Source organism: Aeromonas sp. MR7, from assembly GCF_963899385.1.
In the GTDB taxonomy this organism is placed as follows: domain Bacteria; phylum Pseudomonadota; class Gammaproteobacteria; order Enterobacterales; family Aeromonadaceae; genus Aeromonas; species Aeromonas bestiarum.
In genome coordinates this window covers 568,121-682,249 of sequence record NZ_CAWQXH010000011.1, presented here as the reverse complement: position 1 = coordinate 682,249, position 114,129 = coordinate 568,121, and the positions used below count along the sequence as shown (strand labels likewise).

Sequence of the window (114,129 nt, the reverse complement as noted above, 5' to 3'; positions counted from 1 at the left end):
ACAACGTGCTCAAGCCGCTGCTGCTGGGGCGTGGTGTCGATGCCCCCATGCCGGTGGTGCTGCTCGGCGCCCTGGGCGGCATGGCCACCAGCGGTATCCTCGGCATGTTCATCGGGGCCACCCTGCTCTCCATCGGCTATCGCATCTTCATGGCCTGGGTCAACGAAGGTCTGGCCAGCACGGGCCAATAACCCTATGGCTCCCGACCTGCCTCTCATGCGCCCCCTGCTTGCCGGGGGCGCATGCCTGTTGCTCGGCGCCTGTACTCTGCTCGGCCCCGACTATCAGACGCCCCGAGTCGAGGAGATAGCCAGCTGGCAGAACGCCAGCCAGCACGAGATGCCAGCAGCGGCTCGCTCTCTCGACTATCACCAGTGGTGGCAGCGGCTGAATGACCCCGTGCTGACTGCGCTGGTCGAGGAGGCTCTGGTCAAAAACCCGGACGTACGGATCGCGGGCCTGCGCATCCTCGAGGCCCAGGCCCAGCTCGGCATAGCCGAGAGCCTGCTCGGCCCGCAAGCCACTGTGGGCACGGGGGAATGGCTGCAGGCCGGCCAGACCCAGAGCGGCCACAGCAGCGCGGGCAGTCGCTATGGCGCTGGCTTCAACCTCGGCTGGGAACTCGACTTCTGGGGCAGGTTCCAGCGTGGTGTCGAGTCGGCGGATGCCAACTACTTTGCCACCCTGGCGCAGTATGACGATGTGCAGGTGTTGATGATTGCCCAGGTGGCCCAGCTCTATGTGAGCATACGCACAGTCGAGGCCCGCCTGCAGATAGCCAATGAGAACGCCCGCATCCAGCAGCGCAGCCTGGAGATCACCGAGCGGCTGTTCAAAAGCGGCAACAGCGCCGAACTGGATGTGCAGCAGGCCAAGACCCAGTACCTCGGCACCCTCTCCGGCATCCCGCAGCTCGAAACCAACCTGCGCCAGAGTCAGAATGCCCTCAGTACCCTGCTTGCCAGGGCTCCGGGGCCGCTGCCGGAGATGAGCCGCCATACCGGGAAGATCCCGCAAGGTGCGCTCGCACTGGTCGCCGAGATGCCGGCAGACTTGCTGCGCCGTCGCCCCGACGTGCGCGTCGCGGAGCGGCAACTGGCCGCCCAGTCGGCGCTGATCGGGGTCGCAGAGGCCGAACTCTACCCCGCCATCACCCTGCTCGGCACCCTGGGGATCAGCGCGACCAGCGGCAGCAACGAGACCTTCTCCTGGGCCGTCGGGCCGTCACTGAGCTGGAACCTGCTCGATCAGGGGCGGCTCGGCAACCAGATCCTGGTGCAGGATGCTCGCTTCCAGCAGTTGCACGAACGCTATCGCGATACCGTGTTCAAGGCGGCTCGCGAGGTGGACGATGCGGCCGTGGCCTATGCCAACGACCAGGATGAGCTCGCCCTGCTGATCCAGACAGGGGCGGCGGCCCGTCGCTCTCTGGACATCGCCAACACCCAGTACCGCGAGGGGATGGCCGACTTCCAGCGGGTACTCGACTCCCAGCGCGCCCTGTTCAACCAGCAGGAGCGCCTGGTCAACAGTCGCGGTGCCCAGATGCGCGACCTCATCACGCTCTACAAGGCTCTCGGCGGTGGCTGGGAACCGGGACGAACGCGCGCCCTGGTGACCCCAGAGGTCGATGCCCGGCTCAGAGCCCGCGCCGACTGGGCTCCCCTGCTCGATGCCACCCGGCCCCCACCCACGACCATCAAGGTAATCACCCATGACTGACAGATCTGCCTCGCCCGGTCAGGCCAGCCGCCGCGCCACCCAAGGGCTGCTGGGGTTAATCGTCCTGCTGCTTGGCTGGTATCTGCTGGCCGACCGGCTGACGCCTTACAGCTCCCAGGCTCGCGTGCAGGCCTTCGTGATCCCCGTCGCAGCCGAGGTGGCTGGCCAGATCAAGCAGGTGTATGTGCGCGACAACCAGGACGTAGAGGCCGGCGCTCCGCTGTTCGAAATCGATGCCGAGCCCTATGACATAGCGCTGGCCAAGGCCCGCTCCGACTACCAGACGGTCTTGAGCGGCGTCAAGGCGAGCGGTGAAGGGGTCAAGGCCGCCGAGGCGGCCCTGCAGGCCATGCGTGCGGCCTATGACAACGCAGCCAAGGATGCCGATCGCCAGGAGCGGCTCTATCGCGAGGATCCCGGTGCCATCTCGGTGCGCCGCCTCGAGGTGGCCCAGGCCAGCCGCGAGACAGCCAGGAGCCAGGTGGTAGCGGCCGAAGCCGACGTGCGCCGGGCCATCGAAGCCGCAGGGGTGAACGGGGACAACAACTCCCAGCTGCTCAGCGCCCGCTCGGCGGTGCACAAGGCCGAGCTGGATCGCAAGAACACCCTGATGGTGGCCCCCGGCCGCGGCCTCATCACGGATCTTCGCACCGATGCGGGCCAGTTCATCGGCGCCGGCGCCTCGGTCATGACGCTGATCGCCATCCACGACGTCTGGGTGTCGGCGGATATGACGGAGAACAACCTCGGCCACATTCAAGCCGGTGACAGGGTCGCCATCCTGCTCGACAGCCTGCCCGGCCGTTTGTTCGAAGGCGAGGTGCGCAGCGTCGGCTACGGGGTGGGCGACGGCAAGAGCCAACCGGCAGGCACCTTGCCGAGCGTGGACAACAACCGTGACTGGCTGCGCCAGGCTCAGCGCTTCCCGGTCAAGATCGCCTTCAGGGCCGATGATCTCCCCCCCGTTGCCAGTCTGCGGGTTGGCGGTCAGGCCGACGTACTGGTCTATGCCGGCGAGAATGGGCTGATGAACCTGCTGGGGGCCCTCTATATCCGACTGATGAGCCTCTGCTCCTTTCTCTACTGAGGCGTCACATGCATAACGCCGACAGGGCAGTACTGCGAATTGGCACCGGCATCGCACTGGCGACGCTGATCTGCTACGGGCTGGCCCTGCCCATGCCGCACCTCGGCGTCATCATGGCCTGGGTGGTGTTGTGCCGCCCCGGCGAGCCGCTCGGCCTTGGCAAAGGGCTGATGGGCGGGATCCTGCTGCTGACCGTGATGGTCGGTGGCGTGTTGCTGGTGCCCCTGCTGACTCACTATGCCCTGGTGGCCGTGCTGCTCGTCGCACTGCTGCTCCATGGTCTGATGCAGCAGGCGATGGCAGGCAAGGGAGCGGCCGCCATGCTGCTCATCATGGCCATCACAGTGATCCCGGTGGCCGGCCTCATCGAGCAGGCGTTGGCCATCGCCATTGCCCAGATGATGGCGCTGGGGATCCTGATAGGCACCCTGGTCAACCGGGTGGCCCATGCTCTGTTCCCACCCCAACCGATGCCAACGGGGGCTGAGCCTCACAAACCACGCTCCCCCGATCATCCCGAGCGCCTCGCCCTGCGGGCGGTCGCGATCGTGCTGCCGGTGTGGCTGCTGGCGCTCGGCAATCCGGCGTTCTATATCCCGGCTGTGATGAAGACTGTGATGCTGGCTCAGCAAAGTACCTCGCTCAATGCCAGACAGGCGGGTCGGGAGCTGGTGCTGTCGACGCTGATGGGCGCCCTGCTGGCGTTTGTGCTCTGGCTGGGACTCAGCCTCTGGCCCTCCCTGTTGATGCTGGTACTCATGCTGGGCCTGATGACGCTCTGGCTGGCGCGACGACTGACGCAGCTGGTACGGGGTCGCTTCCCGCCCTCCTTCTGGAGCAACGCCTGGATCACGGCGCTGATCCTGTTTGGCCCGGCGATCGAGGACAGTGCCACCGGCAAGGATGTCTGGCTGGCGGCCGCGATGCGCTGCGGCCTCTATCTGTTGGTGGCCGGTTACGGCTGGCTGTGTATCTGGCTGCTCGAACAGTGCTGGCCCGTCGGCCGACCACTGGCAGAAGCATCGATAGGAGACTGATATGTTTTCCATTTTTCTGGTCGGCATCCCGGTGATCCTGGCCAACATGCTGTTGCAATCCCTGATGTCCGTCTGGTGCATCCGCTTCTACGTCAAGCGATTCAGTGAGCGGGAAGGCATGCTCGCCGGGGTGTTGGCGCTGTTTGGCATCATCACCCTGGTGATGCTGGGCAACCTGGCACAGATCGGTATCTGGGGCGCCCTGTTCCTGTGGTTGGGCGAGTTCAACACGCTGCAGGAAGCCGTCTACCACTCGGGCGTCAACTTCGCCACCCTGGGCTATGGCGACATCGTCATGAGCGCACAGTGGAAGCTGCTCGGGCCGCTCGAGGCGGTCAACGGCGCCCTGATGATAGGCCTCTCCGGCGCCTGCATGCTGGCGATCCTACAACACCATGTTCGCAAGCAACTGGGCAACACGCCGCACTAGCCATTCATCAGGCAAGTAACGAAAACAAAAAGGCCACTCCCCCGAGTGGCCTTTTGGCTGATGTTGACCCGGATCCCCCTCGGGGTCAGCGCTATTCGATGGTGGCCATCTGCCAGGTTTTGAAGCCACCGGAGAGGTTCTTCACCTTGAAGCCGTGCTGGCTGAGCAGGCGACAGGCCACGTGACCGCGCAAGCCCACCTGACAGCTGATAAGCAGCTCTTTATCCCTGGGCAGTTCATCCAGCCGGCCGCGCAGCTCATCGAGGGGGATGTGCAGGGCACCCGGGATACGACCCAGCTTGTCGAGCTCGGGGCCATTGCGCACATCCAGCACCTGTTGATGGGGATGACGGGCCTGCACCTCGGCGGCGTGGCAGAGCAGGGTATCCCCCTTCAAGTGGTTGCTCGCCACGAAGCCCGCCATGTTGATCACGTCCTTGGCCGAGCCGAACGGCGGCGCATAGGTGAGCTCCAGATCCTGCAGATCAAACACGCTGAGCCCGGCGCGCTGGGCCACCGCCAGCACGTCGATGCGCTTGTCGACCCCGTCCTTGCCGATGGCCTGGGCACCGTAGATCTTGCCATCGGGGGCAAACAACAGCTTGAGGCTGACCGGGTGGGCGCCCGGGTAGTAACCGGCGTGACTGCCCGGATGCACATAGGCCTTCTCGAACGGCAACCCCAGCTGCAGCAGCCGCTTCTCGTTGAGACCCGTGCTGGCCACCGCCAGGTCGAACAGCTTGCAGATGGCGGTACCCTGGGTCTTCTTGTAGGTTTCAGCTCGGCCCAGCATGTTGTCGGCGGCGATGCGTCCCTGCCGGTTGGCGGGGCCCGCCAGCGGGATCAGCACTGACTCGCCAGTCACAAAATCTGTCTCTTCCACCGCATCCCCCACCGCATAGATGAAGGGATCCGAGGTGCGCATGCCGACATCCACCTTGATGCCGCCGCGCGGCCCCAGCTCAAGCCCCGCCTTGGCGGCAAGCAGGGTTTCTGGCTTGACGCCGATGGCCAGGATCAGCAGGCCGGTATCGAGCCGGGTGCCGTCGCTCAGGGTCAGCCGCAAGCCGGTGCTGGCCGTTTGCGCCGGCTGGCCGTCCAGGAGCTCGATGGCCGAGAGGCCGGTGCGCAGCCGCAGGTCGATCCCCTCTTCGCGGATACGGGCATGGAGCATGTTGGCCATCTCTCTGTCCACCGGTGCCATCACCTGATCGGAGAGCTCCAGCAGGGTGACATCCAGCTTGCGCTGGTGCAGTGCCTCCATCATCTCCAGCCCGATGAAGCCGCCCCCCACGACTGTGACGTGGCGCGGATCATCGCGCTGCAGCGCCGTCAGTATGCGGTCCATGTCCGGAATGTTGCGCAGGGTATGCACGCCCGGGCTGTCGATGCCGGGGAAAGGCGGGCGAATGGGGGCCGCCCCCGGGCTCAGCAACAGCTGATCATAAGATTCGCGCCGCTCTTCGCCGGTGAGCAGGTTGCGCACCAGGAGGGTCTTGCCGGCCCTGTCGATGTCGATCACATCGTGAAAGACCCGCACATCCACGTTGAAACGGCGCTTGAAGCTCTGCGGCGTCTGCAGCAGCAGGGCCGATCGGTCCTGAATGTCGCCACCGATATGATAAGGCAGACCACAGTTGGCGAAGCTGACAAACTCGCCCCGCTCGAACATCACTATCTCGGCCGTTTCGCTCAGACGGCGGGCTCTGGCCGCCGCAGAGGCACCACCGGCCACACCGCCTACAATCAGGATCCGTTTCATCAGCAAGACTCCGGTTAACTACAGATTGCCACTACATTAGTAATATCTAATTTAGATTTCAATGAAATTTTGTTTGCGTCGATTTTGCAGTATTCTTGCCACCCGACAGTTGTTCAACAGGATGTTACCAGTTCATGTCGTCTACCGCGCTCAGTCACCTTCCCCCTGCCAGCCAGACACCCCTGTTCTTTCGTCTGGATGTGCGCAGCCAACGGCTGGTCGCCCTGACCGATGTGATGCAAACCCCGCTCTACTGGCTGGATGAACCGAGAAGCGCCTGGCCCGCCCAGTTGCCCGATGCCCTGCGCCAGCCCATAGAACAAGCCCTTGCCAGCGGCCAGGGAGGCAAGCTGGTGCTGCGCTTCGCCGGCCAGCAGTGGCACATAGCCCTCTCCCACGAGCAGGATGCCTTCTGGCTCATCTGCCTGCAGACCCTGCGCCAGGAGCCCATCGCCGATCTGGCGTTGCAACTGCCGCGGCTGAGCCAGATGGCCAGCCAGCAGCAGTTTGCCGCCATGCTGGAAGCCCTCAAGGAGAGCCTGGGGGCCGATCGCCTCATTCTTTGGCACTATCAGGCCAACGGCTCGCTCGGCAGCGAGCAGCTGACCCCAGTCTTTGCCCTCGGCGCCGAGGGGCTTGCGGCCATCCGGGGTGACAGCCGCTACATACGCGCCCTGCGCACCCGCAAATCCTTGAGCTTTTCCGAAGCCGCGCACCAGCCCATGCTGAGCCAGCACTACTACCTGGCCAGCGCGGGAATAAGCTCGCGCCTCGACGGGGCCCTGCTGGAGCAGGAAAAACTCATCGGCGTGCTGAGCCTCGAATACCTCAACGCCACCCCGCTCAGCGAGGAGATGCTGCAGCTGGTGCGCCACAGCGCCCAACTGCTCGGCCACTGGCAGCCGGAACCCGAGCCCCTGCTCAGCCCCGGGCTGACTCTGCCGGCCGAGCTGACCCTGCTAACCGGCATCGCCTATTGCCGCGCCCTGGTGCACTGGGCCATGACCGCCTGTGGCGCCCGCATCGGCTGGATCGGTGAGTACCAGCCGCGCGGCCAGGATCTCTGGATCATTCCGCGCTGCGTGCTGGAGGGGGAGACCTTCTCCGTCCTCAAACCCATACAGATGGATCCGGGCCCCGGCCAGGAGCTGTTCCAGCACGGTCAGGCTGTCTATGTGGAAGACCTGCCCCTGCGCTACCCCCAGGCGGCCCAGCTGCTGGCCCTCAACGCCAGGGCCTATGTCGGCATACCGCTGCACGGGCCGAGCGGCGCCCCCATGGGCCAGCTCACCCTGCTGCTCGACGAGCCGCTGGCCGACCCCATGCCCCTGCTCGATGCCCTCAGCAGCCAGCACGAGCGAGCCGCCATCGAGCTGCAGCGGCTCGCCGCCGATGATGCCCTGCGCCTGGCGGAAGTGGCCTTCAACACCCATGACGGCCTGCTGGTGATGGATCACCAAGGGATCATCCTCAAGGTCAACCGCTCCTTTGGCCGCATCACCGGCTTTGGCGATGATGCGATGATCGGCCAGCATATCGTCAAGCTGCGGCCCACCTATTACGGCGATCACCTGAAAGAGGATGTCAGACGGGCGGTCGATGAGCAGGAGTTCTGGATGGGCGAGGAGCGCTGCCTGCACCAGGATGGTCACCTGTTCCCGGTACGGCTGATGGTGAGCGGCGTCAAGGACGAGCACGGTGAGCTCAGCCATTACGTCTGCAGTTTCTACGACATCACCCGGGAGAAGGACGCCGCCCGCCACATAGAGCAGCTCGCCTATTACGACGATCTGTGCGGCCTCTACAACAGGCGCAGCCTCAACGACATCATGCAGCGCACCCTGCAGGCGCCCAGTGGCCAGTGGGGCGCCTTGTTGCTGGTGGATCTGGACAACTTCAAGTCGATCAACGACTCCCTCGGCCACGCCTGCGGCGATCTGCTGCTGCAAGCCGTGGTGGAGCGGCTCAAGGGGCTGCCCCAGGACAACCTGGTGCTGGCCCGCATCTCGGGGGACGAGTTCGCCCTGCTATTCACCGCCCTGGGTCAGGGCTATGTCACCGCCAAGATCCTGGCCGAGCACTTCGCCCGCGAGCTGATGGGGCTGTTTCGCACCCCGTTCGACATCGAGGATCACAAGCTGCACTGCAGCGCCTCTGTGGGGATCAGCCTCTTCTCCAACGAGGATCAGGATCATCTGGTGCTGATGCAGCAGGCCGATACCGCCACGCACATGGCCAAGCGCTCCGGCCAGGGCAACTATGTGTTCTTCAGCGAGGCCATGGCGGAGAAGGAGAAGAACAAGCTGGCCCTCAACAACCAGCTGCGCGATGCCCTGCGCAATCACGAACTGCAGCTTTACTACCAGCCGCAATACAGGGTCGACAACGGCAGCTTGTCAGGGATAGAGGCGCTGCTGCGCTGGCAGCGCAGCGACGGCACCATGGTGCCGCCGGGAGACTTCATCCCCATCGCCGAGGAGACCAGTCTCATCCAGGACATAGGCTACTGGGTGATGAAAACCGCCTGCGCCCAGTACAGCTTCTGGCTCAACCGCGGCTTTGCCATTCCCCACCTGTCGGTCAACGTCAGCGCCCGCCAGTTCCACACCGCGGGATTCGTGCAGCAGGTGGAGTACATATTGCGCGACACAGGCGTGCCCCCCTCCCGCCTGCTGCTGGAGGTGACCGAATCCGTGGTGCTGGAGAACCGGCTGGAGAGCATAGCCCGCATGCGGCAGCTCAAGGAGCTCGGCATCCTGCTCTCCATCGACGACTTCGGCACCGGCTATTCGTCGCTCGCCTACCTGCGCGACTTGCCGGCAGACGAGGTGAAGCTCGACAGAAGTTTCATTCAGACCCTGGTGCACAGCGAACAGGACAAGGCCATCGTCAAGGCTATCCTGGACTTGGCCAAGGTTTTCCGCTTTACCATCACCGCCGAAGGGGTGGAAGATGAGGAGCAGCTCGCCATCCTCAAAGCGCTGGGATGCCAGCATTATCAAGGCTTCCTGACCAGTCGGCCACTCACTGTCAGGGCCCTGGAGAGCCTGCTGGGTTCGCCCCAACCGGGCTAAACATGTAGGATTTATAGGGCTTTATGTAATAAAATAACGACCTGCTCGAATCGTTGGAGTTGTCTATGTCTGTCATTAATCGGATCCCTGCTGTCGAAACCAGCGGTGTGGTCGCTGAAACCAGCGCGTCCGGGATCATTGGCCGGATCCATTCCGTTGAAACCTGCGGCACCGTCGATGGCCCCGGGATACGGTTTATCGTGTTCATGCAAGGCTGCCTGATGCGCTGCAAGTACTGCCACAACCGGGACACCTGGGACACCCAGGGTGGCCGCGAAGTGACTGTGCCGGAGTTGATGAGCGACATCACCAGCTATCGCCACTTCATGAATGCCTCCGGCGGTGGCGTGACCGCCTCGGGTGGCGAAGCCATGTTGCAACAAAACTTCATCGCCGAACTGTTCGCCGCCTGCAAAGAGAAAGGCATACACACCTGTCTCGATACCAACGGCTTCGTGCGTCACTACGACGAACAGCTCGACAAGGTGCTCGACAACACGGATCTGGTGCTGCTCGACATCAAGCAGATCAATGACGAGAAGCACATACCACTCACCCACGTCAGCAACAAGTACACTCTGGAGTTCGCCCGCTACCTGGCCGCCAGGGGCAAGACCATGTGGATCCGCTACGTGGTGGTGCCGACCTGGTCAGACGATGACGAGAGCGCCGAAGGGCTGGGCCAGTTCATCGCCGAACTGGGCGATTGCGTCGAGAAGGTGGAGCTGCTGCCCTACCACGAGCTGGGCAAGCACAAGTGGGACGTACTGGGTGAAAACTACGATCTGACCGGGATCAAGCCCCCCAGCAAGGAGACCATGGACCGCGTCCAGGGCATCCTCAGCAAGTATCACAAGCTCGTCAAATACTGATTGTTACAGCAGGGCTGGCAGGGAAGACGCCAGCCCTTGTTATTGTTATCCGTCACCCCTGCTCGCTCAGTACGCCATCACATGACAAGGACATGCCATGAGTGAAGGACAAGCCGCAGCCCTCCTGCTCTGGCTATTGCTGCTTATATTCAGCCTGCGCGGCGCCCTGCTGCGAACCCTGCTTGCCCAGCCACTCTATCAGCACCTCTGCCTTGGCGGCGCCATAGCGCTGGTACCACTCTGGGTCTTGCGTGCCGGCCTGCACGAGGGGCTGGAGGTGCATTTTCTCGGTCTCACCAGCCTGACCCTGCTGCTGGGGTGGCGCCTCGCCCTGCTCGCTCCCTGCCTGACACTGCTGGTGCTCGGCTACTTCGATGTCATCGAGCTCGCCGACATAGGCTGGCAGGCGCTGATCGGCGTGGCCCTGCCGGTCGCCACCAGCTGGTTGCTGTTTCTGGCCAGCTGGGCCTGGATGCCCCGCCACCTGTTCGTCTACCTGTTCGTGGTCGCCTTCGGCGGCGGGGCGCTGAGCATCTCGGTCAAGGTGATCGCCAGCGCCCTGCTGATGGGCATGAGTGGCACCTATCCGTGGCACACCATCAGCACCGACTACCTCTCCATCTGGCCGCTGCTGCTCTTCCCCGAAGCCCTGCTCAACGGCATGACAATGACGCTGCTCGCCATCTACCGTCCCCACTGGGTCAACACCTTCTTCGATCGGGAATACCTGGGGCGCTGAGTGACGATCACCCACAAAAAAGCCCGCGATTGCGGGCTTTTTTTATGGGGATTACACGGTGCGGGGGCGCAGGTGGGCGTGCCAGCGGGCTTCCCACTTCTTGAACAGCCAGACGATGACGAAGGTCAGCAGCATGTAGAGCAGGCCCGCGGTCAAAAACGCCTCGAACGGGCTGTAGTAGCGGGAGTTGATGATCCGCGCCGCACCTGTCAGGTCGACTATGGTGATGATGCCGGCCACCGCCGAGCCCTGCAGCATGAAGATCACCTCGTTGCTGTAGGCGGGCAGCGCACGGCGAAACGAGTTGGGCAATATGATGCGGGTCAGGGTCTGCCAGCGGGTCATGCCAAAGGCGTTGGCCGCTTCAATCTGCCCCTTGGGCATGTTGAGCACGGCGCCGCGCACTATCTCGGCGGTATAGGCCCCCGTGTTGAGGGTGAACGCCAGCAGGGCGCAGAACCAGGCCTGGGCGAACAGCTCCCAGGCGGCGCTGTTTTTCAGCCACTCCCACTGGGCGGCGCCGTAGTAGATGATGAACAGCTGCACCAGCAGCGGGGTGCCACGGAAGAAGTAGATGTAGGCCCAGATCGGTCCCTTGATCAGCCAGTTGCGGCTGTTTCGCAGTATCCCCATGGGCACCGCCAGGGCCAGGCCGAGCACCAGAGAGGCCGCCACCAGCAGCACCGTGGTGTAGAGCCCCTCCCAGTAGGTGGGCCACTCTTTGAGAATGATTGAGAAATCCATGGCTTACCTCGTCTTTATCGCATAGTGACGCTCGGCCCATTTCAGTGCCGAGGTGGAGACCGCAGTGAAGATCAGGAAGATCAGGGCCACCGCCATGTAGAAGGTGAAGGGCTGCTGGGTCGACCCCGCCGCCAGGGATGCTTTGCGCACCATGTCATCGAGCCCGATGATGGAGACCAGCGCCGTGGTTTTCAGCAGCACCAGCCAGTTGTTGCCAAAGCCCGGCAGGGCGTGGCGCATCATCTGGGGGAAGAGGATCCGCACAAACACCTGGGTCGCCCGCATGCCAAAGGCGCGAGCCGCTTCCAGCTCTCCCTTGTCCACCGCCAGAATGGCGCCGCGGAAGGTCTCTGTCATGTAGGCCCCGAAGATGAAGCCTATGGTGGCCACCCCGGCCGCAAACGGGCTGATGTCGATATAGTCAGGCAGCAGGGAGACCCACTCCTGGTTCGGATCGCTCGCCAGCAGGTAGTTGTTGTAGCTCTCGTTGATCCAGCTGCAGAGGTTGTTGATCAGCACCTGACCGCCGAAGAACAGCAGCATCATCAGCACCAGATCGGGAATGCCACGAATGACTGTGGTGTAGGCGGTGGCGATGCCACGTGCCCACTTGTAGGGGGAGAGCTTGGCGAGTGCCCCCAGCATGCCCAGCAGCAACGCCAGCAGCAGCGAGGCCAGCGCCACCTCCAGGGTGATCCAGGCGCCCTCCAGCAGGGAGGCTTCGTATCCTTTCAAATCAAACATATGCGGCTCCATTGCAACGCATTGAGCGGGCCAGCCCGTCCCAATATCCTTTCAAACCAAACACATGCAGCTCCATTGCAACTAAGCGGGCCCATCGCTCCCTTGCGAGAGACAACGGGCCCGATGACTACAGACAAGAGTCAACCTGTCGTGATGATTCGCCGCAATCCCTTCGGCTGCTACTCGGTGTAGCGCGCCTGGGGGTTACTCGCCGTAGACGTCGAAGTCGAAGTACTTGTCGTTGATTGCCTTGTACTTGCCGTTGGCGCGCAGCGCCAGGATGGCGGCGTTGAATTTCTCTTTCAGATCCTTGTCAGCCTTGCGGACCGCTATGCCGGCACCCTCGCCAAACCACTTGGGATCGGTCAGTTTCGGGCCGACGAACTCGTAGGCATCGCCCCCTTCCTTCTTCAGCAGACCGTCGCTGATGGCGGCGGAGTCGGCCATCACATAGTCAACCCGACCGGATTTCAGATCGAGATAGGCTTCATCTGCGGTGCCGTAACGTTTGATGGTGGCGTTCGGGAAGTTGTCCGTGATGTAGGTATCCATGGAGGTGGCGCGTTGCACCGCCACGGTTTTACCGTCCATGAAAGCCTTGTCGAGCTTGACCTCTGTGCCCTTCTTGGCGGCGAAGCGGGCCGGAATGTGCTGGTACTTCTGGGTGAAGTCCACCTTCTTCTTGCGCTCTTCGGTGATGTCCATGGTGGCTATGATGGCGTCATATTTGCGCGACAGCAGCGCCGGAATGATGCCGTCCCAGTCTTGCTTGACCAGGGTACACTTCACCTTCATCTCTTCGCACAGGGCGTTGGCGATGTCGATATCGAAGCCTTTCACCTCGCCACTGGGCTCGGTCCAGGAGAAGGGAGGGTAAGCACCTTCGACTCCGATCCGCACCTCTTTCCACTCCTTGGCCATCAGGCTGCCGGAAGACAGGGCAGTGACTATGGCAGTCGCCAGCATCAGCTTGTTCATGTATCTCTCCTTGATAAAATCGTCGACTGTTGAAGTTGCAGCTTGTTGAAAACAGATCCCGCCCATCAATAGATGGAGGAGATGAATTGCTTGAACCGTTCCGACTTGGGATGGGCGAAGATCTCCTTGGGATTGCCCTCCTCTTCCACGCGCCCCTGATGCAGAAACATTACCTTGTTCGACACATCACGGGCAAACGACATCTCGTGGGTCACCACCAGCATGGTGCGCCCCTCTTCGGCCAGCTCGCGCATCAGGCCGAGCACCTCCCCCACCAGCTCGGGGTCCAGCGCCGAGGTGGGTTCGTCAAACAGCATAACCTCCGGCTCCACCGCCAATGCCCTGGCGATGGCCGCCCGCTGCTGCTGGCCGCCGGAGAGGTGACCGGGATAGTAGTCGCGCCGCTCCCACAGACCCACCCGGTTGAGCAGGTGTTCCGCCTTGGCGATGGCCGCGGCGCGGGGGACTTTCAGCACCTGGATAGGCACCTCTATGATGTTCTGCATTATGGTCATGTGCGACCAGAGGTTGAAACTTTGAAACACCATGGCCAGCCGGCTGCGAATGCGCTCCACCTGACGCATGTCCTCCGGCAGCCGCTCACCGGCCCGGTTGGATTTCATGCGAATAAGCTCGCCATGGAGTGAAACTGTGCCGGAAGAGGGTGTTTCCAGCAGATTGATACAACGAAGAAAGGTCGACTTCCCCGAGCCGGAGGAGCCGATCAGGGAGATGACATCCCCCTTGCGGGCTGTCATATCGATGCCCTTGAGCACTTCGTGGGTGCCGAAATACTTGTGCAGTTCACGAACTTCCAGTGCGGCAACGTCACTCATCCATTACAACCTTGTCTGTCCCTAGACGCCGCTGGGGCGTGACTCACACCATCATGGATTTAACAAAAAGTTAACCGATGGCAACCTTCAGCGAAAATATCACTCGAATAGTTAAAAAACAATACAGAACAGAGGTCTTTGGTGTTTTGTCTGTATTTTTATTGGTCTCACTGGTATTTTTCAGCACTTTGTCTGCATAAAACTCGGTTTGGACCCGTCGAGCGACACCGCCTTTTTATACCCTGATCGCAAGGGTGGCAAGAAAATTCCGACATCATGACAGCAAGATGGCGAAAGCGACTTTATTCACCCCATCGATGTTTGCATCTTGTTGAAAAATGGGCGATGAGCGTGATTTCATGGCGGCACGCTTGCCGCACCAAGGTGGGCCTTTGAGCCAAATGAGTGCAGTTGCTTGCACCAAAAACATAACAACCTGATAAAAAGCCCCGGATGAGCCATCCAAACTCACAGAAATGTGACACAGAGCCAATAAGTAGTGATAAGGTGTCATTTTTATCAGTTTTTGTGATCGAGGCCCCGATGTTGCTCAATGTATTGCTGATCCTGCTGCCGTTAGGCGTCGGCTATCTGATCCCCCTCTCCTCCGCCCGGCTCATCAAGCTGGTCAATCAGTCCCTCGGCAAGATGGTCTACCTCATCCTGTTTCTGATGGGGCTGGGACTGGCCTATGTGGAAAACCTCGGCAGCAATTTGGCGGTGATCTTCAAGGTGGCCGGTGTCATGCTGGCCGCCATTACCCTGTGCAACCTGCTGGCGCTCTGGTGGCTGGACAAGCGCAGCCCGCCGACCCACGAGGCCAGCGATGCCAAGATGCCGAGCAAGCTGCACCTGCTGTGGGAGTCCCTCCAGCTCTGCTTCGTGGTGCTGGGGGGCGTGCTGCTGGGGCTGCTGGTCGATCTGCAAGCCCTGCCCATCGACAAGCTGAGCGAGTGGGCCCTGATGCTACTGCTGTTGCTCATCGGGGTGCAGATGCGCAACTCCGGCATGCGGCTGCGCCAGATCCTGCTCAACCCCTGGGGCATGAAGATCGCCTTCACCGTCATCATCAGCAGCTGGCTGGGCAGCGTGCTGGCGGCCCAACTGCTGGGCATGCCGCTGAGCCACGCCCTGGCGCTCAGCTCCAGCTTCGGCTGGTATTCGCTGTCGGGCATTCTGGTGGCCGACAAGCTGGGGCCCGTGCTCGGCTCCGCCGCCTTCATCAACGATCTGGGGCGCGAGCTTATCGCCATCCTCATCATTCCCATGCTGATGCGTCGCCACCCCTCCGCCGCCATCGGCTACGGCGGTGCCACCGCGCTGGACTTCACCCTGCCGGTCATTCAAAAATCCGGCGGCATCCAGATGGTACCCGTGGCCATCGTCTCCGGCTTTATCCTGAGCCTGCTCGGCCCCATCCTGATCCTGGGCTTCCTGGCTATCTAGGCCACACCTGCCGCCCGCAGAATCAAAGAAGCCCGACATTGCTGTCGGGCTTCTTTGATCTGGATATACCGTACTCTCGCACTATCCGCCGTTCATCCGCGCCACTGGCCGCCGCTCATTACCCGCTCGATGGCGAAAGAGTGGGGATGGATCAGCAGCAGATCCGCATCCTGCCCCACTCCGATCCTCCCCTTTGCGGCCAATCCCAGCGCTCGTGCCGGATGAGTACTCACCACCGCCAGCGCCACCTCGAGCGACACCCCGAGATGGCAGGCGCGCACGCACTCCTGCCACAGGCTGGCAATCTGGCCGCAGCGCATCTCGATAAGACGCCCCTCACCATCAAAGCGCGGCAGGCTGGCGTTGGCATCTGAGCTGAACGTGATGCGATCGGCAGGCACGCCGGCGGCCAGCAACTCGATCAATCCATCGGCGGCCAGCCGTTCGCCATCCTCCACCAGATCGGGGAAGCTGGAAGTGGTGAGATCGACCCAGCCTCCCGCCTTGCCCCAGGCGATCGCCTCGGCAAACAGCCAGGGGTTGCGGTTGCAGTGGGTCGGATAGAGCTGGCGCAGCGGAATGTCGGTTTCATCGCGCAGGGCCCGCAGCGGTGCCAGCGCCCCGCGGCCATCCCCCAGATGGAAGAAGCTGACGCCGCTCTTGCCCGAGAGCAGCCCGGCCACCCGCGCCTCGCTCACCAGCCGGGCCAGCTCGTCATGGGTGGGGGCGCTGGATCTGTGATCGCTGATGGCCAGCTCCCCCACCCCCAGCACTTCGGGAATGAGCATGATGTCGGACTCCACCGTGCCGGTGAGTGTCTTGACCGGCAGATGGTAGGAGCCGGTATACATGAAGGCGCTCACCCCGGCGGCGCGAAACTCGCGCACCTTGCCGAGCACCTGGGCCGGACTGCGGGTCAGGCTGTCGGTGCCGAGCGCCGCCACCAGGGTGGTCACCCCCGCCTTGAGGGCCTCACTCGCGGCGAGTTCGGGCGTGCGAAAGGCAAAGCCCCCCTCGCCGCCGCCCCCGGTGATATGGGCCAGCGGATCCACCAGCCCGGGCACCAGGTAGCGACTGCGACCATCGATCCGCGTCAACGGCCAATCTGCGGGGGCCGTCAACCCCTTGCCCATCCAGGCAATGCGGCCATCGGCCACCAGCAGATCCTGCTGGCCGAGGTGGGTGGGACTGAAGATCTCGGCGCCCTCGATCAGGGTCAACATCATGGCTACTCCTTGCAAGCTATCCCCCTGCGGGGAAAAGAGAGAAATCGCTATTTACCCACCATTGGCCTCTCGGTAACGGCAGTGCCTGCCGGCCAGTTTGCCATGTTCGGCATAGGCAAGGGAGAGGGGATCGGCTAGGCTCACCAGCAATTCCCGTTTGCTGGTCGACATCCACCGTCATGAACTATCTGGCTCACCTGCATCTGGCCGCCCATACCCAAAGCTCCCTCACCGGCAACCTGCTGGGGGATTTCGTCAAAGGCCCTTTGCCAAGCACGCTCGGCCCCGCCTTCGATGAGGGGATCTGGCTGCACCGCAAAATCGATGCCTTCACCGATGCCCACCCAGAGCACAGGGCGGCAGTGGCCTGCTTCGAGGCGCCCTGGCGCCGCTTCGGCGGCATCCTGGTGGACATGCTCTACGACCACTGGCTCAGCCTGCACTGGCCACAATTTGGTGAAGACCCCCTGCCCCGCTTTCTGCAGCAGAGTTATGGGCAGCTGCTGGCGGATCATCAGCGCCTGCCGGATGGCTTGCCCGTTGCGCTCACGCGGATGGCGGAGCAAAACTGGATCGCCTCCTATCGCCACAGGGAGGGGCTGGGCCGCGCCCTCAACGGCATAGGTCACCGGTTGCGCCGCCCCATCTTGCTGGGCGATGCCCTCGCCACCCTGGACGATGCCAGCTGGCACAATGGCGAGCAGGGATTTCTGCGCTTTTATCCCCAGTTGATGCGTTTTAGCGAGCAGCAGCTCGCCCACTATCGCGAGACTGGTGGCCACGCCGGCTTGCGGCCATAAAAAAGACCCCGTGAGGGGCCTTCTACCAACTCTTCATCAGGCCCCTGGCGTGGCAGGCAGGAAGGTGAACGCCTTGGCCGGCACAAACTTGTCCGCCGTTTCGCCCGCATAGAGTTGACGCTCGGTCAGCGGGAGTTTCTTGACCGGGGCGCCCGCACTCAGATCCAGCTGATCCATGCTCACCCAGAAGGTGTTGGGCAAATGAGTCAGCTCGAAGAAGTAGCGGCGATGCTGTTGATCCGACACGCTGCGCCAAAGGGTGGTGGAGATGTTGGGTTGATCCTGTGTACTGATCCCCATGGGCACCGAGACGTTGCGCATCACGCTCATCACACCGGCAACGGCCTCATTGGCCTGATCCGTCTTGGGCAGGGTCTTGATATAAAAAGAGGCCCGGGCGAAACGATCCGCCGAACGGTTGGTGCCCGGCAGCATGATGAGCCCGCCTATCTCCTCCCAGTACTCGTTGAGTGCCAGCTGCTTGTCGAAAACGGGGGAGTTGGTCATCACCTGATAGCTGCGGTCGTGGTGGATCTGCAACTTGCCATCCACGTACTGGAAAATGGCCGAGTCACCGCTGGCATCCGAGATGGAGAGGTGCAGCTGGCCCGGCTTGCCATCCGGCGTCAGAGTGGTCACCACATAGAACTCGTCCTTCGACAAGGCGGCGACCGCCTCGGTGACGGTGGCAAAATTGTCCAGCACATACTGGGCCCAGAGGGAGATGGAGAGCGTCTTGCGCGGATCCTTGTCGCTCGGAGTCACATACTCGGACTCGGTCAGATAGAGCAAATTGGCCACCAGCCCCTTTTCGTTCATGCCATCGGCGGTACCCGCGTCAAACCCCGCGGCGACCAGGGAGCCATAGCGCGCGTTCCACGTCATGGAGTGCGGACCGGCCGCCCCGCTCCGATCGATGCCACGCGGCAAGGCCCAGAGGTTGGTCGGCATGGCGGCGCGCCAGTCCATGGTGCGGCCGGTTACCACCAGACCGCCGTCGCCCTGATAAACGGCGCGGGTGCAGGCATCGGCCAGCGAGCTAACCGACAGGGCCATGGTCAATGCCAACAGGGTTTTCTGGAACAGGGGGCTGGATTGGCGTTTCATAGGATGCATCACTCAGGCTGGTGAAAGCGACAGGCTAACGGCTACCGCTGTATGGGAGCTTAATGAGGATAGTCAGCCGCCTGCCACGCTCCCACCTCGCTGCGGCCAAGATGTGATCATGTCGACATAGTTACAGCAAGATCAGCGAGATACACCTGGCATCTGCGTTGCCAGCAGGCTTTTGGCCCAGCCGCTGTCATGTCAACCCCGGTCGTGTCGGGGCTGCGCACCCATAAAAAAACCGGACCCAGGGTCCGGTTTGCAGATAGAGGCGCGCTGACGCAGGTCTCATTTCTCTTGCTGTGACGGCTCACCCTTCTTCTTGCGGATGCTGAGCCCCAGCTCACGGCCACGCAGGCGGGCGTAATAGATGGTGCCGACGAAGGCGAGTATGGTGAATACCAGCTCCACCACCGCCAGCCAACGCTCTCCCTCGTCCGTGGTGATCAGGGTCAGGGCGTGCAGGAAATAGGGCATCAGCACGAAGTTGCCCCAGGCGTGGGTGTAGGGGTTGCCCTGCACGATTCCCTTGAGCGGGAACAGCAGCGGCACAGTCCAGATCACCGGCAGCAGCCAGGGGTTGAGCTCAGGGTGGGGCGAGAGCCACAGATGCCAGAGGATGACCCAGCCCAGCAGGCCAAAGAAGCCGACCAGGGTCAGCAGACGGGCGAAGCGGGTGCTCACTTGAGGATCTCCAGCACCTGCTCGGGCGGACGGCCGATGCGGGCCTGACCATCCTTGATGACGATGGGGCGCTCGATCAGCTTGGGGTGCTGATGCATGGCGCGAATAAGGGCATCGCCGTTCACCTCTCCCAGCCCCAGCTCCTTGTAGAGCTCTTCCTTGGTGCGCATCAGCTGGCGCGGATCGGTGAAGCCGAGCTGGCTCAGCAGGGTGCGGATTTGCGCCTCGCTCGGGGCCTGCTCCAGATAGAGCACCACATCAGGGGCGATCCCGTGCTGCTCCAGCAGGGCCAGGGTTTCACGGCTCTTTGAGCAGCGCGGATTGTGGTAAATTTGGGTCTCGCTCATGGTAACTCCCTGATTGATCGCAAGATGGGACAAGAAACGGCGCTATTGTAGGGGAAACTGATGGTCAGGGTAAGCGGCACTGGAAAGGAATTGAAACGAATTTGTTGGCTGATTGTGGCCGGTCTGCTGAGCGCCTGCACCCCGGCGCCCGAATTCACCAACGGCCAGGGCCAGCCGGTGGCACTGGCCCAGTTTGCCGGCAAGCCGCTCTTGATCAACTACTTCGCCCCCTGGTGCGCCCCCTGCCTGCGAGAGTTGCCGCTGCTGGAGACGCTGGCACAGGAGGGCTCCCTCGCCGTGGTGGCCATCCACTATGATCCGGCCACCCCGGCCGAGCTGGCGGCACTGGCGAGCCGCTACCGGGTCAGCCTGCCGCTGTTGATCGCCAATGACACGGCAAGCCTGCCTTTCCCCCACCCGACCGGGCTGCCCACCAGCTATCTGCTCGACGCAGAGGGCAAGCTGCAACAGACGATCGTCGGCGAACTCGATGCGCAGCAGATTGCCACCCTCAAGGATCAGGCTGCGGCGGTTCGCTAGGGCGCCCCCTCTCCTTGGCAAGTAAGGGGCCCATCACACCCACACACGACGGACGGGATTGACCTGCACGACGCCAGGGTACCGGTGGAAAAGGAAACAGGGTGTCCCATTGCTGGCACACCCTGTTTCACCGCACCTCTGCTGCATCACCCCTTCAGGCTGTCGAGATCCTTCTTCGCCCGTTCCAGCTCAGTGATGCGTGCCTCCAGCCTAGCCAGGGTCAGCTTGTCGCTGGTGGTGCCACGGGCCACGATCAGCTCGTCGATGGCAGCCTGATAATCCCCACGCAGGGAGAGCATCTCGGCCCGCGCCATGTGCAGGTCCGTCATCCGTCCCGCCTTGCGATAGGCATCGGAGAGCAGGCTCCAGGCCAGGTTGTTCTCTTCGTGCTCGCGGGCATAGGGGTCCAGGATGGCGATGGACTTCTTGTAGTTGCCCCCTTCCAGATAGGCGTTGCCGAGATTGACCACCACCACTTCGTTGTCCGGCATGCGGGTGCGGAACTTCTCCAGCCGGGCGATGGCCTGGGCGCTGCGCCCCTTGGCGAGATCGATGTCGGTGAGGGCATCCACCACGAACAGATCTTCCGGGTGACGGCTCGCCAGCTCCTGCATCAGGGTGTCGGCCTCGTCGGTGCGCTTGAGCTGCAACAGCGCCAGCGCCTTGCCGTAGGTGGCCGCATCCTTGAGCGGGTAATCCCCTTTCTGCAGGCGGTTGTCGAAATAGCTGAGCAGCGCCTGCGGGCTCTCGGTGCCATAGCGCACCTGAATGCGCACCTTGGCCAGCCAGAAGTCGAGGCTGGGGGGCAGGTTGCGGCGAGCATAGCTGGAGGCGCGGCCACGGGCCTCGGAGATCCGGGTCTCGGGCAACGGGTGAGTCAGCAGCATCTCGGGCGGCTTGCTGGCGTAACGATACTCGGCCGCCAGTTTCTGGAAGAAGTTGGCCATGCCCATGGGATCGAAGCCTGCGTCATACAGGGTCTTCATGCCGATCCGGTCCGCTTCGTACTCGTTATCGCGGGTGTAGTTGATGGCCGACTGCATGGAGAGGCCGAGCGTGGTCTGCAGGGCGGCGATACCGGCGGTGGGGTTGATCACCGCCAGCGCGATGGAGCCCACCAGCCCGGCCAGGGTCATGGCGGAGCTGCTTGCCTGCGCTTCCATGTAGCGGGCTATGTGGCGCTGGGTCACGTGGGTGATTTCGTGCGCCAGCACCGAGGCCAGCTCGCTCTCGCTGTCGGCGTAGAGGAACAGGCCTGTGTGCACCTTGACCCGTCCGCCCAGGAAGGCGGCCGCGTTGATGCTGGGGTCATTGATGAGGAAGAAGGTAAACGGGAAACGTACCCCATCGGCGTTGGAGAGCAGCCGCTGGCCGAGATCGTCTATGTACTGGCTCAGCACGGGATCATCTATGATCGGCAGGCCGGCCCGGGCGAAACGCATGAAGGCGTTGCCATAGCGCACTTCCTGCTCGATGGGCAGGGCGGCCACCCCGGCGGTGCCTATGTCGGGAAGCTGGTTGTTCGCCTGGGCATGGAAGGTGGCACCCATCAGGGAAGCCAGCAGGGGAAGCGATGCCATCAGGGGGGAAAAGCGTGCCACGTTATCTCTATCTCCATCAGAAGGGGCCTCGGCAGAATACCCTTGCCCCTCAAGGGCTACAAGCGTTGTTTCGTGCTCTCATCACGACCATAATAGCCGCCTCACGCCTGCTGGAGCCCTCATGGAACACCTCGATCTGACCCCCTGGCGCTGCCCCGAACCGCTGATCCGGCTCAAGCTCTGGCTAAGGGAGGCCAAAAGCGGTCAAACCGTGACCATTCGGCTGGCCGATGCCGGCTCCCGGCAGGACATTCCGGCCTATCTGCAACGTCAGGGTCACCCCTTCACTGTGCAGCAGGCGCAGGACAATACGCTCTCTTTGCAGTTGGTCGTCGGGGCACAGCACCATCATGAGCCCCGGTAACGAAAGGATGCTGTCATGTTAGATGTGCTCAAACGCTGGTATCAGACCCGCTTCTCCGACCCCGATGCGGTCACCCTCTTCCTGTTGCTGGTGGCCTGCTTCGCCGTGCTCTGGCTGTTTGGCGATCTGCTGGCGCCGCTGCTGGTGGCGCTGGTGATGGCCTACCTGCTGGAGTGGCCGGTGAGCCGGCTGCAGCGCCTCGGTCTCTCCCGAACCCTGGGCACCAGCCTGATCCTGCTGTTGTTCATCGCCCTGACGGTCATGGCATTCCTGGGCCTGATCCCGACGCTGGTGAGCCAGGGCATCAACCTGGCCAAGGAGTCCCCCTCCATGCTGGCCCATGCCCAGGACTATGTGCGCACCCTGCCGGAGCAGTATCCCGAGCTCATCAACGTGACCCTGGTCGAGACCATCATAGACAACATTCGCCAGCGCATTCTGACCGGTGGCGAGCAGCTGGTGAGCGCCTCCCTGAACTCGCTGGTCAACGTGGTGGCCATCCTCATCTACCTCATACTGGTCCCCTTGATGGCGTTCTTTATGCTCAAGGACAAGCAGGTGCTGATGGGCAGCCTGCGCCGCTTCCTGCCGCGCAACCGCACCCTGGTCAACCGGGTCTGGGTGGAGATGAACGAGCAGATCCTCAACTACATCCGCGGCAAGGTGATCGAGATCCTCATCGTCGGGGTCATCAGCTACGGCGCCTTTGCCATGCTGGGGCTGCGCTATTCGGTGCTGCTGGCGGTGGCGGTCGGCTTCTCCGTGCTCATTCCCTACATAGGGGCCGCCGCCGTGACGGTACCGGTCGCCATGGTGGCCCTGTTCCAGTGGGGGTTGACCCCAGAATTCACCTGGCTGATGGTGGTCTATACCGTGATCCAGGTGCTCACCGGCAACGTGCTGGAGCCCGTGCTCTTCTCCGAGGCGCTCAACCTCCATCCGGTGGCCATCATCATAGCCGTGCTGGTGTTTGGCGGGCTCTGGGGATTCTGGGGCGTCTTCTTCGCCATTCCCCTCGCCACCCTGGTCAAGGCCGTGCTCAACGCCTGGCCCAAGCGCGATGACGCCCCCCAGCCAGGAGCCTGACGAGGCGCCTTCCCGCACCCCCGCTTCATCCCCACAGGGCATCTCTTCGGACATGCCCTGTGTCATCTTGAACATCTGCTAGCTGGCGCTGTCAGCGCCCTGATAAAGTGCGCTAATATCCAGCCTCACAGTGCCAACCGACCAGGATGGACGCCTCACGTTCATGGAGCCCGAGCGACAATGACCCTACCTAGCGCACGCCGGCTTGCCAGCGCACTCACAGCCCTCACACTGCTCAGTACCGCGGCCCATGCCGAGATCGATCTGGGTTCCCTCGACGTGTTCGCCCACGACAGCCCCACCAGTCCTGTCCCCAAGGGGCTGGTGCTGGGGACGGCGGTCATAGGCGGAGATGCGCGCTATCAGGCGCAAGATGCCGCAGGCTACGTCATTCCCGGCTTCATCTACTTTGGCGACCAGTTCATGTACCTGGGCGATCGGGCCCGCTACTACTTCTACAAGGATGAGACCCTGGCCGCCTACGGCTATGGCCGGCTGCGCTTTGGCAACCTGGATCCCGACGAATATGCGCAGTTCAACGGCATGGAACCACGCAAGTGGGAGCTGGAAGGGGGCATGGGAGCCAGCCTGATCACCCCCTACGCCCTGCTCAGCACCCGCCTCAGCACGGACGTGACCGGCCGCAGCCAGGGCCAGGAGCTGCTGCTGTGGGCCGACTTTCCCATCATCCGCGACCGGCTGCTCATCATGCCCGGCATGGGGATGATGATCCGCAGCAGCAAGCTGGCGAACTACTACTTCGGCGGCGTTTCCGAGAGCGAGGCCACGGCGCAGCGACCGGCATGGGACACGGGGGCAACCCTCTCACCCATGGTGGCCATAGTCACCAGCTACCGCTTCACTCCCAACTGGATCGGCATGTTCGCCGCCAACTACGAACGCTATGACGAGGAGGTTGCCAACAGCCCCCTGGTCCAACACCAAGGGGAGCTCTACGCCGGCTTAGGGATCGGCTATATCTGGTAAGCCGCGCCGCCACACCATCACAAGCAGGAAGGGAGCCCATGGCTCCCTTCCTGGTCTGGCAACATGGCCGTAGCTGTATCAGAGGTCGGCCAGAAACGCCGCCAGGGCCTGATTGACGAAGGCGGGATTCTCCAGCGACGAGATATGACCCGCAGCGGGGATCTCCTTGAAGGGGCAACCCAGCACCTCGGCCATCAGGTAGCCTTCCAGCACGGGGCGTGCCTTGTCTTCGCACCCCGTCATCACCAGCGCAGGCATGGCCATCTCTTCCAGCCAGTCGATGCGATCTTCCCGGGTCACGAAGCTGCGCCCCACCGCCACCATGGCGGCGATCTTCTCCCCTGGCCAGGCGGCGAGACGCCCCTTGAAGTCGGCCATCAGGGCCACATCCGGCTGGTTGGCAAAGAACAGCGGCGCCACCTGCTCGACGATGAGGGCCGGTATGGTGCCGAGCTGCCCAATCATGCCCAGCATGCCGAGGTAACGTTCGCAGGTGATCTGCGGCTCCAGGCCGACGAAGCTGTCCATCAGCACCAGACCCTTGATGCGATTTGGCGCCATCCTGGTCAGCTCCACACCCCACATGCCACCGATGGAGAGGCCCACCAGCACGCACTCGTCGATGCCGAGGCCGTCGAGCAGGGCCAGGTGATCCCGCGCCAGGGTCGCCAGGGTGCAAGGGCCTTCCGGCAGCAGGTCGGAATCACCGTGGCCCCACAGCTCGGGCACTATGCAGCGGTACTGGCTCTTGAGCGCGGCGACTTGCGGCGCCCACATGGCGCTGTCCCACAGGTAGCTGTGACCAAACAACAGAACCGGGCCCTGCCCCTCGTCCAGATAGGCCATTTGGCGGCCCGCTATCTCCATAAATTGCTTCATGTTTTCTCCTGTTGCCAACTGCTGATGATGGGACGGCAGTGCAAATCGCCATAAATGGCTTCATGTTTTTTCCATTGCCAGCGGCTGATGAGGCGGCTGTATCAATCGCCATAAATGGCTTCATGTTTTTTCTATTGCCAGCGGCTGATGAGGCGGCAGTATGAATCGCCATAAACTGCATCATGTTTTTCTATTGCCAGCGGCTGATGAGGCGGCCATCACCAGCGCCATACACCGCCTCATGTTTTCTTCTGTTTCTGTTGCCAGCGGTTGACGGGGCGGCAGTGTAACACGTCGCCCTTGGCAGTGGCGCCTCCCTGGTGCAAGCTGGGGTGACGCACAAAAAGGACTCAAAAAGGAGAGAGCCATGCCCAAGGAAAAGAGCAAGAAACGCCCGCGCCTGGACAAGAAATGCTACGAGCACCACCTCGCCCACCTGCAGGAGGAGCTGGTCAAGCTGCAGGAGTGGGTCAAGCAGGAGGGGCTGAAAGTGGTGGTGCTGTTCGAGGGACGCGATGCCGCCGGCAAGGGGGGTGTCATCAAGGCGATCACCGAGCCCCTCAACCCCCGGGTCTGCCGGGTCACGGCCCTGCCCGCCCCCTCGGATCGGGAGCGATCCCAGTGGTATTTTCAGCGCTATGCCGCCCACCTGCCCGCCGCTGGCGAGATGGTGCTGTTCGACCGCTCCTGGTACAACCGGGCAGGGGTCGAGCGGGTGATGGGCTTTTGCAGCGACAACGAGTATCGCGAGTTTCTGCGCGCCTGCCCCGAGTTCGAACGCATGCTGATCCGCTCGGGGATCACCCTGATCAAGTACTGGTTCTCTGTGTCGGACGAGGAGCAGGAGAAGCGCTTCAAGGAGCGTATCAACACCCCCATCAAACGCTGGAAGTTCAGTCCCATGGATCTGCAATCCCGTTCGCGCTGGGTGGAGTACTCCCGCGCCAAGGATGACATGTTCACCTACACGGACACGCAAGACAGTCCTTGGTTCGTGGTGGAGGCGGACGACAAGCGCCGGGCCCGCCTCAACTGCGTCGCTCACCTGCTCAGCAAGGTGCCCTACGAGGCGATCCACTACGAGCCCATCACACTCCCCCCCATCAAGACCGAGGGATATGAGCGCCCGCCCCTGACCAGCCAGACCTTCGTGCCCGACATCACGGCCGCGCTGGAGACCTGAGCAGAGGCCAGGGAGCCAGGCCTGCCGGACGAGCCCCGAACGGCAGGCAATAAAAAGCCGGTCTTGCGACCGGCAAAAAGGCATTGAATTTAGTGGAAAACCTCGGCGCCATCAGGCTCTTACATAGCGAGCCATGCGCGGGAAGGCTTGTTCGTTGGCATCGAACAGGTAGCAGGCTTCGGCCGGAATGCCGACGCTGTACGCCTGACCCGTGGCCACGTCGATATCGGAATGCGCCTTGACGGTGAAGTCGTGGCCATCCACATCCATATAGACGAAGGACTCTGCGCCCAGATGCTCGGCCACCTGCACGACGCCGGTCACCTTGCTGTGCGCATGGGGGTGATCCAGGGTCACCAGGTGCTCGGGGCGAATGCCCAGCTCCACCTTGTCACCGACCGTGCCGCGACGGGCATCCACCCGCGCCCGCACCGTATCGCCGGAAGTGAGCTTGACCACGCACTCCTGCTCGCCGATTTCCAGCAACTCACCCGCCAGGAAGTTCATCTTGGGGGAGCCGATGAAGCCCGCCACGAACTTGTTGTCCGGGTTGTGGTAGAGATCGAGCGGGGTGCCGAACTGCTCCAGGTTGGTCTCGGCATCGCCCTTGAGCGGGCTCAGCACCACTATGCGGTTGGCCAGCGTCATGGCCTCCACCTGATCGTGGGTCACGTAGATGATGGTGGAGTTGAGCTCCTTGTGCAGCTTCGCGATCTCGATGCGCATCTTGACCCGCAGGGCGGCATCCAGGTTCGACAGGGGTTCGTCAAACAGGAATACCTGGGGCTGCTGGACTATGGAGCGACCTATGGCCACCCGCTGGCGCTGACCGCCGGAGAGGGCCTTGGGCTTTCTGTCCAGCAGGGGCTCAAGCCCCAGGATCTCGGCGGCGCGCATCACCCGCTTGTGGATGTTCTCCTTGTCCATCTTCTTGAGCTTGAGGCCAAACGCCATGTTCTCGTAGATGTTCATGTGCGGGTAGAGGGCATAGGACTGGAACACCATGCCCACGTTGCGCTCCACCGGCGGCACGTCGTTCATGTAACGACCGCCTATGGTCAGCTCACCGCTGGTGATGTCCTCCAGGCCTGCGATCATGCGCAGCAGGGTGGACTTGCCGCAGCCGGACGGGCCGACGAAGACGATGAACTCCCCTTCCTTGATGGCCAGGTTGATGTTGCGCAGCGTGTCCTTGTGGACAGCCGGATCGTAGTTCTTGCGAACGTTGTTGAGTACTACTTCAGCCATGACGAGCTCCGCTCTTGAATCTGTGCAAATCGTGATGGCGGGGGGAGTCAGCTCCCCCGGCCATTAAAACCGTTAGCCGTTAATCGTTAACCTTTCACGCCACCGGCAGTGAGTCCACCGACCAGCCAGCGCTGCGCCATCAGGAACACCACTGTGATGGGCAGGCCAGACAGCACGGCGGCCGCGGCGAAGTCACCCCACAGATAGTTCTGCGGATAGAGGTATTGCTGGGCACCGACCGCCAGGGTCAGGTTGTTCACATCCTGCAGCAGGATGGAGGCCACGGGCACCTCTGTGATGGTGCCGATGAAGGCCAGAATGAACACCACCGCCAGTATGGGCACCGACAGGGGCAACAGGATCAGGCGGAACGCCTGCCAGGGGGTAGCCCCATCGATGGCAGCCGCTTCTTCAAGCGAAGAGTCTATGGTCTCGAAGTAGCCCTTGATGGTCCACACGTGCAGCGCTATGCCGCCCATGTAGGCCAGGATCAGGCCGCCGTGGGTGTTGAGACCCAGCCAGGGCACATAGTCACCTATCTTGTTGAACAGCGCATAGATGGCCACCAGCGCCAGCACGGCCGGGAACATCTGGAAGATCAGCATGCCCTGCAATATGGTCTGCTTGCCACGAAAGCGCAGGCGGGCAAACGCATAGGCACAGGTGGTCGACAGCGTCACTATCATCAGCGCCGTGATGCACGCGATCTTGATGGAGTTCCACAGCCAGGTCAGCACGGGGAACGGCGGCGGCGTTATGCTGCCATCGGCGTTGGTGATGGACATGCCGAGCGCCAGCTTCCAGTGATCCAGGGTCGGATTGGAGGGGATGATCTCCCCCACCGAGAAGTTGCCGTTACGAAACGAGATGGCGATGACCATGATCACCGGGAAGATGATCAGCGCCAGGAAGCCCCACATGACCAGGTGGGTTGCCCACACCCGGTATTTGACTGATTTGGGTTGTACGATAGCCATTGAGAAGCCTCCTTACTGTTGCTTGTCGGCTTTGGACAATTTCAGGTTGAGCAGTGCAAGCGCGCCGACGATCAGGAAGATGGCGGTGGCGATGGCACTGGCCAGACCGTAGTCCTGACCACCCGAGCCCTGGAACGCGATCCGGTAGGTGTAGTTCACCAACAGATCCGTGGTCCCGGCCGGGGTACTGGCGCCTATGATGTCCGGTGCCCCGTTGGTCAACAACTGTATGAGTACGAAGTTGTTGAAGTTGAAGGCAAAGGATGCGATCAGCAGCGGTGTGAGCGGCTTCATCAAGAGCGGAACCGTGATCTTGAAGAAGTTCTGCACCGGACCCGCACCGTCCATGGCGGACGCCTCATAGAGATCTTCCGGGATGGCCTTGAGCAGGCCCATGCAGAGGATCATCATGTAGGGGTAGCCGAGCCAGGTATTGACGATGAGGATCATCACCTTGGCCAGGAAGGGGGTGGTGTACCAGTCCGGCTTGATGCCGAACGCCGCTTCCAGGAACAGGTTGATCTCGCCGAAGTTCTGGTTGAACAAGCCCTTGAACACCAGGATGGAGATGAAGGCCGGTATCGCGTAGGGCAGGATCAGCATGACCCGGTAGAAGCCGCGACCTCTGAGCTGCTCCCACTGCACCAGGCACGCCATCACCATGCCGATGGCCAGGGTGAAGGCCACTGAACCGGCGGAGAAGATCACGGTCCAGACGAAGATCTGCATGAAGGGACCCTGGATACCCGGGTCTGTCATGATGCGCACGAAGTTTTTCCACCCCACGCTCACCACGAAACCGGGGGCCATGCCCTTGCCGACAAACTGTCCCTGCTCGTCGATGTATTGATAGAAGCCGGTGTCGCCATTGGGCAGCATCAGCTCGCCGGTCTGGGTGTCACGCAGCAGGTTGCTGTCCTTGATCACCACGCCGGACTTGAGCACGGCGCCATCCATCAGACGGGTGTATTGCTGTTTCTGGGCGGCAAACTTGCGCAGGCTGCTCAGGGTCAGGTGAGTGCCGCCATCCGGCAGGACCAGATCCAGGTCACTCAGGTGAGTACGATGCTCAACGATGGCACGGATCGGGGCGGCCTTGCTGGCCGCTTCGCCAGTGAAGGGCTGCAGTTCGACCACTTGCTGGGTGCTTTGCACTCGGCCCTCACGGGTCGCCAGCTCACGCGCCTTGTTGTTCATCAGGGAAACAGGTTGACTGATAAAGGATTGGTCGTCCTGTTTCAGCAGCAGCTGAAACTGATTGTTCTCACCGCCCAGCAGGGTGAAATCGAACTCACCGCCCGCCACCTTGTAGCTTTTTTTCAGATGGTAATCCCGTGCCTGCTCGAGGGAGAGCAAGTTGGATCCCGAATAGTTGGTGAAGGCGATGCCGATCGTGTAGGCAAGAGGGAAGATGATAAACACAACCATGCCAGCCACACCGGGGAAGATATAGCGGTGGGCATAGGTCTTCTTGTTCATGAAGACATACAGACCGACGGAGACCACCACCAGATCGAGCAGAGCGAATACCCACTCACCGCTGGCGTACATCATCACGGCCGCATAACCGTTGAGGATGGCTACCAGAGCAGCGATGGTCCACTTAAGCCAGGTGTGCTTATCCTTCGGACCGGCATAGGATTCAATAGAAGGTACTACTTCCATGCCAATTAACCTTTATAACGCCAAGAGAGATTTGAGAGAGTGGGAGGCCATTGCGGCCTCCCGGGTAGTGCATGCTTACTGAACGATACGCTTGGCAGCGGTATCCAGGGCTTCGTCAACGCTCTGACGGCCGGAGGTCACGTTCTTGAGGGCAGTTTCGAAGGAAGACCAGAAACGGCTCATCTCAGGCACGGACGGCATAGGCTCGCCATTCTGGGCGTTTTGCATGGTCGCCTTGATGTTGGCATCGGATTCCAGGGTCTTCTGGAAGGACTTCAGTGCCACGGCGCCCAGCGGTTTGTCGGCGTTCACCGGTGCCAGACCGGCGTCGGTCAGCAGATAGTTTTCCAGGAACTCGATGGCCAGATCCTTGTTCGGGCTGGCGGCGTTGATGGTGGCACCCAATACGCCAACGAAGGCTTTGGCCGGCTTGCCGTTCAGAGTCGGCAGCGGCGCTACGCCGTACTTGATGCCGCTCTTGTCCAGGTTGCTCCAGGCCCAGGGACCGTTGATCATCATGGCCACTTCGCCCTTGTTGAACTTGGCGTCCATCACACCGTAGTCGATGCCTTTTTCCAGGTGACCGGATTTGATCATCTCGGAGATGTAGCCCACACCGGCCTTGGCGCCTGCGTTGTTCACGCCGGTGTCTTTCACGTCATAACCGGTAGCGGTTTTCTTGAAGGCGTAGCCACCGTTGGCAGCCACCAGCGGATAGCTGAAATAGGGGGTGTCATAGGCCCACATGATGGCGCGCTTGCCGTTCTTCTTCAGAGTCTCGTCAATCTTGGCGATCTCTTCGAAGGTCTTCGGCGGCTCAGGCAGCAGATCCTTGTTGTAAATCAGGCTGACGGCTTCCACCGCAACCGGGTAACCGTAGGTCTTGCCATCGACTGCCATGGCATCCCAGGCGAACTGTTCAAACTTGGCTTTGGTGGCTGCGTTCGGGGTCACGGGGACCAGCAGACCGGCCTTGACCCACTCACCGTAACGGTCGTGAGCCCAGAAGAAGATGTCCGGGCCGTTGCCGGTGGCAGCGGCTTGCTGGAATTTCACTTCCACCTGATCAGGGTGAGCAACCGTCACCTTGATGCCGGTTTCGGCTTCAAACTTCTTGCCGACTTCAGCCAGACCATTGTATCCCTTGTCACCGTTAATCCAGATGGTCAGTTGACCTTCGTCAATGGCGGCGGTGGCAGAGCAAGCCACGCCCAGAGTAGCCAGACCGATCAGGGATGACAGCAATTTCTTTTTCATGAGCCTTTCCTTGTATTAGTTCCGCGCTGTAAGAGCATTGTGTGCGAGATGAATATTATCCCAAGCCGTCACCGCCTCACATGACGCAACTCGCATTTTTGAAATGCAATTACGTATTTTCTTCCAGAAAGTTCTGAAAACATTTTCTTATTTCAGGGGGTTATCGCCATTTATTGGCATATTCCTCGCCAAAAATGGAAATTAAATTACCAAATGGAAATAAAAAAACACGAATGAAAGGGTTTTCACCTCATTGAAAACCCTTTCATGGTGGTTATTCTGTTTAATTTGTTAACAAAGCACCGAGTTGGTTTCGATGCGACTTACCCCCTTAAATAAAAAGACACCGCAGCGAAGTGCGGTGTCTTTTTGCCAAAAATGGAAAGCAGATCACATTACGACTGGCGCAGCAGCTGATCCTTGAGATTGGGCGGCACGCCACGAATGGTCAGGGTGTCGGTCTGGGGATCGTAAAACACCCGGCTGTTCAGCAACTTCTGCTCGAAGCTCAGGGTCAGCCCACCGCCGGATCCGACGAACTTGGTCAGGCCGCGCAGGGTGGAGCGATCGGCGGGGAAGCGATCCTCCAGCTCATACTCCTGGCCGATGAAGCTGTAAAAATCGAGGTCGCCCTCGCCCGCTTCTTTTGCAGAGAGTTCGGCGGAGAGCTCCTTGATTTCGATCTCTTCACCGGCGCTGGCCTGCTCGGTGCAATATTTGAAGACCTGCTTCTTGTAGTCGTTGCGCTCGGCGGGTTCAAGCTGACGGCTGTCGCAATAATCGTCCACCGCCTGCAGCAAGCCCTTATTTTGCACCTTGGCATCCATCCCCTCGCGGGCACCCAGCAGATCCATGAAGAAGTCGCCCAGTTTGCGACCGACCCGCCCCTTGCTGAAGGTGATATATCGGCGAGAATCCGGCTGGGTTTTCCATTCGGTCAGATCGATGCGGGCCACCAGATTGAGTTTGCCGATATCCAGATAATGGATATGGCGCAAGTCCAGCGCCTCGCTGACGGTGACGCTCTCCTTGCCTTCCAGCAGGGCAAGCATCAGGTAATCGACCCCGACGTAGTTGTATTTGGCAAACAGCAGCACCCCCTGCTCATCGAGGGCGTGATCCACCAGGTTTTTCACCAGCAGCTGGGTCATGTTGACCGAAAAGGGCACGAATTCAGTCTGCTCGCCGAGCAGTTGCTCGAGGGCGATGCGAAAAGCGGGAGAAGGCTGCTTGGGGGCGTCCTCACCGTCGGCCAGCTCGGCGACGGCGGCTTCGGGGTCGGCAAAGAAGCCGAAGCCCTTGCCACCCTTGCCGTTGTAAATGCGATGCAGCTCCGCCATCAGCCCCTGTACCGCCTCATCGGCAGGCAGGGTCTGGCTGCGGGTGTCGGCGTGAGGTTGACCATCGCCGCCCTGGCGCAGGGAGTGAAGAATGATCTTGTCGATATCGAGACTCATGTCACAAAGCCATAGTGTTAGCCGAAAGGGTGAAGTATTATAAGGCGCTTTGAACCGAGATGAACCCAAGATTATGCCCATCGTATCAAAGTACACAAACCAGCAATTTGATGACCTGATGAATGACCTGATCACTGTACTGGAGAAGCACAAAGCGCCAGTCGACCTCAGCCTGATGGTGCTGGGTAACGTGACAACCAATATCATCAACGGCATGGCCCCGGCACAACGCCAGGCGATCACTGAAAAATTTGTCCAGGCACTGACTTCCTCGGTCGACAATCGCCACGACGCACACTGAATCGCCGCTTTTTTTTGACGTTTCTCAAAGCAGATGGATCACTATGGTCGAAACCGGCAACCCCTATCGTGATAATGTCTCTCGCCTGATCACCTGGGGGCATTGGTTCTCCTTCTTCAACATCATACTGGCCATGCTGATTGCCACCCGCTATCTGGGGGCGATTAGCTGGCCGTCGACCACGCTCGGCGTGACCTATCTCATCATCAGCTGGATAGGTCACTTCTCGTTTCTGAGCTTTGTCACCTATCTGTTGACGGTATTTCCGTTGAGCTTCGTGCTGCCCAAAGAGAAGGCGCTGCGCTTCATTTCGGCCATCATAGCCACCCTGGCGCTGGTGCTGCTGCTCATCGACACCCAGGTGTTCCAGCTGTTCAAGTTCCACCTGAACGGTCAGGTGTGGCAGCTGCTGCTGGATCAGGCCCAGACCGAGGAGGGCTCGATCTGGAGCATCATCTTCGTGGCGGTGCCGACCATCTTCCTGCTGCAACTGCTGCTGTCGGCCTATGTGTGGCGCAAGATCAACAAGCGCAAACGCCGCCAGTATGGCAATCAGGTGGGACTGGCGCTGCTGGTCTGCTTCATTCTGACCCACGTGGTCAACAGCTGGGCCGATGCTACCCTGTATCAGCCCATCACAATGCAGCGCGCCAACTTCCCGCTCTCCTATCCCATGACTGCCAAGAGCTTCCTGGCCAAACACGGCTGGCTGGATCTGGATCAGTACGAGAAGAAGGCCGAATCCCAGGACGGCGACAGCGCGAGCCGCTTGCGTTACCCGCTGCGGCCGCTCAGCGTCAATGCCCCCGTCGAGCACAAGAATCTGCTGATCGTGGTAGTGGACTCGCTGCGGGCCGACATGCTCAACAACATCAACATGCCCAATCTGCAGCGCTATGCGGATCAGCACCTCAACTTCCGTAACCACATGAGTGGCGGCAACGATGATGTGATGGGGATGTTCAGCCTCTTCTATGGCCTGCCCGGCCACTATTACGACGACATTCGCAACGACAAGACACCGCCTGTGCTGTTCGACGAGATGCTGCGCCAGGACTATCAGTTCGGCCTGTTCGGCGCGCTGGAAGATGCCCAGAAGTATCGCCAGAGCATACTCTCTGGCCTGCGCAAGCAGGTGTTCGTCTCAGAGCAGACAGATGACAACCAGCTGATCGGCGACTGGCAGCAATGGCTCGCCAAGCGTTCACCGGACAGACCCTGGTTCTCGCTGGTCTATCTGTCGAGCCCGGGTGATTACCAGCTGCCGGCCAACATCAAGGGGCCCTTCCAGCCCGAGCTGACCAAGTTCAATCCGGCCACCGCCTATCAGGCCGAGAACCTGCAAAAGCTGGAGAATCGCTACAAGAACACCGTCTTCTATACCGATCAGTTGCTGGAGCAGATGCTGACCCAGCTGCAACAGCAGGGGCTCAATGAGCAGACCATAGTCGTGGTGACCTCCAACCACGGTCAGGAGTTCAACGAAACCCAGAACAACAGCTGGGGCTATGGCACCAACTACTCGCCCTATCAGGTGCAGGTGCCCTTCGTGCTGGCCTGGCCGGGCAATGACAGCCTGCCGCAGAGTCAGGTGAGCAGTCACCTGGATCTGGTGCCGACCCTGATGCAAAGCATGCTGGGGGTACGCAATCCGGCGCGGGACTACAGCATAGGCCGCAACCTGTTCGACACCAGCCCGCGCAACTGGCTGCTGGCGGGAGATCAGCGCGACTTTGCCATCTATCAGGGCAACACCATCACCCACTTCAACAAGCAGGGTGACTTCGAGTTGCTGGAGCGCAACAGCTACCGACCCATCAAGCACGGCACCCCCGACATGGGCGTCATGATCCAGGTGATGAACGAGCTGAACCGCTTCTATCGCGCCCCCTGAGGCCAAGCCCGCTCGCACTGAACAGCCCGCTCTCGCAGCGGGCTTTTTATTGCGTCTCCGTCAGCACAACCTGAAGAGAACACCTCGGCACTCATAGCCAATCGGTGCCTTTCATCCCCAGTGACCCGCCAGATCGCCTCCCAGAGAAACGCAAACGTTCGCCCCTTCCTTGCTGAGCTCGCTATCAAAAACACTAGTCTGATCAGGATCATAAAAACAAAATGATAATGATTATCAATCGTTGATCTAGCTGGACCTCTCTGCAATAATCCGCGGCCTTCAGGCTCAAATAATAATTATTCTCAACATGAAAACACTGCTTCACTACTGGCCCATGCTGCTGTCCGGTACAGCGCTGGCCGCCGGCGATCCCGCCGGAATAGACACCTCCGGCACCACCCCGCCCAAGGCGCGCGAGACCATAGTGGTCAAGGGACAGCGGGTCGAACAGAAACTGTCCGACATCTCCGGCTCCATCACAGTCATCACCGAAGAGGATCTGGAGCGCCAGATCGCCACCGAGCTCACAGACGTGTTCAAGAACGAACCCGGCGTCTCTGTGACCGGCTCGGCGGGCCGGCCGCAAAACATCAGCATCCGCGGCATCGGCGGCAACCGGGTGCTGATCATCAAGGATGGAGTCAGGGTCAGCGACGGCTTCGGCGCCGACGACCTCAACGACAAGGTGGGCCGTTTCAACTTCGATCTGGATGACGTCAAGCAGATAGAGGTGGCCAAGGGGGCGGGCTCCGCCCTGCACGGCTCGGACGCCATCGGCGGTACCGTGGTCATCACCACCAAACAGCCGGAAGATTACCTGCAGGGGCAGGATGCCTATCTCAGCAGCAAGGTCCTGCACGACGGCAGCAGCGACAAGCAGAAACTGAGCGCCACCGGCGCCGCCCGCTGGGGAATGACGGAACACCTGCTGCGCCTCTCCGGCTGGCAGGGACACGAGACCGCCAACTACGACCAGAGTCGCATCCCGGCGGATCTCGACGGCCTGAGCGCCTCCACCAGCTCTCGTTTCACCCTGAATGAACACCATCTGCTGCGTCTCGAGCTCGACTACTTCGAAGACAACGCCAAGCGGGATCAGGGCCCGCGCGAAATACCCCAACCCGACGGCAAGTGGCAGGTGCGCCAGTACCGCGAGAACAGCACCCAACGCTCCCAGGGCGGCAAGCTGAGCTGGGAGGCCCGCAGCCTGGATCATCTGCTGGCGGATCAGTTCACCTTGAGCCTGCACGGCAATCACGCCAAGAACAGCGCCAACAAACGCAGCCTGCTGCAAAATGACCTGCTGAGCGGCTATCCCCGCTATCGCAGCGAACGGGAGCTGGCCACCTTCAGCGAGGATCTGATCGGCAGCGAGCTGGATATCCGCCGCGATCTGACAACCGGCGCCATCGAACACAAGTTGAGCTATGGCGTCGAACTGGAGCGCGCAAGCCACGAGCGACCGGTCGACAAGCTGACCTTGGAGGCGGGCATTCCCCAGCCCGGCCAATCCGCCCCCTTCAGCAGTGCCCGCACGGACCGCGTCGGCATCTGGCTGGGGGATGTGGCGAGCCTTGGCCAGTGGCAATTCACCCCCACACTGCGCATGGATCACCAGTGGCTGAGCCCGCAAGATGGCAAGGGCGCCAGCAATCACAGCTGGCACCTCTCCCCGAGTCTGGCCACCAGCTACCGCTTCAACGATCAGTGGCGTAGCTGGCTCAGCTATGCCAACGGTTTTAGTGCCCCCTCCTACGACAAGGTGTACGGCAATATTCCCCACTACTTTGCCCTGCCACCGTTCGAGATCATCGCCAACCCGGACCTCAAGGAGGAGACCAGCCATAGCTTCGAGTGGGGTGTGAGCGGTGAAGGGGATGAGTGGAGCATCAAGCCGGCGCTCTTCTACAACCGCTACTACAACTTCGTCGACTGGCGCCAGGTGGGCTTCCGTCTGAGCGACGGCGTCATGCTGCGCCAATACCGCAACGTGGCCAAGTCCGAGACCTGGGGCGCCGAGATCGCCGCCAGCTACTGGCTGACCCAGCAGTGGGAACTGGCCACCAAGTTCGGCTGGGTGGATGGCAAGGACAGCCAAGGCGAGTCACCGCGCAACCTCACCCCGCTGGAGGGCAATACCCGCCTCAGCTATCAGGCCAACGACTGGAACCTGGGGCTGCAAGCCGACTATGCCGCCGCCATGAGCCGGGTGCCCACTTGCGGCAACAGCCTGACCCAGCAGCAGAGCGAGTGCATGAAGAGTGCGGGCTGGCTCAGCTTCGCCCTGACTGCCGACTGGCAGATCACAGACGCCCTCAAGGCCAACCTCAAGCTCGATAACCTGCTCGATACCCGTTACACCCGCTATCAGGATGTGGCCGGGCAGGAAGCGGGCAGCGATGCGGGACTCTATACCCAGACGGGCCGCTACCTGAGCGCCAGCCTGCGCTACACCTTCGTGGGGATCTGATGCACGCGCTATTGATAATGACGGCTCTGCTGGCCAATCCGGCGGCCTCCCTCACCGAGGCCGCGAGCATGACGGCAACCACCACGGCGCCACAGAGCGCGCCAGCCATTGCCAAGCATCCCCTGTTGATGAAGGGCAAGGTAGCGCGGTGGGATCCCTATGGCGGCTGGCGTGACGACAGCCGCCAGGATCCCGCCCTGCTGGCCATGCTGGCCGAGCAGAACCGCTGGACCGAGCAGCAGCTCGCCAGCCAGCGGCCGCTGGAGCAGGCGCTGCAAGCCGAGTGGCAGACACAGCCGCGCGGCGAGCCCATGCCCGCCGAGTGGCACACTGAAGCGGGCAGCCAGTGGCGGATGGAGGCCAACGGCAGCCTGTGGCAACGGGCTGATGACAAGGCGCAGCCCCGTCAGCGACTGGCGCAGCGTCAACCGGCGAGCGGCTATTACGAGCTCGCCGGCTGGGCACTGCACCCGAACGGACGCTGGCTGGCCCTGGCCGAAGATCTGCGTGGCGATCTGGACTACCGCATCACCCTGCTGGATCTGGATAGCGGCAAGACACAAACCACCCTGGCGCACAGGGCCGCCGATCTGCTCTGGAGCCTGGACGGCAAGACCCTCTACACCCTTGCCAACGAGCGCCGCACCCTGCGCCCATGGCAGCTGTGGGCCTGGCAGGATGGCAAGGAGCGGCTAGTACACCAGGAGGCCAATCCCGCCTGGCTGCTCAGCCTCTATGGCACCACGGATAAACGCCACCTGCTGCTGCAGAGCAACAACCACGACAGCTCGGAGCAGTACCTGCTGGACGAGGGAACCCCCTCTCTGCTCAAGGCCCGTCAGGCCGGTGTCGAGTACTACCTGGATACCCAGGGGGAGCGAGTGCTCATCAAGAGCAACAAAGATGGTGCCCTCGGCCTTTATCAGGTGACCAGTCTGGCACAGGTGGCCGAGGGGCACTGGCAACCCCTCTGGTCCGGCGAGAACAAGAGCCTGGAGAAGTGGCGCCTGTTTGCCGACCATACGGTCCTGCAATACCGCAAGGCAGGGGACGACTGGCTCGATGTGCTGGATTCAAGCGGCCAGCTCAGCCAGCGCGTGCATCTCACCGAGGGCGCTGGCACGGCCTGGATCCAGGGTGCTCATGACCCGGCCAGCCAGCAGATCCTGATCCGCCGGCAAGGGATGGCCGAGCCGCCCCACCAGCGCTGGCTCAATCTGGCCAGCGGTCAGTGGCAAGCTGGCGCGCAGACGCAGGCACCCTCCCCCTACCGAAGCGAGCGACGCTGGGTGCTGGGCAAGGATGGGGTCAAGGTGCCCGTCTCTCTGGTGTGGCGCACCGACATCACCAAGCCCAAGGCGCTGCTGCTCTACGGCTACGGCGCCTATGGCACCCCTATGCGCCCCTACTACCAGCCCCAGGTGCTGAGCCTGCTGGATCGCGGTTTTGTCTACGCCATCGCTCACGTGCGCGGCGGCGGCATGCTGGGAGATGACTGGTATCTGGCGGGGCGCGGCCGGCAAAAACAGCACTGCGTGGACGACTTCCTGAGCGTGGCCGAGGCGCTGGCCCGGGATCCAGCCATCGATCCCGCCCGGCTGTTCGCCATGGGCGGCAGTGCCGGCGGTCTGCTGGTGGCGGCGGCGCTCAATCAGGCGCCAACCCGCTTTGCCGGCGCCGTGTTGCAGGTGCCCTTTGTCGATCTGCTCGGCACCATGAGCGATCCCGAACTGCCGCTCACCCGCCAGGAGTACGCCGAATGGGGCAATCCGGCCATCCCCGCCGACTATGCGGCCATGCGTCGCCTGAGCCCCTATGACAACCTGCAACGGCAGCCCTATCCCCCGGTTTACGTAACGGCCGGGCTGCACGACAGCCAGGTGCCTTACTGGGAGCCGCTCAAATGGGTCGCCCGGCTGCGGGAGCACAGCACGGGCACGGGCCCCTATCTGCTGAGTACGGCTCTCGACAGCGGCCACCAGGCCAGTACCGGCAAGGCCCACCAGCAGGCGGCCCGCGAGTATGCCTTTCTGCTCACCCTGGCGGGTGTCAGCCAGTGATCCCTTTTCTCATTTTTGTGTTGGAGTAAACCATGAAACCCTCTTCCCTGGCCCTCTGGCTGGCGGCAACCTTGCTCTCACAGCCCCTGCTGGCGGCCGAGTTGCAGTTCGTCGATGAAAAAACCATTACCACGACGCCGCAGCAGTGGCTCGAACAGCGCCTCGGCGTGACGCTCGCCCCCGACTACGACAGGGCCAGCCGGCTCGGCCATCACTACAGCTTCCGCCAGCTGGTCAACGGCCTGCCGGTAGCCACCATCCAGGCCGCCGTCAGCGTCGACAAGGCCGGCAAGCCCTGGCGCCTCTATCACAACAGCCACCCCCTGCAGAGCAGTGAGCCCGGCTGCGATGCCGCTGGCAACCTGGATCCCCTGCTCAGCCAGTTGCGCGATGGCGGCAACGAGATCGACACGCTGGGAGCCGTCGAAGCCTGGTACTGGCGCGACGGCGACACCCTGGTGCCCGCCCTGCGCCAGCGGGTGCGCGAGCACCAGGCGGGCAACGCCAAGGCCAGCTATGTGCAGCTGTTCGCCAGTTGCGACGGCAGCCGGGAGCTGGGCCGCTGGATGGATGCGGCCAGCACCCGGGCCAGCCGCGCCGCCGACGCCGGCGACACCCAGGTGGAAGCACGGGTGTTCGACCCGGATCCCCGCACCCAGTTGCAAGACGCCAGCCTGGTCTGGCACGACGAGCTGGTACTGGCGGACGCCGCCTATCAGGACAGAGTTCCCCTGCCGGTCACACTGCAAGGGGGACGCTATCTGCTGAGCGGCCCCCACGCCCGGGTGGTGGATGCCATGGAGCCCGATACGGCCCCCTTCAGCGGTGACAACCCGCAGGCGTTCCGGCTGACCCGGGACGATCGGGGCTTCGCCGACATCAACGCCTATTACCATCTGGACTTGGCCCAGCGCCACCTCAAGAAGCTGGGCTTTAGCGGGCTCATCCCGGGGGCGCTCGACATAGACACAGAGGCCGGCTATCAGGACAACTCCCTCTACGATCCGTTCGAGCGCAGGCTGGAGCTGGGCCGCAGCGGCGTGCCAGATGCCGAGGATCCCATGGTGATCTGGCACGAGTTCGGCCACGCGGTGCAACACCACATAGTGCCTGATCTCGGGGACGAGGCGGACTGGGGCGCCATCGGCGAGGGTTTCAGCGACTACCTGGCCGCCAGCCACCGCCAGCGCAGCGAGGCGGGTCGCCAGTTCGAACCGGCCATGGTGTTCAACTGGGATGCCCGTTTCACCGACCGCACCCCGCGCCAGCTGGACGATCTGCGGGCCCGCTACCACCCGGACTACAGCTACCCGGCCCACCGCACCATCAACGGCAGCAACGGCGATCAGTTGTGGGGCACACCGCTGTTCCAGGCCCTGCTGGCGTCGGTGACCGAGCATGGCGAAGTGGCCCGGGACGAGTTTGACAGCATCATCATCGAATCCCACTTCGGGCTGGGCCCGGCCATTCGCATGCCGCAACTGGCCCGTATCACTGTGGACACGGCGGCGCGGCTCTACCCGGCCCGTCACTACGTCAGCCATCTGGAGCAGGCCTTCCGCCAGCACGGCCTCTTGCTGGCGCCGGTCAATATCGCCCTGGCCGAGGGCAGCGCCATCGAGCTGGGGCAGCGTCAATCCGTGCAGCTGACCCTCACCAACCAGGGCCCGGCGCCTGTGACCCTCAATGCGCTGACCCTGACCCTGCCCGCCGGGCTGCAGGCCGATCCCTATCAGTGGCAAGCCACCATGCTGGCGGCGGGTGCCAGCACCACCACCACGCTGCGGCTGCTGGCCCAGAGTCCGCTGGCCTGCGGCGATGAGGTGAGCCTGCCGGTGAGCCTCGCCATGACGGGGACCAGCCCGACCGAGCGTCAGTGGCAGCAACCACTGAGCCTGCCCATAGGCACCCCCATCATCAGCCGCGCCACTGGTCAGCCGCTGCTCCTCAACGATGCCCAGAGCGAGGAGGTTCGCGGCTTGAGCCAAGCCAGCCTGCTGCTGGAGCAGAGCAGTGCCAAGGTGAGCGAGCAGCTGCAACTGAGCCTGGATCTGCAACACGATGCCCTGGATGAGCTGGAGATCTGGCTCAACTCCCCCTCCGGCACCCGCATCCAGATCTGGGACAAGGGCTACAGCCCCTTGCCACGGCTGAAGGGGCTCTTCCCCACCGAGCTGCAGTCCCTGCAACCCTTCACCCCCTTGCTGGGAGAGCCGCTGGCCGGCAGATGGACGCTGGAAGTGGTGGACAGCAAACCCGGACACCAGGGCCGCATCAATGGCTGGAGCATCAGCCAGCGCATCGGCGCCCAGTGTGGTGAACCGGTCGCCCCGCCGGATGACGGCATCATCCATTTCAACGTTTCCGACAGCAGCGGCGGTGGCGCCGCCAACCTACTCTGGCTGCTGCCGCTGGCAGTCTGGCGCCGCCTTCGCCGGCGCGGCTGAGTAACCCACCCATATATAAGAAGAAGGGGCCCAGAGCCCCTTCCCAAGGACAAGAGATGAACCCAACCTATTCCCGTCTGGCCTGCCTGCTGGCCCCCCTGCTCACCGCCTGCGGTGGCGGTGGCTCGGATGAGGCGCCGCTGGCGGCACCAGCCTATACCCTGAACGTCAATCTGCCCGAAAGTGGCACCCTGTGCGTCAATCTCAACCAGAACACCCGCTGTGACGAGGGAGAGCCCGGCGTCAGCGGCATGGCCGGTGCCCGCCAGCTGAGCGGCACCTCCCCCGCCCTGCTGACCAGTCCGCTGCTGTTCCTGCCAACCAATCCGGCGGCGCCGACGCTGCTGCATCCGGCCGCCCGACTGGATGGCCAGACCCTGACCCCCAGCCTGCTCAGCACTCTGCTGCAAAGCCGCATCGCCGAGGGACATCCCCCCAAACAGGCACTCGACCAGATGCTGAGCGCGCTGGCACCGCTGCAACCGGGTCAGGGGCTGGCCGCCCTGTCGCAACTGGCCGACTTCAACCTGGCGCTGGGGCAACTGCTGCAGGCGGTGATCGATGCCGAGCCGGGGATATCGGACCTTTCGCCCGTCCTCGTGCAAGCCGTGGTGTGGCCGGCCCTCGGCAGCCTGCTGCCCGAGCTGGCCAGCCACTTCACCCAGCACGGCGAGCTGACCAGCCTGCAGGAGAGCGTCTCCCGCCTGCTGCAACAGCAATACTCCCATCCCTTGGTCACCGGCAGCGGCGTCACTACCTACACGGATGGCGTCGACTACCTGCTCACCGAGGAGCCCGCCGACCACCCGGGCCAGGAAGCCAGCCTGAACAAGGCGCCGCTGCGCTATCGCAAGCTGGATGGCAAGGGCCAGCCCCTGCCGGATGACGCCCCCGTCTGGGAGTGTGTGGAGGATCTCACTACCCGCCTCATCTGGGAGAAAAAGCAGGATGATGCGAAAAGTCCCCGCGATCTGCACCGCACCTTCGCCTGGGAGCTTGGCGACTATCACCCCACCCAGGAGGAACGCGACTACGCCTGCCCGCAAGGCGAGGCCATCTGTACCACGGAGCAGTATCGCCAGTGGCTCAACGCCCAGCAGCTGTGCGGCATCACCAGCTGGCGCATGCCCCACTCGCGCGAGCTGATGAGCCTGCAACACTACGGCTCGCTCGCCCGCCAGTATGGCCAGCTGGTCACCCTGGATGTGCGCTACTTCCCCGATGTCGGCACCACGACCAAGGATTTCAGCGGTTACTACTGGAGCCAGACCCTGACTCCGTCCCGTCGGCTGGAGAGCGCCCCCCTGAGCGCCATCGCCCATATCTTCCTCGGCGATGACGCCGGCACCGACTACGCCACCACAGTTCAAAACAGCGATGATGCCAACGGTCTGCAACTGCGACTGGTGGCGGAGGTAACCCGATGAACCGATTGATGCTGACCCTGCTGCTGACCCTCGGCAGCCCCCTCGCCCTGGCCACCGCCATCTGCGACGACACCATGCCAAGAACCAGCCCCACCGCCCGCTTCATCGATCGCGGCAACGGCACAGTCACGGACAGGAGCACGGGCCTGACCTGGATGCGCTGCCAGCTCGGCCAAACCTGGCGCGAGCAGAGCTGCAGCGGCGAGCCGACCCGGCTTTACTGGCAGCAGGCCCTGCTGACAGCAGAGCGGATCCGCACCGAGCCCAGCCATACCCTGTACGGCTTTGGCGGCTACCGGGATTGGCGCCTGCCCACCATCAAGGAGCTGACCAGCGTGCTGGAGTCCGCCTGCTACAAGCCTGCGCTGAACGAGACCATATTCCCCCGCGCCATGGCCGGGGAAGGGAAAGAGGTCAACGACGGTTACGTCTATCTCTGGTCCTCGACCCCGGTGCCGGCCAGCAAGAGCGTCGCCTATCTGGATATCACCAGTGGCTCCGTTGGCATGCGGGCACCCGGTGCCTGGGCCAAACAGCTGCTCCTGGTGCGCTGAGTGCGCAGGGGTGGCCGGAGGTACTGCTGAAAACAGGATCCGCTTCCGGCCACCCCAGCCCCTTGCCGGTGAGGCGTACAAGGAGTGTGCGCCCTGTCAGAAAACAGCCAGAACACGTCATCCTGTGCCGGATCCGGCATGATTTGCACCGCAGATCGCTGGCATGAAACGGGCAGAGCGGTTAGTCTAGCGGCGTTGAACCAACCCCATGAGGTACAGATGAAAACCGTATTGCGTTTTAGCCTGCTGGGCGCCTTGTTGCTGGGCGGCCATGCCTTCGCCGCCGAACCGAAAAAATTTGATATCAGCATGTTCCCGGCCGCCGAAGTAAACCAGGAACGTGTCGTGATCCGCCTGCCGGAAGTCGAGAACGAAGCCGACATGATGGTCGAGCTGCAGGTCGGCAAGAAAATGATGGTCGATTGCAATGTGCCGCGCTTCGCGGGCAATCTGGAGCAGCACAGCGTCAAGGGCTGGGGCTACAACTACCTGATGCTCGGCAAGGTATCCGATCCCATCAGCACGCTGATGGCCTGCCCGGATGGCCAGAAGAAAGAGACCTTCGTCCAGATCTACGGTCAGGGCTTCTTCGTGAACTACAACTCCAAGCTGCCGTTCGTGCTCTACGTCCCGCAGGAGTATGAAGTGCGCTACCGTCTGTGGCGTGCCGACAACCTGGCCCAGCCGGCCATGATAGAGTAAGTCTCCATCGAGACCAAACCTCCCGCTTTGGTTCATGATTGATGTAAAATAGAGCGCCGAATGGCGCTTTATTTTTGGCCCGAAATCGTCTGCCCCGCGCGCTAAACCTTTACAGAACCTGACATAACTCCGCTTTTTTTCTCGCTTTTTTGCTCCTGCTTCCCCTGAATGCCCACTGGATCATGGCGAAATCACTTTCGATGAAAGAGATTTATCCATATAGTGAAAAAATTGATTTTGCACTCTGCGACGGCCTGATGATACTTGCCCGCAAAGGTCAAACTAACCAGAAAAAGAGCACTATGAGCTTCGAATCCGACAAGCGTTTCAACGACTTCAAACATTTTCCCCGTGGCCTGCGTCGCAGTGGCGAATTCACTGTGGCCGAAGCGGACAGTCTGGAAAAATACGGCACCGCCATGCTGGCGCTCTATCAGGGCAACCTGACGCCGCGCGATGACATAGAAAGCGCCTTTCTCGAACAGATCAAATCCGGCGCCGCCGGCAGCAACCCCCACGCCAAGGTGTGGTTCAAGTATCTGAAGGTAATCGGTCCCAAGCGCGTGCATCGTCTGTGCACAGTCGCGGGTGGCGCCAACGAGGAAACTGGTGGCGGCGGGTTTGAAGGTGGCAGTAGCGGCGGCAGCGACGAGTCCATCGATTAATGGATACCGAACTGCTTCGGACCTTTATCGAGGTCAGCAAGACCCGGCACTTTGGCCGGGCTGCTGAGAATCTCTACCTGACCCAGTCGGCGGTGAGCTTTCGGATCCGCCAGCTCGAGCAGCAACTCGGGGTCAGTCTGTTTGCCCGTCATCGCAACAACATCCGCCTGACCGCCTCCGGTGAGCGTCTGCTGCCCTATGCAGACGCCATCTTGCATACCCTGGGCCGGGCCAGACAGGATGTGGCCCTCTCCCCCGGTTTCAGCCAGCAGCTCGCCATAGGTGCGCCCGCCGTGTTTTGGGAGCTCGATTTCAACGACTGGCTCAACCATGTCTATGCACTGGCCCCCGGCCTCGCGGTGCGGCTTGAAACTGCCTCCCGCGAGCACCTGTGCCGCCAGTTGCTGGAGCGATCTCTCGACTTGGCCCTGCTCTCCGAGCCGACCAAGATCGACGAGATAGCCCTACACCCCATAGGCGAGCTGGTGTTCGAGCTGGTGAGCCGGGATGCCGCCGCCAACGCCGACAGCCTGATGCAGATGCCCCACATTCATCTGGATTGGGGCACCAGCTTCGAGCCGCAACCCAGCCGCTTGCAGAGCCTGCAAAAGACCCCTGTGCTGCACTCGAGCTCAGCCAACATGGCGCTGCAGTTCGTGCTGGCCAACGGTGGCGCCGCCTATCTGCCGCGGCGCATGGTGAGCCCCTTCCTGGAGCAGGGACAACTGCATCTGGTGGAGGGGGGGCAGCCGCTCAGTCGTCCACTCTACCTCGCCTATCTGGAGAAGTCCGATCGCCGGGAGCTGATCGATCAGCTGCTGACCCTGCCGCTCGGTTGGGATGGCGCCGATCTTCGCCTGCCGCAGCCCGAATAACTTCGGGCCGGACAGCACAGTCAGAAAAGGGGCCGAACAGGCCCCTTTTTTATGATGCTTGTGCGCGATCTCGTCAGCCGTGGTGGCGGCGGTCGTTGGCCTGGGCCAGCAGCATGCGGCTCTCGCGCAGGAACTCGTCGGCATGTTCGCCGAAGAAGCCGGAGACTTGCGAGAAGGCATCGATGAAGCCGGCCCTGTCCCCCTGCTCCAGCAGCCCCAGCACCTCGCCAAAGTTCTGGTAGTAGCGGCGGATCATCGCCAGATTCTGCGGGGACGACAATATGATATCGGCATAGAGCTCGGGGTCCTGGGCAAACAGCCGCCCCACCATGGCCAGCTCCAGCCGGTAGATGGGAGAGCTCAGACTCAGCAGGCGATCCAGATTGGCCTGCTCCCGCGACAGGTGCCAACCGTAGGCGAAGGTGGCGAAGTGGCGCAGCGCCTGGATGAGGGTCATGGCCTCGTCGTGAGCCTTGGCTTCCACCTGCTGCAAGCGCGCGCCCCAGATGGTCATCTGATCCAGCAGCCACTGACTGGCGACTGGTTCACGGCCCTGACAGCAGACGATCACCTGCTTGGCGAGGCTCGCCACATCCGGTCCGAACATGGGGTGCAGCCCCAGCACCGGGCCTTTGTGCACCGCCAGCATGTGCTCAAGCGGCGCCGCCTTCACGCTGGTGACATCCACCAGCAGACAGTCGGCGGGCAAGTTGCCGAGCCGGTCGATAATCTGGCAGGTGATGTCGATGGGCACGGCCACCATCACCAGACCCGCGTCGGCCAGGATGACGTCAGCCCTTGGCCAATCGGCTTGTTCCAGGGTCTCGACCCGGTAGCCGGAGAGGCCGAACATCTGGCCGAACAAGCGGCCCAGCTGGCCCTGGCCGCCTATGATGACCACCTTGCCAAGCTCCGGTTTCATGCACTTGAAGTGGTTCTCTTTTTCGCTGGCCGATTCGAGGATGTAGGATTCACGCATCACCCGGCGCAGCACGTCTTCGATGAGATCGCCGGGCACCCCCAGCAGCTCGGCCTCGGCTCGGCGGCGGGCCAGCATGCTCGCCTCCCTGTCCGGCGCATAGATGGGCAGGCCATGGCGGCTCTTCACCTCACCCACTTCCCCCACCAGAGCCAGACGGGCGGCCAGCAGATCGATCAGCTGCCTGTCCACCGCATCTATCTTGTCCCTGAGGGCATTCAACTCTTCAGCCATATCCAGTCCCTGCTGGCGCCGCTGGCGGCGGCGCCCTGTGATTCAAGAGGCAACAAGGTATCACTGCATGGGCGGTGATACCTCTATGGTTCAATCAGTTACGACAAGATACCACGGCTTAACGCCCGGTTCTGCCCCTGAGCGGCGCCGCCAGCTCGCGATGGCATCGCGCCAGCAGATTGGCAGTGCTATCCCAGTCGATGCAGGCATCCGTGATGGAGACGCCGTAGCGCATCTGCTCCTTGGGCTGCTCGCTGGACTGATTGCCCTCGAACAGGTTGGATTCGAGCATCACCCCTATGATGGAGCGGTTGCCCTCCTGGATCTGGTGGATGACGTTGTCGGCCACCTTGGGCTGCAAGCGGTGATCCTTGCTGGAGTTGCCGTGGCTGCAATCCACCACCAGGCCGGGCAGCAGGCCCGCTTTCTCCAGCGCCTCTTCCGCCAGCGACACATTGACCGAGTCGTAGTTCGGGTGCTTGCCGCCGCGCAGTATCACGTGGCCATCCGGGTTGCCCTGGGTCTGCAGCAAGGCGACCTGGCCCTGCTGGTTGATCCCCATGAAGGCGTGGGGGCTGGAGGCCGCCTGCAGCGCATTGATGGCGGTGCCAAGGTTGCCGTCTGTGCCGTTCTTGAAGCCCACCGGCATGGAGAGGCCGGACGCCATCTCCCTGTGGGTCTGGGATTCTGTGGTGCGTGCACCTATGGCCGACCAGGAGAAGAGCTCCGCCAGGTATTGCGGGCTGATGGGGTCGAGCGCCTCGGTCGCCAGCGGCAATTCCAGCTCCGCCAGCCAGCAGAGCAGCTCGCGGGCACGATGCAGCCCCAGCTCCACATCGAAGGTGCCGTCCAGGTTCGGGTCATTGATGAACCCTTTCCAGCCGACCGTGGTGCGCGGCTTCTCAAAGTAGACCCGCATGATAATGTAGAGAGAATCCTGGTAAGCATCATGCAGCGCTTTGAGTCTGGTTGCGTACTCTTTGGCGGCGTCCATGTCGTGGATGGAACAGGGTCCACAGATCACCAGCAGGCGGTGATCGCGACGGTGGATGATGTCGGCTATGGTAGTGCGGGCCCCTTGCACGAATGCCAGCGCCTGGTCGGAGATGGGTAGCTTCTCCTTGAGCTGGGCAGGCGTGATCATCACTTGTTCGGACTGGATATGGATGTTGTTCAGGGGGTCTCTTTGCATTTTCTCATTCTCTCTACAGTATTTAAGCCAATTGCACCGAGTGTATTATTTTATTTACACAAGTCAGCACTTTGTTACGCAACCGTCCTCACCTTACCAAGGAAAAACAAACAATCAAGTGAAACTAGCGGGTTAACTGTCTGACAGGTGGATAAACGACCAGAAAGGCGACCTGAACAGCCAGAAAGTAGCGGGTAAAAAGCCCCTGACCCGATAAAATCGTAAAGATATGGTTACACCCCAATACTGCCGTCAGCGCTGCTCGACCACAATCCCACCCCAGTGCTTGCCTCCATTTTATAAAAAAAGCGGGGCACCTGGCCCCGCTTGCGTTCCCGTGTTGCTCTTCTTTTATGATTTGCCGTGTGCCTTGATGGCTTCGACCGCCTTGTCCGGGAAGTCGCTGAACACCCCGTCCACATCGGCCTGATAGAGGAAGATGTTGAGCAGGTCGCTGAAGTCCTTGGCATAGGCCGGGATCTGCCCCTCATCCTGGCGGAAGGTATAAGGATGCACCTTGAGACCGGCGGCATGGGCCTCTTTCACCATATTGGTAAACACTGGTTTGCCCAGGGTACCCGGCTCAGTGACTATCATCGGCTTCCAGGGGCCTATCCCTTCCGCGTAGCCGGCTATGGTCTTCATGGCGCCCGGCTTGAACATCCAGTCATAGTCGTAAGGGGTTGCCTTGCCCTTGGCGTCATAGACCATGGTCTCGTTCCAGTCTGTCTCGGCCATCAGCTGCACCAGTTTCAAGTCCATCCCCATGGCGGGCATCAGCTCGCTGTTGATGCGCTTGAGCTCGTCGGCATCGAAGCACTGCAGATAGACCTTGTCGTTCTTGCTGGTGTAGCCGTACTCCTTGAGCACAGTGAGCATCGCCTTGGAGATGTCCTTGCCCTCGTGGCGGAACAGCCAGGGAGCCTTGATCTCCGGGTAGATACCTATGTTCTTGCCGGTGCTCTTGTTGAGCCCCTGGATCATCTCTATCTCTTCCTGGAAGGTGTGGATCTTGAAGCTGGACTTCCACAACGGGAAGCGGGCCGGATAAACGGGCACCTGCTTGCCATCCACCAGCTGGAACGGCTCAGTCATGCGCAGGGAGCGCACCTCGGCCAGGGTAAAGTCCACCACATAGTAGCGACCGTCCGGACGGGCCCGGCCGGGGAAGCGCTCGGCCACGTCCGTGATGCCGTCGAGGAAGTGATCGTGCATCACCACCAGCTGGTCATCCCTGGTCATCACCAGATCCTGCTCCAGATAGTCGGCCCCCATGCCATAGGCCAGCGCCTTGGATTCCAGGGTGTGCTCGGGCAGGTAGCCGGAAGCGCCACGGTGGGCGATCACGATTTTACCTTCATCGGCAGCCAGAACGGGCAATGCGAGGGCGGCCCCCAGGCCAAGGGCGATCAGGGAGAGAGAGAGTTTTTTCATGCGCGGTGCTCTTTGTTATTGTTTATTGGGTGTAGGTTATTGTTATAACAGAGGTTTATTGCATTTTAACGACGGGCGACCAAGGGGCCGCCCGCCTCTTCATCAGCTGGCCTTGGGCAGGGCGTGCTGGTGTTGCTCCAGCCAGGCGTGCAGTTGCTGCTGCTCAGGCTGGGACAGACGCAGCCCCAGCTTGCTGCGGCGCCACAATATATCTTCCATCGAATGGGCCCACTCGCGGCTCATCAGATAACGCACTTCCGACTCGTACAAGCCGGCGCCAAAGTGCTGGCCGCGCTCTTCGTGCAACCAGAGGCGGGCATGACTGCCATAGGCCTCGGCGATACGACGGGCGTTGCGCTCATCCAGCCAGTCGAACTCGAGCATGTAGGCGCGAGCCAGCTCTGTGGTGGAGCAGTCGAACTCGCCACCGGGCAGACGGCTGCTCGCGGTCCAATCCTCACCCATCTGGCTGAACCAGGGCTTGAGCTTGTTGCAGGCGGCCTGGGCCAGCTTGCGATAGGTGGTGAGCTTGCCGCCAAACACGGACAGGAGCGGCGCGCCGTCGGATTCGCCGGAGAGCTCCAGGGTGTAGTCGCGGGTCACCGCCTGGGGGGAATCGGATTCGTCATCGCACAGCGGGCGCACGCCGGCATAGGTCCAGATGACCTCTTTGGGTGCTATCTGGCGGGTGAAGTGGGCGTTGACCACCTTGCACAGGTAGCTGATCTCGGCATCGCTGATCTTCGCTTCCCGCGGGCTGCCGTGATGCTCCACGTCCGTGGTGCCGATGAGGGAGTAGTCCTGCTGATAGGGGATGACGAAGACGATGCGGTTGTCTTCGTTTTGCAGGATATAGGCCTCTTCGCGCTCATGGATGCGCGGCACTATGATGTGGCTGCCCTTGATGAGGCGGATGCCACGGGGAGATTTCTCGTGCAGGCTCTCGTCATAGAAGGTCTTGACCCAGGGGCCGGCCGCATTGACCAGACCGCGGCAGGTGACGGTGAACTGCTCGCCCCCTTCCCGCTCCAGGGTCAGGGTCCAATGTTTGGAACCGCGCACCGCCTTGACGCAGCGGGTACGGGTCTGCACGTCGGCGCCCTTGTCCCGGGCCATCATGGCATTGAGCACCACCAGGCGAGCGTCATCGACCCAGGCATCCGAGTATTCGAAGCCCTTGTTGATGCCGCTCTTGAGACCGTCTTGCGGCAGAAAGCGCACGCCGCAGCTGCCCTTGAGCTTGTCGCGCTTGGCCAGGTTGTCATACAGGAAGAGACCGACGCGGATCATCCAGGCCGGGCGCAGGTGCGGGCGATGGGGCAGCCGAAAACGCATGGGACGGGCGATGTGGGGGGCCATGCCGAGCAGCACTTCCCGCTCCGCCAGCGCCTCTTTCACCAGCCGGAATTCGTAATGTTCGAGGTAACGCAAGCCACCGTGGATCAGCTTGCTGGAGTTGGAAGAGGTGGCAGAGGCGAGATCGCGCGCCTCGAACAGGGCAACCTTCAGACCCCGACCCGCTGCATCAGCCGCAATGCCCACCCCATTGATGCCGCCGCCAACGACGACCAGATCATAATGTTCGCTCATGTTCACCTACTCTTTCTTATTTTGTGTTGCCATGACGGCAATGTTTGATTTCGCTCATATTAGAGCATGAAAAAATGATAAACGAACATTTTATGGAGAAAATGTGATCGCGATTGTTTTGGCAATGCTAAAAATACTGCCAGTCGGTGATCAGGGCGTCAGCACCGGGCTGCCGGGCCCGAAAGCGTGCGCGAGAACGCGCTCATATCGGGGAACATCTAAGCAGTGGGGCGCGGCAGGTGTGCAGGCAGAGGGGAGAAAGCGAAAAAGAAGCGGCCGCCAGTGCGGCGGCCTGATGCCAGAGAGGGGTTAACGGCGGCTCAGCAGATGTGGCACTCGATCTGATGCTGGGACATCAGCCGCATCAGCTTCTCGGGCGGCTCCTGATCGGTGAACAGGGCGTGGATCTGGTTGAGGTTGCCCAGATTGACCATGGCATTGCGGCCAAACTTGGTGTGGTCGGCGGCCAGAAACACCTGACGGGAGTGGGCTATGATGGCCTGGGCAATCTTCACCTCGTGGTAGTCAAAATCGAGCAGAGAGCCATCATTGTCGATGCCCGAGATGCCGATGACACCGTAGTCCATGCGGAACTGGCCGATGAAGTCGCGGGTCGCCTCCCCCACTATGCCGCCATCCCGGTTGCGGATCTCGCCACCGGCTATGATGACGGTGAAGTCATCCTTGGCGGTGAGAATGCTGGCCACGTTGAGGTTGTTGGTGACCACGCGCAGCTCGCGGTGATCGAGCAGGGCGCGGGCGATGGCTTCTGTGGTGGTACCTATGTCGATGAAGAGCGATGAACCGTCGGGAATGTTGGCGGCCACCTCGCGGGCGATGCGCTCTTTCTCCTTGAGCTGCATCACTTTACGGGCGCTGTAGGCGGTATTGACGGTACTCGAATGCAGGGAGGCACCGCCATGATGGCGCCGGATCTTGTTCTGTTCGGCGAGATCATTCAGATCACGGCGAATGGTCTGGGGGCTGACGTCAAAGTGGGTCACCAGATCCTCGGTCGAGACAAAGCCCTGCCGCGTCAGGACGTCCAGGATCTCCAGATGTCGTTGGGTTTGCTTCACGCTTGAACTCCGATGATGAGACGAAAAAAGGCCCCGGCAGATGCGGGGCCTTTGGCAGTTTACCTGATCCCTTTTCGGATCGATAAGGGCAGGATCACGTTTTATGCCTTATCGGCAGCCGCTTTCTTGGCCGCGACGGCAATGTTCTCGTGCTTGAGGGTCATGGCCAGCAAGATGATGGAGAGCACGCAAGACGCGGTCAGCACCATGAAGCCACCATCCCAGCCGAAGTGGTCAACCGTGTAGCCCAGCATGGCGTTGGCCGCCACGGCGCCACCCAGATAACCGAACAGCCCGGTGAAGCCTGCCGCAGTACCGGCCGCCTTCTTGGGTGCCAGCTCCAGCGCATACAGACCGATCAGCATGACGGGACCGTAGATCAGGAAGCCGATGGCCACCAGCGCCATCATGTCGATGGTCGGGTTGCCAGCCGGGTTGAACCAGTAAACCAGCACGGCCAGGGTCACCAGCACCATGAACAGGATACCGGCCGGGGCACGGCGACCCTGGAACATCTTGTCCGAGATCCAGCCGCACAGCAGGGTGCCCGGAATACCGGCCCACTCGTACAGGAAGTAAGCCCAGGAGGAGTTGTCGACGCTGAAGTCCTTGGCCTCTTTCAGGTAGGTGGGAGCCCAGTCCAGCACGCCGTAACGAATGAGGTAAACGAAGGCGTTGGCAATGGCGATGTACCACAGTAGCTTGTTGTGCAGCACGTACTTGACGAAGATCTCCTTGGCGGAAAACTCCTGCTCGTGGCTTTCGTTATAGTCCTTCGGATAGTCGTTCTTGTGCTCTTCGATGGGAGGCAGACCCACGGATTGCGGGGTGTCGCGCATCACGAAGAAGGCGATCACCGCGATGGCAGCCGCCGCCGCCGCCGGCACATAGAAGGCACTGCGCCAGTCGTTGAACCAGCCCATCCCCAGGATGAACAGCGGACCTATCATGCCGCCGCCGACGTTGTGTGCCACGTTCCAGACCGCGACCACTTCGCCACGCTCCTTCTGTGACCACCAGTGCACCATGGTGCGACCGCAGGGCGGCCAGCCCATGCCCTGTGCCCAGCCGTTCAGGAACAACAGCACAAACATGATGCCGATGCTGGAGGTGGCCCAGTGCACTGTCCCCATCATGAACATGATGCCCGCCGACAGCAGCAGGCCGGCGGAGAGGAAGTAGCGCGCATTGGAGCGGTCAGACACGTTCCCCATCAGGAACTTGGACAGACCATAAGCGATGGAGACCCCGGACAGGGCCAGGCCCAGATCGCCGCGGGAGAATCCCTGTTCGATCAGATAAGGCATCGCCAGACTGAAGTTTTTCCGTACCAGGTAGTAACCGGCATAACCGAAGAAGATCCCGAAAAACACCTGCCAACGCATGCGTTTGTAGAAGGGATCGACCTTGTCGGCCGGGAGCCTGTCTATATGTGGTGCAGGCCTGAAGAGACTAAGCATGTTCTGCTTCCTTATTGTTGTTGTGGGCGGTTGAGGGTGCCCTGTCCATGCTGACCAACCAGAGGAGTCCTGATTCGAAAGCGAGCCTATTGTGCTCATATGTGAACATTTAATCTGTGATGGAGGCTCAAATATTGCAGTTTTATTACAAAAGAAAGTGCCAAGTGAGTAGTCACTCATCAGCCGCAATCCCTTGTATAGCAAGGCTTTCAGATACCCACTAAGTGGTATAACCACTGTTGCAACTTGCTTTCCGTCACATTTTCTTAGCAATGAGTGGGATCTTGTCCACATTTCCTGCGGGGAGGGCGTGGTGAATGTTCGATTTAGGTTTATTTTCTCTCTCGTCCGAGAACGAGCGCAAACGAGCATAACGTTTGCGCCAGCTCAAAAAACAAGAAAAAACGTTTTCGGACGCAACAATGGGACTGAAAAAACAACAAAACGGAACATCAAACCTACTCTGGGTGGATATAAGGAATAACGGTATGAGCATACAAAGACCCAATACCCTGCTTGGCGAGTGCATTGCCGAGTTTATCGGAACCGGCCTGCTGATATTTTTCGGCGTCGGTTGTGTGGCCGCCCTGGTGCTGGCCGGTGCCAACTTCGGACAATGGGAAATCTCCATTACCTGGGGTCTGGGTGTCGCCATCGCCATCTATGTGACCGGCGGTATTTCAGGTGCCCACCTGAACCCGGCCGTGACCCTGGCGCTGATGACCTTCTGCGGGTTCGACAAGCGTAAAGTGGTGCCCTACATCATCGCTCAGGTCGCAGGCGCCTTCTGCTTCGCCGCCCTTGTCTACTTCCTCTACGGCGGCCTGTTCACCCAGTGGGAAGTGACCCACAACGTGGTGCGCGGCAGCGTCGAGAGCCTCGGCACCGCCGGCATCTTCTCTACCTACCCGAACGCCCTGCTCTCCAACATGCAAGCCTTCGCGGTCGAGCTGGTGATCACCGCCGTCCTGATGCTGGGCATCATGGCGCTGGGTGACAACAACAACGGCGCCCCCAAAGGCTTCGCCGCCGCCCTGCTGATCGGTATCCTGATCGCCGTGATCGGTGCCTCCCTCGGCCCGTTAACCGGTTTTGCCATGAACCCGGCTCGTGATTTCGGCCCCAAACTGTTTGCCTTCCTGGCAGGCTGGGGTGACGTGGCCATGACAGGTGGTCGTGACAACCCCTACTTCTGGGTACCCATCCTTGGCCCCATCGTCGGTGCCCAGCTTGGTACCGCCCTGTATGTGAAAGTGTTGGCTCCCTGTGTGCCGGGCAACCGTGTTGCCGCCACCGAGCAAGCTGCCCAAACCGCCAAAGAAGAGGCCGCCGCATAAGAGCGGCCCTCCCCAACGTGTAAAAACGTGGAAAATAAAAACGTGGAGAACATCATGTCTGCTGAAAAAAAATATGTCGTCGCTCTGGACCAGGGTACTACCTCTTCCCGCGCCATCGTGTTTGACCAGGATGCCAATATCGTCGGCACCTCCCAGCGCGAATTCACCCAGCACTACCCGAAAGCGGGCTGGGTAGAGCACGACCCCATGGAGATCTGGGCGACCCAGTCCTCCGTGTTCACCGAAGTGCTGGCCAAGACAGGCCTGCGCAGCGAAGAGATCGCCGCCATCGGCATCACCAACCAGCGTGAAACCACAGTGGTGTGGGAAAAGGCCACCGGCAAACCCATCTACAACGCCATCGTCTGGCAGTGCCGCCGCACCGCGGCCATCTGTGAAGAGCTGAAAGCACGCGGTCTGGAAGAGTATGTGCGCGAGAACACCGGCCTGGTGTTGGACGCCTACTTCTCCGGCACCAAGGTGAAGTGGATCCTCGACAACGTCGAAGGGGCCCGCGAGAAGGCGATGAACGGCGAGCTGCTGTTCGGCACCATCGATACCTGGCTGGTGTGGAAGATGACCAACGGCGAGGTGCACGTCACCGATCCGACCAACGCCTCCCGTACCATGCTCTACAACATCCGCGACCTGAAGTGGGACGAGAAGATGCTGGACGAGCTGGGCATCCCCATGTCCATGCTGCCAGAAGTCAAACCCTCTTCCGAAGTCTACGGCTACACCACCCGTGGCGGCGGTTCCCGCATCCCCATCGCCGGCATTGCCGGTGACCAGCAGTCTGCCCTGTTCGGCCAGCTCTGCTTCGAAAAAGGGATGGCCAAGAACACCTATGGCACCGGCTGCTTCTTGCTGATGAACACGGGCACAGAGCCGGTTCGCTCCAACAACGGCCTGCTGACCACGGTCGCCATCGGCCCGAAAGGAGAAGTGAACTACGCGCTGGAAGGGGCTGTCTTTATGGGCGGCGCCACAGTGCAGTGGCTGCGTGACGAGCTGAAGCTCATCCACGATGCCCGCGATACCGACTACTTCGCCTCCAAGGTAGGCGACACCAACGGCGTCTATCTGGTACCGGCCTTCGTCGGTCTGGGCGCGCCCTACTGGGATCCGTATGCTCGCGGCACCATGGTCGGCCTGACCCGTGGCGCCAACCGCAACCACATCATTCGTGCCGCGCTGGAGTCCATCGCCTACCAGAGCCGCGATGTGCTGGATGCCATGCAGCAGGACTCCGGCATCAAGCTGGCCGCCCTCAAGGTGGACGGTGGCGCGGTTGCCAACGACTTCCTGATGCAGTTCCAGTCCGACATGATGCACACCCCGGTTGTGCGTCCGACCCGCATCGAGACCACCGCCATGGGCGCCGCCTTCCTGGCCGGTCTGGCCGTCGGCTTCTGGAAGAGCTCGGACGAGCTGGAAGACAAGTTCAGCGTGGATCGCGAATTCATCCCGCAGATGAGCCACGACGAGCGCAACAAGCTCTATCACGGCTGGCAGAAAGCGGTTGAACGCTCACGCCGCTGGGCCGAAGAGGATTAATCGGGCAACCGACATCTTTCCGAGATGAAAATACAAAGAGGCCGACAGCGATGTCGGCCTCTTCTTTATTCGGTCAAGCATCCACAGTGGTCATTCACCACCTCTGGCGGACAGCCGGTCGGCTCCCTTTCTCTTGTCATGAATGGAGGCCAGCTATTCCTTCCCTCCCGCTTGTCGGAGCTGCCAGAGGCTACCTAGCCCCTTCTATTGCCAAGGGAAGACGTCAGCCTCTGCAACCTGGTTGTCATGGCCGGTCGCCAACATCCCCTCCCCTTTGGCCGGAAGAATATCGGCCCTTAACATGCCGCCATCACAGGGTATGGCTACCGAGCTGCTCCTTGATAAAGTCGAGCCAGACCCGCAGCCGGATGTCGCGCTGGGCATCGGAGTAGAACACCGCATTGATGGGGCGCGAGGCGCCGCTGTTGCTGCGAGCCAGCACCTCCACCAGGGCGCCGCTCGCCCGATCCGGCCCTGTCATGAAGTCAGACAGGCAGACGATCCCCTGCCCCGCCAGCGCCAGCTGACGCAAGGTCTCGCCGCTGCTGGCGCGCAGGGTCGGGGTAATGGGGAAGCGATCACCCTGCTCGGCACTGAGCAGCGGCCAATGGTTGAGGTGATCGGGGTGCAAAAAGCCCAGCAGCTCGTGGCCCGCCAGCAGATCCGCCGGCTGGCGCGGGGTGCCGCGCTCGCTCAGGTAAGCAGGGGATGCCAGCAACCGCAGCCGCGAGTGCCCGAGCGGCAGGGCGCGCAGGGAAGAGTCGGTCAGCTCGCCGATACGGATGGCCATGTCCACCCGCCGCTCCATCAGGTTGATGAAACCCTCCGAGCTGTGCAGCTGCAGCTCGATGCCGGGATAGCGGCGGCGAAACTCGCCTATGATGGGCACCAGCCGGTGCAGGATAAAGGGGGTGGCCGCATCGACCCTCAAAATCCCCTCCGGCTGCTCCTTGCGGCTGAGCAGGTGCCCCTCAGCCTCGCTCATCTCGGTCAGAATCTTCACGGCCCGCTGATAGAACCAGCTCCCCTCCTCGGTCAGGCTGACCCGGCGGGTGGTGCGGTTGAGCAGCACGGTCGCAAGCTTCTCCTCCAGCCGCTTGATGCCGCGACTCACTACGGAGTTGTCCATGCCGAGGTTCTCCGCCGCCTGGCGAAAACTGCCCGCCTCCACCACGGCCACAAACAGGGTCAGTTCATCAGAATGGGTCTTCATTGCTGTTATCCAGACAAGAGTAATGGGCCTTTATAGGCGCAGTGGCTGTGGATTGGCAAGTGAGCTCTGGTGCCACATCTTTGTTTGCACAGATAAATAACGTGATGGCCAGCTCAAACCAGACTCGCCCATTGCCGGTACAATGCAGCCAAAACGGCATCGTATGGCGCCACAATCTGACAAGGAAGGAAACCATGACATTCGAAGCGCGGCTGGCCGCCGCCCATCAGGAGCTGGCCAGCAAAGGGGTATGGCACGCCAACTACAATCCGCCGCTGTTCAGACTGCTGCGCAGGCTGGGTTGCCCGGTCAAACCTCCTCACTATCAGGGCTGGCTAACCAACGTTCTCGGGTTTGGCATCAGCATAGGGCTGCTCTGGGGTCTGTTGATGTGGTTTTTCAGCTGGCAACCCATGGGGATGGATCCGCTATTTGCACTGCGCCAAACAGCCCTGTTTGCCGGATTATTCGGTATTTTGATGGCAAGTTGGCTCTGGCTTAGGCGCAAGCAGCTTGCATTGACCCCGTGGGAGCAGCTGGCAGAACATGTCGGTACCAGCAGCACCAAGGATCAGGCATGACCAAACAGTGTTGCCCCCGCTGCGGAATGGATACAGAGCACAGCGAGCGGATAAAACAGAAGCCCTCCCCTTATCCCAAGACCCGCCGCGGCCAGTTCAGGGCGTTTCTCAACGGATTTTTCTCCGGGGTCGGTGGCCATGGCATAGCCGCACTTGAGCTGCTCGACCGCTATGTGGTGTGCCAGTAGTGCGGACTGGAGCGACTGGAAAACCACGGCGAATAGTTCAAATAGCCTTCCGTTTTGCCAGCGCCACAATTTCAGGGAAATGATTTGATGGGGTATTGTTAACCAGGCACTCTTTAATCAGCCTCTTCTTGACACAAGATGGACACGCAGGGAGCAAAACAGTATGAAAGCCCATGAAAAACTGAACTATGTGGAATTTGCGGCCAGGGATCTTGCCGCCACCAAGGCCTTCTTTCAGGCCGCCTTTGGCTGGCAATTTGCCGATTACGGCCCCGACTACTGCGCCTTTGCCGATGAGGGGCTGGACGGCGGTTTCTATAAGGCGGAGCTGTCCAGCAACACGGCCCAAGGCGGCGCGCTCTTGGTGTTCTACAGCGCCGATATCGAAGCGACCCAGGCCAAGGTGAGCCAGCATGGTGGCACCATCCTTCGCCCCCTGTTCGACTTCCCCGGTGGCCGCCGCTTCCACTTCGTCGAGCCCAGCGGCAATGAATTTGCGGTCTGGTCTGAGCCCGCCAATACCTGATGGCAAGGGGGTGCCCCGGAGCTCCCTGCTCCATTCGCCTCCCTGACCTCCTCACCCCCACCTCGCACCGGCCCATTTATTGCGGCACTCTTGCCACAGGATTGCTGCGCTCTCCTCAATACTATTTTGCGGCTGTTGCCCTATTTCCCTCCCCCTGCGGCAGGCATACTGACCTTCGTTTTCGCAAGGAGGTTCAGATGTCATCACCCGTGATTGTGATTGCCCAACTTGAAGCCAAACCCGAATTTTCCGCCCAGTTTCGGGCCGCTCTTGAGCCGCTGATAGCGGCCACCCAGCAAGAGGCCGGCTGCCTGCGTTACCAGTTGCACCAGAGCCTGGACAACCCCCATGGCTGGATGCTGCACGAGGAGTGGGAGAGCGAAGCCGCGCTCAAAGCCCACCAGCAGCAAGCTCACTTCCTCGCGTTTGTCGCCAGGGCCGAGCCCTGGTTTGCCAGCAGCCTTATTCGCAATTACCGCCGACTCCCGGCCTGAGTATCCCGAGACTCGTTGACGATGGCGCTGCCAACTTGCAACGCCGCCACGGCCTGTACACCGAGCCAACCCCTTTGCTCTGGGCAAGGGCCAACCACCCCATTTGAGGAAATAGATGATGAAAATGCCCGCCATGGGTCTGGGCACCTTTCGCCTGAAAGGTGAGCCCCTGCTTGCAACCCTGAATACCGGCCTGGCGCTCGGCTATCGCCATATCGATACCGCCCAGATTTACGACAACGAAAGCGAAGTGGGCGAGGTGCTGGCCAGCACGGCTGTCCCTCGCTCGAATATCTACCTCACCACCAAGGTGTGGACCAGCGAGTTTGGCCCGGGCAAGCTGATCCCCAGCCTCAAGACCAGCTTGGCGAAACTGCGCACCGATTATCTGGATCTGGCGCTGATCCACTGGCCCTCCCCCAAGGATGAGGTGCCGATGGCGGTCTACCTGGAGCAGCTGGCCGAGGCCAGGGCGCAAGGCCTGACCCGGGAGATAGGGGTATCCAACTTCACGGTGGCCCAGCTTAAAGAAGCCGTCGAGATCCTGGGGCCGGGCGCTATCGCCCACCAGCAGGTGGAGATCCACCCATTGCTGCAAAACCGCAAGGTGGTGGAATTCTGCCGCGAGCAGGGCATCGCCATCACCGCCTACATGCCGCTCGCCTATGGCAAGGTGCTCACCGAGCCGCTCCTGATTGAGATCGGCAAACGCCACGGTGTCTCGGCGGCCCAGGTGTCGCTGGCCTGGCTGCTGGCCCAGGGCATGAAGGTGATCCCGAGCTCCACCAAGCGGGAGAACCAGGCCGCCAACCTGGCCGCCCTCAAGGTGCAGCTCAGCCCCGACGAGATGGCCCAGATCGCCACCCTGGAGCGGGGCGAGCGCTGCGCCAACCCGGACTTCGCACCGGCCTGGGACTGATCCCCCTCATCCCCGGCCCTTCTCCCGCCAGGGGAGAAGGGAGAACAACAGTTCGGGACATCTCTTCGACCCCAAGCGGGAGGCACTGTGCCTCCCGCTTTTTTTGGTTTGGTGCGCCACCCACGCAATGTCCCGCCCGATAAGACCCGCTCCATCGCGATGATTGCTGCTGATTAAGCAAAAGTAATTTGATGCCATCGTCATTTTTGCCAACAAAGCTCATCGGCATACTGGCGCAATTCTCCCGTCGGGAGTCCCTATTCAAGGAGTTTGTATGCCACTGGCGTTATTTGCCCTCACCCTGAGTGCCTTTGCGATCGGCACCACCGAATTTGTGATAGTGGGGCTCATTCCCACCATAGCCGAGCAACTTCATGTTTCCCTTCCCTCCGCAGGCCTCCTGGTCAGCCTCTACGCCCTCGGCGTCGCCATAGGTGCGCCGCTTCTGACAGCGCTCACCGGCAAGCTGCCGCGCAAGTGGCTGCTGGTCGGGCTGATGGCGCTCTTCACCGCCGGCAACCTGCTCGCCTGGCAGGCCCCCGGCTACGAGAGCCTGATCGTCGCCCGCGTGCTGACCGGGCTGGCCCACGGGGTCTTCTTCTCGGTGGGCTCCACCATAGCCACTGGCCTCGTGGCCAGGGAGAAGGCGGCCAGCGCCATCGCCATCATGTTCAGCGGCCTGACCGTCGCCCTGGTCACCGGCGTGCCGCTCGGCACCTGGATTGGCCAACAGTTTGGCTGGCGCGAGACCTTCCTGGTGGTGAGCCTCTTGGGCCTCATCGCCATGGTGGGCAGCCTGCTGCTGATCCCGAGCAACCTGCCCAAGGGGGCGGCCTCCAGCATCCGTGAACAACTGCTGGTGCTGACCAAGAAGCCGCTGCTGCTGGTCTACGCCAAGACGGCGCTCGGCTACGGCGGCGCCTTCACGGCGTTTACCTTCCTCGCCCCCATCTTGCAACAGGTGAGCGGCTTCGGCGCTAACGCGGTCAGCCTGATCCTGCTGGTGTACGGGGTATCGGTGGCGTTCGGCAACATCTGGGGCGGCAAGCTGGCGGACAAGATGGGCCCATTGCCCGCCCTGAAGCTGATGTTTGCCGGATTGGCTGTCATCTTGCTGCTGCTCACCTTCACCGCGCCCCATCCGGTGCTGGCGGTGCTGACCGTGCTGGTGTGGGGTGCCTTCGCCTTTGGCAACGTGCCTGGGCTGCAGGTACTGGTGGTGAAGCAGGCCGAGATCCATACTCCCAACGCCGTGGACGTGGCCTCCGGCCTCAACATCGCCGCCTTCAACGTCGGCATCGCCTTGGGCTCTGTCGTTGGTGGTTTCGTGGTGGAGCACCTGGGGCTGATGCACACCCCCTGGATAGGCGCGCTGATCGTCCTGCTGGCCTATGGCCTGACCCACGTCAGCGAGAAGCGCGAGGCCAAATTGGCACTGGCGGTCTAACTTCCCCCAAACGAAAAGGCCGACACTGGGTGTCGGCCTTTTTCATTTCCAAGGCGGCGGGCTCAAGACTCCTTGAGATCCTCGTCCGCGGCCCAGCGCGCCTCCAGCCAGAGCAGGTTGACCAGGCCGCAGAGCAGGGCAAAACCCAGCCCCAGAATCCAGGTGAAATACCACATAGTCGAAACTCCCTTGAGTAGAAGACGGTTAATAGAGGCTGTGGCCGTGCTGGCGCACCTGATCCGTGCTGACCTTGCCGCGCACCACCCGGTAGACCCAGAGGGTGTAACCGATGTTGATGGGCATCAGCACCCCCACTATCCCCAGCATGATGAGCAGGGTGCCCTCGCTGGAGGTGCCGTCCCACAGGGTCAGGCTGCTCGACGGATCCAGCGACGAGGGCAGCACGAAGGGGAACAGGGCGATGGCGATGGTCAGCATCATGGTGGCGCAGGCGCCGCCGCTGGCCATGATCGCTAGGCGCGGCAGGCCACGGGCACTGGCGAGACTGCTCACCATGGGCAGCAGCAGGCCCAGGGCCGGCACGCACCAGAGCCAGGGCTGCGCCGCGAAGTTGCTGAACCAGCCGTCCGGTGCCAGCGCCACCTGCTTCATCAGCGGGGTGAGGGCGCCGTTGAGATCGCCGATCTCCTGTAAGCGGTAACCTTCCATCTGGCTGAGCCAGACGCCACCGAGGGCGAACAGGCCGCTCGCCAGGGGGCCGAGCCAGAGGCTCTGGCGGGCGCAGCGCTCGGCGATCACCCCTTGAGTCTTGCACTGCAGGAAGCTGGCGCCGTGCAGCATCAGCAGGGCCAGCGCCGTGCCCATGCAGGTCAGCAGCAGCGGCCAGTTGAACTCGAAGGCGCCGTAGTGGATGCGAAGGTGCGAATCGAAGCGAAACGGCAGGCCTTGCAGCAGGAAGCCGAGGGTCGCGCCGAATACCAGGGTCGGCAGCAAGGCCCCCGTCACCAGGGCCCTGTCCCACCAGCGGCGCCACTGGGCCGATTCCAGCTTGCTGCGATAGTCAAAGCCCACCGGGCGCAGGAAGAGGCCAAACAGCAGGAACATGAAGGGTACGTAGAGCGCCGAGAAGGCGGCGGCATAGACCAGCGGCCAGGCGGCGAACAGGGCACCGGCACCGGCGATGAGCCACACCTGGTTGCCCTCCCACACCGGGCCCACGCTGTTGAGCAGCACCCGCCGCTCCTCATCTGTCTTGCCGACGATGGGCAACAACAGGCCCACCCCCAGATCGAAGCCGTCCATCACCACGAAGCCGATGAGCATGAACAGCACCAGGCCCCACCAGATCAATTTCAGGGTTTCGTAATCCATCAGAGCGCACTCCCGCTTGCCAAGACTTCACCTTGATAACGACCCGTCTGCAGGCTGGCGGGCCCTTTGCGGATCACATGACGCAACAAGAACAGCTCCACCACCAGCAGGCTGCTGTAGATGAGGCTGATGGAGATGAGGCTGAACCAGATCTGGCCCGGCTGCAGCAAGGAGACCGAGGCCGACACCGGCAACACCTCGCTGATGGTCCAGGGCTGGCGGCCAAACTCGGCCACGAACCAGCCCGCCTCGATGGCGACCCAGGGCAGCGGAATGCTCCAGAACAGCACCCTCAGCAGGCGCGGCGATTGCACCAGCCGGCCCCGGCACAGTTGCAGGAAGGAGGCGGCAAAGAGCACGAGCAGCACAACCCCTATGCCCACCATCAGCCGGAAGCTCCAGAACAGCGGCGCCACTTGGGGCACTGAATCCTCCACCGCCAGGGCTATGGCCGCCTCGTCGGCCCGGGCTATGTCTTTCGCATGAGGGGTCAGCAGCAGGCCGTAGCCGAGATCCTGGCGGTGCTGCTCGAAGGTGGCGCGGGCGGCGCCGTTGCCACCGTCCTGGCGCAGCGCCTCCAAGGCGCCATAGGCCAGCATGCCGCTGCGGATGCGCACCTCGTGCTCGGCCTTGAGATCCTTGATGCCGGTCACCGCCTCATCCAGGGAGCGGGTGGCGATGATGCCCATCAGATAGGGGATCTTGACGGCCGCGTGGGTGGTCTCGGCGTGCTGATCGGGCCAGCCGAACAGGGTGAAGGCCGCCGGGGCGGGCTCTGTCTCCCACTCCGCCTCGATGGCGGCGAGCTTGACCTTCTGCACCTCACCGGTGCGATAACCGGACTCGTCCCCGAGGACTATGACCGAGAGGATGGCGGCCAGACCGAAGCCGGAGGCGATGGCGAAGGAGCGCAGGGCAAAGCGCACCTCCATGCGGCGCAGTAGATACCAGCTGCTCACCCCCATCACGAACAGGGAGGCAGCCACGTAACCCGCCGCCACAGTGTGCACGAACTTGACCTGGGCCACAGGGTTGAACAGCACGGCGGTGACGTCGGTCAGCTCCATGCGCATTGTCATGGGGTTGAACTCGGCGCCGACCGGGTTCTGCATCCAGCCGTTGGCGATCAGAATCCAGAGGGCGGAGAGGTTGGAGCCGAGCGCCACCAGCATGGTCACCATCAGGTGCTGACCGCGGGAGAGCCTGTCCCAGCCGAAGAAGAACAGGCCCACCAGGGTGGACTCGAGGAAGAAGGCCATCAGCCCTTCCACCGCCAGGGGGGCGCCGAAGATGTCGCCGACATAGTGGGAGTAGTAGGCCCAGTTGGTGCCGAATTGAAACTCCAGGGTGATCCCCGTGGTCACCCCCATCACGAAGTTGATACCGAACAGCTTGCCCCAGAAACGGGTGATGTCCTTGTAGATCACCTTGCCGGTCATCACGTAGGCGGATTCGGCGATCACCAGGATCCAGGACAACCCCAGGGTGAGGGGCACAAACAGGAAGTGAAACATGGCCGTGGCCCCGAACTGCAATCGGGACAGGCTTACCACATCATCCAGGCTAATCATGCAGGACTCTCTATGTTGCATTTAACAGACAGGTTTTCGCCTGCCAAGTACAACATGAGTCATGACACCTATAACAGATGCAGTTATATTGAAATACACCTAGAACAGTTTGAACCCATCATGTCCCGCTACGGCCAGCTGGCAGCCCTGCTGCAACAACAGATAGAGCGCGGCGTCTGGCAACCGGGGGAGCGCATTCCCTCCATCCGCCAGAGCTGCAAGACCCATAACTTGAGCCCCATGACGGTGCTGCAGGCCTATCAGCTGCTCGAAAGCCGCGGCCTCATACTGGCGCGGCCCCAGTCCGGCTACTACGTCAAGGCCGCCCCCTCCCCGTTGCGGGCCAGCGCGCCGCAACAGGCCCACTACAGCGGCTCGGTGGACATCAACGATCTGGTGTTCGAGGTGTTGCAGGCGAGCAAGTCCCGCGAGCTGGTGCCGCTCGGCATGGCGGTGGCGGATCCCGCCCTCTTCCCCCACCCCCAGCTCGGCCGGGCCCTGGCCAGCTGCATGCGCCGGCTCGACCCCTTCAGTACGGTGGCCGACCTTCCTCCCGGCAACGAGGCGCTGCGCCGGGCCATCGCCCAGCGTTACGCCAGCGACGGGCTGGCAGTCGACCCGCAGCAGATCATCATCACCACGGGCGCCATGGAGGCGCTCTCCCTCGGGCTGCAGGTGCTGACCGAGCCGGGGGACTGGGTGGTGGTGGAGACCCCCACCTTCTACGGCGCCCTGCAGGCCATGGAGCGGCTGAAACTGAACGCGGTGGAGATCCCGGTGATCCCGGGGATGGGTATCGATCTGGCGCTGCTGGCCGAGGCGCTGGCCCAGCGCCCCATCAAGGCGTGCTGGCTGATGGGCAACGTGCAACACCCGCTCGGCCATACGATGCCGGATGGACACAAGCAGGCGCTGATGGCGTTGCTCAACGCGCATGAAGTGCCGCTGGTGGAGGACGACGTCTACGCCGAGCTCTATTTTGGCCGCGAGCGGCCTCGCCCCATCAAGTATTGGGATGCGCGTGGCGAGAGCCTGCTCTGCAGCTCGTTTTCAAAGTGCCTGGCACCGGGCTTTCGGGTCGGCTGGGTGGTGGCGGGGCCCTATGCCGAGCGCATCCAGCGGCTGCAACTGATGTCGACCCTGTCGACCAATGTGCCGAGTCAGCTGGCGCTCGCCGACATGCTGCTCAACGGCGGCGTCGATGCCCACTTTCGTCGCCTGCGCCACACCCTGGCCCAGCGCCAGCAGCAGATGCGGGCGGCCCTGCTGCGCCTCTTCCCGGATGAGGTGCGCATCAGCGCCCCCGATGGCGGTCACTTCCTCTGGCTGGAGTTTGACCCTCGCCTGGACAGCCGTTCACTGCACGCCCAGGCGCTGGCCAGCGGTTTTTCACTGGCCCCCGGCGCCCTCTTCTCCAGCAAGGGGCTGCACAACCACTGCCTGCGCCTCAACAGCTCCCATCCCTGGAGCGAGCCGTTAGAGGCGGCCCTGATCAAATTGGCCGGGCTTATCGACGCCACACTCAAACAGGGCGCGTCATATGAATAGAGCTCTGGCTCAATCACACATGACCCGGGTGGGAAGCATATGGGAACAGGAATTTACCCAGCCACCAATAAGGAGTGCCATTTAATGGCAGTTGTCAGATATTTTCACCAGAGTGGCGTCAAGGACAGCGTCATTATTATCGGCAAAGACAGCAATCCCCTTTACCATTCCCCCCTGCTTGAGAACGCCTGACAGCAGGGCTTCATCCACAGTGTCAGCTTTGAACACCTGATTATTTCTGCCGTATGCTTTCAAACACATCTTTGATAAATCAATATCACCACCTGATAGTTTGGCCAAGGCAATATCAAAGGTTTTTGTGCACGCGTTGTTGGTTCCTATCGATATCGAACCGTGCGATTTTTCTGTGGCATACACCGCGATATCCCCAACCGTGGCCGCATTGGCAGCGAAACCGGAACCAGCCAATACCAGAGCGGCCGCGACAATAGAATTTTTCATTTCAATCTCCTGATAAAAAATGCAAATAGACCCGCCTTATAAAAAACAGAAAGATCATCAGCCAATATTGTTTGTCACCATGGTCGACTTTATTAAATCGCTACCATGACGGGTAAGTACATTTTAAAAATATGATCTTCACCGACCCGGAGCAAAGGGTGTAATTACATTTACTTACAATTGCACAAATTGTTGCGAAATATGACAAGCCTGACTTGCAATGCCACTTCCCATCAATGACTACGCAACAAATAATATTATTTCACTCAATATTGGCAACTGATGACCAAAGAACGACAGAAAATAATTCGGCGACAAGAGCAAACAACAGAGGCCCGTAACGGGCCTCTGTTTGGGAGATAACCTGGCTTATCTGGCCATGGTCTGTGACAACATCTTGAACCCCAACGCCTCGTAGAGTGCCTTGGCTCGTTCGTTGAACGACATCACCTCCAGCCGGATCTGGTGGGCACCGTGCGCCTTGCCCCAGTCATCGCAATGGGCGATCAGCGCCTTGCCTATGCCTCGGGATCTGTGGTTTTCGTCAACCACCACTGAGCCGATGCGGCAGATGGGCTGCTTGGTGAGAAAGGGGATGGCATCATTGATGTCTATTCTGGCGGTCAGAAAACCCACCACTTCCGCCTCCAGCACGGCGACACAAAACAGTCGCCCTTCGCTGCCGATGGCATTGAGCAGAAAATCCCGCTCCTGCGGTGATGGCGGACAGAACACCTCGGGGGCATGTTCAAAGTGGATCAAGCCTATCTGCCGATTCAGCTCGAGAATGGCGTCGATATCCTGCTCGGTTGCCTTGCGTATCTCCAACATGTGCTCCTTGCTCTGGCGTTGGCTAATAGGTGGGCACGTCCATCCTCTTTGAGATGGGCGAGAGACCCATCATAGTGGGAGTCAGCGGCAACAAAAAGGGTCAATCGTATCCTGTCATGGCCGATGGCCGGTCTCGCTGCTGGCAACAACAACGCCCCGTGACGGGGCGTTATGGCCATTCCCGCTACCCAGGCGTCAGCTCGGGGATCCCAGCTGGGCCACCTGCCGCTCGATACTCCCCTTGAGGTTGTCATCGAGTTTCAAGGCCCGCGCCAGCTCATCCAGATAGCCGCGCTCCATGAAGTGATCCACGTCGATGGCGAGCAGGGAGGCGAGGTAGACCTCGGTGGCCTGCTCCATGTCGGTCACATCCCGGGCCAACGCCTGCGGATCCAGGGGACGGGCCAGCTCGGCATCAATCCAGCGCGCCGCATCGCTTTGGCCCTGTTCGGTCAGGTAGTCCTGGATCTTCTGGCGCTCGGCGGCGTCGATATGGCCGTCGGCCCGGGCCGCCGCCACCATGGCGCGCACCAGCAGAGTGGCACGCGCATCCAGCGCCTGACCCTGCAGGGTATCGAGGGGCTGGGCAGGTTGGGCGACCCCGCTCTGCTGGGCCTGCCAATCCTGATAGAGCTTGTAGGCGAGGCCACCGAGGGCCGCCGCCCCGCCTACCGCCGCCACCTTGCCACCATACTTGCGCACCTTCTTGTTGCCAAGCAGCAAGGCCATGGCGCCGGCGGCCAGGCCGCCCTGCGCCATGCCCTTCATCTGCGACTTGCGGCTGTCGCCGCCTTCGTTGAGCCAGCCCTTGCCAGCGCCCATTAATTGCTCCAGCATCTGTTTCATAAGACCTCCGCTTTGCATGATTTTCCATGCTGGGCCGCGCCCACTGAACTCAAGGTGAATGGATGCCACTGCCACGCCTGTTGCTGCTGACCCTGCTGACCCTGACGGCGTTCGCCGCCAACTCTGTGCTCTGCCGTCTGGCCCTGTTTGAAGAACGGATGGATCCGGCCTTGTTCACCCTGCTGCGGCTGACCAGTGGCGCCCTGGTGCTGCTCCTGCTGTGCCGGGCCCGTCAACCGTCGCCTCGCCAGGGAGACTGGGGCGGCGCCCTGGCCCTCCTCGTCTACGCTGCCGCCTTCTCCTTTGCCTATCTCACCCTGACCACGGGCACTGGCGCCCTGCTGCTGTTTGCCGCCGTTCAGCTCAGCATGCTGGCGCCCCCTCTGCTGCGCGGGGAATCTCTGCCACGGCGCCAGTGGGCCGGTCTGCTGCTCGCCATGGCAGGGCTGGTACTGCTGCTGTTGCCCGGCATCCGGGCGCCGGATCCCCTGGGCGCGGCCCTGATGATCGCGGCCGGCATCGCCTGGGCCTGCTATACCCTGCGGGCATCGCGTTTTGCCGATCCGGTCGCCGCCAATGCCGGCCACTTCCTGCGCGCTAGCCTGCCGGCCAGCCTCCTTTATCTGCTGCTGGGTCAGCTTGAGGCCAGCCCGGCCGCCATCGGCTATGCCCTGGCCTCGGGGGCCCTCGCCTCCGGCCTGGGCTATTCACTCTGGTACAAGGTATTGCCCCAGCTGGGGCGCACCCTGGCCGCCAGCGTGCAGTTGCTGGTGCCCCTGCTCGCGGCGCTGGCTGGTCTCGTCTGGTTGGATGAGTCCTGGTCACTGCGGTTGTTATTGTCATCACTGGGCATTCTGGGGGGCATAGCCCTGGTCATAGCGGGACGCCCCCCTTCAGGAGACAAGCCATGAAAATTGCCATACTGCTGCTCGGTTGCAGCCTCTCGGCCAGCCTGCTGGCCGCAGTAGAAGACAGGGAAGCCCAGCAGGCCAAACTGGATGCCGCCTGCCAGCAAGCCCAGCAACAGCTGGTCGAACAGGGCAAGCAACAGCGGATCGATGCCTGCATCAAGGCAGGTGGCAAGGCCGCCAAATGCCAGCAGGAGTTCGCCAGCTTCGGCCAGCGGGAGGGCAACAAGCGGCCCGATCTCAACAGCCTGCCCCCCTGCCAGCAGGCCGATGCCTATCGCAAGAGTTACCGCCAATGAACCCGGCCCCTGGAGAGAACCTGACCCCGCCCCGCGAGCTGACCCTGCAGTTTCTGGCCGAGCCCGCCGACGTCAACTTCGGCGGCAAGGTGCACGGCGGCATGGTGATGAAGTGGATAGATCAGGCGGGTTACGCCTGCGCCGCCGGCTGGTGTGGCGGCTATGCGGTCACCATCTACGTGGGGGGGATCCGCTTCCTGCGCCCCATCCAGATAGGCCAGCTGGTGGAGGTACACGCCCAGGTGATCCACACAGGCACCACCAGCATGCACCTGGCGGTGGATGTTTACAGCCGCCACCCGGCCAGCCGGGAGCGCCACAAGACCACCCACTGCATCATCATCTTCGTGGCCATGGACGAGACGGGCACACCGACCCCTGTGCCCCAGTGGCAACCTGTCTCGGCCGCCGATCGGCAGTTGCAGCAGTACGCCAAGAAGCTGATGGCCCTGCGCGAGGAGATAGACAAGGAGATGCGCCAGCACCTCTGAGCCGGATCGCCCGTGACACTGGGCCGATCCCTATCCGGGTGCGGCTCTGTATAATGGCGTTTTGCCCATTACGGAGTCTGTCATGTCATTGGAAAATGCCCCGCCCGAGGTCAAGCTCGCGGTGGATCTCATCGAGCTGCTGGAGACCAACCGGATCGATCCGGCGCTGGCCCTGGCAGCGCTGGCCATCGTCTCCGAGGACTATCAACGCAAGCTCAAAGAAGGCAAGGATTGCTGAGCGCGGCCGTGCTGCCGCCCCACCCCGCACAGGAGGTACCATGACAGGCCCTATCCGTTTCGAAACCGGCCGTCCCATGCTGTTTGGCGGTCTGCGCCGTCACCATGCCTTCGCCCACGCCGACTTCGGTGGCCAATGGCGTGACTTCAGCGCCCTGGGCCCGTTACCAGGCCAGCTGGGCGAGCATGCCTATGGCGTCATCTGCGGCGTGACCGCGACCCAATGCGAATACATGTGTGCGGTGGAAGTCGCCGCGCTGGAGATGCTGCCCAAGACCTTGGGGCGAATGCGCATCGAACCCCAGACCTATGCCGTCTTCCTGCATCAGGGGCATGTCTCGACCATGCCGAATACCTGGCAGCAGGCGCTGGACTGGCTGGCGCAGTCCGCTTACCAGTCCGCCCACAAGCCCGATTTCGAACGCTATGGCGCGGCCTTTGACCCGCACACCGGCAGCGGCGAGGTCGAACTCTGGCTCGCCGTGCTGCCGCGCCAGGCCATCGCCTGAGGCTGACCCCTCGACGGCGAGCCTAACCATTCAGGCGGGCCCCATCACCTGGTCGCACAGGCTGATGAGGGCCTCGCCGAGGCGAGTCAGCGGCTCGCCGCGCTCCGCCCCCAGGTGCAGTGCCAGCTCCACCGGCGCCACCGCCGGCCAGTGGCTCAGCGCCCGCTGATCCGGTTGCAGCAGCCGTCTTGGCAACAGACTGACCCCGATCCCCGCACTCACGGCCCCCTGCAAACTGGCGAGGCTGGCGCTGACATAGGCGATGCGCCAGCGCAGTCCCTTTCCATCGAGCGCCTCGGTGATCTGCCGCCGATAGAGCCCCTCGCTCGGGAACACCACCAGCGGCAGGGGGTCTCGCTCGCTGGCGGGCCAGTCGCGACTGTCGACCCAGGCCAGGGGTTCACGCCAACTGGCGAGCGGCGCCCCCTGCCCCCGCGCCTGCTTGACCAGCGCCAAGTCCAGCTCGCCAGCCTCGAACCGCTGCCAGATCTCGTGGCTGAGGCCGCTGTGCACCTCCAGCCGTACCTGCGGATGGTCGCGGGCAAAGGCCGCCAGCACAGGGGCCATGGCGCCGGCGGCGAAGTCCTCCGGCACCCCCAGGCTCAGTTGCAGGCTCCCTTCGGTCACCTGCTCCTCGGCCTGCATCAGCAGTGCCAGGATGCGGCGAGCCAGCCCCAACAGCTTTTCACCCTCCGCCGTGGTCACCACCTGGCGGCCGGAGCGGTCAAGCAGCGGGCAACCGAGTTGCTGCTCGAGGCGCCGCATCTGCTGACTGATGGTGGACTGGGTCAGGTGCACCCGCTCACCGGCGCGGGTGAAGCTGCCGGTGTCGACGATGGCGACGAAGCTGCGCAGCAACAGGGGATCCAGCATGGGGCACTCCATTTACAAAACCACTGAATGCCATTCTATCATTTAATTTCCCCATGGCTGGATCCCCCGCTAGGCTGGTCTGCTCCCCTCATTGGCTCAAGGTCTTTCTCATGTCCCATACCCCTGTCGACTCCACAGGCACTCGCCTTGTCCCCTCGCTGACCGCCCTTACGGATCCCGCCCATCAAGGGTGGCTGGAGCAGGCGTTGCAGCTGGCCCTTTGCAACCGCCGGCAGGGTGGTCGCCCCTTCGCCGCCCTGCTGGTGCAGGATGGGCAACTGGTGGCAAGCGCCGTCAACGCCATGCATCTGGACGGCGACCCCACCCGCCATGCGGAGCTGGAGGCCCTGCGCCAGGCCAGCCAGGTGGGGCCGCTGGCGGGGGCCATCGTCTATGCCAGCGGTCACCCCTGCCCCATGTGCCTGAGCGCCCTGGTGATGAACGGCATTCGCGCCGTCTATTACGCCTTCGACAATCAGGATGCTGCCCCCTTCGGCTTTGACAGTACATCGAGCTATGACAAGCTGCGACTGCCCCTCAAGCCGCCCCCCCTGCCCCTCATCAAGCTGCCGAGCTCCATCAGCGCCGCCTGCCTCTATGGCGATGAGGCTCCCAGGCCGCAGGCGGAGCCGGCTCATGAGTAAGGGCCTGCCCGCCGGTGCCGCCGCCGATGGCAAGCAGGCGCTGGCCCTGCTGGTGCTGGTGATCCTGATTGGCCTCAACCTGCGCCCCTTTCTCACCGCCATAGGCCCCCTGAGCCGCGACATTGCCGACGCGCTCGGGCTCGGCATGGATACCCTGGCCTGGCTGACCCTGCTGCCGCTCTGGCTTATCGGGGTCGGCGTGCTGATCACCCCTGGCCTGCGTCGTCTCACAGGCCCGCGCCAACTGCTGGGGGCCGCCCTCTTGCTGCTGGGGCTGGGCAATGCCATGCGCTTCGATGCCCAGAGCGGCGCCCTGCTGATCGCCAGCGCGGCGCTCTGTGGCCTGGGCTCGGCACTGGTGCAAGGGGTACTGCCTGGCCTTATCAAGCAGCGCTTCGCCCACAAGGTGCCGCTGGTGATGGGGATCTTCTCCGCCTGCATGATGGGAGGCGGGGCGCTGGGAGCCAGCCTCACCCCGCAGCTGGCGGCGAGCCTCGACTGGTCGCGGGCGCTGGCGCTGTGGAGCCTGCCGGTGCTGCTGGCCATGGTCTGGCTTATCTGGCGGGTACGGCTGCCAGGCGCCGCCGCGATCGCAATTCCCCACGGCGAGCAGCGGCTTATTGCCCTGCCCCGCAGCTGGCTGCTGATCGGCTGCTTTGGCATCATCAACAGCGGCTACGGCATAGTCGTCGCCTGGCTGGCACCCGCCTACATGGCGCAAGGGTGGAGCGCCCAGCAGGGAGGCGAGCTGGTGGCCTGGCTGGCACTGGCCCAGACCGCCAGCGGTCTCGGCCTGCCACTGCTGGCGGCCCGCAACACAGACCGGCGTCCCTGGATGGGGTTGGCGATTGTCATGCAACTGGCGGGATTTGGCGGCCTCTGGCTCGCCCCACAAGCCGCCCCCATCCTCTGGTGCATGCTGTGCGGCGCAGGGCTCGGCGGCAGCTTCTCCCTCATCATGGTGATAGCGCTGGATCACCTGCCCGACCCACGCCGCGCCGGCACCCTCAGCGCCCTGATGCAGGGATTCGGCTTCATGCTGGCAGCCACCGGCCCCTGGGTGGCCGCCCGCCTCCATCACCTGAGTGGCGACTTCGCCGCCGCCTGGCAGTGGCAGCTGGGGGGCCTGGTGCTGATGAGCCTGCTGGTGCTGCGCCTCGATCCACGCAGCTACCCCAGCGCCATGAAGCTGACCACACAGTCTCCCGCACCCACCCCCATCAACTGATCTGCACTCGCCTCCTCTTTCCCGGATGAGGAGGCAAACTCACCGCCCTCCAGCCCCTACCCATCCCTTGCTCGCTTTCCTGTATCTGGCCAGCTGAGAAAATCATCAGCAACAAGCTACATATCTATTTGATTTATAACACATTAATCCTTCCCATATGGAGGGTTGTGCTGCCGTATGAGCCCATTAAGGTAAGGCACTCAGACGAGAATTAATCTCGTTTCGTCTGACAGGGAAGAGGCTGTATTCATCAAGGAGGAGAACGCCACGAGCCAGTGGCTTTGATATCACTCAAAGGAAATCACATGCAGACAAACACAAAATGGGCTTCTCTACTCGGTGGCTTGGCCATGCTAGGTGGTGCCATCTCACCGGTCATGGCCGAAGAGTCATTCAACCTGTGGCAGGAGTGCGCCACCCGTTGCACTCTGGATCTGGCTCAGGGGGTTCGCGCCAGCCAGCTCGATCTCACCGGCCTGCTGGGTGAACAGGCAGAATCCGGGGTACTGCACTACTCCATGGTATTGGAGGAAGGGGGAGACAGCCTCAAGCTGGCCATCGGCAATGCGCTGACCCTGCGCACGGATGGCACCACCATCACCCTGACCAGTCCCACCGCAGGCAAGGGCCCGCGCACATACAGTTATACCCGCCAGGGACGCGGCAACTGGTCGCTGCATTGGTTGGTTCCCGTCGGCGACGATGCCCCCGCCAGCATCAAGGTCTTCTTCCACGAGCTGGATGCAGGATCCGAGGTGAGCCATATATCCCCCATCTACAGCATCGAAGTGAGCGACGACCTGCTGCGCAGCATGGCCAGCAACTCTACGCTCTTCGTCAGGCACGTGGAAAACAATCAGATCAATCCCACCCTCACCCTCACCCTCAGTGCGGCCGGTGTCGGCTTCGTGGCGGCGCCTACCCAGCACAGTCGTCAGAAGCGCTGGAGCGAGTGGCACACCGGCAAGGTGTTGTGCCTGCTGGATCCGCTGGATGCGGTCTACAACTACCTGTCTCAGCGCACCTGCAACCTGGGTGATACATGGGAAGGCAAGGTCTACCGGGTATTGGCCGGTGCGCCCGCCTCTCACGACACCCATATCGTGCCGACCGCCATCAGTCATCGTCTGCACTTTGCCAAGGGAGACGGTCTGGCGGCCCTCACCACTCATCAGGTTTGCGCCATACCGCTTGAATCCCTGGCCAGAAGCCGTCAACCCAGAGGCTGGGAAGAGCTCAGCCAGTGCGGCTATCCGGTCCACAATCTCATCACCCTCTATCTGCTGACCCGCCTGCCATGGTCCCAGCTTGATACTGTGATCACCCAGGCGCTGGCCAACACCACACCCGAAGATGGCGAAACGCCCCAGGGGCAGCTGGCGCAAGCCATTCGGGAAAACCCGGCCCAGGCACGGCTGGCCCTGAGCATGGCGGCCGCCCAGAGCGATGCCTTCACCTACCAGCAGGCAGGCAATACCCAACAGCAGGCCGCCAACGCCGACGTGGTCAATCTCACCTGCCCTGCCGCCGATCTCAACTGCCTGGCGCCTGCCGACAGTGCCGATGCCCTGCAGGAGCGGGATTATCCGAACGGTGCCAGCTTCCTGGGTGATGGGGATGAGGTCAGCTTCAGCACGGCCGGTACTCGCAACTGGTCGGTGACCCGCCTGGATCAGGCCCATCGCCAGCTGCTGGCGCGCGGTTACCTCTTCGTCGGTTATCACGGCACTTTCCTCGAAGCCGCTCACAGCATAGTGTTTGAAGGTGTTCATGAGCGCGATCAATCCTCGATCGCCCCTTGGCAAGGCTTCTATGTTGCTGGCGATCCGGCCCTCGCCTATGGTTACGCCCAGGATCAGGAAGCGGATACCCGTGGCCGCATCCGCAATGGCGTGCTGCTGCGGGTGTATGTGCCGCGCGCCGCGCTGCCCCACCTCTATGCGACCCAGCAGACACTGGCCGATCCCGGCGCCGTCGATGAGGTCGGCCGCCTGATTGGTCACCCCCTGCCGCTGCAGCTGGACGCCATCACAGGACCGGAAGAAGAAGGAGGGCGCCTCGAAACCATATTGGGATGGCGCTTGGCGGAGCAGGCGGTGGTGATCCCCTCCACCATACCGACGGATCCGCGCAACGTCGGCGGCGATCTGGATCCTGCCAGCGTGCCTCAGGAAGAGAGTGCTATCAGCACCTTGCCTGATTACGTCACCCAGCCTCGCGACGAACTCTGAATCGCGGTTCATCGATACAAAAACACCGGCCTGTGGCCGGTGTTTTTCGCTATCAACGCGGGGAATGAGAGGGCGCTTAGCGCCCCTTCTTCTGGCGGCCGGACTGGCCGGCACGCGGTTTGGCTGCAGCCGGTTTGCCGCCCTTGTTGGGGGCCCCTTTGCCTGCGGTGGCTTTTCCAGCGCCGCCTTTGTTGGCAGCCCCTTTACCGGATCCGACCTTGCCCACCGGGCTCTTCTTCTCGAAGGCCTCCGGGCCCGGCACATTGGGACGACCGCCTATCTCGTGATCATCATCCCGGCGCGGCTTCTTGCCTTGCGCCGCTTTGCCGGTTTGGGCAACAGCGGCTTTGGCCACCTTGGGCTTGTCGCCTTTGGCCGGTTTCACCTCGGAGGATGAGTCCTCGATCAGCTTGAACAGCTCGATCAGCTCATCATCGGTCAGATCCCGCCACTCCCCCACCGGCAGCCCCTTGAGGCTGACGTTCATGATGCGAATGCGCTCGAGCCTGGTCACCTCGAAGCCGAAGTGCTCGCACATGCGGCGGATCTGGCGGTTCAAGCCCTGCACCAGGGTGATGCGAAACACGAAGGGCGCTTCTTTCTTCACCTTGCACTTCTTGGTGACGGCGCCGAGGATAGGCACCCCGGCCGCCATCCCGCGCACAAACTCGTCGGTCACCGGCTTGTCGACGGTCACCAGGTACTCTTTCTCGTGATCGTTGCCCGCCCTCAGTATCTTGTTGACCAGATCGCCGTGGTTGGTCAGGAAGATGAGCCCCTGAGAGTCCTTGTCGAGCCGGCCTATGGGGAAGACGCGGGTGCTGTGGTTGACGAAGTCGACTATGTTGTCCTTCTCGCCCGCCTCCGTGGTGGAGACTATGCCCACCGGCTTGTTGAGCACGATGAAGACCAGGCTGTCGGCTTCCCGCGCCTCGATCACCTGACCATTGACCTTGACCAGATCCCCGGCAAACACCTGATCGCCGATCCCGGCCCGCTTGCCATTGATAAAGACCTGGCCCTGCTCGATGAAGCGGTCGGCCTCACGGCGCGAGCAGATGCCGCTCTCGCTGATGTATTTGTTCAGGCGCATGGATTCATCAGCCAGCATGAGTCACCTGCCACAGGCCGATAGCCCCATCCAGTTGCGCGGTTGCCGGTTCCGGCCAGGCCGGGGAGGCTGTCTGCTGCATCAGCCGATTCACTACGTCAAAGTTCTGCATACCATTCCATCTTCAAAAAGGCCAAGGCCAGCTTAACCATCAAAAAACGCCGCTACAGTAGCATATTGCCCCGTCCAGCACGCCGGATACTTGCCATCCACGGCGACGCGCCACCCCAAAATGTGCGTGCCGTCATGCCATTATGCGGCCGCACCGCTGGCGCATTGCTCCGCGCCCAACACGCAAGGCCGGGATGCGGCCAAGAGAAAGATTAAAAAATGGCGACCAGGACGAGCCAGAAGAGCCTCCCATTTTCACCCTGAAAACATTCACGCCATATGCAACCGGCTTGCCCCCGTGCCCTGCACCACCAATAACCACTTGCTATTTATTAACTTAAAATGCATAAAAAGATTTTCGTTGTCGCGAATTATCTTGCTGCAGCCATCCCGGTTTTCTGTGACTTTCGGCGGCCAACACAACAATCGTTGGCAAACCAGACACAAAACCAAATCTTTGTCCGCATTCATCCCCAACACAAATCATAAATTTGGATGCACGGCATGCGCTTTTCTCTGGCAAGAGGCCAATTTCATCATTCATTACAGGAGTTACAGATGAGTCATTCCCTATCCCAGACGGATTTTCTGGCCCAGGTGGCCAGCCGCAACCCCCACCAGCCCGAGTTCATTCAGGCGGTGAGCGAGGTGGTCGCCTCCATCTGGCCTTACGTGGAACGTCACCCCCGCTACCTGCAACAGGGCCTGCTGGAGCGGCTGGTGGAGCCGGAGCGACTGATCCAGTTTCGGGTGAGCTGGGTCGACGACCAGGGCCGGGTACAGGTCAATCGCGGCTATCGCATCCAGCACAGCTCGGCCATAGGCCCCTTCAAGGGCGGCATGCGCTTTCACCCCTCTGTGGATCTCTCGGTACTGAAATTCCTCGCCTTCGAGCAGACCTTCAAGAACGCCCTCACCACCTTGCCCATGGGCGGCGGCAAGGGCGGCAGCGATTTTGACCCCAAGGGCAAGAGCGAGGGGGAGGTGATGCGCTTCTGCCAGGCGCTGATGCTGGAGCTCTATCGCCACCTGGGGGCCAACACAGACGTGCCGGCCGGCGATATCGGGGTGGGCGGGCGCGAGGTGAGTTACATGGCGGGCATGATGAAGAAGCTCACTAATAACGCAGAGTGCGTCTTCACCGGCAAGGGACTCTCCTTTGGTGGCAGCCTCATTCGCCCCGAGGCCACCGGCTACGGCCTGCTCTATTTCGCCCAGGCCATGCTGGCCCATCGCGATCAGTCGCTGGCGGGCATGACGGTGTCAGTGTCGGGCTCGGGCAACGTGGCCCAATACGCCATCGAGAAGGCGATGGCCCTCGGCGCCCGGGTGATCACCGCCTCCGACTCCGGTGGCACTGTGTACGATCCGGATGGCTTTACCCCCGACAAGCTGGCCAGGTTGATGGCACTCAAGAACGAGCAGCGCAAGCGGGTTGCCGATTATGCCCACGAGCTGGGGCTGGAGTTTTTGAGCGGCCGCACGCCCTGGCATCTGCCCACCCAGATTGCCCTGCCCTGCGCCACCCAGAACGAATTGGGGGAAGAGGACGCCGTCACCCTCATCGCGAACGGCGTGCAGCTGGTGGCCGAGGGGGCCAACATGCCGAGCAGCGCCGCCGCCATCAAGCTATTCCACGAGGCCCGGGTGCTGTTTGCCCCGGGCAAGGCGGCCAATGCGGGGGGCGTGGCCACCTCGGGCCTCGAGATGAGCCAGAATGCCCAGCGCCTCTCCTGGAGCCGGGAAGAGGTGGATGCCCGCCTCAGGGAGATCATGACCAGCATACACGCCACCTGTGTCCGCTTCGGACAGGATGGCGAAGGCCATGTGAACTACGAGAGCGGCGCCAACATCGCCGGCTTCGTCAAGGTGGCCGATGCCATGCTGGCGCAGGGGGTCTGCTAGTTCAGCTCAACTGACCAGGCCCAACACACAGCGCGGCAGCCCAGGGGCTGCCGCGTTTTTCACGGCCTTGCCACCTGCCATCGCCTGTACTTATCACCTTGTTTCCATTAGGCTTTAGACCATATTTCTGCATTCAAATCGCAGCGTTCATCCCGGCAGCCCGCCCCAACCTGTGCCGGCCTCCTCTTCATCGCCAAGGACAGTTTCATGCTGGCTCGTACCCGTCGCCTCCTTCGCCTCTCTCTGCTGACCCTGTTGCTGGCGCTGCTGCTCGGCTGGGGGGTGATCGCCTACCTCGCCTGGCAGGCGGCGCCGCTGCAACTGTGGCACACCTTTGTGCCGCCCGAACTCAGTGCCGAGGAGCTGGATAGCAGCGACTGGCAAGCCTATCTGACCCGCGAGCAGCAGTTGTTCAGTCTGGTGGAGCGGGAGGTGGTCGCCAAGACGCCGCCTGAGCAACAGCTGGCGGGCAATCGCTACTTTCAGGATGCGCCCATCAATCCCGCCCACTTTCGCGATAACTGGAACCGATCCTACCTGCTGCGCCCGGATGGCGAGGTGAAGGGGGTGGCCGTGTTCCTGCACGGCCTGACCGACTCCCCCTACAGCCTGCGTCACCTGGCCCAGCGCTATCGCGAGCAGGGCTTCATCGCCCTGGGCCTGCGTATACCCGGCCACGGCACCGTGCCCGCCGGGCTGGTCAAGATGGAGTGGGAAACCTGGCTGGCGGCCACCCGACTGGCGGTGCGCGAGGCCAGGGTGCTGGCCCCGGGCAAGTTGCCGCTGCATCTGGTGGGCTTTTCCAACGGCGGTGCACTGGCGGTGAAATACGCGCTGGATGCGCTGGAAGACAAGACGGGCACCTTGGCGAGGCCGGATCGGCTGGTGCTCATCTCCCCCATGATAGGGGTGACCCGCTTTGCCCGCTTCGCCGGCCTGAAGGCGGTGCCCGCCCTGCTGCCCGCCTTTGCCAACGCAGCCTGGCTCGGCATCATGCCGGAGTTTAATCCGTTCAAGTACAACTCCTTCCCGGTCAACGGGGCACGCCAATCCTACCGGCTGACCCACGCCATCCAGCAGCAGGTGCGCCAGCTGGCGGCCAGTGGCGAGCTGGTGGCATTTCCCCCGGCCCTCACCTTCCAGTCGGTAATGGACTACACGGTCAGTACCCGCTCCATCATCGCCGATCTCTACCACTTCCTGCCGGCCAACGGCAGCGAGCTGGTGCTGTTCGACATCAATCGCGGTTCTGTCTTCGGCCCCCTGATGAACAGCGCCTCCGAGCTGGCCCTGAGTCACCTGCTGCCGGGCCAGCCCCAGCCCTATCGGCTGACGGTAGTGGGCAACGAGGCGACGTCTCGTCCACAGACCCAGGCCAGCACCCTGGCCGCGGGCGGCGGGCCGCAGCAGATCCTGCCCCTTGGCATCGACTATCCCAAGGAGATCTACTCCCTCTCCCACGTGGCCCTGCCCTTCCCCATGGACGATCCCCTCTATGGCATGGCGCCCCGCCCCGAGCAGATGAACCAGTACGGCATCAACCTGGGTGGCCTGGCCCTGCGCGGCGAGCGCGGGGTGCTGATCGTCAATCCCGGCTCCCTCACCCGCACCTCTTCCAACCCCTTCTATCCCTATCTGCAGGCGCGGGTGATGGAGACGCTGGCGGCGCCAACCCAGCCCCCGTCGGCGGCCATGGGGCAGCCGGCACAGGTCGGCAACGAGCGCAGCGATGCCGACTATCGGGCCGACATAGACGCGTTTTTGGATGAAGCGGATACGCCGGACTCGCCCTTTTAGGGCGGTCGGCAGGCAGTCAAGCGCGAGTCGTCAGCCGAGGGACGTCATCCCCCCTCCAGAGGTGGCTGATTACGATAGGGTCTGACGGGGCCAAGCCATGGCAGGGCCTGCAGCATTCGCCGGCAGGGATCAGACAGCGCCATCAGGGATAACGGCTGATCTCGACTAGGTTCTGATCCGGATCCAGGCAGTAGACGGATTCGATGGGCCCGCAGGCGCCGCTCTTGGTGACGGGCCCCTCCACTATCTCGACTCCGTGACAGTGAAGCTGGGCTATGACCTGTTCCAGCGGCCAGCGAGTGATGAGGCAAAGATCCCCCGCCCCCACCTGCGCCCGGTTGCGTGGCTCCTGCCCCGGCAGTTGCAGATTGATCTTCTGGTTGCCAAAGCGCAGCGCCCGGCGCCCCTTGCCAAAGGTGATGGCCTCCATGTTGAGCACAGAGCTGTAAAACGCGACGGCCCGCTCTATGTCGCTCACCGTCAATACCAGATGGTCGATGTGGCTGATCATGTCCCCTCCTGACAACATTTTAGCCCCTTAACTATCATGTATATTGCAATATGAATATTCACAATCCACAGCCTTATCAACTAACTCAAGTTAAATGCAAGTAATTTATTATTTAAATCATTAATCTTGACTACCGTGAAATTACTCAGAAAGGCTACAAAAGAATAGAGCCTCACCTAAAACCCATAAATAGAAAACAATAAAGTACATGCAAAACAATTGTCTAGATTTCCCATGCTTATAAACGCCTATATTTTAACCTGCCATAGAAACAGCTCAAAATCAATAAAAAACAATAAAAATCAATGAATTAGGATCAACGCAAGAAAAATACCTGGTCGTTTATTCGCGATCTGAGCATAATACGATAAAATCGTTTCCAAAAGATCTCATACATGTTTTTGGTTAGAAGGTAAAAATGAATAAAAAGCATATTACGAAACTCTCAGATGACCTAGTCAAACGGAAGCACTCTCGAATACTTTCTGGGGAGGCTCCCAAAACTCTGGACTTGTTTGCAGGATGTGGCGGAATATCTCTCGGGTTTGACGCCGCGGGATTCAAAACAATTGGTGCGGTTGAGTTTGAACCCAATGCTGCTCGTTCTCACGCCATAAACTTTATGGGAGATCTACCAAGTAGCCTTTTTGAGACTCATGCAAGTGCAAAAGATATTACTGAAATAGAACCATCCGATTTGCTGGAAATGTTCAAACTAGAAGGGCCGATAGAGCAGCACGTTGATATAGTTATTGGTGGTCCCCCCTGCCAAGCTTTTGCGAGAGTTGGAAGAGCAAAGCTTCGTGAAGTAGCTGATCATCCAGAAGCATTCTTGAAAGATCCACGGGGTAATCTTTATCTACGTTATCTTCACTACGTGAATGAATTGAAACCTATTGCGATATTAATGGAGAATGTTCCAGATGTGCTCAACTATGGTGGGCATAATATTGCTGAGGAAACTTGTGAACTCCTAACTGAAATGGGTTATAGATGTGGTTACACACTTCTCAACTCAGTCAATTTTGGCGTACCACAAATGCGGGAAAGAATGTTTCTAGTAGCGGTTGCTTCTCAGATCACATCAAAAATCTCTTTTCCGAGCCCTACACATTGGATGGATATGCCCAAAGGGTATGAAGGTACTCGGCAGGTTGCACTTCAAACGATTAAACATGATGTCTGTGATGATAAGCGTTTTTTTGTTAGCCTTCCAATTCCTGACAAGAAATTCTGCTTGCCTGCAGTTACAGCGCAAGAGGCTCTTAATGATCTTCCTGTGATTACAGCTCATCTGGAAGGAAAAATGAAGAAGGGGGCACGACGCTTTGATACGATCCAACCTTATCCTTGTAGAGCGGATAGCCCATACTCTACTTTAATGCGTTCATGGCCTGGTTTTGAAAATAACGCAGGTGTATCTGATCACGTAATCCGATATCTACCTCGTGACTATGATATTTTTAGAAGGATGAATCCAGGGGATCAATACCCAGAGGCACATAAACATGCTGTAGAATTATTTAAAGAACGTTTGTCTTTGCTGGAAAACAAAAAAGGCAAGGTTATAGAAACTAATTCAAAAGAATATACTGAACTATGGAAGGCAACTGTCCCACCATATGATGTCAGCAAATTCCCTAATAAATGGCGAAAGATGGAGGCATATGCCCCAGCTCGAACCCTAATGGCCCATTTGGGAAAAGATGGTTACTCCCATATTCATTACGATAGCACTCAAGCAAGAACAATCTCTGTTCGTGAGGCTGCGAGACTTCAATCTTTCCCTGATGGCTTTACATTTTCTGGTTCTATGAATCCAGCTTTCAAACAAATTGGAAATGCTGTCCCCCCCTTGTTAGCAAAAGCTATTGCCGATAACCTTTTCAAGATTCTTCTGGGAGATTGTAACGTTGAGAAAACTAGCTTTAAAGAAATTAAAGTCGTCTGACTTATCTTTCTTCAAATCATATTTAAGTGAACACCCTCAAACAAAGCAGAAAGGTCTCAATCTTGATCTGCGTATAATGGAGGGGGAATTTTTCCCCTCACTTAGGGTTTCTCTGGAACCGTTGCATAAAAAAGCTGCTCATGTTGATCTAACAATGTATGGTCCAGGTGTAACTGATGCCCATACATTGGCCAGAAAGGTTAAACGTGATGCAAAAAATATTCGATTGAATGGCGAAATTGTCGATAACCCAGTCACAGATCCAACTCGTTATGATGCTCTATGTCCTGGTGACTTTGCTGTCATGGAGTTTGTGGGGGCTGCATTACCCACCTCAGTGAACATTGTTCTTGTTGCCTCTAAACATCCAGATGATGAATCCCTTCACACTGCATTAGATCCAATATTACCATTAGCCAATGACTCGATGAAAGTACTGACCGAGTCTGAATTAGAGAGCATAATAAATGCAGCAAAGCCAGCAGAATCACATCCAATTCGTGATTGGTTAGACTCGTCCTTGCTAGAAGAAATAGGTAATGGGAGTTCAGCTGCAACAGAAAAATTGAATCAACGCCGGCTTCACAGAGGTCTAAGTCATGCTGATCTTAAAGCAGCAAAAGAATCTGCCGAAAGAACTGGATATTTGGGTGAGGAATTACTTGATCAATATTTCAAATCCAAGAACATGATAGGTTTGGCTTATTATGAATGGGTGGCGCAAATTAATGCCGTCTCTCCTTTTGATTTTTCTATCACAATGGATGATGGTACTCTTCGCCATGTTGATGCAAAAAGCTCGTCAGGAAAATTTACAACACCAATATACATTTCTATTGGAGAGATAAAACATGCCTTATCGAGTGGAGTTCCCTATAGTATTTTCAGACTTTACGATGTGAACGAATCGGGTGCCACCTTAAGAATTGCTTGGGATATACGTTCAAAACTTGATACTATTTTCAAATCACTCTCAAGTTTACCCCAAGAAGTAAGGGTTGACTCGCTTTCTTTTGAGCCCACTTTTTTTGATTTTGATGAAAATGTCTATGATCTTTTTTCTATTCTAGGTGATTATGATTCACTAGAATCATAATCCTTTCACTTCACGGATATTATCTTTAGGCAAGTTAAACATATAGTCAAAATGACTCAAGATAGGTAGTAAATAAGTTGACTTATTCTAAGATTCCTAGAGGATAAATATAAATCAGCCCAAAATAGTGTTATCAAACTCCAGCGATATACCCTATTTGAAAGATTCATCACCAGTCCACCATGCTCGGATAGGGTCAGCAACACGGTAGCGCTCTGCCCCAATTGCCACCGCGAGTTGCACTATGGCGCCAATAAGGCGCAGAAACGTGAGGCCCTCTACCAACAGCTGTCCCGGCTGGTGCGAGAATAAAGCCCCTTCCAGCACTCAAAAGAAAACGGCTCGCCAGTGGCGAGCCGTTTTCGTCGGGGTTAGCAGGCGATCCGCTCGATACGGCCGCCGCTGAGTTTGAAGAAGGCATCCTGCGGCAGCTCTTGTGACCAGGTGGTGGTGTAGTCGAGATCGGCATAGGCGCCGCGCAGCATGGCGCCGAACAGGCCGTGGGAGACCACGATGGCGCGCTCGGCAATGCGCTCATCCTGCAGCCACGCCTGGGCCCGGCGCTGTATGCATTGAAAATCTTCACCACCAGGGGCCTGCAGATACCAGTCTGGCTGCTCCAGGTCGAGATCTGGGTGTGCCGCCAGCAGTTCGGGCACCCGACGACTCTCCCACTCCCCCATGTCCAGCTCCACCAGCCGCTCGTCCCAGACGATGCGCTCGCTATCGAACCCAAGCTGTTGGCACACCAGTTGCGCCGTCTGCCGTGCCCGACCGAGCGGACTGGCATAGAGGGTCCAGCGTGCGGCGTCATCCAGCAGGTCGCGCAGGCGAGCGCCCATGGCGGCGGCTTGCGCCTCCCCCTTGGCGGTCAGATCCGAGTTGCAGCGCCCCTGCAACCTCAGCTCGCGTTATAGCGGGTCTGGCCGTGGCGCAGCAGATAGAGGGTGCGAGGCATGGTTTCTCCAGCAAGTTGAGATAGACGAAAGGGCAGATGATAACAGATGAGCGGGGCGATGGAGACTCAGCTGGCAGCAAGGGGCGGGCAAACGGGTCAGGGCTGACCCGGTTCCTGCCACGACGTTCAGGCTGGGCGGGCTCAGCCTTTCTTGATTTCCCGCAGATAGCGGTAGATGGAGTGCACCGAGATGTCGAGCTGGCGGGCGGCTATCTGGGCGCTGTCTTTGAGCTCGAAGATCCCCAGATCATGCAGCTGGTTGACCATGACCCGGGTCTTCTGGGACGGCGGCACGGCGTCGTTGCCACGCACCTCGGCACTGACTGTGTCGATGGTGCTGTTGAGGGCCTCGTCTATGTTGCGGGCGAACACTTCCGGCGTGCCGCTCGGCTCATGGTGCTGCATACACTCGGGCATCATGGTGCGCAGCACGGATTGCAGCGGGGCATCCATGTCGGTGTTGATGCAGAGCAACCCTATGGCCTGCCCCTCGCCATTGCGAATGACGGTGGTGAGGGAGCGCAGCGTCTTGCCGGTGGCGCACTTGGTCATGTAGGGGCTGGAGATGTCCTGCCCGCTCTTGAGCTTCATCATCGCCAGGTTGGTGATGGGGGCCCCGACACTGCGGCCCGTGATATGGCCGTTGGCAATCTTGATGATGGCAGGGTTGCGCACATCCAGGCTGTGCAGCAGCACCTCTGTGTGCTGGCCATACATGGCGGCTATGCCATCCACTATGATCTCCATCGCCTTGAGGATCTCGAAGTCAGTCGGGGTCAACTCTTGCAGTTTCATGAGGGCCTTCATGGTAGTGCTGCTGCCCGTCACCGGCAGCAGCCAGGTCGCGTGATCAAGCAGACATGATGTCGATAATGGTGGTGTCTGTGGCAGACATGCCGTCTTTTACCATCTGCCCGATATTTTTGATAGTTTGCTCGACATCGTGCGAGACGATCCCCTGCCCCGACACCGAATGGCTGTTGATGGCCATCAGGAAGCCGCGCACGGCCGCGCCGGAGGAGGTGCTCACCTTCATGGCGCAGGAGGCTTTCGCCCCGTCACACACCATGCCGGCGCTGTCGCTCAGCACGTTCTGAATGGCGTGACAGGATTGCGCCAGGCTGCCGCCCGCCAGATAGACCATGGCCATGGCGGCCGCCGCGCTGGTGACCGTATTGCCACAGAACGCCGACAAGGGCGGATAGTGGGATTTGATGTAGATGGCCCCCAGGTGGCTCATGATGAGGGCCCGCGCCAACTGCTCCTCGCTGGCGCCGTAACGCTCGGCGATCACCACCACGGGGATGGTGGCGGCTATGCCCTGGTTGCCGCTGCCGAAGTTGCTCATGGCCGGCAGGCTGGCGCCCCCCATGCGGGCGTCGGAGGCGGCGGCGGTACGCATCACTATGCGGTTCATCACATCCTCACCGATGAAGCCGGCACTGATGCTCTTTTGCATGGTGCGACCTATCTCCAGGCCATAGGGGTGATTCATCCCCTCGTCGGAGAGCTTGCCGTTGAGCTCGGAGGCCTGGAGGATGAAGCGGATCTGCTCAAATTCCACCTGGGTAGCGAACTCATGGATGGCGGCGATGCTGATGTCGACGCCGTCACAGATGGCGCCTGTGGCCCCACGCTGGCTCTGATCGGCGGTGAAGGTCACCTCGCCGTCGCGGCGCTGCTCGACGATGCGGGTATGGCCGCCGCACAGAGTCACGTCGGCGCTGTGCTCCTCCCCCTTCTCATCAGCGCCGAACACACTCACGCGGCAGTAGATAAACTCGGGCGCCTCGGTGCGGCTGACCTGGACACCACCGGCATCGATCAGGGTCTGGGCCCGGGCAACCTGCGCCGGGGTGATGGCGGCCAACACCTCCAGTCCGGCATCGGCCTTGCCGCCGATGGCACCGGCGGCCGCGGCTATGGCCAGCCCTATCTTGCCGGTGCCGGGCACATAGACCCCCATGGAGTTCTTGTAGAGATTATCCGACACCGCGACCTCGATGCGCCGGACTTCACAGCCCAGTTGCCGAGCGGCGACGGCGGCGGCATAAGCGGCGGCGATGGGCTCGGTACAGCCCAGCGCCGGTTTGACAACCTGTTGAATAATCTGCAGATACTGCTGCCATGCTTGCTTCATTGCGGGGACCTTTTTATCAGCATTAACGGGCGATGTGGGCGATCGCTTCGATTTCAACCTTGACGCCCATCGGCAGATCCTTCACTGCAAAGCAGCTGCGGGCCGGGCAATCTTGCTGGAAATAGTCTTTGTAGACGGCATTGAACTGGGCAAAATCGCCGATCTCCGCCAGATAACAGGTGGTCTTGAGCACCGTATCCAGGCTGCCACCGGCCGCTTCCAGCACGGATCTCAGGTTCTCCAGCGATTGGCGGGTCTGGGCTGCGATCCCCCCCTCCACCACGCCGCCCTGCTGCTTGCACACCGGCAACTGGCCTGAGGTAAAGATGAGGTCGCCATAGGCGGTGCCATGGCTGTAGGGACCGATGGCATCGGGTGCTGCGGCTGATGTGATGATGGTTTTCATATGGCCTCCACTTACATTCAAATAATGTTGCACTTGTGCAATTTGTTTCATGCAACATTATTTGCTTTTAAAGCCATTCGTTCAACTATTTTATAAATTTAAAACCAGATTCGCGCGATAACGCCGCATTAACACAAACTGTGAGCGCCATTCCGATTTGAGCCGATGAGAGAAACCCGCCATTGTTTAGGGTTTTTTATTCAACTATATTTGCGCCAACAATCACTCACATAACAACAAGGTCAACCATGGACGCTCACAGCACGACACTCACCCGGCCCGCCATGGGCACGCTGGAATGGAAAGAAGCAGTTCGTTTTGACAGCACCGACTGGGGCTGGATCATCATGAGCATCGGCATGGCCATAGGCGCGGGGATCGTCTTTTTGCCGGTGCAGGTGGGGTTGATGGGCTTGTGGGTCTTCCTGCTGTCGGCGGTGATCGGCTACCCGGCCATGTACATGTTCCAGCGCCTCTTCATCAATACCCTGGCCACCTCGCCCGAGTGCAAGGATTACCCCAGCGTCATCACCGGCTACCTCGGCAAGAACTGGGGCATGCTGCTCGGCGCCCTCTACTTCGTGATGCTGGTGATCTGGGTGTTCGTCTACTCCACCGCCATCACCAATGACAGCGCCTCCTTCCTGCAGAGCTTCGGGGTCACCCAACAGCTGCTCTCCGAGAACCCCTTCTACGGCCTGGTGCTGATCTGCGGCCTGGTGGCGCTGGCGTCGCGCGGCGAGAACCTGCTGTTCAAGATCTCCACCTTCATGGTGCTGACCAAAATCAGCGTGGTGGCCGTGCTCGGCCTCATGATGGTCGACAAGTGGGATGCGGCCAACATCACCGCCATGCCGGCGGCCGGTGACTGGATGAAGGACGCCATCATAATGCTGCCCTTCACCCTCACCTCCATCCTCTTCATCCAGAGCCTGAGCCCTATGGTGATCTCCTACCGCTCGCGGGAGAAGTCGCTGGAAGTGGCCCGCTTCAAGGCGATGCGCGCCATGAACATCGCCTTCGGCATCCTGTTCGTGGTGGTCTTCTTCTACGCCGTCTCCTTCACCCTGGCCATGGGCCACGAGCAGGCGGTCAAGGCCTCCGAAGAGAACATCTCGGCGCTGGCCATGGTGGCGCAAGGCATGCCCGGCCAGACCCTCAAGCTATTGAGCCTGACCCTCAACATCTTCGCCGTGATGACCGCCTACTTCGGCGTCTACCTGGGCTTTCGTGAAGCCTGCCAGGGGCTGGCGATGAACCTGCTGCGCCGGGTGATGCCGGAAGATCGCATCAACAAGGGGCTGGTGGGTCGCGGCATCATGCTGTTCACCGTGCTGCTCTCCTGGGGCGCCATCGTGCTCAACGCCCCCGTGCTGAGCTTCACCTCCATCTGCAGCCCCATCTTCGGCATGGTGGGGTGCCTCATCCCGGCCTATCTGGTCTATCAGGTGCCGGCGCTGCACAAGTACAAGGGCGCCTCCCTCTACGTCATCATAATCACCGGCCTGCTGCTGTGCGTCTCGCCCTTCCTGGCGTTCAACTGACTCGCCGCCAACCGGGCCGCGCGGCCCGATGTTCAACTAATAACGGGCCACCCTCTGGGTGGCCCGTTTGTCTGACTCAGACAGCCCCACCCTGCCCCGAAAAAGCCAAGGGGATCACAACTTGCACCCCAGTCTCACCGGACCTCGCCGGCTAAGGGTAATATCCAGCCATCGCGGTACACACCCGCCACTTCGGGTATCGAGGCTTCACATGAAATGGATTTTCACCCCGGCCATCCGGCTGGGCAATCAGCTCTCCTTCAAATACAAGTTCCTGCTCTGGTCCTGCCTGATGCTGTTGCCGCTGGCCTACAGCATGACCAACCTGCTGGGGCGATTGCAGGATGACAACAACCTGGCCCGCAGGGAGCTGGCGGGCGTGGTCAAGCTGGCCCCTGTCCCCGCCATCGAGCAGGCGCTGCTGACCCATCGCAATCTGGTCACCCGGCACGCCTATGATCAGGCCCCGGCCACCGAGGAGGAGGTCAAGGCGGCGGCCCGGGCCGTGGAGGCCAGCCTGGCCGCCTTCGTCGACACCAAACAGAGCAACCCCGCCTTCGACGCCCTGGCGCAAGGCTGGTCCAGCCTGCAAAGCGAGGCGCTCACCCTGGAGGTGGAGCAGAGCAACCTGCGCCACGACAAACTGCTGACCGAGGTGCGCCACCTCTACAAGAGCACCACGGCCGCCAGCAGCCTGATCCAGGATCCGGCGCTCGGCACCTACTACATGGTGATCCTGGCCAGCGAGCGGCTGCCCCAATTGCGCGATCTGCTGGCCCAGGTACGGGACAGGGCCGCCACCATAGCCGACTTCGGCCTGTTTCAGGCCGAGGGCTACAGCGGCCTGCGCTTTCGCCTCGATCTCATCAGCGCCACCCTGCAGGAGCTGGAGGCCGACCTGACCCTGCTCTACCAGATAGCTCCCGCCTACCGCACCGAGCTGGGCCAGCAGACCGACGCCCTGTTGCAGCAGCTGCGCCAGGGAGTCGATACCCTGGAAAACAAGATGATGAAGGATCAGCTGGTACAGCTCTCGACCAAAGAGGTGCTGGCGCTGGGGGATGGCATGGACACCGCCATCACGGCACTGGCTGGCCAGGTGCGCCAGCGGCTGGAGGCGGATCTGCACCAGCGGCTGGCCGCCAACCAGCGCCACTTCTGGTGGGTGACGGCGCCGCTGACCGCCATACTGCTGCTCTATCTCTATCTGATGATCGGCGCCTACCTCTCCCTGCGCGGCACAGTGGGCCGGGTGCGGGAGATCGCCGCCCGGGTCAATGCCCAGGATCTCAGCCAGCAGATCGAGATCGTCGGCCAGGATGAGCTGGCTGACATCAGCCGGGATTACAACGTGACGCTGCAGACGCTGCGCACCCTGATGCTGCGGGTGCGGGAAAACGGCGTCACCGTGGTGGAGAGCGCCACCGACATAGAGGCGCGCACCTGCCGCTCCCAGGAGGCGCAAACCGTGGTCGGCCAGGGCGAGGCCGTGGTCGAGCGCACCATAGCGGCCATCGACCACATCAACCGCGAGGTGCTGCGCACCGCCGACGCCATCGGCCAGCTGGAACAAAGGTGCAGCCAGATAGGCGGCGTCATCAGCGTGATCCGCGGCATCGCCGAGCAGACCAACCTGCTGGCCCTCAACGCCGCCATCGAGGCGGCGCGGGCCGGCGAGCAGGGACGCGGCTTCGCGGTGGTGGCCGACGAGGTGCGATCCCTGGCCAACCGCACCCAGGGGGCGACCGTCGAGATCCAGCAGATGATAGAGCAGTTGCAGTCCGGCGCCCGCGCCTCGGTCACGGCCATGTCGTCGGCCAGCCATGAGGCGCAGGAGGGGGTCGGTTTGGCCCGGGAGGCAAAACAGGCCTTTGGCGCCATCACCGAGAAGGTGGATCGCATGGTCGATACCAACTCCGTCATCGCCAGCGCCATCGAGCAGCAGGGGGCCGTGGTCAACGAGATAGAACGCAACGTGGTGCGCATCTCCGATGGCAGCGACGAGGCGCTGCAGGTGGCCAACGCCGCCCGCGATGCCGCCCGCCAGATCCACCGGCTTACCGAGCAGATGCGCACCATGGTGCAGGGCTTCGTGCTCTGACGCCGGTGGACGGCTCGTTCGATAACCCTGCCGCCAGCCTCGTGATGAGGCTGGTTTTTTTGTTTGCCCTGCCAGGCAGAGCCCATTGTTTTGTCTGGCGAAAAAAGTATCCGCCACCCCATTGTGCGATGCGGTGAAAGCAGGGTAATCTCCAGCCACAACAAGAGTCGAACGTTACCTTTTTTGCCTGCAAGAGGCGCGGGGATCAGTTCGACAAGATGAAGGTCACATCATTTATCACCCGTTCAGGCGAGGAATCGCAGATGGCTAGATACCAGTTTTTTACCGTTCCGGCATCCAACCGGCAGCAGTACACCTTTGTCGACATGGCCTCCCCCACCTTTCTGATTGAGAAAGCGGCGCTGCTGGCGCAGGGGTTCGAGGTGGAAGAGGATTTTATCGATGCGCACAGCCGGGAAGAGGCGGTGGAGAAGTACAGATCCAACTTCCTCTACGTGGCCGATGAGGTTGGCAAGTCAGACAGCAGCTACGCCGCGGCGAGCGCCCTGATGGAGATGGGCAAGCAGCTGTTTGAGCGCAAGACGAACGGCTGACGGGAAAAAACAGAAGGTGGCCATCGCGGCTCATTGCCCGATGGCCATCAGACAGGCTCAGAAGCGGGCCAGTTGCTGGAGCATGGCGATCAGCTCCTCTTCGCTGCTGGGCTCACAGGCCAGCTCCAGTCTCGGTGCCGCGCCCCCCATCAGCATGTAAACTTGCGTGCTGCAGTGGTCATAGTGATACCACTTACCGTCGATACAGACGTCGGTATAGCATCTCGGGTCCCTTTCAAGTTCCATATTCACATCCTTTTGTTACATACCACCAACATCACTCCTGACCGTAAAATAACCCGCCCGCGGCAGGCTTGATGCAGATCAAGAGAAGAGGCGGACTGAGGCCGATATCTGCCGGATCCTGGCCTTGAGCCCCCTACTGCAAACATCCACTACTCAAATGACGATGGCCGCCCCGCCTCCCGCGCGCCGCAAGAGGATGGCAATGCCATCAACAAAAACGGCGCCCGAAGGCGCCGTTTTTCATTCCCGTCTTTTTGTTTCCACCGACGGGGCGAACAAGCCGGAGGCTTATTCGTCTTCCAGATAGGCGTAGCCTTGCAGACCCAGCTCCAGCTCGTCGAGCAGGGCCTTGCGGGTCGCATCGTCCAGCGCCGGGTGGGAGACGATGCGCTGGTAGTTCTCGCGAATGACGGACGGGTCGATGTTGACGTAACGCAGCAGCTGGTCGACGGTGTCGCCGCGCACCACGTTGCGAATGTCCATCTTGCCTTCCTCGTCGAGCCACACTTCCGCGCAGTGGGTGTCACCGAACAGGTTGTGCAGATCCCCCAGGATCTCCTGGTAGGCACCGACCAGGAAGAAGCCGACGTGGCACACTTCGTTCTCGGCGTACTCCGGCATTGGCAGGGTGCTCTCGACCCCCAGGCCGTCGACATAGTGTTCGACCTGACCATCGGAGTCACAGGTGATGTCCATCAGGATGCCACGGCGGGTGAGCGGACGCTCGAGCCCCGTCAGCGGCATCACCGGGAACACCTGACCTATGCCCCAGGCATCCGGCAGGGACTGGAACAGGGAGAAGTTGGCGAAGCACTTGTCGGCCAGTTTCTCGGAGAGCTCGTCGGCCAGCGCGCGGTGGTTGCGGTTGACCGGGTTGAGCAGCTCTTTGAGCGCCAGACAGGTGTTCTGGTGCAGCATCTCGGCCCAGGCACGTTGCTCCAGGTTGAGCAGACCCATGGTGTACTGGGTGTTCACGTCGCCCAGATCCGCCACAGAGTCGTGGAAGATCTCCAGCAGGGAGGGATCTTCGCTGCGCAGGTCCAGCCAGCCTTTCCACATGTTCTGCAAAATGGTGGGGGCGTCGTCATCCGGTGCGCTGATGTCGCTCATCTCCACCCCTTCGGCACCAATCAGATTGGTGACCAGCACGGCGTGGTGGGCGGTCAGGGCACGGCCGGACTCGCTGATGATGGTCGGGTGCGGCAGGTCGAACTCGCGGCACACATCACCTATGCCCCACACCACGTTGTTGGCGTACTCGGACAGGCTGTAGTTGGCGGAGCAGTGACTCTGGGAGCGGGTGCCCTCATAGTCCACACCCAGACCACCACCCACGTCGACCACGTCGATGGGCACGCCCAAACGACGCAACTCGGAATAGAAGCGGCCGCACTCGCGGATACCGCCCTGGATGTCACGGATGTTGGCGATCTGGGAGCCCAGATGGAAGTGCAGCAGTTGCAGGCAATCCAGCTTGCCGACGCTGCGCAGACGCTCGACCAGCGCCAGGATCTGGGAGGCGGAGAGGCCGAATTTGGACATGGAGCCGCCGCTCGATTCCCACATGCCGGAGCCGGTGGAGGCAAGCTTGGCACGCACCCCTATGTTGGGCTTGATGTTGAGGCGAGCTGACTCGTCCAGCACCATTTCCAGCTCGGAGGGTTTTTCCACCACTATATAGACCTTGTGGCCCATCAGGTTGCCCAGGAGGGCGTGGCGGATATATTCGCGGTCTTTGTAACCGTTGCAGACGATCACCGAGCCTTGCTCATGGTGATGGGACAGCACGGCCAGCAGTTCCGGTTTGGAACCAGCTTCCAGGCCAAGCCGGGGCTTGTCGCTGTAGGACTGGCTGATGGTCTCGATGACACGACGCTGCTGGTTTACCTTGATCGGGTAAACGCACAGGTAGTCCCCTTCATAGCCTGACTTCTCGATGGCCTGGCCAAAGGCGTTGAACAGCGCATCGACCCGGCTCTTGAGGATGTCGGGGAAGCGCAGCAACACTGGGGTGGTCAGCCCGGACTGACGCAACTGTTCGATGGCATCAGAGATGACGATATGTGCGTCAGGGCGTGACTTGTCGGGAGCGACGGTCACATGACCGGCGTCATTGATGTTGAAAAAACCCGCACCCCAGTAGGGAACGTTGTAGACCTTCAAGGAGTCCTTGCTGGACCAGTTAGTCATGGGCTATGCCTCGCAAATGAGCGGCCGGTGGCCGCCTTCGTTACCCTCAATCACATCCAGACCATCGAGTGCAAAGCGTGGCGAGCCAAGGCTGCCTGCTGGCGTCTGGAAAGTCATCTGTCTGAGCCCGCGGCGCAGGGCCGCTTGACCTCGACCGTGACTCTCTGTCACATCCAGACCATCTCTTTGCACATCGCGGCAAGCCTGTGGCTGCCTGGTGGATTTTGGGAAGTAACGAGTCTTGATGTGGGGCTGGTGGCTTTACATCAAGCTCAACGGTATGCGGTGCTGCGCAAACAGCGCCGCGGTACTTTGATGACAGACGACATCAGCCACGCCGTCAGTTCATCATTCGGCCGCATCACGACGACAAGGGAGGTTTCAAAGAAGAAAGCGAAGACGCCAGCACGCAAGCGTGTTGATGGACGACCACGACCACAGCCCAACTCAACACCAGTGACCGCCCATGACAAGGGAAGATGATGAGCCATTGGCTCACTCGGTCAGATGGATAATGAGTGTCCGTTGTTCTCCCTGATACCGGAGCCTAACCGGTATTAAAGAAACCATACCCCAGCAGTGTCTGTCGTTTCTGCGTGCCTCGCCCTATAGGCGTATGATCTTTCAGGTTTCTGGCGGCCTCTGCCTGCTTCAGGGTTACCCTTGGATCGGCGCGGAGTGTACACACTTACCGCCAGCGGTGACAATAAAAAATAGTGTTCAAAAACTGCTTTTAATAAGGCGATCAAATCTTGCTGCCGATGAGGCTGGCACTGGGATGCCGAGGCTCGCCCGCAGGCCATTCTTGCCCCTGAAAATAGCGCGGGATTGGCCCCCTCGGGCAGAGCCCTTGTGGCGCCACGCCGCACACCGGATGGGGCTTATTTACAACGCGCTTAAAAATGCCGATTTCTCGTTATTTTATTCTGCATGGAATATCAGTAGCCACCGCTTGCTCTACCTTACACGCTTCACGCCACATCTTCGCCAAAAAATGTGACAAAAACTGCGCTGACGCAATAAGCGCCCCGGCAAGATTGGCCACAATGGCCCTTCACCACAGGTTTGAGGCTTGCCAATGGATACCCTGCTTGAGCGTTTTCTGCGTTACGTGACTTTTCATACCCGCTCCGATGCGACCAATCCCGTCTGTCCCAGCAGCGAGGGGCAGCTTATCTTCGCCCGCGCCCTGCAAGGTGAGATGCAGCAGATGGGGCTGACCCAGGTCACCCTGGACGAGCACGGCTACCTCACCGCCTGCCTGCCGGGCAACCAGCCGGATGCGCCGGCCATCGGCTTGATTGCCCACATGGACACCGCCGACTACGAGGCCGAGCAGGTGGTGCCCCAGATCATCGAGAACTATCAGGGAGGGGACATCTGTCTGGGCAAAGGGGACGAGGTGCTGGCCATTCGCCAGTATCGCTGCCTGAAAAACTACCTGGGCCAGGATCTCATCACCACGGATGGCACCACCCTGCTGGGCGCCGACGACAAGGCGGGCATCGCCGAGATCCTCAGCGCCATCGCCCACCTGCAGGCCCACCCCGAGATCCCCCGTGGCGACGTCTGGGTCGGCCTCACCCCGGACGAGGAGATAGGCCGCGGCGCCGATCTGTTCCCGCTGGACCGCTTCCCGGCCAAGTGGGCTTATACCGTCGATGGCGGTGAACTAGGCGAGCTGGAGTATGAAAACTTCAACGCCGCCAGCGCCACTGTGCGGTTTGTCGGCAACAACGTGCACCCAGGCACCGCCAAGGGCAGCATGATCAACAGCCAGACCCTGGCCGCCCGCTTCCACGCCGCCATGCCCCCCGAGCAGACCCCGGAGGCGACCGACGGCTACGAGGGCTTCTTCCACCTGGCCCAGATGAGCGGCACTGTGGAGGAGAGTACCCTGCATTACATCATCCGCGACTTCGATGACGACAGCTTCGCCGCCCGCAAGGCCCAGCTCAAGGAGCGGGTCGCCTCCTCGCAGCTGGATGCCCCCAAGGCACGCATCGAGCTCACCCTGACCGACAGCTATCGCAACATGCGCAGCCAGATAGAGCCGCACATGCACATCATCGAGCTGGCCAGGGCCGCCATGCAGGCCGCCGACGTGGTGCCCAAGATCAAGCCCATTCGCGGGGGCACAGATGGCGCCCGCCTCTCCTTCATGGGCCTGCCCTGCCCCAACATTTTCACCGGTGGTCACAACTTCCACGGCAAGCACGAGTTCATCCCGCTGCAATCCATGGAGAAAGCGGTCGCCACCCTGGTCGAGCTGGTGCGCCTTACTTCGGCTTGGCGCGGTTAATCGGGTAGCCAGCGCTACCATGACCACAAAGAGGGGAGCCGGTTAACCGGCTCCCCTCTTTGCTAGCAAGCAGTCATACCGCTGCCAGCAAGGGAGGGAACAGAACACGGCCATTCCCTGCCCCTGCCATCAAACCGTCATACCGCTGCCACATGGCGGGAACAGAAACCGCACATGCTGGGGCAAAGGTTCACCGGAGCTTTGCCCATGTTCAGCGTCGATACCCTGCTACGACAATACCTGCCCCACCTCCCGGACAAGACGCCGCTGCGCCCCCTGCTCGGCCGGGGCCTGCGCTGGCTGCTGCACGAAGAGGCCTTCCAGCACTTTGCCGGCCGCTACCCCCATCTGCGCGGACTCGATTTCGTTGAACAGGCGCTGCAGCAGCTCGATTTTGACTACCGGGTGAGCGAGACACAGCTGGAGCACATACCGACCTCTGGCCGGGTCATTATCGTCGCCAATCACCCCATAGGCTCGCTGGACGGGCTGGCGCTGCTGCGCCTGCTAGGTCGCATCCGGCCGGACGTCAAGATAGTGGCCAACCAGCTGCTGGCCCAGCTGGCGCCGCTGCGCCCCTTGCTGCTGCCGGTGGACAACCTGGGGGGCAAGACCGACCGACGCGCCATCCTGGCGATGAGTGAACATCTGGCGAGCGAAGGGGCGCTGGTCATCTTCCCCGCCGGCGAAGTGTCGCGCCTCGGCCCCAGGGGGGTGAAGGATGGCCCCTGGCAGGGGGGCTTCATCAAACTGGCCCAGCGTACCCGCACCCCGCTGGTACCCATCCACCTGGGCGGGCGCAACGGTCTGGGTTTCTATCTCGCAGCCTGGCTCAATAACGCCTGGGCGGGTCTCTTGCTGGTCAAGCAGCTGTTTCGCCAGCAGGGCGGGCGCATTGCGGTCACCATAGGGGCGCGCATTCCGCCGGCCAGCCTGGCCGGACTCCCCGCCAAGACGGCGGCGCAACTGGTGCGCAGTCACCTCTACCGGATCGGCAAGGGCAAGCGGGGCAAACTCGCGACCGAGGCCCCCATAGCCCTGCCGGAGGAGCGCCGTCAGCTCAAGCAGGCCATCGAGGCCTGCGAGGCCCTCGGCCACACCCCGGACGGCCAGGGGATCTACCTCTACCGGCGCCATGAGCTGAGCCACTCGGTGATCTTGCGCGAGCTGGGACGGCTGAGGGAAATAGCCTTTCGCGCCGTGGGAGAAGGCTCGGGCAAGCGGCGGGATCTCGACGCCTTCGACGATGACTATCACCACCTGATCCTGTGGGATCCGGCCCGGCTCGAGATCATAGGCGCCTACCGCTTCGCCCCCGTGGCCGAGCTGATGGCGAGCAAGGGAGTGGTCGGCCTCTACAGCCACACCCTGTTCGGTTTCGAGGAGAAGCTGCTGCCCCGGCTGGAGCTCGCCATCGAGCTGGGCCGCAGCTTCATCCAGCCCGCCTACTGGGGCAAGCGGGGGCTGGATTACCTCTGGTTCGGCATAGGTGCCTACCTGGCCCGCTATCCCCACTACCGCTATCTGTTCGGCCCTGTGTCGCTGTCCGGCAACCTGCCGCCGGCGGCCAAGGATCTGCTGGTGAGCTTCTACCGCCAGCACTTTGCCCCCGAGCTGGCACTAGCCCCGTCGCGCCGCCCCTACCCCGCCACAGCGCCGCTGTTTGCAGGGCAGGATTACGCCGCCGATCTGCGGGAGCTCAAGGCCCGGCTCGACAATCTGGGCTGCGCCATCCCCACCCTCTACAAGCAGTATTCCGAGCTGTGCGAGCCCGGCGGCGTGCAGTTCATGGATTTCGGCATAGACCCCGACTTCAACCACTGCATCGACGGCCTGGTGTGGGTGGACACAAGCCGCCTCAAACCCCACAAGCGGGCCCGCTATATCGGCAGCCCCCTGGGTGACCCGATCCGCACTCAAGGCGCCACACCGACCACCAGCGCCGAGCGCGGCGGAACATGCTCAACCGTGGACTGACCAACAACAAACAGGGAGGCCGCAGCCTCCCTGTTTGTTGTGCAAGCCACCGCCATCACTGTGCGGCAGGTTTGCGATCCGAGTGACCCAGATCCCGCTCGGGGGCGATGACATCGCGCACCCGCTGCTTGATCTCTTTCGCCTCGGGGAAGCCCTCGTCGGCCACCCTGTCCCACACCAGCACGCCATTGACCAGGATGCGGAACTCCCCCTTGCTGGCGGGCACCAGCGCCACCTCGCCGAGATCGCTGTCGAAGGTGGAGAGCAGCTCCTGCGCCAGCCAGGCGGCGCGCAGCATCCAGCGACAGAGGGTGCAGTAGCGGATCTCGATGCGGGGCTTGCTGATGGGGGTTAACGACTCTGTCATTGGGTGACTCCATAAAAATCGGCCAGCGGGAAATGGGGATAATGATGGCCCGCCATGCCGGCTGCAATAGCAAAAAGCAGCGCCTGGCTCACTGGCTGACCCCGTGGAAATCGGTCAACCAGTGGCGGGCTATGGTGCGCATGGTGGACTGCGGCAGATCGAACAGGCCGGGAGCCAGCGGCTGCTGCGCCAGCTGACGTACCCCCTCGATGATCTCCGCCAGCACAAGATAGACGTATTCGCCGATGACGGCGCCGTGGACGAAATTGACCGCCTCCCCCCGGTTGAGCAGGAAGATGGTGCTGCCATCGGGCCGGGTCAGCGCCAGCACATGGGGGCACACCTCCTCGCTCGGCCAGGGCAGCTGGGAGAGACAAAATGCAAACTCGTCGTCGGCCGAGGTGACCGAGGCCAGCATGGCGCCGGGGCGCAACTGCTGCAGGTCGGCCAGATCCAGCGCACCGTTGCCGGTGGAGCAGATCACCAGCTCGGCCCGGCTCAACGCCTCGGCCTTGCCCACCAGCTTGAAGCCGTGGGAGAGCGCCTCCACCTGGCGCAGCACGTCTGTCTCCACCAGCTCCAGGTGCAGGTTGCGGCACCTGAGCTCGCGGGCGATGCTGCGCCCCACCTTGCCATAGCCGAACAGGGCGGCCTGACAGACGTTGAAGGTACGGTTGAGGGTGCGGGCCAGGGACTCGGCAGAGTAGACCACGCTCAGGCCGATCTGGATATCCTCGGCCTGCTTGAGGGGGCTGCGCGCCACCGAGATGACAGGGGTGGCCAGCACCTCCTGCTCGTAGCGCTGATGGCCGTTTTCGGTCATCTCCACCACCCCGAGGAAACGGGGGCCGAAATACTCGCTCAGGGTCGCCTGGGTCTTGGCAAAGTAGCCGCCTATGTCCAGAATGATCAACCGTTCATGGGGGGCAACCAGGGGGGCTATGTGCTCTATCACCCCCTGCGGCGTGTTGGTCCACTGGCGGTTGAGCGGCAGCACCGGGTAGTGCTGCTGGGCCCAGGTCAGGGTCGGTCCGTGCACTGACTTGGGTTTGGGCAGGATGGCGCCGATCCGCCCGATTTGATCGAGAGCCTGGATAAACTGGGGGCGATCGGGAAGCAGATGGGTAACCAGCAGGATGCAGAGGCCGTCGAGGCGTCCCTGCTCGGTGAAATGGCGAAAAAACAGATGCTCAGATCCTTGACTGCGCAACTGTGGCCTCCTTAGCGCGCCGCAAACAAGCAGGCAAACAGAACCCGGCATGACCGGGTTCTGTGTGTGTCCAGATAATTGAAAATCCTTTTTATCTGAATCCACAAGGGGGCTCAATCTTTATCTGTGCAGACTATGACGAAGTCGTCAACTTTCGGGTTAATTGCCTGTTTTTTATGCTAAAAATCAGTACAAAGAGGCCTCGGGCCATACCTTCCACAGACTCAATCCGGTGCCGACTCCCGCCAGCAGGATCAGCAGGACCCAACGCTGGATCCAGGGCTTGTTGCGCAAGGCCCACTCCAGCAGCGGCAACAGCCAGACCGGCAGCAAGACCGCAAGCGGCACTTCCACGTATTGCCAGGCGAGCATCTGCATGAAGGCCAGTGCCAACCCGAGCGCGGCAGGCGCCGCCTTGACGCCGGCAAAGGCGCCAAGCAGGGCACGGAAACCGGCAAAGGCAGCCAGGGCCCCCGCCAGCTGGGCAATCAGCAAACTGCCGTCTATGCCGATCACCAGCGCCAGCCAGATGAAGCCGAGCGCAAAGCCGAGCCCCTCGCGGCTGTCACCGCGCAAATCAGCCCAGCCAACCCAGACGATGGCAGGCAGCAGCGCCAGCCAGATGCGAGGCTCACTGCTCAGCACAGAGGCGAGCCCCTGCCACCACACCAGGGCACCGAGCGCCGCGAACAGCAAGAGCGCGGCCCGCTTGTCCGCCAGTTGCGCCGCCATCGCCGGCACCAGCAGGGTCAGCGGCAGCCACTGCCATGCCTTGGCCGGCAGCCCATAGGCGCCACCCAGCAGGCAGCCCACCAGCCAGAGCGCCAGGGCGCCCCACAGATACCCCAGTCGTGGCCAGCGCCATGACAGCAAAGCGGCCCCCAAAGGAGCCGCCAGGGTTTGTAGCAGGAGTGCTGCGCCCATTACTTGCGCACGCCTTCGACGAACAGGTTGATGCTCATCTCGTCCGGAATGCCGGGCAACATGTAGCTCACGCCAAAGTCACTGCGCTTGATGGTGGTGGAGGCATTGAAGCCGCTGCGATAGCCGCCCCAGGGATCCTTGCCTTCACCGATGTGAACCAGCTCGAATGCCACCGGCTTGCTGATGCCGTGCAGGGTCAGGGTGCCTTTCAACACGCCCTTCTCCTTGGTGCCTTCATAGCCGGAGCTGACGAAGGTCATCTTGGGGTACTGCTTCACATCCAGAAAATCGGGGCTGCGCAGATGTTTGTCGCGCGGCTCGTGGTTGGAGTCCACGCTGGCGGCGTCAATTTCGAAGCTTGCCTTGGCCGCTGCCGGGTTGGCATCGTCCATGCTGAAGGTGCCGCTGAAGGTGTTGAAACGACCGACCAGCTCGGAGAAGCCGAGGTGCCCCACCTTGAACTGGACAGTGGTGTGAGCCGCATCGACATCGTAATCGGCCGCCATCAGGGGGGCCGCCATAAACAGGCAGGAGGCCAGCAGGGCCTTGGTCATTTTCATCCGTTCGTTCCTTCATATTGGGGGTTCACAACAACAACCAAGATGCTAACCTCCATATCGGAATAGATAATCAGCGATTTATTAAAATAATTATCAACTGAGAGTGAAAGATGGACCAGATAGCCGCCATGCGCACCTTCATCAAGGTGGTGGAGTGTCAGAGTTTTACCAAGGCCGCCAACCAGCTCGGCATCTCGGTCGCCATGACCTCCAAGCTGATGCAGCAGCTGGAGGAGTCCCTCTCCACCCGCTTGCTGTCGCGCACCACCCGTCAGGTCAACCCCACAGAGGCCGGCCAGTTCTACTACCAGCGCTCCCAAGCCCTGCTGGCGGAGCTCGAAGAGACCCACAGCCAGCTCACCCGCAACAACCAGCAGCCCCAGGGCACCCTCAAGCTGTCGGTGCCGATGGACTTTGGCTACCTGCACCTCTCCCCCGCCCTGCCGCTGTTTCGTGAACGCTTCCCGGATCTGAAGCTGGAGATAGAGTACAGCGACCGACGGGTGGCCCTGGTGGAAGAGGGGTTCGATCTGGCGCTGCGCATCGGCAACCTGCCGGACTCCTCCCTGGTGGCCAAGCCGCTGGCCATGATGAGGCTGGAGGTGTGTGCCAGCCCCACCTACCTGGCCCGCAAGGGCGCCCCCAAGACCCCGGAGGATCTCAAGCAGCACGACTGCCTCATCTACACCCTGACCCAGCCGGACTGGGTCTTCAAGCGGGATGGAGAGCAGCTGAGCGTGCGCCCGCAGGGGCCGCTTCGCGCCAACAACGGCGTGGCCCTGACCCGGGCCGCCTGCGATCATCAGGGCATCATATTGCAGCCCACCTTCATCGTCGGCGATGCGCTGCGCTCGGGGGAGCTGGTGTCACTGCTGCCGGAGTGGGAGAAGGGGCAGGTGGGGCTCTATGCCCTCTATCCGCACCGCCGTTTCGTCTCGGCCAAGGTGCGCTGCTTTATCGAGTTCGTGCAGGAGCGCTATCTCGCTCCCCACTACTGGGATCGGGAGGTCTAACCGGTGGCATTGGTTCGATGATGGAAGCGGCCTCGCCTCCCATGGCGGGAAGCGAGGCTGATGTTCAGGAGTGGGTCTCGGGGGACGCTGTATGGTCGGCGGGCAGCGGCAGCTCGGCCACCAGCAGTTGATCGGTCTGCACCAGTTGCCAGCGCGGCAGGCGGCGGCGCAAGGTGGCGAGCTGCTCCTCGCTCAAGGCATAGGGCAGAGCGATGTGCAGGCAGTGGCAATCGAGCATGCCGGCCAGCTGCAACATCAGGATGAGATTGGCCTCATCCGTCTTGTGCTTGTTGATGCGCTTGCCCAGCTCCTGGCGAAAGTGGGTCTCGGGATCCTGGGTCATCGCCTGCCAGCCATAACCGAACAGCGGCATGAAGGCGCTGACGATGCCAAGGGCGGTGAGCGGCCGCTTGGGCGGGTGGTAGAGGGCGTTGAGATCCAGCAGTATGGGCGTTAGATGCAGCTCACGACTGCCGGATAAAATGTTATTACTCATTGGATAACCCTGTTGATTCCACTAGACTGCGCCGCATATTTGACCTGACATGCCAACGAGGTGCTGATGCTAAGCGATATCGAGATCTCCCGCCAGTCCCCCCGCCTTCCCATCCATGCGCTGGCCGAGCGCTTGTGCATACCGGCTCGGCTACTCAGCCCTCACGGTCACTACAAGGGCAAGCTCAGCCTGGATCTGCTCAGGCTACCCGCTGGCAAGGCAGGCAAGCTGGTGCTGGTAAGCGCCATCACACCGACGCCCCTCGGCGAGGGCAAGACGGTCACCACCCTGGGTCTCTCCATGGGGCTCAATCACATAGGCCAGCCCAGCATGGCCACCATACGCCAGCCGAGCCTGGGCCCGGTATTCGGGGTCAAGGGGGGCGCGGCCGGTGGCGGCCATGCCCAGGTGGTGCCGATGGAGGAGATGAACCTGCACCTGACCGGGGATTTTCACGCCCTCACCGCCGCCCACAATCTGGCGGCCGCCGCGCTGGATGCCCGCCTGTTCCACGAGACCCGGCTCGGCGCCGAGTTCACCGCCAGGACGGGGCTGGCACGGCTCGATATCGACCCCGCCAACATCCTCTGGCCGCGTACCCTGGACATGAATGACCGCGCCCTGCGCCACCTCACGATTGGGCAGGGGGGCGCCGCCGATGGCGTTGAACGCCAGGATCGCTTCGTCATCACAGCCGCCTCCGAGCTGATGGCCATACTGGCGCTGGCGAGCGATCTGAACGACTTGCGCGAGCGCATCGGCCGCATCCAGCTGGCCCTCGATAGCCAGGGCCAGCCCATCACAGCCGAGCAGCTGGAAGTCGCGGGCGCCATGACGGTGCTGCTCAAAGACGCGCTGCAGCCGACCCTGATGCAGACCACGGAGCAGACCCCGGTACTGGTGCACGCAGGCCCGTTTGCCAACATAGCCCACGGCAACTCCTCGGTGATCGCCGATCGCATGGCGCTGCAACTGACCGACTATGTGGTGACAGAGGCGGGTTTTGGCTCCGATATGGGGCTGGAGAAGTTCTTCAACATCAAGCACCGCCAGTCCGGCATAGCGCCGGCCTGCGTGGTGCTGGTGGCCACGGTGCGCGGCCTCAAGGCCAACAGCGGCCTGCTCGATATCCGTCCCGGTCAGCCGCTGCCCGAGAGCCTGCTGGGGGAAGACTTGCCCACCCTCGAGAAAGGCTGCGCCAACCTCGCCTGGCATATCAACAATGCCCGTCGTTATGGCGTGCCCGTGGTGGTGGCGGTCAACCGCTTCCCCACCGACAGCCAGGCCGAGCTGGATCTGCTGATGCGCGAGGCGCGCCAAGCCGGCGCCTGTGGCACGGCCATCTCCAGCGCCTTCACTCAAGGGGGCGCGGGTGCCAGTGAGCTGGCCCGTGCTGTGGTCGCCGCCTGCGAGATGCCAAGCCAGATCCAGCTGCTCTATCCCGACGAGATGAGCCTGTGTGCCAAGCTCGCCACCCTGGTGGAGTGCGGCTATGGCGGGCGTGGTGTCCTGCTCTCTGACAAGGCACGCCGCCAGCTGGCGGCGCTCTCGGCCGCAGGCTGGGATCACCTGCCCATCTGCGTGGCCAAGACGCCGCTCTCCATCAGCCATGACCCCGCCCTCAAGGGAGTACCGACCGATTTCGAGGTGCCCATCGACGAGGTGAAGCTGTGCGCCGGTGCCGGCTTCGTCTATGCGCTGGCGGGCCCCATCATGACAATGCCGGGGCTCGGCAGCCTGCCGGCCTATCGCCATATCGACATCGATGATAACGGCGAGATCGTCGGACTGAGCTGATGGTTGATGGTTGATAGTTAGTGGCAGTGGCAGCAGTTGCAGGCCAAGCCACCGCCTCGACAGCCAGCCATCGATTAACGCCGTATCGATATCGACGGGGACGGCAAGCTAGTCGGACTGAGCCGACAGCCTCCACGCTCAAGATCGTCGGAAACAACAAGGCCCCACCAATTGGCGGGGCCTTGTTGTTAGTAGCCATACAACTCGCCGGCCTGCCCCTAGAGGGTGAAGCGCTGGGTCATATGATGCAGCGAGGTCGCCAGCTTGCTCAGCTCGACGCAGGCCTGGGCGGTCTGCTGCGCCCCCTGGGCGTTCTCGTCCGCGGCATTGTGGATGTTGACTATGCTGCGGTTGAGCTCCTCGGTCACCGCATTCTGCTCCTCGGTCGCGGTGGCGATCAGGGTGTTCATGTCGGTGATCTGGGTGACGGCCCCATTGATGGTATCTATGCTGCTGCCCGCATCCCGCGCCAGCCCGACGCTCTCCTGCATCTGCTGACGGCTCAGCTGCATGGCGCTGCCCGCCTCGGCGGCGCGGCTCTGCAGCAGCTCTATCATCTTGCTGATCTCGGCGGTCGAGTCCTGAGTCCGCTGGGCCAGGGAGCGCACCTCATCCGCCACCACGGCGAAACCGCGTCCCTGCTCGCCGGCACGGGCGGCCTCGATGGCGGCGTTGAGCGCCAGCAGATTGGTCTGACCGGCGATGTCGCGGATCACATCCAGCACCATGCTGATGTTGGCGCTGTCGGTCTCCAGCTGCTGCACCACGGCGCCCGCCTGTTCAATCTTGACCGACACATCTTCGATGCTGCTGATGGCGCTGCGCACCACCTGGTTGCCCTGGGACGAGGTGCGGGAGGCATCCTTGGCGGCACTCATGGCATCCGTGGTATTGCGGGCCACTTCATTGACCGTGGACTGCATCTCGTTCATGGCAGTGGCCACCTGGGAGACCTCGCTCTGCTGGCGGGCCATGCCGGTGGCGGACTGTTCGGAGATGGCACTCACCTCCTCCACGGCGCTGCTGAGCTGGCTCACCGAGCCGGCAATTTCACTCACCAGATCCGCGAGCGCGCCCTGCATGCGATCGATGGCGGCGCCGAGCTGACCCAGCTCGTCACGCTTGAAGCGACTGCCGCGGATCCACTCCTGCAGTTCACCCTTGCCAAGATCACCGCTCGCGATGCGCTGCGCCTGACGGGCCAGCATCACCAGGGGATCGCGGATCTGGCGGGTCAGCACGGTGGAGAGCACGGCCGCCAACCCCAGTCCCAGCAGCAGGGAAATGATGATGCTCAGCTTGGCGCTGTCAAACGCCCCCACTACCTGGGCGCGGGAGTTGGCGGCATAGCCGTGATTGATGCGAATGAGCTCGGCCACCGACTTGGACAGGGTGGTGTACAGCGTGACCCCCTCCGCCATGAAGATGCGCTGGGCCTCCGCCATCTGGCCGTTGTCCTGCATCTGTTTGATGCGCTGGTGCAGGGCGACGTACTTGCTCCAGTCCGCCTTGACGATGTCGAAGGCACGTCGCTCTTCCAGATCCTCCGCCCAGATGGTGGCATCGTGGGCCGCTACCTGGCGATCTGCTTCGCGCAGGCTCTGCTCGCTGGCATCGCGGTAATGGGCTTTCTGCTGGGGGTCGTCCGCCACTAGGAACACATCCAGCTCATAGCGGCGCAGGGCATTGATGGTCTCACCCAGGGTGCTGGTGCGAACGACGGCAGGCAGGATGCTGTCGGTGAAGCCGGTAGCGGCCCGGTTCATGTTGCCAAACTGCAGCAGCGAGAAGCCGCCGATAAAGGCCATCATCAGGCCGAGCACAGCAAAGCCTGCGGTGAGTTTCTTACCTATGGTCATGGTGTTCATGGCATGTCCTGCAATGGGTGAGCGAGTGGTATTCGTCTGTGCTGTGCCTTCCCGGCACGGATCAGGATACCTGCCATCCATAGCAGTTCATCGAGCCGCCTACATCCTGATGACAGGGATGAGGCGAGTTCCAGGGGTAGCCGTGGCCTGTCCCCTGAAGCGCCCTTGCCCTGAAAGGGCAATGGCCAGGGCAGCGTTAGACCGGCATGGTGAGCTGTATCGGCCCATTCGCGCATGGCTTTAGCACTTTTCTGACGAAAGTGTCGGGCACAGCAAAAGGGGATAGAAGACAACAGGGGCATGTCGATGCGACATGCCCCTGTCTGCTAGCCTTTCAGGCCGCCCAGAAACTCGGCACGGGTGTCGGGCTGGGTCTTGAACACGCCACCGAGAGAGGTGGTGGTGGTATAGGAGGTGGAGTCCATCACGCCGCGCGCCTTCACGCAGAAGTGGGTCGCCTTGATGCTGATGGCCACATCCTTGGTGCCGAGCAGGCTCTGCAACGCCAGCAGGATCTGCTGGGTGAGCCGCTCCTGCACCTGGGGACGACGGGCGAAGAACTGCACTATGCGGTTGATTTTCGACAGCCCGATCACCTTGCCACGGGGGATGTAGGCCACGTGGGCCAGCCCGTCGATAGTGACGAAGTGGTGTTCACAGGTGCTGGTGAGACTGATGTCCCGCACCATGATCATCTCGTCCACCTTCATCTTGTTCTCGATTACGGTCACCTTGGGGAAGGTACTGTAATCGAGGCCGGAGAAGATCTCGTTCACGTACATCTTGGCGATGCGGTGCGGCGTCTCCGCCAGGCTGTCATCGGTCAGATCCAGCCCCAGCGTCTCCATGATGGCGCGCATGTGGCCTTCGATCTTCTCCCTTTTCTGCTGACCATCCAGTGCATTGGCCACCAGAGGTGTCTCGAGGCCCTCGGCCTCGAGGGCTGCCCTGACCAACAGGGCTTCCTGGCTTAAGCTCGTCATCTTGTTCCTCTCCCACGCTCAGGGACTGTGATGGCCGCCTTGTCTGTGACGGCGCTTTGTTGTGGCGCAATAGTAAACGGCGATTATTGCCATAATTCAAGCTAACTCAAGTCCGTCTCCTGACTTTATGCCAATCCGTCGACTTTTACCCCTTGATGGCCCCCCCATACGGGGAGGATTGCAACAAACAATCCCTCTTCCGCCACCCCTGTGCCTGGCAGCCTGGTGTCGGCTCCTGATAAGCCTGCCCATCCACCCTGATTTTTGGGATAATCCGCCCTCAACCACACCAAAGAGGTAATGACGATGGGATTTGATACCAGCGGACTACTCCCCCTGAGCTATGCCCTGCAAGGGATGCTGGACCAACTCGCCTGCTGCTGCGACACCGAGCAAGTGCCCCTGCCCCAGGCCCTCGGCCGGGTGCTCGCGGCAGATATCGCCTCCCCCTTGTCAGTGCCTCCGTTCGACAACGCCGCCATGGACGGTTACGCCGTGCGGCTGGCCGATCTCGCTGCCGGCACCCCGCTCATCATGGCGGGCAAGGCCTTCGCCGGTCAGCCCTATCAGGGAGAGTGGCCCGCCGGTCACTGCGTGCGGATCATGACGGGCGCGCCCGTGCCAAAGGGCACGGATGCTGTGGTGATGCAGGAGGAAACCCAGGCCGACGGTGACAAGATCACTTTTCTGGTGCCGCCCGCCTTGGGCCAGAATATCCGCCGTCGCGGCGAGGATATCCGCGAGGGCGCCAGCGTGCTCTGCGCCGGTACCCGGCTCACCCCCCGTGAACTGCCGCTGCTGGCCTCCTTGGGCATAGCCACCGTCAGCGTGCGCCGCCCGCTGCGAGTGGCCATCTTCAGCACAGGCGATGAACTCAAGCCCGTCGGCACCCCGCTCGCCCATGGCGACATCTATGACTCCAACCGCTACGGGGTCAAGGCCATGCTGGCGCGCATGGGCTGTGAGTGCCTCGACCTTGGCATCATACCGGACGATCCCGCGCAGCTGCGCGCCGCCTTCCTGCAGGCCGACCGCGAGGCCGATGCCCTGATCACCACGGGGGGCGTCTCGGTCGGTGAGGCAGACTTCACCAAGCAATTGCTCGAGGAACTCGGCGAGATCGGCTTCTGGAAGCTGGCCATCAAGCCGGGCAAGCCATTCGCCTTCGGCCGCCTGCCCAACGCCTGGTTCTTCGGTCTGCCGGGCAACCCGGTTTCCGCCATGGTCACCTTCGATCAGCTGGTGCAACCTGCGCTGGCCAAGCTGGCCGGGCAGCAGTTCGAGCGCCCGCTGCAACTGCAGGCCGTCGCCAGTGAGCCTCTGAAAAAAGCGCCGGGTCGGCTCGACTTCCAGCGTGGCATCCTGAGCCAGGGGCCAGACGGCCTCGAGGTGCGCAGCACAGGCTCCCAGGATTCCGCCGTGTTCAGCTCACTGTCGCGGGCCAACTGCTACATAGTGCTTGAACGTGAGCGGGGCAAGGTGGCGGCGGGTGAAGCCGTCACCGTCGAACCGTTCGGGGGCTTGCTGCTGTGAGCGACATTCTCTCGGACGCCGAGCTCCTTCGCTACAACCGCCAGATCATCCTCAAATCCTTCGACTTCGAGGGGCAGGAGGCGCTCAAGCAGGCCAGCGTGCTGGTGATAGGTGCAGGGGGCCTGGGCTGCGCCGCCAGCCAGTATCTGGCGGTGGCCGGGGTCGGCCAGCTCACCCTGGTGGATTTTGACAAGGTGGAGCTATCCAATCTGCAACGCCAGGTACTGCACACAGATGAGCGCATCGGCCACTACAAGGTGGACTCCGCCGCCCAGTCCCTGCGCGCGCTCAACCCCTGGCTCAAGGTGGAGACTCACGCCTCTGTTGCCGACGAGGCGCTGCTCGATGCCCTGCTACCCAGCCATCAGCTGGTGCTCGACTGTACCGACAACCTGACCATCCGCAATCTGCTCAACCAATACGCGCGCAAGCACAGGGTACCGCTGGTCAGCGGCGCCGCCATCCGGCTGGAGGGGCAGCTGTGCAGCTTCACCTGGCAGGAGGGTGAGCCCTGCTACGCCTGCCTCAGCGCCCTGTTTGGCGAGCAGGCTCTTACCTGCGTCGAGGCGGGTGTGCTCGCCCCCGTGGTAGGGCTGGTGGGCAGCCTGCAGGCGCTGGAGGCGATAAAATTGCTGGCGGGCACGGGGCGCAGCTACAGCGGCCGCCTCTTGATGATCGATGGCCTCACAGGCACCTTCCGCGAGATGAAGCTGCCCAAACGCCCCGACTGCCCTGTCTGTTCGCCCCCTTAAATGATCCTCGTCACCAATAACTCGCAGCCAATAAAAAAGCCGACCCCACAGGGTCGGCTTTTTGCATCGTGCATACGACGGGTAATCAGCCTGCGCAGTAAACGCGAGCCTCACGCGGGGTATAAACACCGAAGGTAACCGCACCCAACAAGCCATTGAGGAAGGTGTGCTGCGCTTCGACACGAACCACTTTATCGGCACCATTACAAACGGCGGCCGCATCTATGGTTTTGCTCTGACCCAGACCGGAAATGAAGAAATGATGGGTCACTTCCTTCGTGGGTTTCACTGCATTACCGGAATGCACTGTGAACCCCTGCTGCGCACAACCAGCCATCATCATTGCAACGGCCGCAGTCAATACCATTTTTTTCATTTTATTATCCCTGACAACTTTATTATTTCCGGCTATGCCGGAGCCACACAAAGAAACATTATCTTTTATTATCAATGGCATAAATAAATAACATTCCAAGATGCGCGCACATTACCAAAATCTTGAGATGGCAACAAGGCTTTGTATGAGACTTTATATCACGTGGCAGAAAATCAAAGATTGCAATAAACCCGAGCAGTTCTCGGGGTATAAAGTCCCAGCGTCAATGCCGCCATCGCACCATCCAGTGGCGTCTGCTGCACTTCCACCCGTACCACTTTTGCCGGGTCGCCATGACAGGCCAAAGAGGCGTTGACCGTTTCACTCTGACCAATGCCTGCCAGTACAAAATCATGGCTAACTTCCCGGGTCGGTTGCCCCGGGTTGCCCGCATGCACGAAGAAGGTCTGCTGGGCGCAACCCGATAGCAGCAAGGCGCACCATGCCATCCATACTACATGTTTCATCTGTTTGATCCTGACGATAACGGCATCTTGATCGAGGCGGAGTACTTAGAAAATGCCCTTGGCCTTGACCTTCTTCATGTTGGCAACCTGGCTCGAGAGATCCTCGATCAGGGGTTCTGCCTCACCCACCGTCGTAACCTGACGGCCAGGTGCGCTGGCCAGGCGCTGGATCAGTCGATGCTGCTCGCGAATGAGCCTGGATTGCTCTTCAAGCTGACGGGAGAGCTGCTGGATACTACTCTTGAGCGGCGCCAGATCCTGCTCAACCGCCGCTGACGGCAGTTTGCCCGCGATCGCCTCGGCCAGCTGATCATGGTCGAGAGGGGCCGGCAACCCCTGCCTCAACTCATCCCACAACTCGGTAGGCTGCTGCTCGCCCAAGCGGCTCACAATCTCATCCACCAGATTGTCCTGAGCGGGGGTGGAAGATTGCTGACCAAGGCGATGGACGATCTCATCTACCAACGAGGCGTTATCTCCCGGTCCCAACTGGGGAAGCAACCGTGCCACTATCTGATCGATCATGACGTCGGCGGCGGGTGGTGCAGCCGAGCTCCCCTCTCCCAAGTTGAAACCACAACTGGCAAAGGCGTGACGCAATGTGGTCAGGCTCACCTGTTCCGGCCCCAGTGCATTGGCAATAGCCTTGCACAGATTGGGCGCCAGCACATACATGAACATGCCGGAAAGGTAGATATCCTTATGAAAACGGCTCTTGGAGAAGTCAAACTCCTCTGCGCCATCCTGGATTTTGCGGGCCCGTTGATACCAGTTTTGCAACACCCCGACAGCATAGCGATCAGACTCCAGCGCACCCGGATCCATGTAGATGGAGAAGGTCATGCGCTTGAGTTGACTACTCATCGCCAACCTCGGCCATCACGGCAGCCTCGCGATAGACTTCGTCTTCTTCCGTGGTGTAGAGGCAAATCTCGCGAGCCAGCGCAGATTGAGCATCATCCAGCAGCTCGACTCTGTCTCCCAGGGTCGGATAGGCCGCCTTGATCGCCTCATAAATCAGGGAAGCACCGCCCCCGACCAGATAGACCCGGTTCGGGTTCTTGGCAAACTTCTTCGCCTCATGAGCAACCTGGGTACCCAGCTCGTCGATCTTGTTCTGCATCTTCTCGAGGATCTTGGGGATCTGGCTCTCGTCATTGACCACATCACGCACGAAGCTCATGTCGTGGCGGCGTTTGATGAACTCGTTGGCCACCAGATAGCTGGAGTCACTGTCTGCCGCAGCCAGCGCTTTGCGGGTGGCATCGGTCACCATGGAGACACCGATCTCGTTGTTGCCATACACATCGGAAACGTCATCAAACTGACCGACTATGATGCCCATATCCAGTGTGGTGCCACCACAGTCGATCACCAGCGTCTTGGTGAACTCATTGCAACCTGAGCCGATCAGACGGGAGAGCGCCGCAGGCAGGCTCTCCGGCATGACTTCCACGCTGACGATATTGAACAGCTCTCCTTTGTTGAGGGAGATGGCGCGCATCAGGTTGCGACGCTTCTTCTCGATTTTTTCTTCGTTGCGCTGGCAATCGTCCGGGTTGTAGAACTCGGTAATGGGCAATGTCACGGTAATCGCCACATCACAGGGGATGACACCGGTCTGTAGCAAGGCGTGGTGAACGGACAACAGATTGAGATCGTCGTACTGGTATTCCACATGGGTGGTTGCCAATGACTTGTCCGACGTAGCGTCGTAGGTGTACTTGGTATTGCCTATCTCGTAGTTGTAGATCTTCTTGTCCTTACGCAATGCGGCGCTCTTCCAATCCTTGCGAAAGGAGTTGGGAGAGATGATGGTCTTGAGCACCTTGTTCTCAATCCAGCTCACCTTGACATTGGTTGAACCATCATCGATGGCCATTTTAATTACTTCAGACATGAGGAAATACCTGTTAGTAGAGCAAAATGGGTCCGATTGCCTTGCCTTATGCCATTGGCAAGGCAATCGGACCAACACATACACGGGTTAAAGGGCGACAAGTTTAATGAGTTTCTAAAATCCGGTGAAGCAAATGATTAAACCCCGAGGGATCTTCTGCCGGCCAGGCGTGGTGGCCGTTGGGGGTGTGGATGGTGGCGTTGGGCAGGGAGGCGAACTGCTCCACCCGCTTGGCGAGCGGCAGATAGTCGTGGCTGGTGGAGATGATGGCCACCGGCTGCCAGATGGCGCCGAGCCGGGCGCGCACCGACCAGCCGGGCAAGGCGTCGAGCAGCGCCCGATAGGTCTTCTTTTTGTTGCTACGCACGAAGCGCAGCCGGAAGGTGTGGCGCACCTGGGCGAGATCCGGGCCGGGGAAGAGCTCGCGCCCCAGCCACCAGGCAAGCGGACGCATGCCGAACCAGCGCAG

Annotated in this window: 106 protein-coding genes and 1 pseudogene (2 of these 107 only partly in view); 56 read left to right on the top strand and 51 right to left on the bottom strand. The window is 61.3% G+C overall.

All coding sequences use genetic code 11. The features are described 5' to 3' along the window. The 5 genes in view from AACW87_RS08125 to AACW87_RS08105 are tightly spaced (at most 25 nt apart) and all read left to right on the top strand, a layout consistent with a single transcriptional unit that may run on beyond the window. Positions 1-191: the end of an AI-2E family transporter gene (locus AACW87_RS08125; RefSeq protein ID WP_241278201.1), read on the top strand. 847 nt of this gene lie to the left of the window's left edge; 191 of the gene's 1,038 nt are visible here — the last part of the coding sequence; its start codon lies beyond the left edge, outside the window; it ends in the stop codon at positions 189-191. A 25-nt stretch (positions 192-216) separates the two neighbouring features. Next, positions 217-1,722, top strand: coding sequence for an efflux transporter outer membrane subunit (locus tag AACW87_RS08120; protein ID WP_241324684.1), 1,506 nt, complete (start codon positions 217-219; stop codon positions 1,720-1,722). Next, positions 1,715-2,809: an HlyD family secretion protein gene (locus AACW87_RS08115; RefSeq protein WP_098984388.1), complete on the top strand. Its 1,095-nt coding sequence runs from the start codon at positions 1,715-1,717 to the stop codon at positions 2,807-2,809. The genes AACW87_RS08120 and AACW87_RS08115 overlap by 8 nt, the downstream gene beginning before the upstream one ends. Before the next feature lie 8 nt (positions 2,810-2,817). Next, positions 2,818-3,846: a hypothetical protein gene (locus tag AACW87_RS08110; RefSeq protein ID WP_241324683.1), complete on the top strand. Its 1,029-nt coding sequence runs from the start codon at positions 2,818-2,820 to the stop codon at positions 3,844-3,846. Between the two features lies 1 nt (position 3,847). Beyond that, a complete protein-coding gene (locus tag AACW87_RS08105; protein ID WP_043136862.1) occupies positions 3,848-4,276 on the top strand; it encodes an ion channel in 429 nt (142 codons plus the stop codon). 91 nt (positions 4,277-4,367) lie between these two features. On the opposite strand, the gene AACW87_RS08100 is transcribed toward AACW87_RS08105, so the two are convergent. Beyond that, entirely contained in the window at positions 4,368-6,038 is a 1,671-nt protein-coding gene (locus AACW87_RS08100) for an FAD-dependent oxidoreductase (RefSeq protein ID WP_241324682.1), read from the bottom strand. Positions 6,039-6,172: 134 nt separating this feature from the next. Here AACW87_RS08100 and AACW87_RS08095 point away from each other — a divergent pair, with 134 nt between their 5' ends. The 3 genes from AACW87_RS08095 to AACW87_RS08085 all read left to right on the top strand — a co-directional run bounded on the left by AACW87_RS08095 (position 6,173) and on the right by AACW87_RS08085 (position 10,723). Further along, positions 6,173-9,112: a sensor domain-containing phosphodiesterase gene (locus AACW87_RS08095; protein WP_241324681.1), complete on the top strand. Its 2,940-nt coding sequence runs from the start codon at positions 6,173-6,175 to the stop codon at positions 9,110-9,112. 65 nt (positions 9,113-9,177) lie between these two features. After that, positions 9,178-9,984: a pyruvate formate lyase 1-activating protein gene (gene pflA, locus AACW87_RS08090; protein WP_080741090.1), complete on the top strand. Its 807-nt coding sequence runs from the start codon at positions 9,178-9,180 to the stop codon at positions 9,982-9,984. A gap of 97 nt (positions 9,985-10,081) precedes the next feature. Beyond that, on the top strand, positions 10,082-10,723 hold the full coding sequence (locus tag AACW87_RS08085; protein ID WP_241324680.1) for an energy-coupling factor ABC transporter permease: 642 nt from the start codon (positions 10,082-10,084) through the stop codon (positions 10,721-10,723). A 51-nt stretch (positions 10,724-10,774) separates the two neighbouring features. Here AACW87_RS08085 and AACW87_RS08080 read toward each other — a convergent pair whose 3' ends face one another. The 4 genes from AACW87_RS08080 to AACW87_RS08065 all read right to left on the bottom strand — a co-directional run bounded on the left by AACW87_RS08080 (position 10,775) and on the right by AACW87_RS08065 (position 14,025). Then, a complete protein-coding gene (locus tag AACW87_RS08080; RefSeq protein ID WP_042641721.1) occupies positions 10,775-11,467 on the bottom strand; it encodes an ABC transporter permease in 693 nt (230 codons plus the stop codon). 3 nt (positions 11,468-11,470) lie between these two features. Continuing rightward, the gene (locus AACW87_RS08075) at positions 11,471-12,211 is read right to left on the bottom strand and encodes an ABC transporter permease (RefSeq protein ID WP_098984404.1); all 741 of its coding nucleotides are present in this window, start codon (positions 12,209-12,211) and stop codon (positions 11,471-11,473) included. Positions 12,212-12,415: 204 nt separating this feature from the next. Beyond that, positions 12,416-13,189, bottom strand: coding sequence for an ABC transporter substrate-binding protein (locus AACW87_RS08070; protein WP_043136911.1), 774 nt, complete (start codon positions 13,187-13,189; stop codon positions 12,416-12,418). A gap of 65 nt (positions 13,190-13,254) precedes the next feature. Further along, positions 13,255-14,025: an ABC transporter ATP-binding protein gene (locus AACW87_RS08065; protein ID WP_241324679.1), complete on the bottom strand. Its 771-nt coding sequence runs from the start codon at positions 14,023-14,025 to the stop codon at positions 13,255-13,257. Positions 14,026-14,568: 543 nt separating this feature from the next. Between AACW87_RS08065 and AACW87_RS08060 the strand changes: the two genes are divergently transcribed. Continuing rightward, positions 14,569-15,471: a lysine exporter LysO family protein gene (locus tag AACW87_RS08060; RefSeq protein ID WP_103471835.1), complete on the top strand. Its 903-nt coding sequence runs from the start codon at positions 14,569-14,571 to the stop codon at positions 15,469-15,471. 92 nt (positions 15,472-15,563) lie between these two features. On the opposite strand, the gene iadA is transcribed toward AACW87_RS08060, so the two are convergent. Further along, a complete protein-coding gene (gene iadA / locus AACW87_RS08055; RefSeq protein WP_241325018.1) occupies positions 15,564-16,694 on the bottom strand; it encodes a beta-aspartyl-peptidase in 1,131 nt (376 codons plus the stop codon). A 182-nt stretch (positions 16,695-16,876) separates the two neighbouring features. On the opposite strand from iadA, the gene AACW87_RS08050 reads away from it, so the two are divergent. Continuing rightward, positions 16,877-17,497, top strand: coding sequence for an acyl carrier protein phosphodiesterase (locus tag AACW87_RS08050; RefSeq protein ID WP_241324678.1), 621 nt, complete (start codon positions 16,877-16,879; stop codon positions 17,495-17,497). A 36-nt stretch (positions 17,498-17,533) separates the two neighbouring features. Here AACW87_RS08050 and AACW87_RS08045 read toward each other — a convergent pair whose 3' ends face one another. The 3 genes from AACW87_RS08045 to arsC form a co-directional block, all read right to left on the bottom strand. Next, entirely contained in the window at positions 17,534-18,604 is a 1,071-nt protein-coding gene (locus tag AACW87_RS08045; RefSeq protein WP_241324677.1) for a linear amide C-N hydrolase, read from the bottom strand. 288 nt (positions 18,605-18,892) lie between these two features. Next, positions 18,893-19,288: a DUF2069 domain-containing protein gene (locus AACW87_RS08040; protein ID WP_043136923.1), complete on the bottom strand. Its 396-nt coding sequence runs from the start codon at positions 19,286-19,288 to the stop codon at positions 18,893-18,895. Then, on the bottom strand, positions 19,285-19,635 hold the full coding sequence (gene arsC, locus AACW87_RS08035; RefSeq protein WP_043557111.1) for an arsenate reductase (glutaredoxin): 351 nt from the start codon (positions 19,633-19,635) through the stop codon (positions 19,285-19,287). Before arsC ends, AACW87_RS08040 begins: the two co-directional genes overlap by 4 nt. A gap of 60 nt (positions 19,636-19,695) precedes the next feature. On the opposite strand from arsC, the gene AACW87_RS08030 reads away from it, so the two are divergent. Continuing rightward, positions 19,696-20,175 (top strand): TlpA family protein disulfide reductase, encoded by a 480-nt coding sequence (locus tag AACW87_RS08030; RefSeq protein ID WP_241324676.1) that lies wholly within the window; start codon positions 19,696-19,698, stop codon positions 20,173-20,175. 146 nt (positions 20,176-20,321) lie between these two features. Here AACW87_RS08030 and AACW87_RS08025 read toward each other — a convergent pair whose 3' ends face one another. Then, complete coding sequence (locus tag AACW87_RS08025; protein WP_347005396.1) at positions 20,322-21,776, bottom strand: beta-barrel assembly-enhancing protease; 1,455 nt, start codon at positions 21,774-21,776, stop codon at positions 20,322-20,324. 121 nt (positions 21,777-21,897) lie between these two features. Here AACW87_RS08025 and AACW87_RS08020 point away from each other — a divergent pair, with 121 nt between their 5' ends. The 3 genes from AACW87_RS08020 to AACW87_RS08010 all read left to right on the top strand — a co-directional run bounded on the left by AACW87_RS08020 (position 21,898) and on the right by AACW87_RS08010 (position 24,213). Further along, on the top strand, positions 21,898-22,140 hold the full coding sequence (locus tag AACW87_RS08020) for a sulfurtransferase TusA family protein (RefSeq protein ID WP_042865789.1): 243 nt from the start codon (positions 21,898-21,900) through the stop codon (positions 22,138-22,140). A 15-nt stretch (positions 22,141-22,155) separates the two neighbouring features. Beyond that, complete coding sequence (locus AACW87_RS08015; RefSeq protein WP_098984412.1) at positions 22,156-23,226, top strand: AI-2E family transporter; 1,071 nt, start codon at positions 22,156-22,158, stop codon at positions 23,224-23,226. A gap of 180 nt (positions 23,227-23,406) precedes the next feature. Further along, entirely contained in the window at positions 23,407-24,213 is an 807-nt protein-coding gene (locus AACW87_RS08010; RefSeq protein ID WP_241324675.1) for a MipA/OmpV family protein, read from the top strand. A 78-nt stretch (positions 24,214-24,291) separates the two neighbouring features. Here AACW87_RS08010 and AACW87_RS08005 read toward each other — a convergent pair whose 3' ends face one another. Further along, the gene (locus tag AACW87_RS08005; RefSeq protein ID WP_043136935.1) at positions 24,292-25,092 is read right to left on the bottom strand and encodes an alpha/beta fold hydrolase; all 801 of its coding nucleotides are present in this window, start codon (positions 25,090-25,092) and stop codon (positions 24,292-24,294) included. Between the two features lie 367 nt (positions 25,093-25,459). On the opposite strand from AACW87_RS08005, the gene ppk2 reads away from it, so the two are divergent. After that, the gene (ppk2, locus tag AACW87_RS08000) at positions 25,460-26,275 is read left to right on the top strand and encodes a polyphosphate kinase 2 (protein ID WP_043136951.1); all 816 of its coding nucleotides are present in this window, start codon (positions 25,460-25,462) and stop codon (positions 26,273-26,275) included. 111 nt (positions 26,276-26,386) lie between these two features. Here the strand turns inward: ppk2 and AACW87_RS07995 are convergent, their stop codons facing one another. The 5 genes from AACW87_RS07995 to yejK all read right to left on the bottom strand — a co-directional run bounded on the left by AACW87_RS07995 (position 26,387) and on the right by yejK (position 32,879). Then, complete coding sequence (locus tag AACW87_RS07995; RefSeq protein ID WP_241324674.1) at positions 26,387-27,523, bottom strand: ABC transporter ATP-binding protein; 1,137 nt, start codon at positions 27,521-27,523, stop codon at positions 26,387-26,389. A gap of 86 nt (positions 27,524-27,609) precedes the next feature. Next, the gene (gene malG, locus AACW87_RS07990; protein WP_043136954.1) at positions 27,610-28,500 is read right to left on the bottom strand and encodes a maltose ABC transporter permease MalG; all 891 of its coding nucleotides are present in this window, start codon (positions 28,498-28,500) and stop codon (positions 27,610-27,612) included. A gap of 12 nt (positions 28,501-28,512) precedes the next feature. Continuing rightward, positions 28,513-30,165: a maltose ABC transporter permease MalF gene (malF, locus tag AACW87_RS07985; RefSeq protein ID WP_043557121.1), complete on the bottom strand. Its 1,653-nt coding sequence runs from the start codon at positions 30,163-30,165 to the stop codon at positions 28,513-28,515. Positions 30,166-30,240: 75 nt separating this feature from the next. Then, positions 30,241-31,422 (bottom strand): maltose/maltodextrin ABC transporter substrate-binding protein MalE, encoded by a 1,182-nt coding sequence (gene malE / locus AACW87_RS07980; RefSeq protein WP_043136959.1) that lies wholly within the window; start codon positions 31,420-31,422, stop codon positions 30,241-30,243. Between the two features lie 395 nt (positions 31,423-31,817). Further along, positions 31,818-32,879, bottom strand: a complete 1,062-nt coding sequence (gene yejK, locus AACW87_RS07975; protein WP_043136962.1) for a nucleoid-associated protein YejK — start codon at positions 32,877-32,879, stop codon at positions 31,818-31,820. Positions 32,880-32,952: 73 nt separating this feature from the next. Here yejK and AACW87_RS07970 point away from each other — a divergent pair, with 73 nt between their 5' ends. From AACW87_RS07970 to hdfR, 10 genes are all read left to right on the top strand, one after another. Beyond that, positions 32,953-33,180, top strand: a complete 228-nt coding sequence (locus AACW87_RS07970; protein WP_042034515.1) for a YejL family protein — start codon at positions 32,953-32,955, stop codon at positions 33,178-33,180. Positions 33,181-33,223: 43 nt separating this feature from the next. Further along, the gene (locus AACW87_RS07965) at positions 33,224-35,074 is read left to right on the top strand and encodes a DUF3413 domain-containing protein (protein WP_103471844.1); all 1,851 of its coding nucleotides are present in this window, start codon (positions 33,224-33,226) and stop codon (positions 35,072-35,074) included. 307 nt (positions 35,075-35,381) lie between these two features. Next, positions 35,382-37,544, top strand: coding sequence for a TonB-dependent hemoglobin/transferrin/lactoferrin family receptor (locus AACW87_RS07960; protein ID WP_241324673.1), 2,163 nt, complete (start codon positions 35,382-35,384; stop codon positions 37,542-37,544). Next, positions 37,544-39,604 (top strand): prolyl oligopeptidase family serine peptidase, encoded by a 2,061-nt coding sequence (locus tag AACW87_RS07955; protein WP_241324672.1) that lies wholly within the window; start codon positions 37,544-37,546, stop codon positions 39,602-39,604. The genes AACW87_RS07960 and AACW87_RS07955 overlap by 1 nt, the downstream gene beginning before the upstream one ends. A gap of 32 nt (positions 39,605-39,636) precedes the next feature. Next, positions 39,637-42,051, top strand: a complete 2,415-nt coding sequence (locus tag AACW87_RS07950; RefSeq protein ID WP_241324671.1) for a proprotein convertase P-domain-containing protein — start codon at positions 39,637-39,639, stop codon at positions 42,049-42,051. Positions 42,052-42,107: 56 nt separating this feature from the next. Then, positions 42,108-43,478, top strand: coding sequence for an Lcl domain-containing protein (locus AACW87_RS07945; protein WP_241324670.1), 1,371 nt, complete (start codon positions 42,108-42,110; stop codon positions 43,476-43,478). Next, positions 43,475-44,032 carry an Lcl C-terminal domain-containing protein gene (locus tag AACW87_RS07940; RefSeq protein ID WP_241324669.1) on the top strand — a complete coding sequence of 186 codons (558 nt, stop codon included), beginning with the start codon at positions 43,475-43,477 and terminating at the stop codon, positions 44,030-44,032. The genes AACW87_RS07945 and AACW87_RS07940 overlap by 4 nt, the downstream gene beginning before the upstream one ends. Positions 44,033-44,251: 219 nt before the next feature. Continuing rightward, positions 44,252-44,734 (top strand): serine protease inhibitor ecotin, encoded by a 483-nt coding sequence (gene eco / locus AACW87_RS07935; protein ID WP_043557129.1) that lies wholly within the window; start codon positions 44,252-44,254, stop codon positions 44,732-44,734. 302 nt (positions 44,735-45,036) lie between these two features. Further along, positions 45,037-45,399 carry a DUF413 domain-containing protein gene (locus AACW87_RS07930; protein WP_241324668.1) on the top strand — a complete coding sequence of 121 codons (363 nt, stop codon included), beginning with the start codon at positions 45,037-45,039 and terminating at the stop codon, positions 45,397-45,399. Next, positions 45,399-46,274 (top strand): HTH-type transcriptional regulator HdfR, encoded by an 876-nt coding sequence (gene hdfR / locus AACW87_RS07925; protein ID WP_042865768.1) that lies wholly within the window; start codon positions 45,399-45,401, stop codon positions 46,272-46,274. Before AACW87_RS07930 ends, hdfR begins: the two co-directional genes overlap by 1 nt. 73 nt (positions 46,275-46,347) lie before the next feature. Here hdfR and tyrA read toward each other — a convergent pair whose 3' ends face one another. The 6 genes from tyrA to glpT form a co-directional block, all read right to left on the bottom strand. After that, the gene (gene tyrA, locus AACW87_RS07920) at positions 46,348-47,487 is read right to left on the bottom strand and encodes a bifunctional chorismate mutase/prephenate dehydrogenase (protein ID WP_241324667.1); all 1,140 of its coding nucleotides are present in this window, start codon (positions 47,485-47,487) and stop codon (positions 46,348-46,350) included. Between the two features lie 118 nt (positions 47,488-47,605). Then, a complete protein-coding gene (locus AACW87_RS07915; protein ID WP_241324666.1) occupies positions 47,606-48,679 on the bottom strand; it encodes a 3-deoxy-7-phosphoheptulonate synthase in 1,074 nt (357 codons plus the stop codon). A 351-nt stretch (positions 48,680-49,030) separates the two neighbouring features. Continuing rightward, positions 49,031-50,113, bottom strand: a complete 1,083-nt coding sequence (gene glpQ, locus AACW87_RS07910) for a glycerophosphodiester phosphodiesterase (protein ID WP_241324665.1) — start codon at positions 50,111-50,113, stop codon at positions 49,031-49,033. A gap of 102 nt (positions 50,114-50,215) precedes the next feature. Further along, positions 50,216-51,703 (bottom strand): glycerol-3-phosphate dehydrogenase, encoded by a 1,488-nt coding sequence (gene glpD / locus AACW87_RS07905; protein ID WP_241324664.1) that lies wholly within the window; start codon positions 51,701-51,703, stop codon positions 50,216-50,218. 320 nt (positions 51,704-52,023) lie between these two features. Then, the gene (locus AACW87_RS07900) at positions 52,024-52,782 is read right to left on the bottom strand and encodes a DeoR/GlpR family transcriptional regulator (RefSeq protein WP_005310067.1); all 759 of its coding nucleotides are present in this window, start codon (positions 52,780-52,782) and stop codon (positions 52,024-52,026) included. A gap of 101 nt (positions 52,783-52,883) precedes the next feature. Beyond that, positions 52,884-54,242, bottom strand: a complete 1,359-nt coding sequence (glpT, locus tag AACW87_RS07895; RefSeq protein WP_098984429.1) for a glycerol-3-phosphate transporter — start codon at positions 54,240-54,242, stop codon at positions 52,884-52,886. Positions 54,243-54,730: 488 nt separating this feature from the next. Between glpT and AACW87_RS07890 the strand changes: the two genes are divergently transcribed. Both AACW87_RS07890 and glpK read left to right on the top strand, forming a co-directional pair. Further along, a complete protein-coding gene (locus tag AACW87_RS07890; RefSeq protein ID WP_043557135.1) occupies positions 54,731-55,579 on the top strand; it encodes an MIP/aquaporin family protein in 849 nt (282 codons plus the stop codon). A gap of 54 nt (positions 55,580-55,633) precedes the next feature. Continuing rightward, entirely contained in the window at positions 55,634-57,136 is a 1,503-nt protein-coding gene (gene glpK, locus AACW87_RS07885) for a glycerol kinase GlpK (RefSeq protein ID WP_241324663.1), read from the top strand. 310 nt (positions 57,137-57,446) lie between these two features. Here glpK and AACW87_RS07880 read toward each other — a convergent pair whose 3' ends face one another. Next, positions 57,447-58,349 (bottom strand): LysR substrate-binding domain-containing protein, encoded by a 903-nt coding sequence (locus tag AACW87_RS07880; protein ID WP_043135247.1) that lies wholly within the window; start codon positions 58,347-58,349, stop codon positions 57,447-57,449. A 194-nt stretch (positions 58,350-58,543) separates the two neighbouring features. On the opposite strand from AACW87_RS07880, the gene AACW87_RS07875 reads away from it, so the two are divergent. The 6 genes from AACW87_RS07875 (at position 58,544) to AACW87_RS07850 (ending at position 62,504) form a co-directional block, all read left to right on the top strand. Next, positions 58,544-58,930 carry a DUF6404 family protein gene (locus AACW87_RS07875; protein WP_241324662.1) on the top strand — a complete coding sequence of 129 codons (387 nt, stop codon included), beginning with the start codon at positions 58,544-58,546 and terminating at the stop codon, positions 58,928-58,930. Continuing rightward, the gene (locus tag AACW87_RS07870) at positions 58,927-59,118 is read left to right on the top strand and encodes a hypothetical protein (protein ID WP_241324661.1); all 192 of its coding nucleotides are present in this window, start codon (positions 58,927-58,929) and stop codon (positions 59,116-59,118) included. Before AACW87_RS07875 ends, AACW87_RS07870 begins: the two co-directional genes overlap by 4 nt. 163 nt (positions 59,119-59,281) lie before the next feature. Then, entirely contained in the window at positions 59,282-59,644 is a 363-nt protein-coding gene (locus tag AACW87_RS07865; RefSeq protein WP_241324660.1) for a VOC family protein, read from the top strand. A gap of 197 nt (positions 59,645-59,841) precedes the next feature. After that, a complete protein-coding gene (locus AACW87_RS07860) occupies positions 59,842-60,138 on the top strand; it encodes a putative quinol monooxygenase (protein WP_241324659.1) in 297 nt (98 codons plus the stop codon). 115 nt (positions 60,139-60,253) lie between these two features. Further along, positions 60,254-61,057, top strand: a complete 804-nt coding sequence (dkgB, locus tag AACW87_RS07855; protein WP_241324658.1) for a 2,5-didehydrogluconate reductase DkgB — start codon at positions 60,254-60,256, stop codon at positions 61,055-61,057. Between the two features lie 274 nt (positions 61,058-61,331). Beyond that, positions 61,332-62,504, top strand: a complete 1,173-nt coding sequence (locus AACW87_RS07850) for an MFS transporter (protein WP_241324657.1) — start codon at positions 61,332-61,334, stop codon at positions 62,502-62,504. Between the two features lie 62 nt (positions 62,505-62,566). Here AACW87_RS07850 and cydX read toward each other — a convergent pair whose 3' ends face one another. The 3 genes from cydX to AACW87_RS07835 are packed head-to-tail and all read right to left on the bottom strand — an operon-like array spanning position 62,567 to position 65,407. Beyond that, positions 62,567-62,680 carry a cytochrome bd-I oxidase subunit CydX gene (cydX, locus tag AACW87_RS07845; RefSeq protein ID WP_005310033.1) on the bottom strand — a complete coding sequence of 38 codons (114 nt, stop codon included), beginning with the start codon at positions 62,678-62,680 and terminating at the stop codon, positions 62,567-62,569. 28 nt (positions 62,681-62,708) lie between these two features. Then, positions 62,709-63,836 (bottom strand): cytochrome d ubiquinol oxidase subunit II, encoded by a 1,128-nt coding sequence (gene cydB, locus AACW87_RS07840; protein WP_042641813.1) that lies wholly within the window; start codon positions 63,834-63,836, stop codon positions 62,709-62,711. Then, positions 63,836-65,407, bottom strand: a complete 1,572-nt coding sequence (locus AACW87_RS07835; RefSeq protein ID WP_241324656.1) for a cytochrome ubiquinol oxidase subunit I — start codon at positions 65,405-65,407, stop codon at positions 63,836-63,838. Before AACW87_RS07835 ends, cydB begins: the two co-directional genes overlap by 1 nt. Positions 65,408-65,527: 120 nt before the next feature. On the opposite strand from AACW87_RS07835, the gene AACW87_RS07830 reads away from it, so the two are divergent. After that, positions 65,528-66,955, top strand: coding sequence for an aminotransferase-like domain-containing protein (locus tag AACW87_RS07830; protein WP_241324655.1), 1,428 nt, complete (start codon positions 65,528-65,530; stop codon positions 66,953-66,955). 81 nt (positions 66,956-67,036) lie between these two features. Here the strand turns inward: AACW87_RS07830 and AACW87_RS07825 are convergent, their stop codons facing one another. The 3 genes from AACW87_RS07825 to AACW87_RS07815 all read right to left on the bottom strand — a co-directional run bounded on the left by AACW87_RS07825 (position 67,037) and on the right by AACW87_RS07815 (position 69,094). Beyond that, positions 67,037-67,417, bottom strand: a complete 381-nt coding sequence (locus AACW87_RS07825; RefSeq protein WP_241324654.1) for a DUF4354 family protein — start codon at positions 67,415-67,417, stop codon at positions 67,037-67,039. 369 nt (positions 67,418-67,786) lie between these two features. Continuing rightward, a complete protein-coding gene (locus AACW87_RS07820; RefSeq protein ID WP_241325017.1) occupies positions 67,787-68,245 on the bottom strand; it encodes a GNAT family N-acetyltransferase in 459 nt (152 codons plus the stop codon). Between the two features lie 198 nt (positions 68,246-68,443). Next, positions 68,444-69,094, bottom strand: a complete 651-nt coding sequence (locus tag AACW87_RS07815; protein ID WP_241324653.1) for a tellurite resistance TerB family protein — start codon at positions 69,092-69,094, stop codon at positions 68,444-68,446. 62 nt (positions 69,095-69,156) lie between these two features. On the opposite strand from AACW87_RS07815, the gene AACW87_RS07810 reads away from it, so the two are divergent. The 5 genes from AACW87_RS07810 to AACW87_RS07790 all read left to right on the top strand — a co-directional run bounded on the left by AACW87_RS07810 (position 69,157) and on the right by AACW87_RS07790 (position 71,538). After that, positions 69,157-70,005, top strand: coding sequence for a DMT family transporter (locus AACW87_RS07810; RefSeq protein ID WP_241324652.1), 849 nt, complete (start codon positions 69,157-69,159; stop codon positions 70,003-70,005). Then, a complete protein-coding gene (locus AACW87_RS07805) occupies positions 70,002-70,301 on the top strand; it encodes a hypothetical protein (protein ID WP_241324651.1) in 300 nt (99 codons plus the stop codon). The genes AACW87_RS07810 and AACW87_RS07805 overlap by 4 nt, the downstream gene beginning before the upstream one ends. Positions 70,302-70,321: 20 nt before the next feature. Then, positions 70,322-70,792, top strand: a complete 471-nt coding sequence (locus AACW87_RS07800; protein WP_241325016.1) for an acyl-CoA thioesterase — start codon at positions 70,322-70,324, stop codon at positions 70,790-70,792. Between the two features lie 82 nt (positions 70,793-70,874). After that, a complete protein-coding gene (rsmS, locus tag AACW87_RS07795) occupies positions 70,875-71,030 on the top strand; it encodes a pleiotropic regulatory protein RsmS (RefSeq protein ID WP_080741068.1) in 156 nt (51 codons plus the stop codon). Positions 71,031-71,070: 40 nt separating this feature from the next. Beyond that, on the top strand, positions 71,071-71,538 hold the full coding sequence (locus tag AACW87_RS07790) for a GyrI-like domain-containing protein (protein WP_241324650.1): 468 nt from the start codon (positions 71,071-71,073) through the stop codon (positions 71,536-71,538). 30 nt (positions 71,539-71,568) lie between these two features. On the opposite strand, the gene AACW87_RS07785 is transcribed toward AACW87_RS07790, so the two are convergent. Further along, a complete protein-coding gene (locus tag AACW87_RS07785; protein WP_241324649.1) occupies positions 71,569-72,411 on the bottom strand; it encodes a LysR family transcriptional regulator in 843 nt (280 codons plus the stop codon). A gap of 110 nt (positions 72,412-72,521) precedes the next feature. Between AACW87_RS07785 and AACW87_RS07780 the strand changes: the two genes are divergently transcribed. The 3 genes from AACW87_RS07780 to AACW87_RS07770 all read left to right on the top strand — a co-directional run bounded on the left by AACW87_RS07780 (position 72,522) and on the right by AACW87_RS07770 (position 76,514). Next, the gene (locus AACW87_RS07780; protein ID WP_241324648.1) at positions 72,522-73,055 is read left to right on the top strand and encodes a nucleoside deaminase; all 534 of its coding nucleotides are present in this window, start codon (positions 72,522-72,524) and stop codon (positions 73,053-73,055) included. Continuing rightward, entirely contained in the window at positions 73,048-74,283 is a 1,236-nt protein-coding gene (locus tag AACW87_RS07775; RefSeq protein ID WP_241324647.1) for a cyanate transporter, read from the top strand. Before AACW87_RS07780 ends, AACW87_RS07775 begins: the two co-directional genes overlap by 8 nt. Before the next feature lie 344 nt (positions 74,284-74,627). Beyond that, positions 74,628-76,514 (top strand): exotoxin A binding domain-containing protein, encoded by a 1,887-nt coding sequence (locus AACW87_RS07770; RefSeq protein WP_339385733.1) that lies wholly within the window; start codon positions 74,628-74,630, stop codon positions 76,512-76,514. 76 nt (positions 76,515-76,590) lie between these two features. Here AACW87_RS07770 and rluF read toward each other — a convergent pair whose 3' ends face one another. Continuing rightward, the gene (gene rluF / locus AACW87_RS07765) at positions 76,591-77,625 is read right to left on the bottom strand and encodes a 23S rRNA pseudouridine(2604) synthase RluF (RefSeq protein WP_241324646.1); all 1,035 of its coding nucleotides are present in this window, start codon (positions 77,623-77,625) and stop codon (positions 76,591-76,593) included. After that, entirely contained in the window at positions 77,615-77,737 is a 123-nt protein-coding gene (locus tag AACW87_RS07760) for a hypothetical protein (RefSeq protein ID WP_274452199.1), read from the bottom strand. Before AACW87_RS07760 ends, rluF begins: the two co-directional genes overlap by 11 nt. Before the next feature lie 557 nt (positions 77,738-78,294). On the opposite strand from AACW87_RS07760, the gene gdhA reads away from it, so the two are divergent. Further along, positions 78,295-79,641, top strand: coding sequence for an NADP-specific glutamate dehydrogenase (gene gdhA / locus AACW87_RS07755; protein WP_241324645.1), 1,347 nt, complete (start codon positions 78,295-78,297; stop codon positions 79,639-79,641). 207 nt (positions 79,642-79,848) lie between these two features. Then, the gene (locus AACW87_RS07750) at positions 79,849-81,438 is read left to right on the top strand and encodes an alpha/beta fold hydrolase (RefSeq protein ID WP_241324644.1); all 1,590 of its coding nucleotides are present in this window, start codon (positions 79,849-79,851) and stop codon (positions 81,436-81,438) included. Positions 81,439-81,580: 142 nt separating this feature from the next. Here the strand turns inward: AACW87_RS07750 and AACW87_RS07745 are convergent, their stop codons facing one another. After that, positions 81,581-81,949, bottom strand: a complete 369-nt coding sequence (locus tag AACW87_RS07745) for a VOC family protein (RefSeq protein ID WP_043135206.1) — start codon at positions 81,947-81,949, stop codon at positions 81,581-81,583. 418 nt (positions 81,950-82,367) lie between these two features. On the opposite strand from AACW87_RS07745, the gene AACW87_RS07740 reads away from it, so the two are divergent. Together AACW87_RS07740 and AACW87_RS07735 are read left to right on the top strand one after the other, a co-directional pair. After that, the gene (locus tag AACW87_RS07740) at positions 82,368-83,900 is read left to right on the top strand and encodes a DNA cytosine methyltransferase (protein WP_241324643.1); all 1,533 of its coding nucleotides are present in this window, start codon (positions 82,368-82,370) and stop codon (positions 83,898-83,900) included. Next, on the top strand, positions 83,863-84,996 hold the full coding sequence (locus AACW87_RS07735; protein WP_241324642.1) for a DUF3883 domain-containing protein: 1,134 nt from the start codon (positions 83,863-83,865) through the stop codon (positions 84,994-84,996). The genes AACW87_RS07740 and AACW87_RS07735 overlap by 38 nt, the downstream gene beginning before the upstream one ends. A gap of 371 nt (positions 84,997-85,367) precedes the next feature. On the opposite strand, the pseudogene AACW87_RS07730 reads toward AACW87_RS07735, so the two are convergent. The 4 genes and pseudogenes from AACW87_RS07730 to AACW87_RS07715 form a co-directional block, all read right to left on the bottom strand. Further along, positions 85,368-85,954 (bottom strand): annotated as a pseudogene (locus tag AACW87_RS07730) (histidine phosphatase family protein). Positions 85,955-86,095: 141 nt separating this feature from the next. Next, the gene (locus AACW87_RS07725; RefSeq protein ID WP_043557263.1) at positions 86,096-86,749 is read right to left on the bottom strand and encodes a helix-turn-helix transcriptional regulator; all 654 of its coding nucleotides are present in this window, start codon (positions 86,747-86,749) and stop codon (positions 86,096-86,098) included. A gap of 55 nt (positions 86,750-86,804) precedes the next feature. After that, a complete protein-coding gene (locus AACW87_RS07720; protein WP_043557168.1) occupies positions 86,805-88,094 on the bottom strand; it encodes an L-cysteine desulfidase family protein in 1,290 nt (429 codons plus the stop codon). 22 nt (positions 88,095-88,116) lie between these two features. After that, positions 88,117-88,500, bottom strand: coding sequence for a RidA family protein (locus tag AACW87_RS07715; RefSeq protein ID WP_043135200.1), 384 nt, complete (start codon positions 88,498-88,500; stop codon positions 88,117-88,119). 248 nt (positions 88,501-88,748) lie between these two features. Between AACW87_RS07715 and AACW87_RS07710 the strand changes: the two genes are divergently transcribed. The 3 genes from AACW87_RS07710 (at position 88,749) to AACW87_RS07700 (ending at position 92,699) form a co-directional block, all read left to right on the top strand. After that, positions 88,749-90,044 carry an amino acid permease gene (locus AACW87_RS07710; protein ID WP_043135199.1) on the top strand — a complete coding sequence of 432 codons (1,296 nt, stop codon included), beginning with the start codon at positions 88,749-88,751 and terminating at the stop codon, positions 90,042-90,044. A 211-nt stretch (positions 90,045-90,255) separates the two neighbouring features. Then, positions 90,256-92,145, top strand: a complete 1,890-nt coding sequence (locus AACW87_RS07705) for a methyl-accepting chemotaxis protein (protein ID WP_241324641.1) — start codon at positions 90,256-90,258, stop codon at positions 92,143-92,145. A gap of 263 nt (positions 92,146-92,408) precedes the next feature. Further along, on the top strand, positions 92,409-92,699 hold the full coding sequence (locus AACW87_RS07700) for a hypothetical protein (protein WP_098984456.1): 291 nt from the start codon (positions 92,409-92,411) through the stop codon (positions 92,697-92,699). A gap of 57 nt (positions 92,700-92,756) precedes the next feature. On the opposite strand, the gene AACW87_RS07695 is transcribed toward AACW87_RS07700, so the two are convergent. Then, positions 92,757-92,945: a hypothetical protein gene (locus AACW87_RS07695; RefSeq protein ID WP_043557171.1), complete on the bottom strand. Its 189-nt coding sequence runs from the start codon at positions 92,943-92,945 to the stop codon at positions 92,757-92,759. A 288-nt stretch (positions 92,946-93,233) separates the two neighbouring features. After that, positions 93,234-95,135, bottom strand: a complete 1,902-nt coding sequence (gene speA / locus AACW87_RS07690) for a biosynthetic arginine decarboxylase (protein ID WP_241324640.1) — start codon at positions 95,133-95,135, stop codon at positions 93,234-93,236. Between the two features lie 27 nt (positions 95,136-95,162). On the opposite strand from speA, the gene AACW87_RS07685 reads away from it, so the two are divergent. The 3 genes from AACW87_RS07685 to AACW87_RS07675 all read left to right on the top strand — a co-directional run bounded on the left by AACW87_RS07685 (position 95,163) and on the right by AACW87_RS07675 (position 99,414). Then, positions 95,163-95,618: a hypothetical protein gene (locus AACW87_RS07685; protein ID WP_241324639.1), complete on the top strand. Its 456-nt coding sequence runs from the start codon at positions 95,163-95,165 to the stop codon at positions 95,616-95,618. A 595-nt stretch (positions 95,619-96,213) separates the two neighbouring features. After that, entirely contained in the window at positions 96,214-97,437 is a 1,224-nt protein-coding gene (gene pepT, locus AACW87_RS07680) for a peptidase T (protein WP_241324638.1), read from the top strand. A 207-nt stretch (positions 97,438-97,644) separates the two neighbouring features. Continuing rightward, complete coding sequence (locus AACW87_RS07675) at positions 97,645-99,414, top strand: lysophospholipid acyltransferase family protein (RefSeq protein WP_241324637.1); 1,770 nt, start codon at positions 97,645-97,647, stop codon at positions 99,412-99,414. 55 nt (positions 99,415-99,469) lie between these two features. On the opposite strand, the gene AACW87_RS07670 is transcribed toward AACW87_RS07675, so the two are convergent. The 4 genes from AACW87_RS07670 to AACW87_RS07655 all read right to left on the bottom strand — a co-directional run bounded on the left by AACW87_RS07670 (position 99,470) and on the right by AACW87_RS07655 (position 102,475). Then, the gene (locus AACW87_RS07670; RefSeq protein ID WP_042872344.1) at positions 99,470-99,781 is read right to left on the bottom strand and encodes a SelT/SelW/SelH family protein; all 312 of its coding nucleotides are present in this window, start codon (positions 99,779-99,781) and stop codon (positions 99,470-99,472) included. 88 nt (positions 99,782-99,869) lie between these two features. Continuing rightward, a complete protein-coding gene (locus tag AACW87_RS07665; RefSeq protein ID WP_098984458.1) occupies positions 99,870-100,991 on the bottom strand; it encodes an adenosylhomocysteinase in 1,122 nt (373 codons plus the stop codon). Between the two features lie 186 nt (positions 100,992-101,177). Beyond that, entirely contained in the window at positions 101,178-101,915 is a 738-nt protein-coding gene (locus AACW87_RS07660; RefSeq protein ID WP_241324636.1) for a hypothetical protein, read from the bottom strand. After that, on the bottom strand, positions 101,915-102,475 hold the full coding sequence (locus tag AACW87_RS07655; RefSeq protein WP_241324635.1) for a YceI family protein: 561 nt from the start codon (positions 102,473-102,475) through the stop codon (positions 101,915-101,917). Before AACW87_RS07655 ends, AACW87_RS07660 begins: the two co-directional genes overlap by 1 nt. Before the next feature lie 110 nt (positions 102,476-102,585). Between AACW87_RS07655 and AACW87_RS07650 the strand changes: the two genes are divergently transcribed. Continuing rightward, positions 102,586-103,488 (top strand): LysR family transcriptional regulator, encoded by a 903-nt coding sequence (locus AACW87_RS07650; protein ID WP_043557177.1) that lies wholly within the window; start codon positions 102,586-102,588, stop codon positions 103,486-103,488. 64 nt (positions 103,489-103,552) lie between these two features. Here the strand turns inward: AACW87_RS07650 and AACW87_RS07645 are convergent, their stop codons facing one another. Continuing rightward, positions 103,553-103,984, bottom strand: coding sequence for a hypothetical protein (locus AACW87_RS07645; protein WP_241324634.1), 432 nt, complete (start codon positions 103,982-103,984; stop codon positions 103,553-103,555). 66 nt (positions 103,985-104,050) lie between these two features. On the opposite strand from AACW87_RS07645, the gene AACW87_RS07640 reads away from it, so the two are divergent. Then, entirely contained in the window at positions 104,051-105,781 is a 1,731-nt protein-coding gene (locus tag AACW87_RS07640) for a formate--tetrahydrofolate ligase (RefSeq protein WP_241324633.1), read from the top strand. A gap of 218 nt (positions 105,782-105,999) precedes the next feature. Here the strand turns inward: AACW87_RS07640 and AACW87_RS07635 are convergent, their stop codons facing one another. Continuing rightward, entirely contained in the window at positions 106,000-107,649 is a 1,650-nt protein-coding gene (locus tag AACW87_RS07635) for a methyl-accepting chemotaxis protein (protein ID WP_098984463.1), read from the bottom strand. 326 nt (positions 107,650-107,975) lie between these two features. Next, a complete protein-coding gene (gene folE / locus AACW87_RS07630; protein WP_241324632.1) occupies positions 107,976-108,632 on the bottom strand; it encodes a GTP cyclohydrolase I FolE in 657 nt (218 codons plus the stop codon). Between the two features lie 306 nt (positions 108,633-108,938). On the opposite strand from folE, the gene moeA reads away from it, so the two are divergent. Together moeA and moeB are read left to right on the top strand one after the other, a co-directional pair. Continuing rightward, positions 108,939-110,165 carry a molybdopterin molybdotransferase MoeA gene (moeA, locus tag AACW87_RS07625; protein ID WP_277606743.1) on the top strand — a complete coding sequence of 409 codons (1,227 nt, stop codon included), beginning with the start codon at positions 108,939-108,941 and terminating at the stop codon, positions 110,163-110,165. Beyond that, positions 110,162-110,917, top strand: a complete 756-nt coding sequence (moeB, locus tag AACW87_RS07620) for a molybdopterin-synthase adenylyltransferase MoeB (protein WP_241324630.1) — start codon at positions 110,162-110,164, stop codon at positions 110,915-110,917. Before moeA ends, moeB begins: the two co-directional genes overlap by 4 nt. A gap of 85 nt (positions 110,918-111,002) precedes the next feature. On the opposite strand, the gene AACW87_RS07615 is transcribed toward moeB, so the two are convergent. From AACW87_RS07615 to AACW87_RS07595, 5 genes are all read right to left on the bottom strand, one after another. Further along, positions 111,003-111,293, bottom strand: coding sequence for a Bor family protein (locus AACW87_RS07615; RefSeq protein ID WP_017410450.1), 291 nt, complete (start codon positions 111,291-111,293; stop codon positions 111,003-111,005). 173 nt (positions 111,294-111,466) lie between these two features. Continuing rightward, a complete protein-coding gene (locus AACW87_RS07610; RefSeq protein ID WP_241324629.1) occupies positions 111,467-111,760 on the bottom strand; it encodes a Bor family protein in 294 nt (97 codons plus the stop codon). Positions 111,761-111,805: 45 nt separating this feature from the next. Next, on the bottom strand, positions 111,806-112,624 hold the full coding sequence (locus AACW87_RS07605; protein WP_241324628.1) for a hypothetical protein: 819 nt from the start codon (positions 112,622-112,624) through the stop codon (positions 111,806-111,808). Then, positions 112,617-113,660: a plasmid segregation protein ParM domain-containing protein gene (gene parM / locus AACW87_RS07600; protein ID WP_241324627.1), complete on the bottom strand. Its 1,044-nt coding sequence runs from the start codon at positions 113,658-113,660 to the stop codon at positions 112,617-112,619. The genes AACW87_RS07605 and parM overlap by 8 nt, the downstream gene beginning before the upstream one ends. 103 nt (positions 113,661-113,763) lie before the next feature. Further along, positions 113,764-114,129: the 3' end of an alpha/beta fold hydrolase gene (locus AACW87_RS07595; protein ID WP_181003641.1), read on the bottom strand. The gene runs 414 nt beyond the window's last position; 366 of the gene's 780 nt are visible here — the last part of the coding sequence; the start codon falls outside the window, past its right edge; it ends in the stop codon at positions 113,764-113,766.

Coding starts and splice junctions, on each gene's coding strand:
- AACW87_RS08115 (WP_098984388.1), top strand. CDS start 1,715: ATGACTGACAGATCTGCCTCGCCCGGTCAGGCCAGCCGCCGCGCCACC.
- AACW87_RS08075 (WP_098984404.1), bottom strand. CDS start 12,211: ATGTTTGATTTGAAAGGATACGAAGCCTCCCTGCTGGAGGGCGCCTGG.
- AACW87_RS07880 (WP_043135247.1), bottom strand. CDS start 58,349: ATGAAGACCCATTCTGATGAACTGACCCTGTTTGTGGCCGTGGTGGAG.
- cydX (WP_005310033.1), bottom strand. CDS start 62,680: ATGTGGTATTTCACCTGGATTCTGGGGCTGGGTTTTGCCCTGCTCTGC.
- folE (WP_241324632.1), bottom strand. CDS start 108,632: ATGACGAGCTTAAGCCAGGAAGCCCTGTTGGTCAGGGCAGCCCTCGAG.
- AACW87_RS07640 (WP_241324633.1), top strand. CDS start 104,051: ATGCTAAGCGATATCGAGATCTCCCGCCAGTCCCCCCGCCTTCCCATC.
- AACW87_RS08030 (WP_241324676.1), top strand. CDS start 19,696: ATGGTCAGGGTAAGCGGCACTGGAAAGGAATTGAAACGAATTTGTTGG.
- AACW87_RS07860 (WP_241324659.1), top strand. CDS start 59,842: ATGTCATCACCCGTGATTGTGATTGCCCAACTTGAAGCCAAACCCGAA.
- AACW87_RS07940 (WP_241324669.1), top strand. CDS start 43,475: ATGAACCGATTGATGCTGACCCTGCTGCTGACCCTCGGCAGCCCCCTC.
- AACW87_RS07815 (WP_241324653.1), bottom strand. CDS start 69,094: ATGAAACAGATGCTGGAGCAATTAATGGGCGCTGGCAAGGGCTGGCTC.
- AACW87_RS07670 (WP_042872344.1), bottom strand. CDS start 99,781: ATGACAGAGTCGTTAACCCCCATCAGCAAGCCCCGCATCGAGATCCGC.
- AACW87_RS07615 (WP_017410450.1), bottom strand. CDS start 111,293: ATGAAAAAAATGGTATTGACTGCGGCCGTTGCAATGATGATGGCTGGT.
- AACW87_RS07750 (WP_241324644.1), top strand. CDS start 79,849: ATGCTGGCTCGTACCCGTCGCCTCCTTCGCCTCTCTCTGCTGACCCTG.
- dkgB (WP_241324658.1), top strand. CDS start 60,254: ATGATGAAAATGCCCGCCATGGGTCTGGGCACCTTTCGCCTGAAAGGT.
- malE (WP_043136959.1), bottom strand. CDS start 31,422: ATGAAAAAGAAATTGCTGTCATCCCTGATCGGTCTGGCTACTCTGGGC.
- speA (WP_241324640.1), bottom strand. CDS start 95,135: ATGACTAACTGGTCCAGCAAGGACTCCTTGAAGGTCTACAACGTTCCC.
- AACW87_RS08050 (WP_241324678.1), top strand. CDS start 16,877: ATGAACTATCTGGCTCACCTGCATCTGGCCGCCCATACCCAAAGCTCC.
- glpD (WP_241324664.1), bottom strand. CDS start 51,703: ATGAGCGAACATTATGATCTGGTCGTCGTTGGCGGCGGCATCAATGGG.
- AACW87_RS08110 (WP_241324683.1), top strand. CDS start 2,818: ATGCATAACGCCGACAGGGCAGTACTGCGAATTGGCACCGGCATCGCA.
- AACW87_RS08065 (WP_241324679.1), bottom strand. CDS start 14,025: ATGAGTGACGTTGCCGCACTGGAAGTTCGTGAACTGCACAAGTATTTC.
- AACW87_RS08100 (WP_241324682.1), bottom strand. CDS start 6,038: ATGAAACGGATCCTGATTGTAGGCGGTGTGGCCGGTGGTGCCTCTGCG.
- glpK (WP_241324663.1), top strand. CDS start 55,634: ATGTCTGCTGAAAAAAAATATGTCGTCGCTCTGGACCAGGGTACTACC.
- AACW87_RS08105 (WP_043136862.1), top strand. CDS start 3,848: ATGTTTTCCATTTTTCTGGTCGGCATCCCGGTGATCCTGGCCAACATG.
- pflA (WP_080741090.1), top strand. CDS start 9,178: ATGTCTGTCATTAATCGGATCCCTGCTGTCGAAACCAGCGGTGTGGTC.
- AACW87_RS07650 (WP_043557177.1), top strand. CDS start 102,586: ATGGACCAGATAGCCGCCATGCGCACCTTCATCAAGGTGGTGGAGTGT.
- AACW87_RS08020 (WP_042865789.1), top strand. CDS start 21,898: ATGGAACACCTCGATCTGACCCCCTGGCGCTGCCCCGAACCGCTGATC.
- AACW87_RS07610 (WP_241324629.1), bottom strand. CDS start 111,760: ATGAAACATGTAGTATGGATGGCATGGTGCGCCTTGCTGCTATCGGGT.
- ppk2 (WP_043136951.1), top strand. CDS start 25,460: ATGCCCAAGGAAAAGAGCAAGAAACGCCCGCGCCTGGACAAGAAATGC.
- AACW87_RS07870 (WP_241324661.1), top strand. CDS start 58,927: ATGACCAAACAGTGTTGCCCCCGCTGCGGAATGGATACAGAGCACAGC.
- AACW87_RS07645 (WP_241324634.1), bottom strand. CDS start 103,984: ATGAGTAATAACATTTTATCCGGCAGTCGTGAGCTGCATCTAACGCCC.
- AACW87_RS07660 (WP_241324636.1), bottom strand. CDS start 101,915: ATGGGCGCAGCACTCCTGCTACAAACCCTGGCGGCTCCTTTGGGGGCC.
- AACW87_RS07675 (WP_241324637.1), top strand. CDS start 97,645: ATGTTCAGCGTCGATACCCTGCTACGACAATACCTGCCCCACCTCCCG.
- AACW87_RS07965 (WP_103471844.1), top strand. CDS start 33,224: ATGGTCGAAACCGGCAACCCCTATCGTGATAATGTCTCTCGCCTGATC.
- AACW87_RS07825 (WP_241324654.1), bottom strand. CDS start 67,417: ATGAAAAATTCTATTGTCGCGGCCGCTCTGGTATTGGCTGGTTCCGGT.
- AACW87_RS07715 (WP_043135200.1), bottom strand. CDS start 88,500: ATGAAAACCATCATCACATCAGCCGCAGCACCCGATGCCATCGGTCCC.
- AACW87_RS07995 (WP_241324674.1), bottom strand. CDS start 27,523: ATGGCTGAAGTAGTACTCAACAACGTTCGCAAGAACTACGATCCGGCT.
- AACW87_RS07960 (WP_241324673.1), top strand. CDS start 35,382: ATGAAAACACTGCTTCACTACTGGCCCATGCTGCTGTCCGGTACAGCG.
- rsmS (WP_080741068.1), top strand. CDS start 70,875: ATGTCATTGGAAAATGCCCCGCCCGAGGTCAAGCTCGCGGTGGATCTC.
- AACW87_RS08070 (WP_043136911.1), bottom strand. CDS start 13,189: ATGAACAAGCTGATGCTGGCGACTGCCATAGTCACTGCCCTGTCTTCC.
- arsC (WP_043557111.1), bottom strand. CDS start 19,635: ATGAGCGAGACCCAAATTTACCACAATCCGCGCTGCTCAAAGAGCCGT.
- yejK (WP_043136962.1), bottom strand. CDS start 32,879: ATGAGTCTCGATATCGACAAGATCATTCTTCACTCCCTGCGCCAGGGC.
- AACW87_RS07810 (WP_241324652.1), top strand. CDS start 69,157: ATGCCACTGCCACGCCTGTTGCTGCTGACCCTGCTGACCCTGACGGCG.
- AACW87_RS07950 (WP_241324671.1), top strand. CDS start 39,637: ATGAAACCCTCTTCCCTGGCCCTCTGGCTGGCGGCAACCTTGCTCTCA.
- AACW87_RS08005 (WP_043136935.1), bottom strand. CDS start 25,092: ATGAAGCAATTTATGGAGATAGCGGGCCGCCAAATGGCCTATCTGGAC.
- AACW87_RS07710 (WP_043135199.1), top strand. CDS start 88,749: ATGGACGCTCACAGCACGACACTCACCCGGCCCGCCATGGGCACGCTG.
- AACW87_RS07740 (WP_241324643.1), top strand. CDS start 82,368: ATGAATAAAAAGCATATTACGAAACTCTCAGATGACCTAGTCAAACGG.
- iadA (WP_241325018.1), bottom strand. CDS start 16,694: ATGTTGACCCTGATCGAGGGCGCCGAGATCTTCAGTCCCACCCACCTC.
- AACW87_RS07775 (WP_241324647.1), top strand. CDS start 73,048: ATGAGTAAGGGCCTGCCCGCCGGTGCCGCCGCCGATGGCAAGCAGGCG.
- AACW87_RS07915 (WP_241324666.1), bottom strand. CDS start 48,679: ATGCAAAGAGACCCCCTGAACAACATCCATATCCAGTCCGAACAAGTG.
- AACW87_RS08080 (WP_042641721.1), bottom strand. CDS start 11,467: ATGGATTTCTCAATCATTCTCAAAGAGTGGCCCACCTACTGGGAGGGG.
- AACW87_RS07875 (WP_241324662.1), top strand. CDS start 58,544: ATGACATTCGAAGCGCGGCTGGCCGCCGCCCATCAGGAGCTGGCCAGC.
- rluF (WP_241324646.1), bottom strand. CDS start 77,625: ATGCTGGCTGATGAATCCATGCGCCTGAACAAATACATCAGCGAGAGC.
- AACW87_RS07720 (WP_043557168.1), bottom strand. CDS start 88,094: ATGAAGCAAGCATGGCAGCAGTATCTGCAGATTATTCAACAGGTTGTC.
- AACW87_RS07805 (WP_241324651.1), top strand. CDS start 70,002: ATGAAAATTGCCATACTGCTGCTCGGTTGCAGCCTCTCGGCCAGCCTG.
- AACW87_RS07865 (WP_241324660.1), top strand. CDS start 59,282: ATGAAAGCCCATGAAAAACTGAACTATGTGGAATTTGCGGCCAGGGAT.
- AACW87_RS07790 (WP_241324650.1), top strand. CDS start 71,071: ATGACAGGCCCTATCCGTTTCGAAACCGGCCGTCCCATGCTGTTTGGC.
- AACW87_RS07945 (WP_241324670.1), top strand. CDS start 42,108: ATGAACCCAACCTATTCCCGTCTGGCCTGCCTGCTGGCCCCCCTGCTC.
- AACW87_RS08120 (WP_241324684.1), top strand. CDS start 217: ATGCGCCCCCTGCTTGCCGGGGGCGCATGCCTGTTGCTCGGCGCCTGT.
- gdhA (WP_241324645.1), top strand. CDS start 78,295: ATGAGTCATTCCCTATCCCAGACGGATTTTCTGGCCCAGGTGGCCAGC.
- AACW87_RS07605 (WP_241324628.1), bottom strand. CDS start 112,624: ATGAGTAGTCAACTCAAGCGCATGACCTTCTCCATCTACATGGATCCG.
- AACW87_RS07780 (WP_241324648.1), top strand. CDS start 72,522: ATGTCCCATACCCCTGTCGACTCCACAGGCACTCGCCTTGTCCCCTCG.
- hdfR (WP_042865768.1), top strand. CDS start 45,399: ATGGATACCGAACTGCTTCGGACCTTTATCGAGGTCAGCAAGACCCGG.
- cydB (WP_042641813.1), bottom strand. CDS start 63,836: ATGGATTACGAAACCCTGAAATTGATCTGGTGGGGCCTGGTGCTGTTC.
- AACW87_RS07655 (WP_241324635.1), bottom strand. CDS start 102,475: ATGAAAATGACCAAGGCCCTGCTGGCCTCCTGCCTGTTTATGGCGGCC.
- AACW87_RS07635 (WP_098984463.1), bottom strand. CDS start 107,649: ATGAACACCATGACCATAGGTAAGAAACTCACCGCAGGCTTTGCTGTG.
- AACW87_RS07970 (WP_042034515.1), top strand. CDS start 32,953: ATGCCCATCGTATCAAAGTACACAAACCAGCAATTTGATGACCTGATG.
- AACW87_RS07700 (WP_098984456.1), top strand. CDS start 92,409: ATGGCTAGATACCAGTTTTTTACCGTTCCGGCATCCAACCGGCAGCAG.
- glpQ (WP_241324665.1), bottom strand. CDS start 50,113: ATGAAAAAACTCTCTCTCTCCCTGATCGCCCTTGGCCTGGGGGCCGCC.
- AACW87_RS08015 (WP_098984412.1), top strand. CDS start 22,156: ATGTTAGATGTGCTCAAACGCTGGTATCAGACCCGCTTCTCCGACCCC.
- AACW87_RS07705 (WP_241324641.1), top strand. CDS start 90,256: ATGAAATGGATTTTCACCCCGGCCATCCGGCTGGGCAATCAGCTCTCC.
- eco (WP_043557129.1), top strand. CDS start 44,252: ATGAAAACCGTATTGCGTTTTAGCCTGCTGGGCGCCTTGTTGCTGGGC.
- malG (WP_043136954.1), bottom strand. CDS start 28,500: ATGGCTATCGTACAACCCAAATCAGTCAAATACCGGGTGTGGGCAACC.
- tyrA (WP_241324667.1), bottom strand. CDS start 47,487: ATGGCTGAAGAGTTGAATGCCCTCAGGGACAAGATAGATGCGGTGGAC.
- glpT (WP_098984429.1), bottom strand. CDS start 54,242: ATGCTTAGTCTCTTCAGGCCTGCACCACATATAGACAGGCTCCCGGCC.
- pepT (WP_241324638.1), top strand. CDS start 96,214: ATGGATACCCTGCTTGAGCGTTTTCTGCGTTACGTGACTTTTCATACC.
- AACW87_RS08045 (WP_241324677.1), bottom strand. CDS start 18,604: ATGAAACGCCAATCCAGCCCCCTGTTCCAGAAAACCCTGTTGGCATTG.
- AACW87_RS08060 (WP_103471835.1), top strand. CDS start 14,569: ATGTTGCTCAATGTATTGCTGATCCTGCTGCCGTTAGGCGTCGGCTAT.
- AACW87_RS08095 (WP_241324681.1), top strand. CDS start 6,173: ATGTCGTCTACCGCGCTCAGTCACCTTCCCCCTGCCAGCCAGACACCC.
- parM (WP_241324627.1), bottom strand. CDS start 113,660: ATGTCTGAAGTAATTAAAATGGCCATCGATGATGGTTCAACCAATGTC.
- malF (WP_043557121.1), bottom strand. CDS start 30,165: ATGGAAGTAGTACCTTCTATTGAATCCTATGCCGGTCCGAAGGATAAG.
- AACW87_RS07850 (WP_241324657.1), top strand. CDS start 61,332: ATGCCACTGGCGTTATTTGCCCTCACCCTGAGTGCCTTTGCGATCGGC.
- AACW87_RS07785 (WP_241324649.1), bottom strand. CDS start 72,411: ATGCTGGATCCCCTGTTGCTGCGCAGCTTCGTCGCCATCGTCGACACC.
- AACW87_RS07830 (WP_241324655.1), top strand. CDS start 65,528: ATGTCCCGCTACGGCCAGCTGGCAGCCCTGCTGCAACAACAGATAGAG.
- moeA (WP_277606743.1), top strand. CDS start 108,939: ATGGGATTTGATACCAGCGGACTACTCCCCCTGAGCTATGCCCTGCAA.
- AACW87_RS08010 (WP_241324675.1), top strand. CDS start 23,407: ATGACCCTACCTAGCGCACGCCGGCTTGCCAGCGCACTCACAGCCCTC.
- AACW87_RS07760 (WP_274452199.1), bottom strand. CDS start 77,737: ATGCAGAACTTTGACGTAGTGAATCGGCTGATGCAGCAGACAGCCTCC.
- AACW87_RS07695 (WP_043557171.1), bottom strand. CDS start 92,945: ATGGAACTTGAAAGGGACCCGAGATGCTATACCGACGTCTGTATCGAC.
- AACW87_RS07930 (WP_241324668.1), top strand. CDS start 45,037: ATGAGCTTCGAATCCGACAAGCGTTTCAACGACTTCAAACATTTTCCC.
- AACW87_RS07835 (WP_241324656.1), bottom strand. CDS start 65,407: ATGATTAGCCTGGATGATGTGGTAAGCCTGTCCCGATTGCAGTTCGGG.
- AACW87_RS08085 (WP_241324680.1), top strand. CDS start 10,082: ATGAGTGAAGGACAAGCCGCAGCCCTCCTGCTCTGGCTATTGCTGCTT.
- AACW87_RS07890 (WP_043557135.1), top strand. CDS start 54,731: ATGAGCATACAAAGACCCAATACCCTGCTTGGCGAGTGCATTGCCGAG.
- AACW87_RS07955 (WP_241324672.1), top strand. CDS start 37,544: ATGCACGCGCTATTGATAATGACGGCTCTGCTGGCCAATCCGGCGGCC.
- AACW87_RS07725 (WP_043557263.1), bottom strand. CDS start 86,749: ATGAAACTGCAAGAGTTGACCCCGACTGACTTCGAGATCCTCAAGGCG.
- AACW87_RS07745 (WP_043135206.1), bottom strand. CDS start 81,949: ATGATCAGCCACATCGACCATCTGGTATTGACGGTGAGCGACATAGAG.